The following is a 115,343-nucleotide window of genomic DNA, read 5'->3' on the forward strand; positions in this document are numbered from 1 at the left end:
CCATCAACCGGCGGACGAGGTCGACGCCGTCTTCCGTCTGTCCTGCCGCGTTGGGCGTGATATGCAACACCGTGCCGCTCTGGCCGACTGCCAGCGCGTCGAGCGTCATCAGGGGTGGAACTAGAGTCATGAGCAAATTCCGTTCAAATTAAGAACACCGGGGACAGACTGCTGCGCCTGGCGCATGCCCTGATGTTGTGAGGTAAAACGCAACTGTTGCGCATTACCGACAAGCGGCCTTTCAATGTGTCCAGACGGCGACCGTCCGAGACAATACCAGCATTATAAACATGAATGCGAATTGTTTTTATTTAGCCCGGAGAGCCGCCCCTGCCAAGGGCTGCGCCATGCGCGCAAAGCGCAGATCAAGCTGCCGCGCCAGGCCGCCAACTGCCGCACACTTGATCAAAATCGCTTGCATTGTCCTGCACTTTGCGCGACAATGAAACGTAATGATAATGATTCTCATTAAAACACTAGCAACAATGCTTTCAAGCACTAGTGTCTGTTCATCCTCCAGCCAGAAGGTGTATCAATGATTGTATGTGTCTGCAACAACATATCTGATCGTGAAATCCGTCAAGCCGTCGATCTTGGCCTGTCCAGCATGGCAGAACTGCGCCGCGACCTGGGCGTGGCCACCTGCTGCGGCAAATGCCACACCTGCGCGCGGGAAGTGCTGAACGATCACCTGAACGCCACCGTGGCGCTGCAAGAAACCGTATTGATGCGAGCTGTACTGACAAACTAAAGAAAGCGATGAACGCCATGACGATGATGCCCCCGCCCGTAACGGTGCAGGCCGTGCAGCAATTTGCCGACTTCGACAAGAAGCGCAACAAATTCGCGCCGCTGATGGCCATCGTCGTCCTGCATATCGCCGGCTTTTACGCCATCCAGAGCGGCCTGCTGAGCCGCGTCGTCACGGCGGCCATGCCGACCATCACGACCATCAGCATCATCGCCCCGCCGGCGCCACCGAAACCGCCGGCGCCGTCCGTACCGAAAACCGTGGAACTGAGTGCGCCCGTGCCGCGCGCCGTGATCCCGCCGCTGCCGCTGATCGCCGTGGCGCCGAGCGAACCGACGATCACGCCGCCGCAGCCGACGCGCGCCGAAGCGGCGCCCGTCGCCACCGCCGCGCCGACGGCGCCAGCCGCACCGTCGCCGACGCCACCGGCGCCAGCGACGCCGCGCACCGTCAGCAGCGTCGAATACATCAAGGCGCCGCAGCTGATCTATCCGAATCTGTCGCGCCGCCTGGGCGAAAGCGGCACCGTGGTGCTGCGCATCCTGATCAATGAAAAGGGCTTGCCCGAGCAAATCCTGATCCAGAAATCGACCGGCTACACGAACCTCGATGAAGCAGGCCGCCAAGCCGCGCAGCGCGCGCTGTTCAAGCCGATGATCGAAAACGGCAAACCCGTCCCCGTGTACGTGCTTGTCCCCCTGACCTTCCAGCTGAGCTAGCCTTCCTGCGGCCCTAGGGCCGCTGCCAGCCCGCAAGCACCGCACCCTGTGCCCTGCTTGCTTTTTTGCGCCCGTTTTTAGTCAAGCGATTTGCTTGTTTCAGTCTGCCAGCCTACATCCCCGGGCCAGGCAGACTTTTTTTTGCCCGCTATGGGGTCATACCCTCAACACCGCCAACGCAAGGTTCAGCGCCAACTTCACCGGGGGTCTGACCCCAGCCTTACATCTCCGCCCACATGCGCAGCAGATTGTGATAATGCCCCGTCAGTCCCACGGTGGCCGGCGAATCGCCGTGTTCTGCGCGCACGCTCTGGATGTTCTGATCGAGCTCGAACAGCATGCTGCGCTTCCAGTCCTCGCGCACCATGCTTTGCGTCCACAGGAAAGAGCAGATGCGCTCGCCGCTGGTGACGGGCAGCACCTGATGCACGCTGCTCGACGGATACACGATCACGTCGCCGGCCGGGAGTTTCACTTCATGCGTGCCATACGCATCGACCACCACCAGCTCGCCGCCCTCGTACTCGTCCGGCTCGCTCAGGAACACGGTCGACGAGACGTCGGCTCGCATCGACTGCATGCCGTTTTTCGGCGTGCGGATGGCGCCATCGATGTGCAGACCATAGTGCTCGCCGCCCGCATAGCTGTTGAAGAAGGGCGGCAGGATGCGCAGCGGCAGCACGGCGGCAAAGAACAGGGGATTGGCCATCAGCGCGCGGCTGACGATCTCGCCCAGCTCCAGCGCCAGCGGCGACCCCTCTGCCAGCTGGCGGTTGCGCTTGACTTGCGCGCCTTGCGCCCCGACGCTGGCGCGCCCGTCGACCCAGTCCGTCTGCGCCAGGCGCTGGCGAAACTGCGTCACCTGTTCCGGCGTCAGCACGCCGGGTATATGCAGCATCATCTTGCTATCCTTTTTTCAGTAAATATCGCTGCCTGATTATCGCATCGCCGGCAGCGGCCAAGAAGCCACAAAAGCAAGAATGGCCCAACATTTCCCGCCTGTTCAGCGCGGTCATGCACGCGATCCGGCAGCGCCAAAAGCGGGCCAGAAACGCGAATGAGAATGGCCTTCATTTTCCTTAACAAATAAAAAACGGCGCAAGTGGGCAATCCACTTGAGAATGGGTTTTATTCGCACGATATTTACGTTAAAAAGACGGAAAAATGCCGTTTAGCACCGAAAACCGCCCATATTTTGCGCTATCATGCGGGCATAGCGAAACCGGCAACCTGCGCGCCACCAGGCAGCCCTGCGCCACCCGGCCGTGAACGCCAGCAGCCTGCGGTTTCATCATCGAACACGACACAGAACAAAGGAAATGCCATGAAGGGCGATAAAGAAGTCATCCGCATGCTCAATGCACAGCTCACCAACGAACTGTCGGCCATCAACCAGTACTTCCTGCATGCGCGCATGTACAAGCACTGGGGCCTGGAAAAGCTGGGCAAGAAAGAATACGAAGAATCGATCGGCGAAATGAAACACGCCGACAAGCTGATCGACCGCATCCTGATGCTCGACGGCCTGCCGAACCTGCAAGCGCTGCACAAGCTGCTGATCGGTGAGAACACGCCGGAAATGCTGGAATGCGACCTGAAGCTGGAACGCGCCGCGCACGCCACCGTCAAGGAAGGCATCGCCATCAGCGAAAAAGCGGGCGACTACGTCTCGCGCGACCTGTTCCTGATGATCCTGGAAGACACGGAAGAGCATATCGACTGGCTCGAAACGCAGATCGACCTGATCGCCAAGGTCGGCATTCAGAATTACCTGCAAAGTCAGATGGCGATTGAGGAGTAATTGCTCTTCGAGGCAGATAAAAAAACCGGCAGAGCCGGTTTTTTTTACGTCCGTCCTCAAGTCTTTGTGGCCTGCGGCGGGCGAAGCTTGACGAACAGCACCGCCACCGCCGCGCACAGCAGCAGGGCGCCGGCCAGCCGGATGACGTTCTCCGGATTGCCGCCCAGCCAGCTGCGGTAATACAGGGGCAAGGTGAAGATCTGGATGATCATCGGAATGACGATGAACATATTAAAAATGCCCATGTAGACGCCCGTGCGCTCGGGCGGAATGCAGCCGGCCAGCATGATGTAGGGATTGCCCATGATGCTGGCCCAGGCCAGGCCCACGCCCAGCATGGGCAGCAACAGCAGCGCCGGACTGTGGATCAGCGGGATGCTCAGCATGCCCACGCCGGCCGCGCACAGGCACAGGCTGTGCATGCGCTTGGGGCCGAAGCGGCGCGTGAACGGCACCAGCGCAAAGGCGGCGACAAAGGCCACGAAATTGTAGAAGGCGCCCACCTGCCCGTTCAGCAGGCCCGCGTCGCGAAAGCCTTGCGACGCGGGGTCCGTCGTGTGAAACAGGGTCGCCGACAGCGACAGGGCAATGTACTGCCAGTAGCAGAACATGGCGTACCACTGGAACAGATTGACGAGGGCCAGCTGCTTCATCGTCGGCGGCATGTCGCGCAGGGCCGCGCCGATATCGGCCAGCGTGTGGCGCCAGCCCGGCGGGCGGCTGCGGATGGCCGCCAGTTCGGCGGCCGTAAGCGGATTTTCCGGCGTCGTCTTCAGGGTCCACAGCACCGAGGCGAGCGAGAACACGGCGCCGATCAGGAAGGCGGCGATGACGATGTGCGGAATATGGCTGCCATTGACGGCATCCTTGTTCATGCCCAGCATGACCAGCAGCGACGGCGTCAGATAGGCCAGCGTTTGCCCCAGCCCCGTAAACGCGCTTTGCGTGAGAAAACCCAGCGAATGCTGCTTCTTGTCGAGCTTGTCGCTGACAAAGGCGCGGTACGGCTCCATCGTCACATTGTTGGCCGCATCGAGTATCCACAGCAGGCTGGCGGCCATCCACAGGGTGGGACTGAACGGCATGGCCAGCAGGCCCAGGCTGCACAGGATGGCGCCGATCAGAAAATAGGGCGTGCGGCGGCCCCAGCGCGTCACCGTGCGGTCGCTCATCGCGCCGATCAGCGGTTGCACGAGCAGCCCCGTCATGGGTCCGGCCAGCCACAGGTACGGCAGGCTCGCCTCGTCGGCGCCCAGGTATTTATAGATGGGGCTCATGCTGCTTTGCTGCAGCCCAAAACTGAACTGGATGCCGAAAAATCCGACGTTCATGTTGACGATCTGCCAAAACGACAGATGCGGACGGTGCGCGCTGGCGTCGCTCATGCTGGCTCCCGATCTTGCTCCCGCTCCAGCCACAGCATATGCCATGGCTGCAGGCCTACCGTGCCGGCCAGCACGCTGCCATCGAGGCTGTTGCGCCATTCGCCCGCGGGCAACGTGAAACGCTGGCTGGCGCCGCTGAAGTTGCTCAGGTTGAGAAATCCGTCGCCGCGCAGCAGCGCCAGCACGGCCGGCGTATCGGCCGGCAGCACGCTGCGCGGCGCGGCGGCAGCCAGGGCCGGCAAGCGCCCGCGTACGTCGATCAGCTGGCGCAGTGCCAGGTACAGCCGGCCGCTGGCGCTCACGCCATCGTGGCGCCATGCCAGCAGGCTGTCGTCGAACGCGGGACGCTGCAGCCAGCGGCTGTCCATCGCCCTGTCGGCCCGCTGCGTGTAGCTGCGATCGTTGGTCATGCCCAGTTCATCGCCCATGTACAGCACGGGCAAGGCGCCAAAGCTCAAGGCCAGGCCATGCAGCAGCAGCAGGCGCCGCAACGCGTATTCCTGCTCCTGCACCGTGGCGGCGCTTTCCAGGCCGGCCAGCGAGGCGGCCATGCCGTTGCTGCCATGCGCCTTGTCGGCGCTGCTGCTCTGGAAGGCGGCGCCGCGCGCATAGCTGCCGGTGGCGCCGGCAAAGAACTGCGCGATGCGCGCCAGGCGCGCCGGTCCGTCCGCGCCCGCCTCATTGAGCAGCACGTTCCAGCCGATGTCGTCGTGGCAGCGCACATAACTGAGCCAGCTTGCGGCCGGCGGCAGCGGCGGCGTGGCGGCGATCACCTGCTGCAGCAAGTCCGTGCTTTCCTCCGCCAGCGCGCCCCAGCCGGCGGCCATCAGGCTGCTGTGATAGGCGATATGGCACTCGGGCGCCGCATCGCTGCCAAAGTAGGCGGGCAGCTTGGGCGTGGGCACGATGGCTTCGGCCTTGAGCAGCACACCGGGCGCGACGATGGCGGCAAGCGCCCGCAGGGCTTGCAGCAGGCTGTGGGCTTCGGGCTGGTTCATGCAGTCCGTGCCGTCGCGCTTCCACAGGAAGGCCGTCGAATCGAGGCGGAACACTTCGATGCCCTTGTTGGCCAGGCCCAGCATGGCGCCGGCCATGGCCGCGAAGACGGCCGGATTGGCGTAGTTCAAATCCCACTGGTAGGGATAGAACGTGGTCCAGACCCAGCGCTGCAGCTCCGGCACGAACGTGAAATTACCGGGCGCCGCCTGTGGAAAGACCTGGCCCACGGTACGCTCGTAACGGTCCGGCTGCACGCGGTCGGGATAGGTGTGGAAAAAATCGCACAGCAGCGGGTCGCCTGCCTTGGCGCCCAGCGCCCACGCATGGTCGTCGGCCACGTGGTTGAGGATCAGGTCCGAGCACAGGCTGATGCCGGCCGCGCGCAGTTGCGCCGTCAATGCCAGCAGGTCGGCATTGCTGCCCAGGGCGGGGTCGACTTCCTCGAAGCTGGCGACGGCAAAACCGCCATCACTTTCGCCGGCCCGCGCACGCAAGAACGGCAGCAGGTGCAGATAGGTCACGCCCAGTTCGCGCAGGTGGGCAATGCGCGCCGCCACGCCCTGCAGGTTGCCGCCGAAGCGCTGCACGTAGGCGCTGTAGCCCAGCACGGACTGGCTGGCAAACCAGTCCGGCTGTTCTTCGCGCTGCGCATCCTGCCGCAGCAGCGCCGGCGCGCGCGCCGCATACAGCCGCCCCACGCTTTCCATCAGGTCGCCCAGCCAGGGCAGGAAATCGGGCCGCTGGCCATACAGGCTGCCCAGGCGGTCGAGCAAGACCGCCTCCTGGCGCGCATAGCGGCGCGCCGCATCGGCGCGCAAGTGCGTGGGGAGCGGCGCCAGCAGGCGCGCCAGGGGGCTGCGTATCGACATCATGAATCCTATCCTTGCTTAAAATGCGTATTTCAGGCTGACCTTGACGGCGCGCCCGGTGATCGAGCGGGCCGCATGGCCATCGCCCTCGACTTCCGTATAGCCGATCTTGTTGAGCAGATTGTTCGCCGTCAGCGCCACCTGCATTTGCGGCGTAAGCTGGTAATTGACGAAGGCGTTGAGCACCTGGTAGGCGGGCAAGGTGATCGTGTGCGCATCGTCGCCCCATGACTTGCCCGTGCCGACCAGGCTCGCGCCCAGGGTGGCGGCTCCCCACTCATAGGTGGGCGCGATCTGGTACACGACGCGCGCCTGGCGCCGCGGCGTATTGCCGATCAGCGCCACGTCGGCCGCCACCGTGCCCGTGATCTCGGCATCCGTGAACGTCAGGCCGCCATTGATGCGAAAGTCGCCGGCGCTGTAGGCCGCTTCCAGTTCCACGCCCTTCGCTTCATAGCTGTTGGCCGTGCGCAGCTGGGTGGTCGCTTCGTAATTGCTTTCCCTGGTCTTGGCCTGGAACACGGTGACGAAGGTGCTCAGGGGACCCTGGCGCCATTTCACGCCGCCTTCGAGCTGGCGCACGGTGTTGATGGCCACCGGCACGCTGCCATCCAACGGCGTGCCGAACAGGATGCGGTCGGCATTGAAAGCCACGCCTTCGCTGACGCGGGCAAACACGGCCAGATTCGCTTGCAGCTTGTAGTTCGCGCCCAGCGAGTACGACGTGTGGCCCAGGGTGTAGTCGACCTGCTGCACCGTCGACGGCAGATAAGCTTGCGCGCCGGTGGCGATATTGGCCGTGCCGCTGGCATGCTGACGGTCGCGCCGCAGGCCGCCGTCGAGGTTCAGCGCGCCGCTTTCCCAGGCCAGATTCAGGTAGGGCGAGGTCGTGCGGTACTCCATGTCGACGGCGCGCGAACAGCAGGCGCCGAAGGCCGGGCCGAGGTAGCCTGGCGTGCTGCTGGCCGTTTGCAGCAGCGCGGGCTGGTCGCCCGTGGCCTGCATTAGGTATTCATTGAAGTTCCAGGTCAGGCCCAGCTTTTGCTGCGACAGGTACAGGCCGGCCGTGGTGGTCAGCTTGCCGCTGTCGAGCACAAACGTCTTGGCCAGCTTGGTATCGCTCAGAGTATTGCTGGCGTCGTCGATCGAGGTATTGAACACCACGGCGGAAAACGCGCGGCCCGTGTAGGGCTTGCCCTGGTTCGGGCCGCTGGCAAACACATAGCTGCCGTCGCTGCCGTTATTCGACGGGAACACGCCGATGAAGCGCCCCGAATTGTCGGCGTAGCGGAAGTTTTCGCTCACGCTCCAGCCCTGCCCCAGCTTGAACGATGCCTCCAGGCCCACGGTATCGCTTTTGACGTGCAAGCCGTCGTTGACGCGGGTGGCCACGCGCTGGTTATCCTTGTTCAGCACCATGTCGGGCACCCAGTACGGCGAATAGAAGCTGGCCTTGCGCGGATCGATGCCGGCGATTTCCCCGATGCGGCCATCGCGCACGCTGACCGGCACCGGCAAGGCCGTGGGCGACTGGTCGTCGAGGTGCTTGAACGACAGGCGCACAAAGCCGCTGTCGAACTCATGCGTGACATTGCCGCGGATCTGACCTCCCTTTTCGCTGTTGACGCCGCTGTGGCGGATGCCTTCGCCCGTGCGCCAGGAGCCGCCGATGAAGAAGCGCGTGCGCTCCGACACCGGCGCGCCATAATCGAAGTCGACCCTCGTCTGGTCGTAGCCCAGGCCGCGGCTGATGGCCACGCTGCCGCCCTTCTCCTTGCCGTTCTTGCTGATGAAATTGATGATGCCGCCCGGCGAATTGGTGGCCAGGGTGGAGGCCGAACCGCCGCGCACCACTTCCAGGTGGTCGAGCGTGGAATCGATCTTGACGAAGCTGTCGGGCGTGGTGAAGTTGAAGTCGCCGAACTGCAGCACGGGCAAGCCGTCTTCCTGGATCTGCACATAGCGCGCGCCGCCGGCGGAAATGGGCAGGCCGCGCACGGTGATGTTGGCATTGCCTTCGCCGCCCGAGGACTCGGCCCGCAAGCCCGGCACCGAGCGCAGGACTTCGGCGGCGCTGGTCGGTGCATTGTGCAGGATGGTGTCGAGTTCCATGCTGCTGACGGAATTGCTCGATTTCATTTTGGACGTGCCGCCGGTGGTGCCCGTGACCACGATGCGTTCCAGGTTCAGGCCATCGGCAGTGGCGGCGCTGGCGATGTCGCTTGCCGATTGCGCCTGGGCGGCGCCCAGTTGCAGCATGGCCAGAGCGACGGCTGCGGCCATGCCGCCGCGTTGAGCAGTACGTGTCTTCATCTTGTCTCCAGTGTTGTATGCCGATACGTCGAGGTATCGGCTTGTTATGAGTCCTGGCTGCCGCATGCCGTGGCGCGCTGCCTGGGCCGGTACGTCATTATTCAACGAATAAGAATTTATTGCAATCGATTGCAATCGAGCGCTGCAACATGGGAATGTTGTTGTTTTTAAGAGAAAACTACGGGCGACACAGAGGGAATAACGCAGGATCGGACGTGAATCCAGCGTTTTTCATGCTGCGGCGCAGCATGAAAATAAAAGAGGAAATTAGAAATTATTGCAATCGGTTGCAATCACTTGCGGCATGCTTCAGCGGCCCGAGGCGCGTACGATCAGCTCGGTTGGCAATTGGCGGGATGGCGCAGGCGCGCCGTCGACCAGCGCCAGCAGCGAAGCCACCAGCGCGCGCCCGGCGGTGCGGATCGGCTGGCGCACGGTGGTCAGCGGCGGATGGAAATACGCGGCCAGTTCGATATCGTCGTAGCCGACCACGGCCACCTGTTCCGGTACGGCCACGCCGCGCGCGCGCAGGGCGTTGATGGCGCTCATGGCCAGCAAGTCGCTGCAGGCAAAGATGGCGTCGAACGGCAACTGGCGGTCCAGCAGTTCCTGCACGTCCGTCGCGCCGCCCTGCGGCAGGAAGGAGCCGGCCACGTACAGTTGCGGGTCGGGCGCCAGCCCTTGCGCGGCCAGTGCCTGCGCATAGCCCTGGTGGCGCTGCGCCACTTCGGGCAGCTTGGCGTCGCCAAAGAAGGCGATGCGCCGGCGCCCCGCCGCCAGCAAGTGTTCCGTGGCCAGTCTGCCGCCGGCGACGTTATCGCCGCCGACGGTGCAATACAGCTGCTGCGGCAATTGCGCGCCCCACACGACGATGGGCACCTGGCGCGCGGCCAGCTGGTTCAGTTGTTCATGGTGGCGCCACTGGCCGATCAGGATGATGCCGATCACGCGGCCGCTATCGAAGGACTGGGCCGCCGCGTCGAGCGTTTCGGCATCGACGCGTGAAATGAGCATATCGAAGCCCTGCTCCGTCAGCGCATCGGCCAGGCTGCCCAGCATGCTGAGGAAAAAAGGATCGGACAGGTGCTGGCGCGTGGCAGCGTCATACGGCACCACCACGCCCACCGTGCGGTTCTGTTTCAGGCGCAGGTTTTGCGCGCCGATATTGATGGAATACTTGAGCGAACGGGCCAGCGCGATGACGCGCGCGCGCGTCTCTTCATTGACCAGCGAACTGCCGCTTAGCGCGCGCGACACGGTCGACGTGGACACGCCGGCCAGGCGTGCGATATCGGCCATCTGCAGGCGTTGCTGCGCCTTCGAGTCGGAACCGGTCATCGTGCGCTCACTGCGGCGCGGTGTCCTTGAACGATGGGCGCTCGGACAGTTTGTCGAACAGGCGCGCCAGCGCCGGATGATCCGCGCGCCAGTCGATTTCCGGGAAGCGGAAGCTGAGCCAGCCCAGGGTACAGCCCACGGCCACGTCGGCCAGGGTGTAGTTCTTGCCGGCGCAATACGCGCTCTCGCCCAGGCGCGCCTCGAGCGCCGCCAGGCCCAGGGTGACTTTGTCCAGCTGGCGCGCGATCCAGGCCGCGCTTTGCTGCTCGGGCGGGCGCTGCGTGCGCTCCAGGCGCACCAGCACGCCCGCGTCGAGGATGCCGTCGGCCAGCGCTTCCCAGTTCTTGATATCGGCCCGCTCGCGGCCATTGCCGCCGGCCGGCAGCAGCTTGCACACGGGCGTGAGCGTGTCGAGGTATTCGACGATGACTTTCGAGTCGATCAAGGTGCTGCCATCCTCCATCACCAGGCAGGGCACCTTGCCCAGGGGATTGGCCTGGGCGATGCGGGTTTCCGGCACCCACACGTTTTCCAGCTCGAAGACATAGTCGAGCTTTTTTTCCGCCAGCACGATACGGGCTTTGCGGACATACGGGCTGGCGAGGGAACCGATCAGTTTCATAGCTACTTTAAGGTGAAGGATCAGCAAGCAGTATAGCATCGGCGGCAGCAGTGTTTGGCAGCACGCGCCCAGCCGTCTCCATGGTGTGGCAGGCATGCCGCATCGGGGCCGGATTCAGCCAAATTGCGGTGCGCCGGCGCCCGATGGACGGCTGGCCAGCGGCCAGCGGTGGTAAAATCGTCCTTTACTGTGGCGCCGTCATTGTTGCTGTATTGCAATAGCCCTGCCCTCCCCGCGCGCCACACGCCAACCGTTTCTTTAACTTGCGTCCGCTCTCATGACTTCTACTACTCCGTATTCCACGCTGTCGGCCCTGTCTCCGCTCGATGGCCGCTACGCCAGCAAGACCGATCTGCTGCGCCCGATCCTGTCCGAAGCCGGTTTCATGCACCACCGCGTGAAAGTGGAAATCTCCTGGCTGCAAGCGCTGTCGCAAGCCGGTTTCGCCGAAATCAAGCCGTTCTCGGCCGAAGCGAGCGCCCTGCTCGACAAGATGGCGGCCGACTTCTCGGAAGCCGACGCTGCTCGCATCAAGGCCATCGAAGCGGTCACCAACCATGACGTCAAGGCCGTCGAGTACTGGCTGAAGGAACAAGTGGCGGACGTGCCGGAACTGGTGGCGGCGTCGGAATTCATCCATTTCGCCTGCACCTCGGAAGACATCAACAACACCTCGCACGGCATGATGCTCAAGGCCGCGCGCGACGGCGTGATGCTGCCGGCATTGAACGGCCTGGTAGCCAAGCTGACGCAGATCGCGCACGATAACGCCGATGTGCCGATGCTGTCGCGCACGCACGGCCAGACGGCCAGCCCGACCACCCTGGGCAAGGAATTCGCCAACGTCGTGGCCCGCCTGCAGCGCGCCGTGAAACGCATCGCGCAAGTGGAAATCCTCGGCAAGATGAATGGCGCCGTCGGCAACTACAACGCCCACCTGTCGGCCTATCCCGGCTTCGACTGGCCCGCATTCTCGCAGGCCGTCATCGAACAGCGCCTGGGCCTGGTCTTCAACCCATACACGATCCAGATCGAACCGCACGACTACATGGCCGAACTGTTCGACGCCTTCGCGCGCGCCAACACGATCCTGCTGGACCTGAACCGCGACATCTGGACGTACGTCTCGCTGGGCTACTTCAAGCAAAAGCTGAAAGCGGGCGAAATCGGTTCGTCGACGATGCCGCACAAGGTCAATCCGATCGACTTCGAAAACTCGGAAGGCAACCTGGGCCTGGCCAACGCCGTGCTCAAGCACCTGTCGGAAAAACTGCCCGTCTCGCGCATGCAGCGCGATTTGACGGATTCGACCGTGCTGCGCAACATTGGCGTGGGCCTGGGCTACACCTTGCTGGCGTATGACAGCTGCCTGCGCGGCCTGAACAAGCTGGAAGTGAACCACGCGCGCCTGGCGCAAGACCTGGACGCGACCTGGGAAGTGCTGGCCGAACCCGTACAAACCGTGATGCGCCGCTATGGCATCGAAAACCCGTACGAGCAGCTGAAAGAGCTGACGCGCGGCAAGGGCATCTCGAAAGAAGCGCTGCAAACCTTCGTCAATGGCCTGGCCATTCCGCAGGATGCCAAGGACGTGCTGCTGACCATGACGCCGGGCAACTACATCGGTATCGCGGCGCAATTGGCCAAAGCCATCTAAGCAGTTTTCACATGGGGATCGTCCGATCCCATTCCCGCGGGGCGGCCAGCACACAAATGCTGCCCGCCCCGCGGTTTTTCCGGCAATCTTTCTTGTAGAATCTCCAGCACGCAGCGCAATTTGATTTTCTTTGGTATATTAGGCCGAATTAGTCCTAATACGTACTACATTCAAGAAAGCCATCGATGCAACGCTACACCACCACCGCCATCATCCTGCACTGGCTGACCGCCCTGCTGATCATCAGCGCCTTCGTCATGGGCCTGATCATGACGGATATTCCCGGCCTGACGCCCACCAAGCTCAAATATTTCTCCTGGCACAAATGGCTGGGCGTGACCGTGCTGGCCATCGCCGCCATCCGCCTGCTGTGGCGCAAGGCCAACGTGCCGCCGCCGCACCCGGCCAGCATGGTTGCCTGGCAAAAGAAGGCGGCCGACGCCATGCATGTGCTGCTGTACATCCTGATCTTCGCCGTGCCCATCTCCGGCTACCTGTACACCCTGGCCGCCGGCGTGCCGGTGGTCTACCTGGGCCTGTTCCAGCTGCCCGTCATCATGGCGCCAAACCCGGAACTTAAGCCGCTTTTAAAAGAGATTCATTATGTTCTGAACATGACAATGGCAGCCGCCGTGGCCGCCCATGTGCTGGCGGCGCTGAAGCACCAGTTCATCGACCGTGATGGCGTCCTCAAGCGCATGCTGCCCTGACATCGACGTCCCCTTGCTCACTGAAACTACAGGAAAAAAACAAGATGAAAACCACCCAACGCATCGTCCTCGCTTCCCTGCTGGGCCTGTCCGTGGCCGCCACCGCCGCCACCCTGCTGAAAGTCGACCCCGCCAAGACCAGCGTGTCGGCCGTGTTCAAGCAAATGAACGTGCCCGTGGAAGCGAAGTTCAAGAAATTCAATATCGCCATCGATTACAACCCGGCCACGCCGGATGCCTCGAAAGCGTCGGTGGAAATCGAGACCGCCAGCATCGATATCGGCGACCCCGAGTACAACAAGGAAGTGGCGAAGAAAGAATGGTTCAACTCGGCCCAGTTCCCGAAAGCCACCTTTGTCTCGAGCAGCATCAAGGCCGCCGGCGCGGGCAAGCTGACGGTCACCGGCAAGCTGAGCATCAAAGGCAAGACCACCGACGTGACCTTCCCCCTGGCGGTAAAAGCCGACGGCGGCAAATACGCGTTTGACGGCGCCCTGCCGATCAAGCGCCTGACCTACAACATCGGCGAAGGCGAGTGGAAAGACACGAGCATGGTTGCCGACGAGGTCACCATCAAATTCCACGTCGCTGCTCAGTAACACCTGAGAAAACGTCCATGGCTGCGTTGCTCTTGCCTCGTCGTGCTATTTGCACTGCCTTCGGCAAGGCGCCTTGTCCTGAACGTTTTTCAGGCGTTACCAAAAACAACCCCACAACCTGTTCAACTTTAGGATCTGCATGAAACTTTCGCACTTGATGATCGCCGTGCTGGCAGCTGCCGGCGCGGGTTCGGCCATGGCCGCTACCGACACCTACAACCTCGACCCGACGCACACCTTCCCCAGCTTTGAAGCCGATCACATGGGCATGTCGGTGTGGCGCGGCAAGTTCAACAAGACCAAGGGGACGGTCGCCCTGGACCGCGCCGCCAAGACGGGCAGCCTGGACCTGGTCATCGATGCCGATTCGATCGATTTCGGCCTCGACGCCATGAACACGCACGCGAAAAAAGCGGACATGTTCAACGTCGAGAAATTCCCGCAAATCACCTACAAGAGCAAATCGCTCAAGTTCAACGGCGAGCAGCTGGTGGAAGTCGATGGCGAACTGACCTTGCTGGGCGTGACCAAGCCCGTCAAGCTGAATGTGAGCAAGTTCAAGTGCATCATGCACCCGCGCTACAAGCGCGAAGTGTGCGGCGCCGACGCCACGGCGGAATTCAAGCGCAGCGACTTTGGCTTGAACTACGGCATGCCGGCGTTCTCGCCGGAAGTCAAGCTGGCCATCCAGGTCGAAGCGATCAAGGCCGATTAAACACCGTCTTTCCGCATGACAAGCCCGCCTCGCTGCCCGCAGCCAGGCGGGCTTTTGCATGCACGACGCGAATCCGCTGGACTTTTCTATCGTGCGGCATCACTATCGATTAGCATGATGTTGTTCTGACATGACACACCCACTTATCCACCGCGGAGGACCACATGAATTTCATTATCTGGATCGTTATTGGCGGCGTCATCGGCTGGCTGGCCAGCATGGTCATGAAAACCAATGCACAACAGGGCATCTTCCTCAATATCGTCGTCGGCATCGTCGGCGCCTTCCTGGGCGGCTGGCTGCTGGCGCCCCTGTTCGGCACGGGCACCATCAATAGCGACAATTTCAGTCTGGCTTCGCTGCTGGTCTCATTCCTCGGCGCCGTCATCCTGCTGGGCATCGTCAATCTTTTACGCCGCGGCAAAATACGCTAAGCAGGCAAACAGCTGCGCATCAGCAAGTGGCCGGGCGGCGCAAGCGCCCGGCCACTTTTCATTGCCGCTAGGACACGTATGGACAATACCACAGCGGCCGCACGGAAAAATGCGCGTTGGCGGCCGGTTCCTGCCCCTGCGCCACCTAAAATCATGTCGTTCAAGCAACCACACATGAACATACCCTCCGGAAAATGTGATTGACTAGTGCGGGTTCGATACGGATACTCTATGTCGCCCGCTGCACAATCAGCGGGTACTCCGCTGATTCCGACTTCCCTACAATGTAAAAGAACAGAACTCGAATGAAAAAATCTCTCATCGCGCTCGCCATCCTGAGCAACTTCGCACACGCCGACGAAGGCATGTGGATGCCCCAACAGCTGCCACAAGTAGCCAAGGAGCTGAAAGCCGCCGGACTGAAACTCGATCCGACCACCCTGACCAAACTGACCGAATTCCCGATGGGCGCCATCGTCAGCCTGGGCGGCTGCTCGGCGTCGTTCGTCTCGCCGCAAGGCCTGGTTGCCACCAACCACCATTGCGTCTACAACAGCGTGGCGGTCAATTCGACCAAGGAGCGCGATTTGCTGGCCAACGGTTTCCTGGCCAAGACGTTCGCTGAAGAATTGCCGGCCGCCCCGGGCAGCCGCATCTTCGTCACCTCGGCCGTGACCAATGTCAGCGACAAGATCATCAGCGCCGACGTGGCCAAGCTGCAAGGCAAGGCGCGCATCGACGCGATCGAGAAAAACCAGAAGAAACTGGTTGCAGAATGCGAAAAAGAAGCGGGTTTCCGCTGCACCGTGTCGAGCTACTACGGCGGCCTCGAGTTCTACCTGATCAAGCAACTGGAAATCCGCGACGTGCGCCTGGTGCACGCGCCACCAGCGGGCGTGGGTAAATTCGGCGGCGACACCGACAACTGGATGTGGCCGCGCCACACGGGCGACTACGGTTTCTACCGCGCCTACGTCAGCAAAGACGGCAAAGCTGCCGACTTCAGCAAGGACAACGTGCCGTACCAGCCAAAACACGTACTGAAACTGGCCAAGGATGGCTTGAAAGAAGGCGATTTCGTCATGGCGCTGGGCTACCCGGGCCGCACCAACCGTCACCGCCTGCCATCGGAAGTGGCGTTCACGTTTGACTGGAACTACCCGGCCTTCGTGAAAGCGTCGGGCGAAACCCTGGCCATCATCGCGCGCGAAACCAAGGATAACAAGGACGTTGCCCTGAAATACGCGGGTCAGGTTGCCGGCGTGAACAATTACTACAAGAACCGCCAAGGCATGCTGGACTCGTACGCGGGCAGCGACTTCCTGGCGCGCAAGACGACGGAACACGAAGCCCTGAAAACCTGGGTCAACGCCAATCCTGCCCGCAAGGCGGAATTTGCCGGCGACATCGAGCAAGTGGAAAAGCTGATCGCCGAGCGCGATGCCGACACCAAGCGCGATTTCTTCCTCAGCTATGCGCAGCCACGCCTGCTGAGCACGGCACGCAGCCTGTACCGTTTGTCGAACGAAGGCACCAAGGCCGATACGGAACGCAAGTCCGGCTACCAGACGCGCGATTTGCCACGTCTCTCGTCGAGCATCACGTCGGTCGAGCGCACCTACGATGAAAAAGTCGACAAGGCGCTGGTATTGAACAGCCTGACCAAGTACGCAGCGCAACCAGCCGCACAACGCCGTGCCAGCTTCGACGCCGCCATCGGCATCAAGGATGGCATGTCGCAAGCCGACCTGGCCGCCGCCCTGGACAAACTGTATGCGGGCAGCAAGCTGGCCGACAAGGAAGAACGCGCGGCATGGTTGAAACGCACGCCAGCCGAATTCCAGGCCAGCAAGGACAGCTTCATCCAGGCCGCCGTCGCCATGTACCCGGATTCGCTGAAAAACGAAGCGGAAGACGAAGAACTGGCCGGCAAGATCCAGCAAGCCTACGCCAACTACATGAAAGCAAAAATCGCCTTCATGAAGAGCAAGGGCCAAGCCGTCTATCCTGACGCCAACAGCACCCTGCGCGTGACGTTCGGCCGTGTTGCCGGCCGTGACCATGGCGCCGACGGCACCACCTGGACCGCCTTCACCACCGTCAATGGCGTCGCCGCCAAAGCCACGGGCGAAGGCGAGTTCAATGCGCCGGCGAAACAACTGGCCGCGATCAAAGCCAAGGACTTCGGCAAATTCGTCGATCCGAAGCTGAAAACCGTGCCGGTCGACTACCTGGCCACCCTGGACATCACCGGCGGCAACTCCGGTTCGGCTGCCCTGAACGCAAAAGGCGAATTCATCGGCCTGGCATTCGACGGCACCTTGGACTCGATCATTTCCGACTGGGACTACAACAAGGCCAACACCCGTTCGATCCAGGTCGACCTGCGCTACATGCTGTGGAACATGAAACACATCGACCACGCAGACAACCTGCTGAAAGAAATGGGCGCCGAGTAATTCGCGGATAACAACAACTAATAAGCCCGGCAACGGGCGGTTGTTCCCTGAGCCACTCCTGCGGGAGTGGCTTTTTTTTTGCCTAACGTTTTACTTTGCTAAAGCGGTAAGGCACGGCTTGCTCCTCGCCAAACACGTGCGTGCTGCCGCTTCCCAGCGGCAACATGACCCTCCGGCCCTCCTGCAGCAGCAAGGCCAGGTCGGCGCCGGGAAAGCGCTGCGCCAGCAGCGGATAGGCTTGCCGGTCGATGCGCGCGGCGGGAATCACGATGCGGTAATCGCCGTCGCCAAAGTCCAGCAGCAGCGCGGCCACCTCATCCGGCCCCGGCAGCGCCGTGATGCGCAGGCGCGTGCTGCCCTTGACGAGCTCGAAAGCCGACCATACGGGCAAGACACGCTGCGTCGCGCCGACCCGCAACTGCGGCGCCTGCCCCGCCTCCGCCGACGTCAGCAAGACGTCAGGCATCTCCTCCGATACGGCGCCATCAACGGCCAGCAGCCAGCCCCGGTAGCGTATCAGCGCGCCCTGTGCGGCGGCGGTCACGGAGCCGCCCTGCGTCACCGGTTCCTTGCTCGCCGGCAAGCGCAACGGCGCCGCCTGTGCCGCCAGGCAAGCCCACCACACCAGCGCTGCCATCGCTGCCATCACTGCCTTGCCCATGCCGCCTCCCTTGCGCGTGAAACGTATTCATAACACAAGTTCGGCCCGGCCCATCTGCCGCGCCTCAAGGCGCCGACGCCGGTGCTACAATTGGCCCCTAGCGGGCGTACTTACCCAGCGCGCCTTCCCCCTCCCAGACTCAGACCGCTATGCCACCAGACTTGCGCACGACCTACGAACTCGGTAACCACAACCAGACCACGACCTGGCTGGAATGCATCACCTTCTATCAAGATCTCGCCGCACGCTACCCGCAAGTGCTGCACTTCGAACAGATCGGCCTGTCCGATTCGGGCGTGCCCATCCATGCTGGCGTCATCAGCGCGGACGGCGTATTCGACCGCGAGCAGATCAAGCGCGCGGGCCGCACCGTGTTCTTCAACAACAACGGCATCCACCCGGGCGAACCGGAAGGCATCGACGCCTGCATGGCCATCGTGCGCGACCTGTGCACGCAGCCGGAACGCCTGGCGGCGCTGGGCAGCACCGTGCTGCTGTTCATTCCGATCTACAACGTCGATGGCAGCCTGAACCGCGCCAACACGTCGCGCGTAAACCAGGATGGCCCGGAGCAATTCGGTTTCCGCGGCAATAGCCGCCACCTGGACTTGAACCGCGATTTCATCAAGTGCGACAGCCTGAACGCGCAAGTGTTCAACCGCCTGCTGGCCAGCTGGGACCCGGACGTGATGGTCGACACGCACACGTCGAACGGCGCCGACTACCCGTACACGATGACCCTGATCCACACGCAGACGGATAAGCTGGGCAATGGCCTCGGCCCCTTCCTGCAAGACACCATGCTGCCGCATATCTTTGCGCAGATGGAACAAGCAGGCTGGCCCACCTGCCCGTATGTCAACCCCGTCAAGGACAGCCCTGACCACGGCATCGCCGAATTCCTCGAAGTGCCGCGTTTCTCGACGGGTTTTGCGGCCTTGCATCACGTCATTGGTTTCATGCCGGAAACGCACATGCTGAAACCGTTTGCCGACCGCTACGCATCCATGCGCGCCCTGCTCGACATCTGCATGGCGTTCACGGTCAAACATGGTGAACAGATCAAGCAACTGCGCGCGCAAGCCAAGGCGGCGGGCCGCACGCAAGCCGAGTGGCCCATCCACTGGGCCATGAACGAAGCGCAGCCGTCGACCTTCCCCTTCAAGGGCTACACAGCAAAATACACGCCGAGCGTGCTGGGCGACTACCAGCGCCTGTCCTACGACCGCTCGCAGCCGTGGGAACGCGACATCGCCTACTACAACCGCTTCGATGCGGACGTCACCGTGGCCGCGCCAAAAGCCTATATCGTGCCGCAAGCGTGGCGCGAAGTCATCGAACGGCTGCGCTGGAACGGCGTCGAAATGAGCCGAATCACCACCGAACAGACGGTAACGGCGCGCTACTACCACATCACCGACGTCGGCACGCGGGCCACCGCCTACGAAGGCCACATGTTCCACGACAATGTAGAACTCGAAGCGCGCACGGGCCAGTTCACCGTGCAGGCGGGCGATTATGTCGTCAGCCTGGACCAGGACAACGCGCGCTACGCCGTGGAAACGCTGGAACCGCAGGCACACGACAGCTTCTTCCGCTGGGGCTTCTTCAACAGCGTGCTGGAGAAGAAAGAAGCGTTTTCCGATTACGTCTTTGAAGACATGGCGTCGGAACTGCTGCGCGATGAGCCGGCGCTGGCCGCTAAATTTGCCGAGTGGAAGGCAGCGAATCCGGCCTTGCTGAGCAATCAGGAAGCCGTGCTCGACTTCATTTTTGAACACTGCCAGCGCTTTGCCGAGCCTGAATGGCGGCGCTATCCCGTCATTGCCCTGATGTAAATCAAGGCTGTAGCGAATGCAACATCCTGGCGCCGCATCGGAGACCCCGGTGCGGCGCCTCTTTCTGTGCCCTGCCCACAAGGTAATCCCATGCACTACGCACTGAACCTGCGCACCTTTATCTACAGCCATTATTTTTACCTGGGCTTGCGCGTGGCCATCGGCCTGGTCGGCCTGACCTTGCTGACCCTGGAAATCAGCGACAGCGCCACCGCCATGACGGTGTGCATAGGCGCCCTGTGTACGACCCTGATGGACATGCCCAGCCCCCTGCGCCACAAGTTCAACGAGATGCTGGCCTCGGTTCTGCTGTGCAGCGCCGTCACCTTGTTGATCAGCCTGTGCGGTCCCGTGCAGTGGCTGCTGATGACGGTGCTCGTGCTGGTCAGCTTCCTCGCCAGCATGATGGTGGTGTACGGCAAGAAATCCATGCCCTTGCAACTGGCCGCCCTGTTCATCATGACCATGTCGATGGAGCATCAGATGACGTGGCAGCAATCGTTTCACCATGCGGGCCTGTTCATGCTGGGCGGCTTGATCTATCTGGCCTATGCCATGGCCATCGCCTGGGTCTTGCGCCACCGCATCAAGCAGCAAGTACTGGCCGAAGCCCTGTTCGAATTGGCCGCCTACATCGACATCAAGGCCGATTTCTACGACACGCGTTTCAATTTGACGGAACAGTTCAACAAGCTGGTGCGCCATCAAAGCATTCTGGCCGACCGCCAGCAGGCGTCGCGCGACCTGATTCTGCGCAGCCACAAGAACAGCAAGGACGCCATCGTCGTACAGGTGCACGTGTGCATGCTCGATTTGTATGAACTGATCCTCTCCACGCACACGGATTACGCGCTGCTGCGCCAGCACCTGGCCGACTCCGACGTCTTGAAATCCTTGCACGACCTGGCCTACAAGGCGGCGCGCGACATCGAAGCCGTGGCGTATGCCGTCACGCGCAAGCGCGCCTCGTATGCGCAGATCAGCTATGACAGGGAATGGGCCGAGATCGAAGCGGAAATCGCCCGCCTGCACGCAAAAGGCGACGGCGCGCAGGAAGCGCTGGCCACCCTGCGCGCGCAGCGCAACAAGATCCGCGCCATTTTGAAAATGATCGCCGAGCTGCATCTGGCGACGCAAAAAGTCTATGCCGACGTGCCGTTCTGGAGCGGCGCGGACATGGCGCCGTTTTTGTCGCAGCAGAAATACGAACTGAAGACCCTGCTATCGAATCTGCGCCTGGATTCGCCCGTGTTCCGCTTCGCCCTGCGCGTGTCCATGGCCATCTCCGTGGGATTACTGATCGGCCACTGGCTGCCGTATGCGGCGCACAGCTACTGGATCGTCCTGACCATCGTCATCATCCTGCGCCCCACCTTCAGCATGACGCGCCAGCGCCGCGCCGACCGCATCATCGGCACCATCATCGGCTGCATCATCACGGCCATCGTGATCCGCTTCGTGCACAGCAATATCGTGCTGATGGCCATCTTGTTCCTCTCCATCGTGGCCACGCCCACCTTCATCTATCTGCGTTACCGCTACACGGCGATTGCCGTGAGCCTGATGATCTTGCTGCAAATGCACCTGGTGGCGCCCAGCAACCCGAACCTCGTCAGCGAGCGCCTGATCGACACCCTGATCGGCGCGGCGGTGGCCACCGTGTTCAGCTTTGTGCTGGCCAACTGGGAATACCAGAGCCTGCCGCGCCTCGTGCGCCAGGTGCTCAACGTGAACCTCAGCTATATGCAAGCCAGCTTCGCGCTGCTGCAGGGAAAATGCTTCGATGATTTCGCCTACCGCATCGAACGCAAGCGCTTGATGGACAGCCTGGCCGCGCTCAGCTCGGCGCTGGTGCGCATGCTCGATGAACCGGCCAGCAAGCAGCGGGCCGTGGAAGACATCAACCTGTTCATCGTGCAAAACTACTTATTGGTGGCCCACGTGGCGGCCCTGCGCTCGATCCTCGGGCGCCACGCCAGCCAGCTGCCCGTCACGCCCGTCAACGCCCTACTCGGCCATAGCCACACGCAAGTGTGCCTGACCCTGTCGCGCGCGCTGGAGCAACTCGATGACAAGGCCGCCATCAACGCGCCGCTGGCCGCCCCCGCCTCGCCGCCCGTCAGCGACGTGGCCTGGTCCGGCTGGCCGCTGGTGCAGCGCCGTATTCGCCTGTTGCAGGCGGATGCGGACAAGATCGTGGTACATAGCGCGGCGATCGTGCATATCGTATCACCACGCTAAACCCCAGCGATTTATTTCAGATAACGTTCAAACCAGCCGATAGTACGTTTCTGCAAGTCGCGCTGGTGCTCGGGCTTGCGGAAGGAATGGCCTTCGCCGTCGTAGATGAACAGGCTGGACGGCACGCCCATGGCCCGCAAGCCGTGCCAGAATTCCAGCGACTGGGCGGCCGGCGTTTCCACGTCGCGCTCGCCCACGTAAATCAGGGTTGGCGTCTTCGCCGCCTTGATCGATTCGATGGGCGAAGCCTTGCGGTACACGGCCGGATCGTCATACGCGGAAGCGCCGAAGAACGGGATCATCCACTGGTTGATGCCATTCTGGCCGTAGTAACTGATCCAGTTCGACACGCCCGCCCCCGCCACCGCCGCCTTGAAGCGGTCGCTGTGCGTGACGCCCCACATGGTCATGAAGCCGCCATACGAATGGCCGATCAGGCCCAGGCGCTGGCCGTCGACGGGCGCCACTTTTTGCGCGGCATCGATGCCGGTGAGAATGTCGCGCCAGTCGCCGCCGCCAAAGTCCGCCATGTTGGCGCGTGTAAAAGCCTGGCCTTGGCCAAAGCTGCCGCGCGGATTGGGCAGGAAGACGAAATAGCCTTTTTGCGTCAATTCGTGGATCAGGGTGCTCGCCGCCACGTAACGGGGCGAGGCGGCCGCGCCGGGGCCACCATGCACGTTGACGATCATCGGGTAGCGCTTGCCTGCGTCCGTCTTCAACGGCCCCAGCAGCCAGCCCTGCACCTTGTATTGCTCGTTGTTCCAGCCCACGTTCTGCACCGTCAACTGCGGCGCAAAGCCGTCATTGTCGCGCGTGATCTTTTTCAGCTGGCCCACCGGCCCCGCCACCAGGTAGCCGGCGTGCGTAAAGTCTTCCTGCGCGGCGGCTGCCTGCAAACCATCGGCGCTGAACGACAGACGGCCATCGCTGCCGCCGCTGCTGATCTCTCCGAGCAGCACGGGCTGGGCGGGACCCGTTTGCGCATCGACAGGCACCAGCGCCAGCTGCGAATCGATCAGGGCCGTCGCCAGCAAGCCGGCGCCGCGCCAGACGACGCCATTGAAGGTGCCGCGGTAATCGGGCGTGATGTTGCGCGGCGTGCCGCCGGCCAGCGGCACGGTATAGATATCGCCGCCGATGGAGCCGAAATCGCTCATCAGGCCGCCGATGAAGGCCACCGTCTTGCCGTCTGGCGAGACGGACGGCAGGTTCAGCTGCATGGCCGGCGACGCGATCACGCGCAGGGCGCCCGTGGCCGCATCGATATGGCTGAGCTTGGCGACCCACCAGTTGCTGTCGCCATTGCCCTGCGCGCTGGTGGCGACAAAGCCGCGGCCATCGGGCGTCCAATTGTATTCATACACGTAGGTGTCGCTTGGCGACAGCAGACGCGGTTCGCCGCCGCTGACAGGTACCACGGCGATGCGCTGGGCATCGTCTTCGCTGCCCACTTCGCCCACCTGGCGCGCGCCTGCCTCCACGGCGCCGGCCAGCTTGCGCGCGCCCACCGTGGCCAGCAGCGCCAGCTGCTTGCCGTCCGGCGACCAGCGCGCCGTGCTGGCCACACCTTTGATACTCGTCAACACGCGCGCCTGTGCCTGCGTCATCGTGGCCAGGTACAGCTGCGCCGTGCCCGCCTTGGCATCGTAGCCGACAAAGGCCAGTTGCCGGCCATCGGGCGACCAGCTGGGCTTGTCGTAGGAACACACGGCGCACGGGTCGAATTGCTGCACGATGGCGCCGTTGGCGGCGTCGCGCACGACGATGGCCGCATGCGGGCGCTGCGGCTGTTCACCCACCTTGCTCGACTCGATGGCGGCGATGCGCTGGCCATTGGCCGACAGGGCCACGGCGCGGTAATCGCGCAATGCCGGCCCGCTGGCAGGCGCGGCTTGCGCCGTGGTGCCCAGAAAGCTGCTTGCCAGCAAGCCGCAGGCGGCCAGATCAGTTATTTTCATCATGTAAATTCCGGTTAGAGATAAAAAAAACCGCCGGCAAGCGCGGCGGTTTTGGATGGAACAGACTGCATTAGCGGGCCTTCCTGCCCAGATGCGAATGCCGCATGCTGTACAGGAAGTAAATGGCCACCGTCACCGCCATCCAGATACTAAACACGACAAACGTCGTATGCGGCAAATCGCGCATGATGTACAGGCAGGCGAGTACGCTCAGGCCGGGAATCACATACGGGCCGAACGGCACGCTGAAGCCTTCGATGCGGTTCGCGCCCTGCTTGTGGCGCAGCACGGGCACGGCGATCGAGACCACCATGAACGCTGTCAGGGTACCGATGCTGACCATGTCCCACAAATAGGTCGCATCGACGGAACCGGCCACCACGGCCACCACCAGGCAGACGATGATGGTATTGCTGACCGGCACCAGGGTGCGCGGGTGGATTTTCTGGAACGATTTCGGGATCAGGCCGTCGCGGCTGACGGCAAACAGGATGCGCGTCTGGCCGTAGATCGTCACCAGGGTCACGCTGAAGACGGAAATGACGGCGCCGGCTGACAGCACCAGCGCGGGCCAGGTCTTGCCCGTCACGTTTTGCAGGATCACCGCCAGGCCCGCTTCCTGACCTTCGAACAATTTCGCCTGTTGCGCACCGAGGGCGGCCACGGCCACCAGCAAATAAAACACGGTAACGATCAGCAAGCCATACAGGATGCCGCGCGGCACATTGCGCTTGGGATCTTTCACTTCATCGCCCGCCGTCGCTACCGTATCGAGGCCGATGAAAGAGAAGAAGACGGTGCCGGCAGCAGCGGTGACGCCCGTCATGCCGGCAAAGCCCTTGCTATTGTCGGTATTAAAGAACGGTACGAAGTTGTCGGCATTGAAACCGGAAAAGGCAATGGCGATGAAGAATACGAGGATGGACAGCTTGATGATGACCATGATGGCGTTCATCAGCGCCGATTCCTTGGCGCCGCGCAGCAGCAAAAAGCCGCACATGCAGATCAAAAAGATGGGCGGCAGGTTGATGTGGCCAGAGTGAAACTCCATGCCATGCGGGCCGGAAACGATCATCGGCGTGCGCAGCATCTCGGGAATATGCCAGCCAAACGCGTTTTCCAGGAAGTTATTCAGGTAGGACGACCAGCCGATGGCCACGGCACTGCCCGCCAAGCCGTATTCGAGCAGCAGACAGGCGGCCATGATGAAGGCAAGAAACTCACCCACGGTGGCGTAGGCAAACGAATACGAGGAGCCGGAGGCGGGGATGCGGAACGACAATTCCGCATAGCACAAGGCCGTCAAGCCAGCCGTGATGGCGGCGATCAGGAAGGACAGGACGACCGAGGGGCCCGCCTTGGGCACGGCTTCGACCATGGTAAAGAAGATGCCCGTGCCGATGGTGGCGCCGACGCCGATCATGGTGAGGGAAAACAGGCCGATGGAGCGGCTCAAGCCGCTGCTGCTGAGGCCTTCACCATATTCGACCGTGGTATCGATCGGCTTGGTGCGGCAGAGTTTCTGGACCAGGGTTTGGCTCACTAGACTTCCTTTATGAGGCATACGTATTTTCGTACGACGGGTAAAAACAAATAGCGCTCCGGCCTTGAGTAACCCCCAATAAATTCTTGTGTTTTCTAGCTTCCATAAGTGGCGCGCTGCTGCGTTACCCATCGCTAGCAGTGCTCGCACTGCGTCGCGCCGGGCGCCTTGCATCACATCCACTTCTGTTTGCTATAAATTCACAATAATTTCCTGGCGATTACTTACCTGGCAAAAAACCGGAAAGATCGCGTCCATTTTCAAAACTAAGCGATTATAGGGCTTTCACCGGCTCAGCTAAACAGAACTTTGATGTAAGGAAACAACGCCAGGCGTGCGCCGCGAAACGCGCATGGACGCTAGCGGGGCCTGGGATTGTCAATATGAAATAAAAAGCGCGCCGCTGCGGGGGCAGGGGCGCGCTTCCGGCTCAGCTCAACGACGCTGGCTTACTTCTTGATGTGTGGCGCATCGGCCGCTGGCCAGCCCGCTTCGTAGCCTTGCGGCACGTCATCGCGCTTGTCCTTTGGCGCCAGGCCCAGCACGTAGTACAGCACCGTCAACAGGATCAGCCAGGCTGGTCCCACCATCAGGGCGATGCGCGTATCGGGGAAATACGCCATCAGCCCGATCACCAGCGCCAGGAAAGCGAGCGAAATCCAGGAACCATACGGCGCGAACGGCATGCGGAAGGCCAGGTTCTTGATTTCCAGCGGCGTCAAGGTCTTGCGGAACTGGATCTGCGTGACCAGGATCACGCCCCAGGTCCAGACGGCGCCGAAGGTCGAGATCGAGGTAACCCAGATAAACACTTTCTCCGGCACCATGTAGTTCAGCAGCACGCCCAGCAACAGCGCCACGACGGACACGAGGATGGCGCGGCGCGGCACGCCGCTGGCCGTCGTTTCCGCAAACGCCTTCGGGGCCTGGCCTTGCAACGCCAGGTTGTACAGCATGCGGCCCGTGCTGAAGATACCGCCATTGCACGACGACAAGGCTGCCGTCAGCACGACGAAGTTGATGATGCCGGCGGCCGTCTTGATGCCCAGGCGTTCGAACGTCATGACGAAGGGGCTGCCGGTGGTGCCGATTTCATTCCATGGGTAGATCGACAGGATGACGAACAGCGCGCCGACATAGAAAATCAGGATGCGCCAGAACACGGAATTGATGGCATCGGGAATCGATTTCTTCGGGTTCGCCGCTTCGCCGGCCGTCAGGCCGATCATTTCCACGCCCAGGTAGGCAAACATCACCATCTGCAAGGACATCAGCACGCCCTGCGCGCCATTCGGGAAGAAGCCGCCATGCGTCCACAGGTTCGAGATGCCGATGGCCACGCCGCCGTTGCCGAGACCGAAGACGATCATGCCCGTGCCGCCGACGATCATCAGGATGATGGTGACGACCTTGATCAGGGCGAACCAGAATTCGAACTCGCCGTAGGCTTTCACGGCCAGCAGGTTGATCGCGCCCATGGAACCGAGGGCCGCCAGGGCCCAGATCCAGCGTGGCACGTCGGGGAACCAGATGCCCATGTAAATGGCGACGGCGGTAATTTCCGCCACACACGTGACCAGCCACAGGAACCAGTAGTTCCAGCCCGTCAGATAGCCTTGCAGGGGGCCCAGGTAATCCTGGGCATAGCGGCTGAAGGAACCGGCAACCGGGTTGTGCACGGCCATTTCGCCCAGCGCGCGCATGATCATGAAGATGACCGCGCCACCGATGATGTACGACAGCATGATGCCGGGACCGGCCATCTTGATGGCGTTGCCGGAACCCAAAAACAGGCCCACGCCAATCGCGGCGCCCAGCGCCATCAGGCGGATTTGCCGCTCGCCCAGGCCGCGGTGCAAGCCTTGTTCACTCGTTTTCATTACGTGTCTCCGTTTTTTTCTTGAATACACCGATCCCTCCACCCCAATGGCGGTTCCGCTCTTGCTGGAAAGGAGGAAAGGGCTAGCCGGCGGCAATCGCCGGCATGCTCATGTGCTCAGGCTACTGCGTCAGGCCAGTTCGGCGATCAGCTCGATCTCGACGCAAGCACCCAGCGGGATTTGCGCCACGCCAAAGGCGGAGCGGGCGTGCTTGCCGCTATCGCCGAAGACTTCGACGAACAGTTCCGAGGCGCCATTGGTCACCAGGTGCTGTTCCGTAAAGTCGGAGGTGGAATTGACCAGGCTCATGACCTTGACGATGCGCTTGACCTTGTTCAAGTCGCCGCCGCATGCATCTTGCAGGGTGGCGATCAGTTCGATGGCGATGCCGCGCGCAGCGATCTTGCCTTCTTCCGTGGTGACGTCCTTGCCCAGTTGGCCAACCCAGACCTTGCCATCCTTCTTGGCCAGGTGGCCGGACAGGAAGACGGTGTTGCCCGTGCGGGCATGCATCACGTAGGCGGCAGCTGGGGCGGCGACGACTGGCAATTCAATGTTGAGGGCTTTGATTTTTTCGTAAAACGACATGCTATTTCTCCAAGAAAACAATATAAGCGAAACCAAAATTCATGCACGGCAGGGCACGCAGGATGACGCCCTGGCAGCGCGGTAGTGACCGACAACAGTGCCAGATTAAACGTCATCATATTGGTGAACCAGCAGTTTTAGTTCACAAATAGGCCCGGTTATTCAGTGGATTATACCGACAATCAAACAAAATTCAGCATCGGTTCATGAAGCATGCTCTACAGGCATCGAGCGTGACTTTTTTCATTAAATTGTCACTTGTGCAATGTCAAGCCCTCGGGGTCAAGATTTATTGCCTCCAAAAATGCCTGGTCGTGCGAAACCACAAGTAACGCCCCCTGGTATTGCAGCAGCATCTGCTCCAGCGCCTGCAGGCTGGCCAGGTCCAGATGATTGTCCGGTTCGTCGAGCAGCAGCAGTTGCGGCGGCGCCTGCGCATACAGCTCGGCCGCCAGCGCCACCTTCATGCGCTCGCCGCCGCTGAGCAAACGGCTGGGCATGGTGGCGCGCGCGCCGGCAATGCCCAGCAGCGCCAGCCGCGTGCGCAGCTCGCCTTCCGGCAAGATACTGTTGCGTGCCTGCAAGCGTTGCACGGCGCTGCACTCGCCGTCTTGCAGCCCAGCATGCTGGTCCAGCCAGGCCACCTGCGCATGGCAGCGCGGCTCGCCGCTGGCGGGCGCCAGTTGTCCGGCGATCACGCGCAGCAGAGTCGACTTGCCGCTGCCATTGTCGCCCGTCACGGCCAGGCGGCGCGGCCCGCTCAAGACCAGGTTCACAGGCTGCGCCTGGCCATGCGGCAAGACCAGCTCGCGCAGCTCCAGGATCAGCTTGCCGTTCGGCACGGCGCTCTCGGGCGCCAGCAGCAGCCGTTCGGCCTCGGGCGCACAGCGGGCGCTGGCATCCATCACGCGCTGCTGGCGCGCCTGCTGCGCCTCTTGCGCTCGCACGCGCAGCTTGCCCTGGCTATCCTGGCTTTTCTCCTTTTTCGCGTCGAGCAGCAGCTTGCTCTGGTTGCCTTCGCGCCCTTCCCTCTCGCCGCGTCCGACTCGGCGCTGCTGGCGCTCGGCGTGCTGTTGCGCTTCACGCTGTTCGCGTCGGGCACCAGCCTTTTCCGCCTGCAGGGCCGCAGCAAAACCGGCCTGTTCCAGCGCGCGCTGCTGCGCATACAGCGCGTAATTGCCGCCATAGCTGCGCAAGCCCTGCGGCGACAGCTCGGCGATTGCATCGACGTGCTCGAGCAAGCCGCGGTCATGGCTGATCAGCAGCAAGCCGCCCGGCCAGCGCGCCATCTGCGCCACCAGGCGGGCGCGCTGCCGCGTGTCAAGGTGGTTGCTCGGTTCATCGAGCACCAGCCAGTCCGCCTGCGACAGCCAGGCGCCCTGCAGCGCGATGCGCTGGCGTTCGCCGCCGCTCAGGCTGGCCGTTGATGTATCGGCATCGACATGGCGCAAATCGAGCGCATCAAGCGCCTGGCGCAATCGGGCCTGGGCATCCCAGCGTTCGCCCACCAGTGCATAGTCGGCCTCGTCGATGCTGCCGGCGGCGATGCGCGCCAGCGCGGCCAGCAAGTCGTCCATGCCGGCCAGCGCCGCCACCGTGCGATAGCGCTCCGGATCGAGCTCCTGCGCCACGTAATGCACGCTGCCGTCACAGCGCACGGCGCCAGAAGACGGCTGCGCCCGGCCTGCCAGCAGGCGCGCGAGCACGCTCTTGCCCACGCCGTTATCGCCGACGAGGCCGATACGTTGCGGGGCAAAAGAAAATTGCAAATCGGAAAACAAGGCGCGGCCATCGGGCAGCACAAAGGAAAGACGGTCGAGTTGCAGTAATGCGGACATGGATACTCCTTGAGCAAGGCTGGCGAATCCGCGCGGCGCAATGGCGCGCTGGCGGGATGGGCAAGGCCGTGCACAGCACGGCAGTATCAATGGCGCATGTCGAAGCGTCCTGGAGAAATGGATGAAGAAGCGTCAGTGTAGCAGACGAGACACGTTAGCGCTGGCCCAGGGTCGTGTCGCCGAACAGGTTCTTGTATTCGCGCGGCTGCGAACGCCAGTACTGCGGCGGCGCCGACACTTGCGCGCCCAGCTGGGCCGCCGCATGCCAGGGCCAGCGGGGGTCGAACAGGATGGCGCGCGCCAGCGCCACCATGTCGGACTGGCCGTGCGCGATGATGTCTTCGGCTTGCTGCGCTTCCGTGATCAGGCCCACGCTGATGGTGGGCAAGCCGCTGTCGCGCTTGATGCGTTCGGCAAACGCCACCTGATAGCCGGGTCCCACGGGAATCTGCTGCTGTGGCGAAATACCGCCGCTGGAGACGTGGATGAAATCGGCGCCCAACTGCTTGAGTTCCTGCGCGAAACGCACGCTTTGTTCGATGTCCCAGCCGCCCTCGACCCAGTCGGTGGCGGAAAGGCGCACGCCCACGGCCATGCTGGCCGGCACGGCGGCGCGCACGGCTGCATAGACTTCCAGCGGAAAGCGCATGCGGTTGTCCAGGCTGCCGCCATACGCATCGCTGCGCTGGTTGGACAGGGGCGACAGGAATTGGTGCAGCAGATAGCCGTGCGCCGCATGCAATTCGATGCCCTCGATGCCGAGCGCATGCACGCGCTGGGCCGCGGCGACAAACGCTCCCTTGATTTGCAGCAAGCCCATCTCGTCGAGGGCGAGCGGCACGGTTTCACCCGGCGCGTGGGCGATGGCCGACGGCGCCACCGTTTGCCAGCCGCCGTCGGCCAGATGCACGCAGGTGCCGCCCTGCCATGGCGCACGGCTCGATGCCTTGCGTCCCGCATGGCCCAGCTGCACCACCAGCGGGATCGGCGCGTGGCGGCGGATCGCCTGCACCACCTTGGCCAGCGCCGTTTGATTCGCGTCCGACCACAGGCCCAGGTCGTCGGCCGAGATACGTCCCTCGGGCGAGACGGCCGTCGCTTCCGTCATCAGCAGCCCCGCGCCGGACAGGGCCAAATGGCCCAGGTGGATCATGTGCCAGTCGGTGGCGTTGCCGTTGTCGGCCGAGTACTGGCACATGGGCGCAATGGCGATGCGGTTGGCCACGTGCAGCGGCCCCAATGCAAACGGCGTGAATAGCTGGCTCATGGCGGACTTTCGGAAAAGGGGAAGCACCGATTCTACTGTGCTTTGGAAAGTGCGGCTTACACCTGCTTACGTTTGATACAGCGCAAGGGCTAGCCTTGGGCAGGCGGGGCCGCTAATCTGGACACATCAACAACACCCGCAATACCACTCCAGGAGAACACATGAACACGACGACTACCGCCAGCCGCATCCACCCCTTGATGGCCGGCGCCGCCATTTCCGTGACGGTCCTGTGCCTGGTGGGCGCGGCGTCCATCGCCGGCATCCTGCCCAATTCGCGGGCGAATGTACCTGCCGTACGTGCCGACGTGGCCGCCATGACGCCGGCGAACGCCGCTGCGCTGGCAGCGCCCGCGACTGCTCCCGTAACCGCACCGCTGGCCGCTCCCGTGGTGGCGCAAGCTGCTCCGGCACCAGCCCCGGCCCCCGTCGTGCACAAGCGCGTCGTGCACCACACGCAAGTGGCGCAGGCCCGTCCTGCCTACCGTGACAACAATGACGGCTACCGCGACACGGCCTACCGCGAACCGGTCCGCCAGCCGCAACCGGTGCCTGCGCCCGCCCAGCCCAACTACGTGGGCATCGGCACGGGCGCCGTCATCGGCGGCTTGATCGGCAATCAGGTCGGTGGCGGCCGCGGCAAGGCGCTGGCGACGGTGGCTGGCGTGATCGGCGGCGGCATGCTGGGCAATGCGGTGCAAAACCAGGTTCAGCAGCAACCGCAGCAATAATCAGTCTCAGTCGTACGGGCCAAGATAATCGAGCTTGCCCACGGCCACGCCATTGTTGCGCAGGATGGCGTGGACCATGGAGACGTGGAAATAGAAATTCGGCAAGGCAAAGCTGAGCAGGTAATCGTCGCCCGAGAATTTTGTCCCCTCGTCAGTCCAGTTCAGCACCACTTCCTTCTGCGCGCTGCCCGCCATCTGGCCCGCATTGACGCTGTCGATATAGGCGATGGTGTTGGCGATGCGTTCCTGTAACTGCTCGAACGACGCTTCATTATCCTCGAACTTCGGCGCCGGCACGCCGCTCAGGCGTTCGACCGACATCTTCGACGTATCGCTGGCGCGCTGCACCTGCGCCGTCAAGTCCAGCATGTCGGGCGCCAGCTGCGCGCCCAGCAAAATCTCGGGCACGATGCCGTCTTCCTCGACATGGGCTTGCGCTTTTTCCAGCAGGGCCGAGACGACCCGCAAGCCGCGGATGAAGACGGGAATGGTTGCCTGATACATGGACACGGACATGACTGACTCCTGATAGTGAACGATGAGCCAGTGTAACCGAGGCGCTGTTTTCGGGCAGGGCGCGCATGTGCGCCGGCGCACCAAGCGGCTCAGTTCATCCTACTTTTCCAGATTCACCTTGCCATCGGGCGCATGAGCGGGCTGTTCCGCTGGTTCCGGCTGCGGTGCTGGCTGCGGCTGCGGCGTGTCCTTGCGCTTGCCGCCGAAGAACTTGACGATGGCCGCACCGGCACCGACCACGGCCAGGATCAGCACTTTCTTGAAGGCCAGCAGCAGCGCCAGCAGTTTGCCGAACAGGCCCAGCTTGCTGGCCACGCCACCGGCCACCAGCGCCGCCAGGCCGTATTCGGCCACCTTGTCCGTCTTGCTGTCGAAATCCGTGTAGCGGTTACCGTCGGTAAATTCCGTGAACGCCGTCACTTGCTGCATCTCTTTCTTGATCGCTTCGATCTGCTGCATGCTGGCAATCGCATTCAGGTTCAGTACGCCTTCGCGCCCCAGCACGCGCACGTTGTAGTTCAGCGAGTGTTCGCCGCCATCGACCATCAAATCCTTGGCCCAGTACAGCTTGTGCGTATCCTTGGCATAGCTGGGTTTTTCCGCCCAGCCCATCAAATGGATGCCCGGATAACCCTGCTTCTTGCGCTCCGCATTGTTTTCCAGCACGGATGCCTGCATATCCTTGAGCAATTCGTCGTATTTGATGCTGTCCGCATCGTCATCCTTGATGTGCCCTTCCTTTTCATACGTGACGATCACGCCCCAGCTATCGCGCTCGAGCACGCTGGTCTTGGCGGGCACGATCATGCCCAGCGATTCCATGCCCGGTGGATTACCCCAGGCATCGACCAGCACGCGCTCGGCGTCCGTCGGCGACAGGTAACGGAAGTTGGCGGGCAAATCCAGGGTGGCGATGCCGCCCGGCAAGGTGATCTTGCCGCGCTGCAGGTGCAGCTGGGCGAGGAATTGCTCGGCCGTCATTTCCGGTGCGGCCGCCTTCTCATCGGCAGGGGCGGCAGCCGTGAGGCCGGAGAGGGTCAGGCACAGCAAGGCTGTCAGCAGGCGTTTCAACATGATTGGTCCAAAAAATTGCAAAGGGTAAATATTTTAAACCAATCAATTGCTTAATGGATAATTATTTCTGTGCGGCATTTTTTATGAAAAAAGCGCCAGGCGGGTTTCCCCGGCTGGCGCCAAATGCTGTGTGAGGACTGGACGATCAAGCCACGCGCACCACCATCAATCCGGCGCGCAAGCCCACCCGCACATCGGGGTTCGGGAATACCACCAGCTCTTCCGCGTGCCGCACCGTGTAGACGTGGTCGCCATCGCTGGCGATCACGGCGTGCTGCGGCAGGGAGGTGAAATTCTGCGTGCCGCGATCGAAGGCCATGCGGAACTCCTCGCTGTGCTTGATGATTTCCTGCGCCACCTTGAACACGTGCGGTTGCGCCTTGACGGGCTGCGCAGGCAGGCCGCGCAACAGGCCGTCCAGCGCCCGCGACACGTCGTCGAACAGCGAAAAATCGTTCTGCCCCAGGGTGCCGACGCGGCCCAGCTCCACCGTGCTGGCGGCCGCGCCGCAATGCTCGGCCGAATAATAACTGTAGGTGCCGGCAGACTGCGGGTTCATGATGATGGCGCCGATGGCCGCCTGGCCCAGCCAGGCTATCAGCTGCGCCTTGGCCTCGTCGGCCACCAGGTCCGGCACGATGGCAAACGTGGGGTACACGGAAGGCCGGATGGCCGTGTGCAAATCCAGGTGCCAGCGTACGGGACCGGCCGCGTCAAAGAACGCTTTGGTCGCGGCGATCATTTCATCGGCGCGCGCGCTTTCCGCCGCTTGCGCCAGGCTGCCCCGCACGGGGCGGAACATGCGATTGAGGTCGGCGTCGATGAAACGCTTGCCGGCCCGGATCGCGTCGACATTGCCCACGCAGACGAGCAGGTCGACGGCCAGCTGCGACGCATCGCGCGACAGGGCGTCGAGCAGATGCGCGAGCACTTCGATCGGTCCCGTCTCGTCGCCATGCACGCCGACAGAAACGGCCACGCTGGCGCGGCCTTTATCGGCTTGCGGCTTGACGACTTGCAGCATGCCGGGCGCCGGCAAGGCCACCGTGAAACCGGCGTTGGCGAACAGCTGCGCCACACCGCTGAAATCGGCCTGCGCCAGCGCCTGCACGGCTGGCGGCAAGCCGCCAGCGCCCTCTACTAGCTGTGTTGCATCTTGCGTCATTACACCGCCGCTTCCGCTGGGGTTTTCGCCGTGATTTTATTCACGGCTTCCGACAAGGTCCACACGTCCAGCATGGCTTGCTCCAGTTCCGTCGCCGCCACATAAGCCGACAGGCCCAGCGCGCCCGTCACCGCATCGACGGCCTGGCCCGCATTGCCTTGCTCGGCGCGCGCCAGCACCTGCGTCAGCAGACGCTGTTGCGTGCGGCGCAGGGCTTGCTGCGCATAGTTGCGCAACTGTTCCTGCGACTTGCCTTGCGCGGCCAGCTTCAGGCCACGCTCCAGCGTGTCGATGCCCGCCTGGCTGCGCAGGGCAAGGCCCACTTGCAGGAACGCCGCCAGGTCCATCGAGGCAGGACGCGGCACGGACAGGGCAGGGAACAGGAAGCCGGCAACGACTTCCAGCGCATCGACCGCATCCCACGCCTGCACGAAGGCCGGCGTCAAGCCCGGCACCAGCGCCGCTTCCGACTTGATGCCGACGGCTTTGAGCAGCTCGCGCTTCGATTCCGCGCCGAACAAACGCGTCAGTTCAGCCAGTCCCGCGCCGCGCAATTGCTCGGCCGGCACGGACAGCACGCCGGCGATCATCGTTTGCTGCAGCACGCGCGTTTGCGCGTCGACCTTGATCGACACGTCGCGCGGCACCGTCAATGCATCCGCATCGAGCGCGTCGAACACGGGTGCCAGGTTCAGCGCCACCCATGCCTGGCCCCAGGCCAGGATCACGGCCGACTCGTCCACGCCGTGTTCCGCCGCCAGGTTGCGGATCATCAGCGGGCCGCAGCGGTTGATCACTTCATTGGCCAGCACGGTCGCCAGGATGGCGTTGGCCAGCGGGTGGTCGAGCGCCGAACGGGTTGCTACCAGCAAGGATGGGAAGTAGGGTTTGAGCACCGGCTCGGCCCACGTTTCGTCCGTCAGCGGCAGGGCGGACAGAATGCGCTTGAAACGGTTCTTCACGTTGGCGATCACCACCGCCAGTTCCGGCGTGGTCAGGCCCCGGCCATCGGCCTTGCGACGCGCCAGTTCGGCCACCGACGGCAGTTGCTCCAGTTCGCGCGACAGGGCGCCTTCTTCTTCCAGGCTGGCGATCAGGGCGGCATAGCCATCCTGCACGGCGCTTTCGCCTTGCGCCTGCAATTCGCGCACCAGCAAATGCGTCTGCTGCGTGTTGTCGCGCAAGACCAGGCGCTCGACGTCGTCCGTCATCGCATACAGCTCGCGGTTGCGTTCTGCTTCCGTCAGCTTGCCCGCATTGACTTCCACGTCCAGCCAGATTTTCACGTTCACTTCATGGTCCGAGCAATCGACGCCGGCCGAATTGTCGATCGCATCGGTGAAGATGCGTCCGCCCGCCAGCGCGAACTCGATGCGGCCCGCCTGCGTCGCACCGAGGTTGCCGCCTTCGGCCACGACCTTGACGCGCAGCTCATTGCCATTGACGCGGATATGGTCATTCGCGCGGTCCTTCACCTGTGCGTGCGTCTCGGTCGATGCCTTGATGTAGGTACCGATGCCGCCGTTGTAGAACAGGTCCACCGGGGATTTCAGGATGCGGTGCATCAGTTCTTCCGGCGCCAGCGAGGTCTCCGTGATATCGAGCGCGGCGCGGATCTGCGGCGACAGCTCGATCGTGCGGGCGGAACGCGGATACACGCCGCCGCCATTTGATATCAAGTCCTTGTTGTAGTCGTCCCACGAGGAGCGCGGCAAGGCGAACAGGCGCGCGCGTTCCTCGAACGAGACGGCGACGTCCGGTGTCGGGTCGAGGAAGATATGACGGTGGTCGAATGCGGCCACCAGTTTCAGCTGGCGCGACAACAATACGCCGTTGCCGAACACGTCGCCCGACATGTCGCCCACGCCGACCATGGTGATCGGGGTGGTGTTCAGGTCGTGGTCCATTTCATAGAAGTGGCGCTTCACGGCTTCGAATGCGCCCTTGGCCGTGATGCCCAGTTTCTTGTGGTCGTAGCCGTTCGAGCCGCCCGAGGCGAACGCGTCGCCGAGCCAGAAACCGCGCTGCACGGCGATGCCGTTGGCAATGTCCGAGAACGTGGCCGTGCCCTTGTCGGCAGCGACCACCAGGTACGGGTCGGCATCGTCGAAGCAGACGGTATCGACCGGCGGGACGATATTGCCCAGCGAACGGTTGTCCGTCACTTCCAGCAGGCTGGAAATGAACAGGCGGTAGACGGCTTCGCCTTCGGCCGCGATGGTTTCCCGCACGGCGTCCTTCGGCATCATCTTGCAGACAAAACCGCCCTTCGCGCCGGCCGGCACGATGACGGCGTTCTTGACCATCTGGGCCTTGACGAGGCCCAAGACTTCGGTGCGGTAGTCTTCCATGCGGTCGGACCAGCGCAAGCCGCCGCGGGCGACAGGGCCGCCGCGCAGGTGCACGCCTTCGAAGCGGCGCGAGAACACAAAGATCTCGCGGTAAGGACGCGGTTCCGGCACCAGCGCCAGGCTGCTGGTGTCGAACTTGAAGATGATCTTGTCGCCTTGTTGGTTGTTCTGGAAGTAGCTGGTGCGCAGGGTGGCTGCCATCAGGTCGGCCAGCGCGCCGAGGATTTCCTCGGTATCGGCATGGTTCACGGATGGCAGGCCCGCCTTGATGGCGGCGATTGCCTCCAGGGCGGCCGCGTGCTGCGCATCGGACAGCGCTGGGTCGAAGCGCTGCAGGAAGGCTTCGACCAGGGCTTTGACCTGGGCCGGCTGTTTGCGCAGGCTCTCGGCGATGTAGCGCACCGAGAAGCGGCTGCCCGTCTGGCGCCAGTAGCTGGTGTAGGCGCGCACCAGCTGCACTTCGCGCGTCGACAAGCCGCCTTCGATGACGAGGCCATTCAGGCGGCCATCTTCGGCCGTGTCGTTGAACAGGGCGGCAAACAGTTCCTGCGCCACGGCGACGACGGATGGCTGCGCCAGTTTCGCCGCGCTGGCGGCATCGACCGTCAGGCTGGTGACGAAATAGCGCGTGCCGTCGGACAGCGAAACCGAATACGCCTGTTCGCGGTCGATGGCCACGCCCGCATTGTGCAGTGCCGGCAGGATGGTCGACAGCGGCGGCACCTTGTTGGCCGAGTACAGGCGAATCGTGGTCACAAAGCCCGTCTCGATGCGCACCGCCACGTGCGCCGGATCGGTATTGCGCAGGATGGTGTCGAGGTCGCGGAAGGCGACGGCCGGCGCGGTGGCGGCCACGTAATCGAGCGGTAACGTGGCGCAGAGTTTGCGCAGGCTGGTGCGCAGGGCCACGTCGGGCACGGCGTCGGCCACGGCGGCAAAGCCGTTATGCCAGCCATCGAGCACGCCCAGCAGCGGCTGTTCGATATCCGTTTCCAGGTCCAGCGGGTAGCGCGCGGCGTGGGCGATCAGGTAGACGCGCGCCAGCGGGCCGTCGGCCACCAGGGTCTGCGTGCTCACGTGCGTGGCGCCGGAACTGGCTTGCAGGGCTTTTGCCAGGCTCGATGCGACGCTGGCGCTGTAGCGCTCGCGCGGCAGGTAGACCAGCACGTTCAGGTGGCGCGCGTACACGTCGCGGCGCGCGAAGACCTTGGTGCGCGGCTGCTTGTACAGCGAAACGACGGAACCGCACACTTGCGCCAGCCAGTCGAGGTCCGCTTCCAGCGCTTCCGTGCGCGGCAGGGATTCGAGGATTTCGCGGAATTTCTCGGCACGGAAGCCTTGCTGGCGCACGCCGGCCAGGCTCAGTACCTTGGCCACGCGGCCGCGCGCAAATGGCAGCGCCGCCAGCGGGGTGGAATTGCCGGCGCGGGTGAACAGGCCGACGAAGCAATGCTCGCCCAGGATCGCGCCTTGCGCATCCATGTCGCGCACGCCGATGAAGTCGAGCTGCTGGTCGCGGTGCAAAGTGCCCGCCACGTCGGCCTTGACGATGGACAGCGCCGAGTCGCGCTTGGCCAGGGTGTCGAAGTCGCCCGGGATATTCGCCAGGCAGGTGCCGTAGACCGGATGCGCCGTATCCTGCAGCACGCCGATACGGCTCGGGATGTCGCGTTCCAGTTCGCGCACGCCCGGCTTGACGCGGTAGTAGGCATAGCCGAACACTTCAAAGCCGCCGCTGCGCGCCCATTCCAGGAAGGCGGCCACTTCCGCGCCCTCTTCGCCATGCTGCGCTGCAGCCGTGGCGACGGCGGCCAGGCGCTCGCTCATGGCGGCGGCATCGCGGCGCACGACGGCAGCGTCACGCGCGACCGTTTCCAGGGCGGCGACCAGCGCGGCCAGGGCTTCCGGCGCCAGCTCTTCGTCGAGCAGCACCAGCACATACGATTCGAGCGGATCGCCCGGCTGGCGCACCGCTTCGACGCTGCCATCAAGAGCGCGGCGCACGGGCAGAACGGTGTTCATCACGCCGCGCACGGCCAGGTGCTGGCGGCGCATGGCCATGACGATGGAGTCGACCAGGTAAGGCATGTCTTCGTTCAGGATCAGCAAGGCGCTCGCCATGCCGCCACGGCCATCCGCGTAACGCAGGGTGGCGATTTGACAGCCGCTGCCGGTGCGCTTGGCCGCTTGCGTGAAGCCGTCGACCAGCACGGGCGCCAGGCTGCCGGGCGCGATGTCGGCCAGGTCTTCGGCGTCGAGCGAGTCGAGCCATGCCTGCACCAGCTGCACGACAGGCGCTGCCGCCTTGCCCGCATTGCCAGCCGCGTTAATCAGCTCCAGCGTTTGTGTACGCAAATCTTGTGGCGTGTGATTCATCTTGCATCTCCATTACGGTAATGTGAATGTCCAACGCTGTCGTTCGGGCTTGTGGCTGGGCGGCAGCGGTGTCAAGAGACGGGGGTCGCCCGTCCAATTCTGTGCTACGGATAGTCTGTCTCGGATTTTTTCTGTGTGTTTTTCTATCGCCTACAAGTCGTACAATCCAGGTAAGTTGAGGATGATCGTCAATTCTTCAAGCGCCGCGTGCACTTCCAGCGCCAGCTGCGGGTCGGCCAGGTCGCCCGGCTCCAGATGGTCGCGGTAGTGCTTTTCCACCCACTGCACCAGCCGATGGTACAGCGTTTCCGTCATGATCACGCCCTGGTGCATGGCGCGCGCCTCGGTTTGCGTCAGGGCCACGCGCAAACGCAGGCAGGCGGGCCCGCCGCCGTTGCGCATGCTCTGGCGCAGGTCGAAATGGATCAGTTCATCGATCGGTCCACCGCTCGCCACCAGGCCTTCCAGGTAGCGCGACACGGCGCGGTTTTCCTGGCATTCCTGCGGGATCACCAGCGCCATCTTGCCGCCCTCTTTCGTCAGCAACTGGCTGTTAAACAGATAGCTGGTCACCGCATCCTGGATCGGTACCTGCCCCGTGTCCACGCGCAAGGCTTGCAGTTCCGCCCCCGTGGCGGCAACGGCACGGCGCAGCTGCGACAGGCTTTCCTCTTCATCGGCAAACGCCTGTTCGTGATAGAACAGCACATTGCCATTGCCGACGGCGATGACGTCGTTATGGAACACGCCCTGGTCGATCACTTCCGGATTCTGCTGCACGTACACGGTGCGCTTCGCGTCGAGGCCGTGCAATCGCGCCACGGCTTGCGACGCTTCCAGGGTCTGGCGTGCCGGATAGCGCTTCGGCGACGGCGCGGAAGGATCGAACTCCACGCGACCATACACGAACAATTCAACGGACGGCGCGCCGTGGTTCGCGCCCAAACGCGTGTGGTTGGCCGCGCCCTCGTCGCCGAAGGCGGGCGTCGACGGTAGCGCGTCGTGCACGGCGAAGTGCTGCTCGTCGCTGAAAATGGCGCGCAGGCTGCGCGCCGACTGCGCGTGCTCGAAGGCGCGATGCAGCTTGTTATTCAGGTTGGCGGCCGTGAAATGCACGCGGCCATCGTGCGTGTCCGCCGACGGGCTGACCGTGGCGGCGTTCGCCGTCCACATGGGCGAGGCGGAGTACGCGCAGGCCAGGATGACGGGCGACTCCTGGTAGGCGCGCGCCAGCACCTCGGCGTCCGTGCCCGTGAAACCGATAGCGCGCAGCAGGCGGAAATTGGGCCGGTCCTGCGGCGGCAGCAAGGCTTGCGCAAAGCCGCGCGCGGCCAGCGCACGCATCTTGGCCAGGCCCTGCAAGGCGGCCTGCTTCGGATTCGAGGCGCTTTTCACATTGCTGAACGAGGCCACGTTGCCGAACGAGAGTCCGGCATAGTTATGCGATGGCCCGACCAGGCCGTCAAAATTGTATTCGCGCGTGCTGTGCATGGGATTTCCTTAAAAATTCAGGCCGGGCGACAGCTTGGCCGGCAGTTCCAATACGCTGTTCTCGATCGACGCGACCGGATAGGCGCAGTAATCGGCCGCGTAATAGGCGCTCGGACGGTGGTTGCCCGACTTGCCGATGCCGCCGAACGGCGCCGTGCTGGCCGCGCCCGTGGTCGGACGGTTCCAGTTGATGATGCCGGCGCGCGCGCGCGTCTGGAACGTTTGCCACAGGGCCGCATCGTCGGACAGGAGCGCCGCAGCCAGGCCGAATTCGGTGGCGTTGGCAACCTTCAGGGCCGCATCGAAATCGGCCACGCGGATCACCTGCAGCAGCGGGCCGAACCATTCCTCGTCGGGGATGCCGACGGCAGCGGTGACGTCGACGATGCCGGCCGTGACAAAGCCCGCCTCGGGATTCAACTGGCGCATCTGCAGCAGGGCCGTGCCGCCCTTGGCCACCATGTCGGCCTGCGCCTGCACCAGGCGCGCGGCCACGGCACTGGACACCACTGGACCCATGAACGGCTGCGGCTGCGCATCGGACGCGCCGATGCCCAATTTCGCCGCCACTTCCACCAGGCGCGCCACGAAGGCAGACCCCGCAGTGTTATCTTGCACCACCAGGCGGCGCGCACAGGTGCAGCGCTGGCCGGCCGAGACAAAGGCGGAGAAGATCACGTGGTGCACGGCGGCGTCCACGTCCTTCACGTCCCATACGACCAGGGCGTTGTTGCCGCCCATTTCCAGCGCCAGCATCTTGCCCGGCTGGCCGCCGAACTGGCGGTGCAGGCTGATGCCCGTCTGGCAGGAACCCGTAAACAGTACGCCGTCGAGCAAGGCATTGGCGCCCAGCGCCACACCTGTGTCGCGTCCGCCGTTGACGAGGTTGACGACGCCGTCCGGCAAGCCTGCCTGCTGCCACAGCTGCACGGTTTTGATGGCCGTGCGCGGCGCATATTCGCTGGGCTTGAAGACGATGGTGTTACCGGCGATCAGGGCCGGCACGATGTGGCCGTTCGGCAGGTGGCCCGGGAAGTTATACGGACCGAAGACGCCGAACACGCCATGCGGACGGTGGCGCAGCACGGCGTCGCCGTCGGCGATCCTGCTTTGCGTGATGCCCGTGCGCGCGTGGTACGACTGCACCGAGATATCGATCTTGTTGGCCATGGTGGCCACTTCCGTGCGCGACTCCCACAACGGTTTGCCCACTTCTTCCGAGATCAAGAGCGCCAGCGCTTCGGCATGTTCCTTGAGCAGCTCGCGGAAGCGCACGCAGATGGCGATGCGTTCCTCGACGGGCGTATCGGCCCATGCTTCGAAGGCGGCGCGGGCGGCCTGGCAAGCCTCTTCGACCTGTATTGGCGTCGCTTCCAGGCTGGCCCAGGTCTGCTTGCCGTTCGACGGATCGATGGTGATCAGTTCGCGGCCCGTGCCCGGCAGCCAGGCGCCGTTGATGAAGTTCGATTGCGTGGTATTCACATTAGACATGGGGATGCTTCCTCGGGTTGAGTGACAAGGTGCGCACGGTGTCGCCGTTGCGGCAGCGCAGCAGATGCAGTTCAGCGTCATCGAGCGCGATCTTGCCGCTGTGCGGGTTGGCGCTGGTGACGATCATGCGGAAATCTTTCAGGTCGGTGTTCGACACCAGATAAGGCTCGGCCTGGGCGGCGTCGCCGCACGCTTCCGGCGCAGGCACTGGCACAGTCGCGGCATCGAGCACGGCCGGCATGCTGTCGCGCATGGCGCGCAGTTCGGACACGCGCGCCTGCAGCACGGGGCCGGCATCGAAAATGTCGACATAGCCCTCGAAGTGCAGGCCTTCCTGTTCCAGCAGGCGGCGCGCGGGCGCCGTGCTCAGATGCACCTTGCCGATGACTTCCTGCGCCTCGTCGGGCAGGTAGGCCACGTACATGGGCTGGCGCGGCATCAGTTCGGCGATGAACGATTTTTTACCGAGGCTCGTCAGATCGTCGACGTGGTGGAAATCCATCTTGAAGAAGTGGCGGCCCAGGCCTTCGTAGAACGGCGAGCTGCCGTCCGGCGCCTGGTAGCCGCGCATTTCGGCGATCAGCTTTTCCGTAAACAGGTGCGGGAACTGGGCGATGAACAGAAACCGGCTTTTCGACAGCAGCTTGCCGTTGTTGCCGCTGCGATAATCGGGGTGCAGGAACAGCGAGCACAGTTCCGTGCTGCCCGTCAGGTCGTTCGACAGGTACAAAGTTTCCATGCGCGTAAACACATCGAGTTCGCGGCTGGAATGGACCAGGGTGCCGATGCGGTAGTTATAGAACGGTTCGTCCAGGCCCACGGCGCCCTTGATGGCGCATACGCCGGCCAAGCGGCCCGTGTCCGTATCCTCCATGACAAACATGTAGTCGCGCTTTTCGGGCGCGATGGTTTCGGCGAACGAGGCGCAGGCAATCGCCAGGCGGTCGCCCAGCATTTTCATGTCCGGCTTGAGGGTGGTCATGCCCGTGCCGACCTGGCTGGCCAGGCCATACAGGGCATCGAGGTCATTGGCGTTGATGGCGCGTACTACTAGCATAAAATTAACTCCCTTAGATACGCACGCAAATGACGCTGTCGCCTTCGGCCACGGCCAGCGCCTCGAGCAGGTCGGCCGGCAAGCCGATGCTGTCCTGCGCTTCGAGCGCATCGCAGGCAAAGGTCACGGCGCGGAAATTGCGCTCGGCGCCGGAAGCGACCGCATAATTGACTTTCAGGCCCGTGCGGCTGGGCGTGACGCCTGCGACGACGCGGCGCGTGAGCGAGCCCGTAAACGAGCGCAGCGCATGCTTGTGCGCCTGCAGGATCGGGCCGCCATCGAAGATGTCGATGTAATCGTCGGCTTCAAAGCCTTCTTCCGTCAGCAGATTGAACGCCAGTTCGCCGCTCGGGTGGATCTGGCCCATGGCCGCCTGCGCGTCGCCGGGCAGCAGCGGCACGTACACGGGGTAGTGCGGCATCAGTTCGACGATCAGGGTGCGGTTGCGTGCACCGCCGATGACTTTTTCGGCATCGAGGAAATCCATCTGGAAGAACTTGCGGCCCAGCGCATCCCAGAACGGCGACTGGCCGTTGGCGTCGGTGATGCCGGCCAGCGGCACGAAGAAGCGGTCACCGAAGCGGTGCGGCGCCAGCACGGCGAACAGCAGCCGCGCGCGCGACAGCAGGGCCGCTTCCAGGCCCGCCTGCTCCATATTGCGCACAAAGAAGCCGGACAGCTGCGAGTACGCCGTCAACTCGGAACACAGGGTCAGCGCATGCACGCTGTGGCTGATGTTCAGGTCGCGCGAGACTTGCTGGATGACGTCGTTGCGAAAGGAAAAATAAGTGCCGTTCGAGCCGGCCGAGGCGAAGATGGCGGCCGTGCCGGCAATGCTCTTGTCGAGCAGGGATTCAAGCACGAAGAGGTACGACTCTTCGCTGGGGATGTCGACATGGGCGGCAAACGAGGCAATGGAGCGCTCGACGGAGGCGGCGATTTTCTCGCGCGTCTTCGGCAGGGTATGGACACCCGGCATGGTTACCGCGGCCAGCGCTTCGAGGGCTGCAATATCCGCAATTTCTACCGGACGGACAACATACATGGGTACTCCTTCAATGCTGACGATGCTGGGGGCAGAACCAAGCCGGCCCGCAGCAAAGCGGCGGGCCGGTGATCAAACAGGGAGCGAGGCTAGCCTCAGGCTTTCAGCATGCCGTCGATGGCGGCGCGCAGCAAGCGGCCCGCTTCGGCAATCTGCTCGTCCGAGACGATCAGGGCCGGTGCCAGGCGCACCACGTCCATGCCGGCGATCAGCACCATCAAGCCTTGCGCTTCGGCCGCTTTCTGGATGTCTTTCGCGCGGCCCTTGAAGGCATCGCTGACTACCAGGCCCAGCAGCAAACCGCTGCCGCGCACGATGGAGAACACTTGCGGGTAATCCGTAATCAAGCCTTGCAGCATGGCGATGGTGTTGACGCTCGCTTCTTTCACGCGCGCCAGGAACGCTGGCGTGTTGATCGTGTCGAGCACGGTCAGGGCCACGGTGGCGGCCAGCGGATTGCCGCCATAGGTGGTGCCGTGGGTGCCGACGGCCAGCGTTTGCGCCAGTTCATTCGTGGTCAGCATGGCACCGATCGGGTAGCCGTTGCCCAGCGCCTTGGCGGCCGTCAGGATGTCCGGCGTGACGCCGTAGCCCATGTAGGCGAACAACGCGCCAGTGCGGCCCATGCCGCTCTGGACTTCGTCGAAAATCAAGAGGGCGCCGGTCTTGTCGCACAGGGCGCGCAGCTCCTTGAGGAATTCCGGATTGCCCGGCACCACGCCGCCTTCGCCTTGTACCGGCTCGACGATCACGGCGCACACGTCATCGCCGATGGCGGCGCGCGCCGCTTCGATGTCGTTGTAGGCGATGTGGTCGATCGACGGCGGCAGCGGCTCGAAGCCTTCCGTGTACTTGGCCTGGCCGCCGACGGACACCGTAAACAGGGTGCGACCGTGGAAAGAGCTGAAGCACGAGATGATGCGCGACTTGTGCGCGCCGAACTTGGTGTGCGCGTACTTGCGCGCCAGTTTCAGGGCCGCTTCGTTGGCTTCCGCGCCCGAGTTGCAGAAGAAGGCGCGGTCGGCGAAGGTCGCTTCCGTCAGGGCCAGCGCCAGGCGCAGCACAGGCTCGTTCGTATAGCCGTTGCCCAAATGCCACAAATTATTGATTTGCTTGGTCAGCACGTCGACCAGGGCCGGATGGCAGTGGCCCAGGCTGTTGACGGCGATGCCGGAGGTGAAATCGAGGTAATGCTTGCCTGACTGGTCCCACAGATCCAGTCCGGAACCGCGCACGGGCACCATGGCTGCAGGAGCGTAGGTAGGAACGAGGACCTGGTCAAAGGTTTCCCGGGTGACTGGACGAGCCGTTACGGTCGAATCAAGCTTGGCATTCATAGCATTTCCCCATCAATATGTTAGGTACTCCGCAGCTACGACAGCTACGTGTGTACTGCATTATAAAAAGCGGGATGCTAAAACTCTTTTGAATCTGCGACAAGGATTTTCACAATTCATCACAGCCGGGCTTGCCTTAATCAAACCGGGGGCATGAGCTTCCTTTGCCGCTCTTCGCGCGGTGTATTGCCAAACAGGGTGCCGAACGCCGTGGAAAAGTGCGAGCCGGAGGAAAAGCCGCACATCAGGCCTACTTGCACGATGGAATAATGTGTATCAAGCAACAGTTGCCGTGAGCGCTGCAGGCGCAGTTCCAGGTAGTAGCGCGACGGCAGGCTGCCCAGGTATTGCTTGAACAGCCGCTCCAGCTGGCGCCGCGACAGGCCCACCAGGCTGGCGATGTCGTCCGTCGACAGCGGCTCCTCGATATTGGCTTCCATCAAGGTCACCGCTTCGGACAGTTTCGGCTGCAACACGCCGAAGCGCGCCTGCAGGGCCACGCGCTGGCGTTCTTCCTTGCCGCGCACCTTGTCCACGCACAAGGCTTCCTTGACGAGCGCCTGGACGTCGGCGCCAAAGATGGTTTCGATCAGGGTCAGCGAAAAGTCGATGCTGGCCGCGCCGCCGCAGCAGGTGATGTGCGGGCCGTCGATGTCGAACAAATGCGGCGTCAGGATGGCCCGTTCCGCCTTCGCTTCCGCATCGGCATACAAGGCCCACGGCAAGGCGATGCGCACGCCATCCATGACGCCCGCGTCGGCCAGCCACAGCACGCCCGCCCCCACGCCGCCCCAGAACGGCGCCGAGCGGCAGCGCTCGATCACGGCCCGGCACAGCTCGTTGCGCAGCGGCGCCTGCGTTTCATCGGCCACCAGCAGCGCGATATGCCAGTGGCCGCCCTGCGCCGCCACCTGTTCCGGCGTGCGCACGTCCAGCTGGAACGCCTGCGGCCCCAGCGCCCGCGCGCACAGGCGCAGCGGCTGCACCAGGCCGGCCCACGTGATCGACTCGGCATCGCCGGCATGCACCAGCAGCAAACGCAACGGTTTGTCGAGGCCGATACGGGAAAGATTAGCGAAGGACATCGGCGGGCGGGATCGGGGCAAGGGCTGAGTTGCCCACATGATACCGGACTTCCGCCCCATCGAGCCCCTCATGCAAGGGCGCATCCTGGCGCGGCGGAAAAAAGCGGAGCGGAAGGATATAATCACTGCCATGGGTGAACGATATTTAAAAAGTATCCGGCTGCTGGCCGAATGCATGCAAGGCTTCGAGCGGTTTTCTAGCGACTTCGTGCGCCAGTACGGCTTGACGCATGCGCAATTCGACATCATTGCCACGCTCGGCAACACCTGCGGCATGTCCTACAAGGAACTGGGCCAGAAAACCCTGATTACCAAGGGGACTTTGACGGGCGTGGTGGACCGGCTGGAACAAAAGGGGCTGGTGATACGCGAACGTTGTCCACGCGACAAGCGTTCCTATTATGTGCGCCTGAGCTGCGAGGGCGAACAGGTGTTCCATGACGTGTTCCCCAAGCTGACCAAGCAGGGCCAACAGCTGTTCGACGGCTATACCGAAGACGATTTCATGCAGTTGGAAACTACCCTGGCGGGCTTGAAGCACGCCATCGCCAACGGCCACGGCTGACCATTCACCAAGCACAGACATTCAAACAAGACAAAGGAAACCAAGTTGAAAACCACACTGCTCGAAGGCAAAAAGCCCGCACATTTCGATAAACACATCATCGGCAACCTGCTGCTCAACGCCAGCACGCCGGAACTGGTGCGCCAGGAAAAACTGATCATCGGCGTGCGCAACGAAGACGGCGAAATCTACCGCCTGATCGGCGCCACCAAGCACAACAGCTTCATGAATGCCGTCGAAGAACTGTTCGACCTGGGCTTGACCGATGAACTGGAAGACAGCGACGAGCTGGTGGAAGGCTGCGACGCGATCTTCAGCGAATCTCTCTAACAACGCGTAACAAAACCTGCTGCGCGGTGCGCTTTGCGGCCTGCGATGCTCACCGGCTCGGCGCCCCCGTACTAAAGTACGGTTGCGCTTCTTAGCCACAAATCCCATCCGCTCGCAATGATCCTGTCCAGCGCTGTGACGATCGCTGTCGTTAAAAAAAGGCATGTCAACAATATAGGCATGCCTTTTTCCGTTTACGGGGCTTTGCTTGCCTTTTGCTAAGCTGTTTGCGAAAAGATCATGGTTAAAAAGTTCCGTACGGAAATATTGCGAGTATAATTTTTCAATGAACAGACTCGACGCCTTTAAAAGCATCGCCGCACAAGCCGCTCGTGGCGAGCTGACCTTTCCTGCCAATGTGGACGCTTCGCTCAAGCTGCAAGAGGCGCTGTCCGATCCCGACTGCCATATCGAGGCCGCCGCCAAGCTGGTGCAGGCAGACCCGCTGCTGGCCGCGCGCACGGTGGCCATTGCCAATTCGGCGGCGTTCAACCGTTCCGGCAATGAAATCACCAGCGTGCGCAACGCCGTGCAGCGGCTCGGCGTGCGTACCTTGCAATCGGTGGTGGCATCGCTGATCGTGCGCCAGCTGGGCAGCACCATCACCGATCCCGCGCTGCAGGCGAAGGCCAACCAGCTATGGGAACATACGGCCCATGTGGCGGCCCTGTCGCAGGTGCTGGCCCGCCGCGTCACCAGGGTCGATCCCGATACGGCCCTGTTTGCCGGCATCATGCATGAAGTGGGCGGGTTTTATCTGCTGTCGCGCGCGGCCGAATTCCCCGGCATCCTCGATGGCGAACCCGAGGACTGGGTCGAACATGGCGAACAGGCCATCGGCCACGGCGTCCTGGCCAAACTGAAGGTGCCGGAAGCGGTGCGGGGCGCCATCGATGCGCTGTGGGAGGGCTTGCGCGCCATCCCGCCCGAATCATTGGGCGACACCCTGCTGCTGGCAAATGATCTGGCGCCCGTCTCGTCGCCCCTCAACGAAAGCCCGGCCGCCATTGCCGTACGGGCAGCGCGCGCCGCGCGCAGCATCGATTGCCTGATCGGCGACGATGCAACCTTGTCGAGCATCATGGAAGAATCGGACGATGAAGTGCAGTCGCTGCTGAAGGTGCTCGTGCACTAGCCTGCAGGCTTCTTGCCCGCTGGCGGCGGTGCCGCCGGCTTGACCGTCTCGACGATCAGCACATGCTTGTCCATGGGCTGCGTCCCCTGCTTCTGCTGGACGACCTGCGTGGCAACCGCCTTCGTACTCAACAGGGGTTTCGGATGGCGTGGCATGAACATGGCGTACCTGCTGGAAGTGGGATGTGTCCCATCTGTGCAGCGATTATCAATTTATCAAGCCGCTATTCAAAAAAAAAACCCGCTCGAAAGCGGGTAAAGTCCAAAGCTAGGGATGTCCTGAAAGAGACAGCCCTATCTTATGCGGTACGCCGCGCGGGCTCCGTGCGTTGACACACTTAGCGCGCACATTATCCCGGCACCAGTTCCACCTCCGTTTCCTGCCAGGCACGCAGCTGCCGCACGCGGGCGAACCACGCCTCGATATGCCGGTACTGCGCCAGCGGCAGCCGCACGGCCTCGCTGTACATCAGGGGCGCGGCCACGGCGAAATCGGCCAGGGTCACATCGTCTCCGCTGAGCCAATTGCGCGCCGCCAGATGCGCGTCCAGCACGACGGCGCATTCATGCAGATCGCGCTCGCCGCGCGCCTCTTCCAGCGGGTCCGCCGGACCATTGCCCGTCATGCCTTTCCAGGCGCGCTCCCAGGCCAGCACGCTGATGGCGGGCGCGAAGTGCTGCGCGGCCCAGAACAGCCAGCGGTTGACGTCGGCGCGCGCTTGCGGCGCCTGCGGATAAAGCGTCTGGCCCGGCACCTGCTCGGCCAGGTATTGCATGATGGCGCACGATTCCCACAGCAGGAAAGCGCCGTCGGCCAGCACGGGCACCTTGCCGTTCGGGTTCAGTTCAGCCAGGCGGCGGCGGTCGTCCGCATTCATCAGGTCGACTTCGGCCAGCTCCAGAGACAGGCCGAGGTGGATCGCCGTCATCAGGGCACGGCGGGCATTCGAGGACATGGGGTGGTGATACAGGCGCATGGTAAATGGCTCCGGTGAGTGAAGAAGCCACCATCGTAGGGCCGGGCACTGACAGTTTTTGTCAGGAGCGAATATCAGGATTCGGGATCGATATCGTGGGCCTTGCGCCAGGTATCGAGCAAGGCGTGGCGGCGCGTGGGATAGCGCTCCTCATGCTGCTGCACGCTGGCGATGCGGTCGATGCGGAAATGCCGGTAATCGCCGCGCAGCTCGCACCAGGCGGCCAGCAGACGCTTGCCTTCGAAAAAGGCCAGGGCAAACGGCCACACCGTGCGCGAGGTGGCGCTGCCATACTCATCCTGATAGGCGAGCGTGAGTTTCTGTTCGTAGCGGATCGCCTCGCGCACGGGCTGCACATACCGGTCGGCCGGGTCGGCCGGCTGCGTGCCATCGGCGGGACGGCCCAGCGGCACCCACAGGCTGGTCTCGGCCATGCTGTCGCGCAAATCGCGCGGCGAGGCGGCCGCGATCTTGGCCAGGGCATTGCTGGCCGCCTGCGCCAGGCCCGCATCGCCCTGCCGGCGCACCCAGCGCGCGCCCAGCACCAGCGCTTCCAGCTCATCGGCACCGAACATCAGCGGCGGCAGGAAGGCGCCGCGGCGCAGCACATAGCCGATGCCCGCCTCGCCCTGCAGGGGCGCGCCCAGTTCGGCCAGGGTCTGGATATCGCGGTAGATCGTGCGCTCGGAAACACCGAGCTGCTGCGCCAGCTGGGCCGCCGTGACGGGCACGCGCCTGGCGCGCATGGCGTCCATCAGCAGGAACAAGCGGCCGCTGCGGCTCATGGACAGTCCTGCAAGGCCTGGTCGCCCATGACGAGGGCCGACAGGGCCGGCACGTACAGATAACCGTCGGGCGCCAGGCGAACCGCGCGCGCGCCCTCGTCCACGCCGGCGATGCCGTAGCAGCGCTGCAGGCGGGCGGCGGCCGGCCACCAGTGGACGGCGGCCTCCTGGTCGGGAAAGCGCCGGCGCACGCTCTCGGCCTGCGCCGCCACTTGCGGAAAATCGCGGTAAAAGGCGGGAGCAATGCCCAGTTCCGCGGCAAACGCCGCTTCCTGCGCCGCCGTGTCGGCCAATCGGGCCGCCAGTGCCGCCGTTTCACTGCCGATGTCCTCAGCCGCCACGCCCGCCTCGGCCAGGGTGCGGCGCATCTGTGCCGGGCTCGCCTGCGCACGCAGGAAAGCCGATTCCTGCAGCGCCAGCACGGCGTCTGCGGGAATGTGCTTGCGGTAAGCCGCCGGGAAGACATACAGGGCGCAGCTGCCCGCGCACACGGTGTCGATGGCAATATCCCATTGCTGCCGGCGCAGATAGCGGCCCAGCTGCATGGCCGCCAGCGCATCGCCACCCTCGCTATTGACGCGCAACAGCGTCGTCCCCGGCACAGCCAGCAGCCGCAGCTTGTCCACGTCGCCCTCGGCAATCGGGCCGCGCAGGGCGATGGCGCCGCTGTCCGCGCGGCTCAATTGCGCGGCACTGGCCAATGTGCCGATGCCTGCCATGATGCCCATCACTATCAAACGCTTCATTGTCATCCACCATAAAAAAAACGACCACCGCAAACGGTGATCGTTCCTCATTCGACCTGCAAAAAACCTGCGCTTACACCACGGCGCCGTCGGTTTCGTCTTTTTCCTTGATCGGCTTGATCAAGTCTTCGCGCTTGACGCCCAGCCACATGGCGATCGAGGCAGCGACGAACACGGACGAATAAATACCGAAGCAGATACCGATGGTCAGCGCCAGTGCAAAGTGGTGCAGGGTCTGGCCGCCGAAGACCAGCATCGACAGCACCATCATCTGGGTCGAGCCGTGGGTGATGATGGTACGTGAAATGGTGCTGGTGATCGCGTTGTCGATCACTTCATGCACGGAAGCCTTGCGCTGCTTGCGGAAGTTTTCGCGGATACGGTCAAAGATCACCACCGATTCGTTGACGGAATAGCCGAGCACCGCCAGGATCGCCGCCAGCACCGTCAGCGAGAATTCCCATTCGAAGAAGGCGAAGAAGCCCAGGATGATCACCACGTCATGCAAGTTGGCGATAATGGCCGAGACAGCGTATTTCCATTCGAAGCGGATGGCCAGGTAGATCATCACGCCGATAATCACCACCACCAGCGCGTTCAAGCCGTTCTGCGCCAGTTCCTCGCCCACTTGCGGGCCGACGAATTCAACCTTCTGCAGTACCACCGCTTCATTGCCGGCGGTGTCCATGCACGCGCTCTTGAGCACATGTTCGCCCTTGGCGGTGACGGTGTCGATGGCCTTGGTCGTGCCCTGCTCGGCCTTGCACAGCGATTCGAACACGCGCTGCGAGGTATTTGCGGCGCTGACGCCATTTTCCACCGGCAGGCGGATCATCACGTCGCGCGCCGTATCGAAGCTGGTCACGCCCGGCTCTTCATAGCCCATGGCGATCAGGGTGCCGCGTATGCCTTCAAGATTGGCCGCCTTCGGGTATTTCACCTCCATCAGCGTGCCGCCCTTGAATTCGACGGACAGGTGCAAGCCCTTGTGCACCAGGAAGAAGACGGCGGCAAGGAAGGTCACGGCCGAAATCACGTTGAAAATCAACGCATGGCGCATGAAGGGAATATCTTTTTTAATCCGGAAAAATTCCATGAAATCCTCTGAGTTCTATTCTGTGCGTCCGGCAGCTGTGCCACCGGACGCGATCGCTGTTGTCGCTATTGGGTAAGGCTGGGCCGTCGCTTATTTGCTGGTGCCCGGCACCCACACCGTGCCGATCGACAAGGTCGTCAGCTTTTTCTTGCGGCCATACCAGAGGTTGACCACGCCGCGCGACACGAACACGGAGGAGAACATCGAGGTCAGGATGCCCAGGCAATGCACGACAGCGAAGCCGCGCACGGGACCGCTGCCGAAGGCCAGCAGCGCCAGGCCGACGATCAGGGTGGTCACGTTCGAGTCCAGAATCGTGGCCCAGGCACGGTCGAAGCCGGCGGCGATCGCCGCTTGCGGCGTATTGCCGGCGCGCAGCTCTTCACGGATACGTTCATTGATCAGCACGTTGGCGTCAATCGCCATGCCCAGCGCCAGCGCGATAGCGGCGATACCTGGCAAGGTCAAGGTCACCTGGATCATCGACAGCAAGCCGACCAGCAACAGCAGGTTGGTGGCCAGGGCCAGCACGCTGAAGGCGCCGAACAGCATGTAGTAGGCGATCATGAAGATGGCGATGGCGATGAAGCCGTACAAGGTCGAGTGGAAGCCCTTGGCGATGTTTTCCGCGCCCAGCTGCGGTCCGATCGTGCGTTCCTCGATGACGGTCATCGGTGCGGACAGGGCTCCCGAGCGCAGCAGCAGCGCCAGTTCATTCGCGTTTTCCGCGCCGCCCATGCCCGTGATCTGGAAGCGCGAACCGAGTTCCTGCTGGATGGTCGCCACCGACAGCACTTCCGGCTTGCCCTTTTCAAACAGCACGATGGCCATGCGCTTGCCCACGCGTTCGCGCGTCGCTTCGCGCATCTTGCGTCCGCCGTCGCCGTTCAGGTCGATCGACACGGCCGCTTGCTGGTTCTGGTCGAAGCTGGCCGTGGCGCTGGAGATATAGTCGCCCGTCAGGATCACGTCTTTCGCCAGCACGACAGGGACGCCCTTGCCGACGGTGAACAGTTCCGAGTTGAACGGGATGGCGCTCGACAGTTCGGTGCCAGGCACGATGGTTTCATCGACCAGGCGCACTTCCAGCGTCGCCGTGCGGCCGATGATGGCTTTCGCGCGGGCCACGTCCTGCACGCCAGGCAGTTGCACCACGATGCGGTCGGGACCTTGCTGCTGGATCAGCGGCTCGGCCACGCCCAGCTCGTTGACGCGCTTGGACAGGGTGGAGATATTCTGTTTTACGCCTTCGTCGATGGTCGCCTTCAGGGCGGCCGGCTTCAGGGTGATGTTCAATTTCAAATCGCTGCCTTCGCCCGCATCGGCGAACGCCAGTTCCGACATCTGGTCGGACAGCACATTTTTTGCCTTCAGGCGCGTTTCCGCGTCGCGGAAGTTGATCTGCACGCTGTCGCCCACGCGCTCGATGCCCGCATGGCGGATATTTTTGTCACGCAACACGCTACGCGCGGCGGACTGGACGCCCTGGACTTTCTTGTTCAATACTGCTTTTGCATCGACCTGCATCAGGAAGTGCACGCCGCCGCGCAAGTCCAGGCCCAGGAACATGGGCAAGGCATGCAATTTTTGCATCCACATCGGGGTATTGGCTTGCAGGTTGACCGTCACGATGTACGCGGGGTCGCTGGCATCGGGATTGAGGTCCTTTTCCAGCACCAGTTTCGCCTTGAACTGAGTATCGGGATCGGCGAAACGCACGCGCACGGAGGCGAGGTTGCCGGCGCCATCCATGGTGACACCTTCCGACTTGACGTTCTCTTTCGTCAATATTTGCTCGACTTGCGTCATCAGCTCGCCCGTCACCTTGACGGTCGACTTGCCGCTGGTTACTTGCAGCGCCGGTGACTCACCGAAATAATTGGGTGCCGTATAAAGTGCGCCCAGCAATAAGGCGACGACGATGATGATGTATTTCCAGGCAGGATAGCGATTCATATTGATTCAGCGTTCAGTGTTGAGCGTCGGAGGCGTCGCGAGGGGCGGCGGGTAGCCGCCCCGTTCAATCATTGCCGGGGCAATGACAGCGAGGAATTACAGCGCCTTCAGGGTGCCTTTAGGCAGCAAGGTGGTAATGGAGCTCTTTTGCACCGTGATTTCGGTGCCGGTCGCCACTTCGATGGTGACGTAAGCGTCCACTACCTTGACAACACGGCCCAGCATACCGCCGGCGGTGACGACTTCGTCACCCTTGGCCAGCGCGTCCATCATCGCCCGTTGTTCTTTGGCGCGTTTTTGCTGTGGACGGATCATCAGGAAATACATGACCACGAACATCAATACCAGCGGCAGGAAGCTGGTCAGGTTGCCGCCGAGGCCCAGGGCGTCGGTTGGGGCTTGCGCATAAGCGTTGGAAATGAAAAACACGGTGACTCCAGTTCTAATCAGTTTGAAAAAATAGCGCTGTATTCTAGCATTGGCAATCCGCCAAGCCCCCAATTGCAGGCATGGCAGCTTCAAATGGGGCTAAAAAGGCATTATGCAATGCTTTCTCGCCCCCGTCCAAGCACCAATACACAAAACTTCCGGCCATGCTGCCGCCAGGGCGCAAGCTAAGGTTTTCTTAAGTTCCGCGTGCGCGTTCCGCATGGAATTGCAGCGTAAAAGCGTGGAAACGGTCTTCATCGAGCGCTTCGCGCATCTGGCGCATCAGGTCCAGGTAGTAATGCAGGTTGTGGATGGTATTGAGGCGCGCGCCGAGGATTTCCTTGGAGCGGTGCAGATGGTGCAGGTAGGCGCGCGAGAAGTTGCGGCAAGCGTAGCAGCTGCAGGTTTCGTCCAGCGGCGCCTGGTCTTCCTTGTACTTGGCATTTTTGATCTTGATGTCGCCAAAACGGGTGAACAGCCAGCCATTGCGGGCGTTACGCGTCGGCATGACGCAGTCAAACATGTCGATGCCGTTCGACACGCCCGCCACCAGGTCTTCCGGCGTGCCCACGCCCATCAGGTAATGGGGCTTGTTGGCCGGCAGGCGCGGGCCCACGTGGGCCAGCATGCGCATCATGTCTTCCTTCGGCTCGCCGACGGACAGGCCGCCGATGGCGATGCCGGGGAAGTCGATCTCTTCGAGCTTGGCCAGCGACTCGTCGCGCAGCATTTCGAACATGCCGCCCTGCACGATGCCAAACAGCGCATTCGGGTTTTCGCCGCGGTGGAACTCATCCTTCGAGCGCTGCGCCCAGCGCAAGGACATGCGCATGGACTTGGCCGCTTCCTCGATCGTGGCCGGGCGGCCCTGAATTTCGTACGGCGTGCATTCGTCGAACTGCATGACGATATCGGAATTCAAGACGCGCTGCACCTGCATCGACACTTCCGGCGAGAGGAACAGCTTATCGCCGTTGATGGGCGAATTGAAATGCACGCCCTCTTCCGTGATCTTGCGCATGGCGCCCAGCGAAAACACCTGGAAGCCGCCCGAATCCGTCAGGATCGGCTTGTTCCAGCCCATGAAACCGTGCAAGCCGCCGAATTTTTCCATGACGGTGTTGCCTGGACGCAACCACAGGTGAAAAGTGTTGCCCAGGATAATCTGCGCGTCGATCTCGTTGAGTTCCAGCGGCGACATGGCTTTCACCGAGCCGTAAGTGCCCACTGGCATGAAGATCGGCGTCTGCACGACACCATGGTTGAGTTTCAAGGTGCCGCGGCGTGCCTTGGTCAGGCCGCTCGTGTCGGTCTTGAGTAATGTAAATTCCAGCATGGTCAGTCTTTCACGGGAGTATCAAGGTTCAGTGCGGCGCGCGATTGCGTGGTGAGCAGCATCGCATCGCCATAGCTGAAGAAACGGTAGTTCTGCGCGATCGCATGCGCGTAGGCGTTGCGGATCGGCTCATAGCCGGCAAAGGCCGACACCAGCATCAGCAGGGTCGACTTCGGCAAATGGAAGTTGGTAATCAGGCGCGTCACCGTTTTAAAGGCATAGCCGGGCGTGATGAACAGGGCCGTATCGGCGCTGCCCGCCACCAGCTGGCCGCTTTGCGAGGCCGATTCCAGCGCGCGCAGGCTGGTCGTGCCGACGGCGACCACGTCGCGCCCGGCCTGCTGCGCGGCGCGCACGGCGTCGACGGTTTCCTGCGGCATGGTGTACCACTCGGTATGCATCTTGTGTTCGGCCAGCACTTCCGTGCGCACGGGCTGGAAGGTGCCGGCGCCCACGTGCAGGGTCACATAGGCAAAGTTGACGCCCTTGGCCTTCAACTGGTCGAGCAGGGCCTGGTCGAAATGCAGGCCCGCCGTCGGCGCGGCGACAGCGCCCGGCACCTTGTTGAAGACCGTCTGGTAGCGCGTTTCGTCGAATTCGTCCGCATCGTGCTCGATGTAGGGCGGCAGCGGCAAGCGGCCATGCGCCTCGATCAGCTCGAACACGTCGGCCTCGAAGTGCAAGGTAAAGAATTCGCCGGCGCGCTGGCCGACCGTCACGTCAAAGGCGTCGGCCAGGCGGATGCGGCAACCGGGCGGCGGCGACTTCGACGCGCGCACCTGGGCCAGCACGGTGCGGTCGTCGAGCACGCGCTCGACCAGCGCCTCGATCTTGCCGCCGCTTTCCTTGACGCCAAAAAAGCGCGCCTTGAGCACGCGCGTATCGTTCATCACCAGCAGGTCGCCCGCGGCTAGCTGTCCTACGATGTCGGCGAACTGGCGGTCGACCACGGTCTCGCCGTCCAGATGCAACAGGCGCGAGGCGCTGCGCTCGGCCAACGGAGTTTGCGCAATGTTTTCTTGCGGCAAATTAAAATCGAAATCGGAAAGCGAATACATGCGTTTTGCTTCAAAAGTACGTCAAAAATGATTAGGAGTGCGCAATGGAACATCTGGCACTATACTGTGCGCCTATACAGGCATTACAATAATCCGCCGCAGCAACTACGACTGCGGTACGCACAGGGTGTGCCGGACAACCCTCTATTTTACGCTAGCGGCACCAAAACCTTGCATATGTCCGATCCCAAGCCCGATCTTCCGCCCTCAGCCAAGCCGGCCGCGAAGCCGAAAGCCGCCAAAAAAGTGGTCAGCACGGAAAGCCGGCTGGCCAAACTGGGCTTGCGCACGGATATGGACCTGGTGCTGCACCTGCCGATGCGCTACGAGGACGAAACCAAGGTCTACACGATACGCGACGCCTGCCTGCGCGGCGGCGAGTCGTGGCAAGTGGAAGGCATCGTCACCAAGTGCGAAGTCAATTTCAAGCCGCGCAAGCAGCTGCTGGTGACGATCGCCGACGAAACGGGCAATTTGCTGCTGCGCTTCATGAATTTCTACGGCAGCCAGGTCAAGCAGCTGGCCGAAGGCACGCGCGTGCGCGCGCGCGCCGAACTCAAGCACGGCTTTTTCGGCGCCGAGATGGTGCACCCGACGTACAAGGTGGTTAACGAAGGCGCGCCGCTGCCCACGGCGCTCACGCCCGTGTATCCGTCCGGTGAAGGCCTGTCGCAGCACGTGCTGCGGCGCGAAATCGCGGACGCCATGCGCCGCATCGACTGGCAGGACACCTTGCCCGATCATCTGCTGCGCGAGATGCAGCTGTCGCCGTTCCGCGCCGCCGTGCACCTCTTGCACTACCCGCCGCAGGATATCGATGAAAGCGCGCTGATGGACCGCTCGCACCCGGCCTGGGTGCGCATGAAGTTCGATGAACTGCTGGCGCAGCAACTGTCGCTGAAACGCGCCCAGCGCGCGCGCCGCTCGAAGGGCGCGGCGTCCCTGCCCATCGTCGGCAATTTGTCGAACGCTTTCGGCGCCGCCCTGCCCTTCAAGCTGACGGGCGCACAGGCGCGCGTGCTCGAGGAAATCCGCGCTGACCTGCGCCAGCCGTATCCGATGCAGCGCTTGCTGCAGGGCGACGTCGGCAGCGGCAAGACGGTCGTGGCGGCGTTATCCGCCACGCAGGCGATCGACAGCGGCTACCAGGCCGCGCTGATGGCGCCCACGGAGATTTTGGCCGAGCAGCACTTCCGCAAGATCGCCGCCTGGATGGAACCGCTGGGCGTGAAGGTGGCGTGGCTGACGGGTAGCCTGAAGAAAAAGGAAAAGACGGCGGCGCTGGCCCTGATCGAATCGGGCGAAGCGCAGCTGGTGATCGGCACGCATGCGCTGATCCAGGATAACGTGCTGTTTGCCAAACTGGGCCTGGTGATCGTCGACGAGCAGCACCGCTTCGGCGTGGGCCAGCGCCTGACCCTGCGCAACAAGGGCGACAGCGCGGCCGTGCCGCACCAGCTGATGATGTCGGCCACGCCCATCCCGCGCACCCTGGCCATGACGTATTACGCCGACCTGGAAGTGTCGGTGATCGACGAGCTGCCGCCCGGCCGCAGCCCCATCGTCACGCGCGCCATCGACCAGAACCGGCGCGACGAAGTCATCGCCCGCGTCTACGCAGCCGCGCTGGAAGGCCGGCAGGTGTACTGGGTCTGCCCGCTGATAGAGGAATCGGAAGCGCTGCAGCTGCAGACGGCCACCGATACCTACATGATGCTGGCCGATGCCTTGCCCGCGCTGCAGGTGGGCCTCGTGCACGGCCGCCTGAAACCGGCGGAAAAACAGGAAGTGATGGACGCTTTCATCGCCGGCCATATCCACGTGCTGGTGGCCACCACCGTCATCGAGGTGGGTGTCGACGTGCCGAACGCTTCGCTGATGGTGATCGAGCACGCCGAGCGTTTCGGCCTGTCGCAGCTGCACCAGCTGCGCGGCCGCGTGGGCCGCGGCTCGGCAGCCAGCGTCTGCCTGCTGCTGTACCAGGGACCGCTGGGCGGCGTGGCGCGCCAGCGCTTGATGACCATGCGCGAGACGACGGACGGTTTTGAAATTGCCCGCCGCGACCTGGAAATCCGCGGACCCGGAGAATTCCTCGGCGCGCGCCAGTCCGGCCAGGCCATGCTGCGCTTCGCCGACCTGGAAACGGACCAATGGCTGGTCGACCAGGCCCGCGACGTGGCGCACGACCTGCTGCACGCCACCACGGCGGCCGCCGCAGCCACCGTGGAAGCGCACCTGGCGCGCTGGCTGGGTGGGAAAGAGGAATTTTTGAAGGTGTAGGTCTTACATTGCATGTCGGATTACGCGCTTTGCGCTAATCCGACCTACTCATGACACAAACGGTAGGTCGGATTAGCGTAGCGTAATCCGACAACATTGTTGACCCCGCCTACTCCCGCCCAACACCCGCCACATCCACACCATCGCCGCCCCAATCCGCAGCACACCATCCCTGCTTTACATACCGGTGAAAACTGGAATACGGCCAATCGATGGCTTTGCTCACAAGACCATGCTTGACGGGGTTGTAATGGATGTAATCGACATGCTTGGCGAAGTCGCGCTCATCGCGCAAGACATGCTCCCAATACCGCTGCTGCCAGACATTTTCAAGATCGCAGCGCTTGCTGAACCTCGTCTTGATCAAGCGCCAGCGCGTCATGAAATCGGCATCGCCTTCAGGCAGGGTCCAGATGCAGTGCAGGTGATCGGGCAAGATGACGATGGCGTCGATAGCGAATGGCCGCTTCTGGCGCACGGCGCGGAAAGCGTCCCTGAGCAAAGCCACGGCAATTTCCGAAGTAAAGACGGGCCGGCGGTGTGCCGTCACCACTGTGAAGAAAAAGCTGCCGCCAGGCTGGAATGCGCGTCGATATCGCATGGTTTCGGGTGTTGCCGGATTACGGCCTGCGGCCTGAACGTCATCGGTATTGCTTATTTCGGGGTGTTGTCGGATTACGGCCTGCGGCCTAAGCGTCATCGGTATTGCTTATTTCGGGGTGTTGTCGGATTACGGCCTTCGGCCTAAGCGCCGTTGGTATTGTTTATTTTCGGGTGTTGTCGGATTACGGCCTTCGGCCTAATCCGACCTACGCGATATGCGCGGCGGCAGGCCGGGTAGGTCGGATTAGCGTAGCGTAATCCGACTTTTCGCAAACTACATTGCGCCCGCGCAGCCTACATGCACATCCAGAAGCGGTTCGCCAGGTCGAGCATGAAGTCGGGGCGCAGATAGGCCAGGAAGACGAGACCCAGCAGCGCAGCGCCGGCCAGGCGCCATAGCCATGTGCGCCAGCTGGCCATTACGCGGCCACCGCCACGCGCTTGACGGCGCGCTCGTCGATGGGCAGGTTGATCAGCGCGGCCAGCAAGCCCAGGCCGATGGTGATCATCCACACGATGTGGTAACTGCCCTGGTGCTCGTACAGGTAGCCGCCCAGCCACGCGCCGAGGAAACTGCCCACCTGGTGCGAGAAGAACACCATCCCGGCCAGCATCGACAAATGCTTGACGCCGAAGATGCCGGCGATGATGCCGTTCGTCAGCGGCACGGTCGACAGCCACAGCACGCCCATGCCGGCGGCGAACAGGTACACGGACCATGCCGACAATGGCGCCAGCAGGAACACGGTGATGACCACGGCGCGCGTCACGTAGATGGCCGACAGCAGGTAGCGCTTGGCGATCTTGCCACCGAGTTTGCCCGCATAGTAGGAGCCGACGATGTTGAACAGGCCGATCAGGGCCAGCGCCGTGACGGCGATGTTCGGGTTCATCAGGCCCTGGTCCTTCAGGTAGGCCGGCAAGTGCACGCCGATGAAGACCAGCTGGAAACCGCAGACAAAATAGCCGGCCAGCAGCAGCCAGAACGAACGGCTGGCGATGGCTTCGCTGAAGGCGGCACCGATGCTTTGCTGCGGGCCGCTGGCGTGCGAGACGGGCGGCTCGCGCAGGTAGAAGGCCATCGGGATCATGGCCAGCAGCACCAGCGCGGCCAGCACATAAAAGGCGTTTTGCCAGCCCACGGCGGAGATCAGCTGCTGCTCGACCGGCATCATCAGGAACTGGCCGAACGAGCCGGCCGCCGACGAAATGCCGAAGGCCCACGAGCGCTGCTCGGGCGGCGCGCTGCGGCCGATGATGCCGCTGATGGCGCCAAAGGCCGTGCAGGCCAGCGCCAGACCGATGAAGATGCCCGAGCCGACGATGAACAGCGTGGGCTGCGTCACGAGCGCCATCCACACGAGGCCGGCCATGTAGCTGATGGCGCCGACGATGACGACGCGCATGGTGCCGAAACGGTCTGCCGCCATGCCGGCGAACGGGCCGAAGACGCCCCACATCAGGTTTTGCATGGCCAGCGCCAGCGAATACGTTTCGCGCGTCCAGCCGTTCGCTTGCGAGATCGGCTGCATCCAGAAGCCCAGGCCGTGGCGCACGCCCATCGCAAGGGTCAGCACGACGCCGCTGGCGATGAGGACGGTTTTCAGGCTGGGACGCGATGCGTGCGATGTCATGGGGTTCCTGTTCTCGCCTGGTCGGCTTGGTAGACGAGGCCGATCTGGCCGCGCATGGTGTCAAGGTTGTGCATCAGCGCCACGCTGTCGGCGTGCGGCATGACGGGGCTTTCCAGCAGGCCGGCGCGGATGCAGCGCATCGCTTCGATCGCCTCGTGCGCGTAGCCGTTGCCCAGATGCGGCGCGGCGACGACGCGGCATGCGCCATCCATCGCTTCGACGATCAGCTGATCGGGCTTGTAAAAACGGCTGGGCAGGCGGATGCGGCCCAGGCTGCCGGAAATGGTCATTTCCGTCGGCGTCTGCGCGCGCAGGCTGCAGGCGCAGGACGAGGTGCCGCCGCCCGCGTGCAGCAGCGAGAACACCACCTGTTCGTCAACGCCGGTGGCGCCCATCTCGGCCAGCGCCTGCAGCTGCGATACCGGGCCGAGGAAGAAGGCCGCCATCGACAGCGGATAGATGCCCACGTCGAGCAGCGCGCCGCCACCGAGTTCGGGATTGAACATGCGGTGCTCGGGCGGGAAATGGGCGACAAAACCGATATCGGCCTGCACTTGCCGCAGCACGCCGATTTCGCCGCTGGCGATGATGCGCTGCGCTTCCTGCACGGCGGGCAGAAAGCGGCTCCACATGGCTTCCATCAAGAACTGCTTCTTGTCGCGCGCCATATCGACCACGGCCTGCGCTTCGCGCGCGTTCATGGTGAACGGCTTTTCGCACACGACGTGCTTGCCGGCGGCCAGACACATCAGGGCATTTTCCGCATGCAAGGTGTGCGGCGTAGCGATGTAGATCACGTCCACGCCAGGATCGTCCGCCAGCGCCTGGTAGGAACCGTGGCAGCGTTCGATGCCGAATTCGGTGCCGAAGGCTTGCGCGCCGGCGCCGCTGCGCGAGGCGACCGCCACCAGCTGAGCGCCGGGTGCATCGCGCAAGCCATTGGCCATCGCGCGGGCGATCTTGCCGGTGCCGAGGATGCCCCAGCGGACGGTATGCTCCATGCTCTACTCTCTTTCTGCGCCAGCTGCCTTGCGCTTCGGGCGGAACACCGCCGCGTCATTGTAAAAATCGTCGTCCTGGCCTTCGCACCAGCCAGGCAAACCAAGCACGGGCAGCGGCGTGAAGTCGGCCGTCGTGAGGCCTTGCTGCGCCAGGTCTTGCGCCACCCGCTCGTCGAGCCAGGCGCGGCGTGCGACATCGTCCAGCGTGAAATAGGCGTCGCCGGCAAAGATCACGCGCGTGTGCGCCGTAATGGCCTTGCGCGGCGCCACCAGTTTTTCCATCAGCGCGTGGCCGAACAGCCAGACTTCGGCGTCGCCGCCCGCGCCAAACTTCGCGCGCTGCGCGATAAATGCGCTGCGCCAGTCATGTCCGCGCAGTGCCGTTTCGAGCGCGCGTCCGGCATCGCTGTCGCGCAGCACCAGCAAGGCGGAATTTTCATCGAAAATCGTCGCGCCGTCGCGCGCGGGACCGCGCGATTTTCCCACGCCGGACAGGGCGATCTGCGCCGCCTGCAGCGCATTCAACTGCCGCTTGATGCGCGGGAAAGTGAGCCACACGAGCGCATTGAAAAAGTCGTGCAGATTGTCACGCGTGGGCACGCCGCCCGTGGCGCCGATGAACTCCTCGTAGGCCACGCCTTCGGGCAGGTCCGCTTGCGGCACGAAGGCCAGCGGCAAGCCGGACGGATTGCGCAAGTCCAGCGCCCGCGCCCGTCCGTTCAGCGCCGCGATCACCGTGTCGCGCTGCAGGTCCAGCTGCCGTCGCGCCGGCAGCACCGTGGCAAACCAGGGGCGGGTCCAGTCTATCGATGGCAGCATGAACGCTTAGACCATTTTCCAGTTGATCTGCTCGCCAGCGTTAAGCGGAATGACGTGGCTGTCGCCCAGCGGCAGCGAGGCCGGCAAGGTCCAGCTTTCGCGACGCAGGGTGATGGTGTCCGTGTTGCGCGGCACGCCGTAGAAGGCCGGGCCGTGGAAGCTGGCGAACGCTTCGAGCTTATCGAGCGCGCCGGCCCGTTCGAATGCTTCCGCATACATTTCCATCGCGTGCAGGGCCGTATAGCAACCGGCGCAGCCGCAAGCCATTTCCTTGGCGCCTTGCGCGTGCGGCGCCGAATCCGTGCCGAGGAAGAAGCGCTCGTCGCCGCTGGCGGCGGCCGTCATCAGCGCCAAACGGTGCTCTTCGCGCTTGAGGATGGGCAGGCAGTAGTAATGGGGGCGGATGCCGCCCTTGAAAATCTCGTTGCGGTTGTATAGCAGATGGTGCGCGGTGATGGTGGCGGCGATCGGGCCTTCCGCTTCGGCCACGTACTGCGCCGCATCCTTGGTGGTGATGTGTTCGAACACGACGGACAGTGCCGGGAAGGCGCTGCGCAGCGGGCGCATCACGCGCTCGATGAAGACGGCTTCGCGGTCGAAAATGTCGATTTCCGGATCCGTCACTTCGCCGTGCACGAGGAAGGGCATGCCCACTTCCTGCATCACTTCGAGCACCTTGTAGCAATTCTTCAAATCCGTCACGCCCAGGTCGGAATTCGTGGTGGCGCCGGCCGGATACAGTTTCACGGCTTGCACGATGCCGCTGTCCTGCGCGCGGCGGATTTCGTCGGGCGAGGTGTTGTTCGTCAGGTACAGCACCATCAGCGGATCGAAGTTCACGCCTTCCGGCACGGCGGCCAGGATGCGCTCGCGGTAGGCGCTGGCATCGGCCGTGGTGGTAACCGGGGGTTTGAGGTTCGGCATGACGATGGCGCGGCCGAACTGGCGCGCGCTGTGCGGCAGCACGCTGGCCATGACGGCGCCGTCGCGCAGGTGCAAATGCCAGTCATCCGGACGGGTGATGGTGATGGAGGATGGAACGGCGGCTGGGGTGTGATCGAGTGTGGACATGGCGGCTGCTCTCAGGCGGTCATTGCGGATAGCGCCATTTTACCAGCCGCGGGACCGTCCCGCCGGCCGGGAGAGCCCGCGCATGCTGGCTGGGAGACGGCAAAACGGCCGGTATCAACCGGCCGTCTTTGTCTTTACTAAAAAAGAACGAAGAGCATCAGGACTTGGCCGATGCAGTCTCCTGCTTCGCCACCCAGGCGCGGATCTCGGCCAGCATCTGGTCCAGCTTGACGCGGTCGTATACCTGGCCACGGCTGACCACCAGGCGGATCTGGCGCGTGGCGCCGATGTCCTGCAGCGGGTTCGCGTCGAGCACCAGCAGGTCGGCCGCCTTGCCGGCCGCCACGCTGCCGTAGCGCTCCAGCTTGCCCAGGAAGCGGGGACCGTTGATGACGGCCGACTGCAAGGCTTGCTGCGGCGTCAGGCCGTACTGCACATACAGGCCGATTTCATCGTGCAGGGCCTGGCCCGGATAGTCGAAGGAATTCAAGAAGCCCGCATCGGTGCCGGCGATGATGCTCACGCCCTGCTGCTGCAAAATGGGCAGCAGCTTGGCCGATTGCTCGAACTGCGCGTGGCGCTGGGCGATCGCATCCGGGCCATCCTTGGCGGCGCGCTGCACGCGCCAGTCGTAGGTGGCGCGCAAGCCCTTGCCGATGTACTGCAGGGCAGGATCGTGCGTGTGGTCTTCGCGGTCCAGATACGCCGTTACGCGCGAACCCCACAGGGTCGGCACGATGGCCGTGCCGCGCGCGGCCAGGTAGCTGAAGGCCTTGCGCGCCGTCGGCTCGTCGTAGCTTTGCAGGCTTTCGCGCATGGCCTCCTTGCCCGTCATCGTGCCGGCGGCCACCTTATCCGTCAGCTCCTGTTCGCGCGGCGTGGTGGCACGCAGCAGGTAGGATTGATGTTCGATCGTGCCCAGGCCCGCATCGGCCATCTGCTCCAACGTGAGCTGCACGGGGATATGGCCCGAGGTGCGCATGCCCCGTTCGCGCGCCTGGCGCAAGGCTTCCAGGTACAGCTCCGGCTTGAGGGTGTTTTCCGTGATCTTCACGAAGTCCACTTGCTGCGCCTGCAGGCCGTCCAGCGCGCGCGTCACTTCCTGCGGCGTGCCCACTTCAATGGTGCCCTTCCACAGCGGCTTGAGGCCTTCGAGCTTGGCGCCAGAGGTAAAGATCGTCGGACCTTCCAGCTGGCCCGCGTTGATCTGCCGGCGCCATGCCAGCACCGTGTCGGGCAAGTCGCCCGAACAGTCGCGCACCGTGGTGATGCCGTGTGCCAGGTACAAAGGCAGCAGCTGCTTGTTCTCGTCGATCAGTTCCGGGCCGCCGCCGAAATGCACGTGCGTGTCCCACAGACCCGGCATCAGATATTTGCCGGGCAGGCGGATGGTCCGCTTCGGCGCGTAGCTGCGCAGCTGCGCGTCATCGACGACGGCGACGATGCTGTCGCCCTTGAGCAGCACGGTCTTGCCGTTGACGCTGCTACCGGCGGCAACGTCGATCAGGGTGGCGTCGCGCAGGGCGATGTCGACGGCGATCTTGTCGGCCGCGTGGGCATGGGCCAGCAAGCCCAGCGCCAGCATGGCGCCGGCGATGTGTTTCATGTCAGGCATGCGTACTCAACTTCAAGGTGATGGAAAATTAATGGATGATCTTGGCGAGGAAATCGCGCGCGCGGTCCGAGCGCGTCGTGTTGAAGAAGTCATCCTTGCTGCAATCCTCGATGATCTTGCCCTGGTCCATGAAGACGATGCGGTTCGCCACGCGCCGGGCAAAACCCATTTCGTGCGTGACGACCATCATCGTCATGCCTTCCTGCGCCAGGCCCACCATCACGTCGAGCACTTCGTTGATCATCTCCGGGTCGAGCGCCGATGTCGGCTCGTCAAACAGCATGGCGATCGGGTCCATCGACAGCGCGCGGGCGATGGCCACGCGCTGCTGCTGGCCGCCCGACAGCTGGCCGGGGAACTTGTCCTGCTGCGACAGCAGGCCCACGCGGTCCAGGTATTTCAAGCCCTTGGCATTGGCTTCGTCGGCGCTGCGGCCCAGCACCTTGATCTGGCCGATGGTGAGGTTTTCGCGGATCGACAGATGCGGGAACAGCTCGAAATTCTGGAACACCATGCCGATGCGCGCGCGCAGTTTCGACAAATTCGTTTTCGGATCGTTGACGGTGATGCCGTCGACGATGATCCGCCCCTGCTGGATCGGTTCCAGGCCGTTGACGGTCTTGATCAGGGTCGACTTGCCGGAGCCGGACGGGCCGCAAATGACCATCACGTCACCCTTGGCGACGTTGGTGGTGCAGTCGGTCAGTACCTGGAACTGGCCATACCATTTGCTGACGTTATTGAGTTCAATCATCTTGTTCTTTCTTTTACGGTTAGCGAATGATGGCGACGCGTTTCTGCAGGCGTTTTACCAGGAACGACAAGGCATAGCACAGCACGAAATACACGACGGCGACAAACACGTACATTTCCACCAGGCGGCCGTCGCGCTGCGCGATTTTCGAGGCGGCACCGACGAAATCGGGAATCGACAGCACGTACACGAGCGACACGTCCTGGAACAGCACGATGGTTTGCGTCAGCAGCACGGGGATCATGTTGCGGAACGCTTGCGGCAGCACGATGCTGCCCATGGTTTGCCGGTAGTTCATGCCCAGCGCCTGTCCCGCCCACACCTGGCCGCGGGGAATCGACTGTATGCCGCTGCGCATGATCTCGCAATAATAGGCCGCCTCGAACATGATGAAGGTGATCAGCGCGGAAGAAAACGCGCCCACTTTCACGGGCTCGTTGGCGCCGATGATCCAGGCGGCGATATACGGCACCAGGAAGTAGAACCAGAAGATCACCAGCACCAGCGGGATCGAGCGTATCAGGTTGACGTAGCTCGACGCCACGCCGGAGATGATGCGGTTGCTGGACAAGCGCATCAGCGCCAGCAAGGTGCCCAGCACGATGCCGCCCACCATGGCCAGCGCCGTCAGTTTCAGGGTAAACACCATGCCGGTCTGGAACAGATAGACCCACGAGCGGGAGATGACATCGAAATCGAAATTACCGAACATATCAGTGTCCTCCCGTCTTGGCGCCGGCGACGATGAAGCCGGGGATGGCGACCTTTTTCTCGATCAGGTGCATCAGCACCACGACCAGCAGGTTGACGACGACGTAGATGATGGTGGCGGCCGAAAACGCCTCGAACACCTGGAAGGAAAACTCCTGGATGGCGCGCGCGCTGGCCGTCAGCTCGATCAGACCGATGGTCAGCGCCACGGAACTGTTCTTGATGATGTTCAAAAATTCGCTGGTCAGCGGCGGCAGGATGACGCGCGCGGCCATCGGCAGCAAAATGAAACGGTAGGTTTGCGGCAGGGTCAGGCCCAGCGCCGTGCCGGCCAGTTTCTGCCCGCGCGGCAGCGCCTCGATGCCCGTCGTCACCTGCACGGCCACGCGCGAGGAGGTAAAGAATCCCAGGCACAGCACGGCCGTGACGAATGGTGCATTCGGCAGCGACTTGACCCAGGCGCCCAGGTCCGGCGGCAGCAATTCCGGCATGACGAAATACCAGAGGAACATCTGCACCAGCAGCGGCACGTTGCGGAACAATTCAACGTAGGCATTGGCTACGCCCACCAGCCATTTATTCGGCAGGGTGCGGATGGTGCCGACCACCAGGCCCAATATCAATGCCATGATCCATGCCGCACCGGCCGTGGCCAGGGTCCAGACCAGGCCGGACCACAAGGTGTCCATATACGTGCCCACGCCATCGGGAGAAATCTCCCAGAAGATGCGCCAATTCCAGTTGTAATTCATGATCATCCTTCGCATGCAGCCCGAGGACAGCGGCCAGCCGGCCACCCGTCCCGCAAATAAATCGGGAGGCTTGCGCCTCCCGGTTTGTTACGCAATCTTTACTTTTTCCGTTTGTCCGAAGTCTTTTGCGCTTCCGGTACGGCCGCATATGCGGCCGGGTCACCGGAGTCGGTCGGATTGGCAAACACGGCCTTCAGTTGCGGCGGCATCGGGAATTTCAGGTTGATGTTTTTCGGCGGGATCGGCGAGGTAAACCATTTCGCATAAATGCGGTTGATGTCGTCGCTCTTGTACAGGCGGATCAGCGCATCGTCGACCACTTTCTTGAAGGCCGGATCGCCCTTGCGCAGCATGATGCCGTACGGTTCGACAGACAGCGCTTCCTTGGTGATTTCGTAGTCGTTCGGGTTCTTCGAGTTGGCCACCTGCGACGCCAGCAAGATGTCGTCGTTGGCTTCGGCCACCGCGCGACCCGTTTCCAGCATCAGGAACGACTCGGGATGATCCTTGCCGACGGCAATCGTCATGCCCAGGTTCTTTTCCTTGTTCAAAATCGTCATCTGCTTGATGGTCGACGTGCCGGCCGTGGCGACCAGGGTCTTGCCGCGCAAGTCTTCCAGGGTCTTGATGTTCGAGGATTTTTTCGACAGCACGCGGTTGCCGATGACGAACATGGTGGGGGCGAACGCCACCTGCTGCTGGCGCTCCAGATTGTTCGTCGTCGAGCCGCATTCGAGGTCGATGGTGCCGTTGGCCATCAGCGGGATGCGGTTGGCCGAAGTGACGGGGCTCATCACCACTTTCAGTTCGCTCATGCCCAGGTGTTTCTGCAGGGCCGTGACGACTTTCATGCACAGGTCGATCGAATAACCCTGGTATTGCTGCTTGTCATCGAGATAGGAGAAGGGCACGGAGCCGTCGCGCACGCCGAGGGTGACGGAACCGGCTTTCTTGATCTTGGCCAAGGTGCCGGTCAATTCCTGAGCCTGGACTGGCGACATGCTGCTGATGACACCGACGCTGAGCAGCGTGGCGATGATTTTGGTCAATTTCATAAATTCTCCTGGGCGGACAAACGGAATCGATTCCGAACGAAACAACTGTGGTGCAGACGCCACCAATGGAATTAATTTTATTTCATTTTCAGCGCCGGACCAGCCGTTTTCTGCGATTGCCCTCAAATAGGCGCTATACGCGCGCCTGAATCGGCGCGGCTGTAGCATTTTTCCTACTGATTTCCCATTCATGATTTATTTTGCTGGCGCCAACCCCGCCAACTCGTCCTCTTCCGCCTCATCGTCCCTATTCGCCTGCTGGCGTTGCCACATCTGCGCATACAGGCCATCCGCCGCCAGCAATTGCGGATGCGTGCCCCGCTCGACGATGCGGCCATGGTCGAGCACGAGGATTTGCTGGGCGTCGGCCACCGTCGACAGACGGTGCGCAATGACCAAAGTGGTGCGGTTTTTGGCAATCTCCTTCAGCTGCGACTGGATCGCCTGTTCGGCCTTGGAGTCGAGCGCCGAAGTGGCTTCATCGAAGATCAGGATGGCCGGGTCTTTCAGCAAGGTGCGGGCAATCGCCACGCGCTGCTTTTCGCCGCCCGACAGTTTTAAGCCCCGCTCGCCCACCATGGAGCTGTAACCATCTGGCAAGCTTTCAATAAAATCATGGATCGATGCGGCTTTGGCTGCCGCCACGATGGCTTCCTTGCTGGCGCCCGGCTTGCCGTAGGCGATGTTGTATTCGATGGTGTCGTTGAACAGCACCGTATCCTGCGGCACGATGCCGATGGCCGCGCGCAGGGAATCCTGCGTGATATTGCGCAAGTCCTGGCCATCGATGGTGATGCCGCCGCCATCGACTTCATAGAAGCGGAACAGCAAACGCGACAAGGTCGACTTGCCCGAGCCGCTGTGCCCCACCACGGCCGTCGTCGTGCCGGCGGGGATCTGGAAATCCACTTCGAACAGGATTTGCCGCTTGGCTTCATAGCTGAAATTCACGTGCTCGAAACGCACGGCCGCACCCCGCGTGACGAGCGGTTTGGCGTCCGGCGTATCGGCGATTTCGCGGTTCTCGTTCAGCAGGGAAAACAATCGCTCCATGTCGGCCAGGCTTTGCTTGATTTCGCGGTAAATGACGCCGAGGAAATTGAGGGGAATGTACAGCTGGATCATGAAGGCATTCACCAGCACCAGGTCGCCCAGGGTCATCGTGCCGGCGATCACGCCCACGGTGGCGCGCCACAAAATCAAGGTGACGGCCGTGGCGATGATCAAGGACTGCCCGGTATTGAGCAGGGATAGCGAGGTCTGCGATTTCACGGCGGCCGATTCGTAGCGCTGCAAGCCTTCGTCATAGCGCTTCGCTTCGTAATCCTCGTTGCCGAAATATTTTACGGTTTCATAGTTGATCAGCGAATCGATGGCCTTGGTATTCGCCTTCGAGTCGAGGTCGTTCATGGTGCGGCGGAAATGCGTGCGCCAGTTCGTCACCAGCACGGTGAACGCGATGTACGACACGAGCGCCACCGCCGTGATCACGGTGAACCAGATGTCGTAATGCAAGACCAGATAGCCGAGCACGAGGGTGATTTCCACCAGGGTCGGCAGGATGTTGAACAGGGTGTAGGAAATGAGCGAGCCGACGCTGCGCGTACCCCGTTCGATATCGCGCGTCATGCCGCCCGTCTGGCGGTTCAAATGGAAACGCAGGGACAGCGCATGCAGGTGGCGGAACACTTGCAGGGCGATGGTGCGCACGGCCCGCTGCGTGACCCGGGCGAACAGGAATTCTCGCAATTCCGTAAACAAGGTGGTCGACAGGCGCAGCAAGCCGTACGCCACCAGCAAGCCGACGGGCAGCACCAGCAGCGCTTGCGGATGCGCGGCCGTGATCGTCATGGCGTCGACGAGTTTTTTCAGGATCAGGGGTACGCCCACGTTGGCGAGCTTGGCGCCCACCAGGCATAGCAGCGCCAGCAGCACTCGCCATTTGTAGACCCACAGGTACGGCAGCAAGGTCTTGATGGTGGCGAAATCGCTGTGGCTGGCGGAAGCTGGCGAGCGGGGCGGAGGGGGAGTCTGGGAACGGCGCATGGCGAAGGTCGGCTTTTTATGGTTCAATCGCAGCAATTGTAGCCTTTCATGAGAATAAAAGATGAGCACCTCCCCAGACCGTCCCGACAACTGCCTCGCCTCCGGCCTGCCCGCCGGAAAAATGCCGGAATTGCGCATGATGCCCGCGCCGTCCGACGCCAATGTGTACGGCGACGTCTTCGGCGGCTGGATCATGGCGCAAGTCGATATCGCCGGCTCCCTGCCGGCCACGCGGCGCGCCAACGGCCGTGTCGCCACCATCGCCGTCAATTCCTTCGTCTTCAAAAATCCCGTCTTCGTCGGCGATCTGCTGTCCTTCTACGCCGACATCGTCAAGGTGGGCAATACCTCGATCACCGTCAATGTCGAGGTGTATGCCGAGCGCAACCGCCTGCAGGCCTGCATCGTAAAAGTCACGGAAGCGACCCTGATCTACGTGGCGACGGACTCCGACCGCAAGCCGCGCAAGGTGCCGCCGATCGAGACCTTATTGGCGTCTTGATTGTCGTAATCATTCCACACCATGGATAGCCAGCGCCGCATCTTCTTGCTGAGCGCTGCGCGCATCACGGCGCTGGCCGCGGCCGGCACTGTGCTGTCCGGTTCCAGCGCCGGCGCCGCCACGCGCCTGAACGGCACGGCTTATCCGTTTGCGCTCGGCGTCGCTTCCGGCTCGCCCTTGCCCGACGCCGTCGTGCTGTGGACGCGCATCTGCTACGACCCGCTGCACGCAGCCGCCACGCCCGCCATCGCCCTGAACGTGCGCTGGGAAGTGGCCGAAGACGAGGCTTTCCGGCGCATCGCCGCCAAGGGGCAAGCGACGGCCATGCCGGCCCTCGCGCACAGCGTGCACGTCGACGCGGGCGGTCTGGCGCCCGGACGCTGGTACTGGTACCGCTTCATGCTGGGCGACGCCGTCAGTCCCGTGGGCCGCACGCGCACGGCGCCCGAGCCCGCCTCCATGCCTGCCTCGCTGAAACTGGCCGTCGCCTCATGCCAGCACTGGGAATTCGGCGCGTATGGGGCGCACCGGCACATCGCGGCGGCGGCGCCCGACCTCGTGGCCTTCCTCGGCGATTACATTTATGAGTGGGGGCCGTACCAGCTGCAGCACCCGGACCGGGCCGTGCGCACGCATGAAAGTTTTACCTTGGACGAGTACCGCGCCCGCTATGCGCAATACAAGAGCGACCGCGACTTGCAGGGCGCGCACCTGGCCGCGCCGTGGATCGTCACCTGGGACGACCATGAAGTGGCCAACGACTACGGCAACGACCGCGACGAGTTGCTCACGCCCACCTTCCTGCAGCGCCGCGCGGCCGCCTACCAGGCGTTTTATGAACACATGCCGCTGCGCCTGCTGCCGCTGGGGCGTCGCGGCTTTGTCGACATGCGCATCTACCAGCGCTACGACTGGGGCCGGTTGGCACGCTTCCACGTGCTCGATGACCGGCAATACCGCGCCTACCACGCCTGCGCCAGACCGGGCCGTGGCGGCTCCAATTCCGTCACCACGCGCAACTGTCCCGACTTGCTCAAACCCGACCGCACCATGCTGGGCGAGGAACAGCAGCGCTGGCTGCAAGCCGGTCTCGATGATTCCCCGGCGCGCTGGAATATCCTGGCCCAGCAAACCCTGATGGCGCAATCGAGCCAGGTGCCCATCGTGCGGCCCGGCGACGAGCGCGTCTGGACCGATGGCTGGGACGGCTATCCCATGGCGCGCCAGCATCTGCTCGACGCCTTGCGCAGCAGCAAGGCCAGCAATCCGCTGGTGTTGTCGGGCGACGTGCACACCTTTTATGCGACGGAACTGAGCCGCAACGCCATGCGGCCCACCTACAAGGATAATCCCGTGCTGGCGACCGAGTTTTGCGGCACCTCGATCACGTCGAGTTCCCGCCCGCAGGCGCGCACCGACCAGTACGTGGCGATGAACCCGCACATCCGCTACGGACGCAGCGACAAGCGCGGCTATATGTTGCTGGAGATCACGCCAGAAAAAAGCACGGCTCTGTTCCAGGGCCTGGAAAATGTACGCGACAGCACATCCGGCATCGCGACATTGGCCAGCTTCACCGTGCAGGACGGCAAGGCGGGCCTGCAACGCAGCTAAGCTACGCTTTTCAAGGCGTCGCGGTAACGCCGGCTGACGGGCACTTCGCCGCCCGTGGACAGCACGGCGCGCGCGTCGCCCGATTCCAGCGGTATGATGGCCTGCACGAAATCGAGGTTGACGATATAGCTGCGGTGCACGCGCACAAAGCGCTTGCCGTCGAGGCGGCGCTCGATGGCGGCCATGGTCGAACGCAGCGGGTAATCGTGCCCGCGCACATGCAGGTTCACATAGTTGCCCCAGGCTTGTATCCATTCGATCTCAAGAGCAGGCAACAGAAAATCCTTGCCCAGCTTGCGCACCAGAAACCGCTCCGGCTGCTGCACCGGTTCCACGGCGGGTCCTTCATCGGGCTCGCCCAGCAAGGTCGCCTCGCCTTGCCAGCGCATCAGCAGCAACTGGTAAAAGCCCACGGCCAGCAGGACGAGGAAGTAAGCACGCACATCTTTCAGGTATTCATACGGCAACTCGCGCCACCAATGACCGAAATCGTAATCGCTGCCGGCGCTCCAGTACGCCAGTTTGCGCAAGGCCACCATGGCCGCCACATGCACCAGGCTGTAGGCGACCGACGCGGCCAGGTGCCAGCGCAGGTTCTGGCGCTGGAACACCAGGTGCAGCGGCCGGTACTGTCCCGCCAGCACGACCACGGGCACCAGCGCCAGCAGCACCAGATTGCTGCTCCACTCCCACACGGCCACTTCCCAGAATGGCGTATTGACGCCGGCGCGCCGCAGGTCCAGCCAGACCAGCCAGCTGTTGACGCTGGCCTGCAGCAGATACAGCACGATCCAGAATCCCGGCTCGGCCACGCGGCGCCAGCGTTGATAACGTTGCAACAGGTCAGTGGAAGCGATATGCATGGTTTCGGGGCTTGAATGAGTTACATGATTGTAAGGTCCCACACCCGTCCCAGGCGATCCATTCGTCCCAGCCAGCCGTCCGCTGGTCCCATTTCGCTGGCACGCTGCCCCGTCGCTGCCTATGCTGAGGCTTCCTTCACCACTCGCCCACGATCATGACCATAGCCTCCCGCCGTCACGATATCGACGCCTTGCGCTTTCTCGTCTTCAGCCTGCTGATTGTCTATCACACTGCCCTGCTGTACATGGATGGATGGCACTTTCACATGCACAGCAGCTACGCCACCGATGCCTTGAACATGCCGCTGATCTTCCTCAACCGCTGGCGCATGGAAATCGTCTTCCTCATCTCCGGCGTCTCGTGCGCCATGATGACGCAGGCCTCGCGCGGCGCCTTCCTGTGGCGCAGGACCAAGCGGCTGCTGCTGCCGCTGCTGTTCGGCATGGCCGTCATCATTCCCATCCAGCCGTATTGCGAAGGGGTCAGCAAGGGCCTGGTCGAGCCTGGATATGGGCGGTTCCTGCTGCATTACTTTGGCGGCCATGCCTGGCCGGCAGGCGCCTTCGATGGCTGGCAATATGGCTTTACCTGGAACCACCTGTGGTATCTCGTGTACTTGCTGCTGTACATCATCGTACTGGTGGCGCTGCAACCGCTGCTGACGGCGCTGCGCCCCCGGTTCCAGCGCTTGCGCGGATGGCAATTGCTCGTCCTGCCTGCCCTGCCACCCTTGGCGGCCATGGTTTTCCTCAAAATGCGCTATCCGGAAACCCATGCGCTGGTGCGCGACTGGTATGCGCACGCCATGTATTTCACGCTGTTCCTGTATGGCTGGTGGCTGGGCAATGACAAGGGATTGTGGGCGGAACTGGCGCGCTTGCGCTGGCATACGCTGTGGCTGGGCCTGGGCGCGTTTGCCGTGTATATGTTTTTCGACCAGATATATTCGGAGAACCTGCTGACCTGGGCCGCGTTCGGCTCCTGGCCCATGCGCAATCTGTACATGTGGCTGGCCATCTGCGCCATCCTGGGCTGGTCGCACACCTTGCTGAATAAACCTTTTGCCTGGCTGCCATGGGCGCGCCAGGCCGTGTTTCCCTGGTACCTACTGCACCAGAGCGCGATTATCCTGCTGGCTTACTGGCTGGTGCCGCTGAAGCTGGGTCCCGTGCTGGAACCGCTGCTGATACTGGCTGGCACGGTGGCGACTTGCTGGTTGGCAACGTCGCTGCTGATCAGCAAAGTGCACTGGCTGCGCCCCTGTTTCGGCCTACCCGCCAGGCCACGGCAAGCCGTAGCGGCGGACACGGCCTTGGCGGCGAATTAAGCTACTTTCTTTTCGTCTCGCAATTGACGGCGCAATATCTTGCCGACATTCGTCTTCGGCAATTCATCGCGGAACTCGATGTATTTCGGTTTCTTGTAAGCCGTCAATTCATGTTTGCAATGCTCGCGGATCTGCTCCACCGTCAGGTTCGGGTCCTTGCGCACAACAAACACTTTCACGGCTTCGCCCGCGTTGGCGTCCGGCACGCCTATGCAGGCGCATTCGAGCACACCAGGGCAGGACGCGACCACGTCTTCCACCTCGTTCGGATACACATTGAAGCCGGAGACGATGATCATGTCTTTCTTGCGGTCGACAATCTTTACATAGCCACGCTCGTCCATGACGCCCACGTCGCCCGTCTTGAAGTAGCCGTCGGCCGTCATCGACTTGGCCGTCTCGTCCGGACGCTGCCAATATCCCGCCATCACTTGCGGGCCGCGCACGGCGATTTCGCCGGGCTCGCCCAGCGGCACTTCCACGCCGTCATCATTCAGAATCGCCACTTCCGTCGACGGGAAAGGCAAGCCGATGGTGCCCGTAAATTCCGTGATATCGACGCGGTTGCCCGTCACCACGGGCGACGTTTCCGACATGCCATAGCCTTCGATCAGCGGGCAGCCCGTCAGTTTCAGCCAGCGTTCGGCCACGTTGCGCTGCAGGGCCATGCCGCCGCCATTGCACACTTTGTAGCTGGAGAAATCGAGCTTGGCGAAGTCCGCATTGTTCAGCAGCGCGTTGTACAAGGTATTGACGGCCGGGAAGACGACGATCTTGTGCTTGCTCAATTCCTTGACGAAACCAGGGATGTCGCGCGGGTTGGGAATCAGCACGTTCAAGCCGCCCACGCGCATGCCCATCAAAGCGCTGACCGTCAGCGAATAGATGTGATACAGGGGCAAGGCGCACATGAATCCCATCGAGGTGGCGCGCATTTCCTTGGTCATCACGGGCGCCATCCACGCCTCGTTTTGCAATACGTTGGCAATCACGTTACGGTGCAACAGCATCGCGCCTTTTGAGACGCCCGTCGTGCCGCCCGTGTATTGCAGGAAGACGATATCGTCATGCCCCTGCTGCACCGGCGTCAGGCTCAAGCGTGCACCCTCGGCCAGCATCTTGTTGAAACTGATGGCGTTCGGCAGGGAGAACGCAGGCACCATTTTCTTGATCTTGCGCACGACGAAGTTGACGATGGTGCCCTTCAAGCCGCCCAGCAAGTCGCCCATGGTGGCGACGATCACATGCTTGACTTGGGTATGCGGCAACACCTGTTCGACCGTCGTGGCGAAGTTTTCCAGCACGATGATCGCTTCGCTGCCCGAATCGACCAGCTGGTGCTGCAGTTCGCGCGGCGTGTACAGCGGATTGACGTTCACCACCGTGTAGCCGGCGCGCAGGATCGCCGCCATGGCCACCGGATATTGCAGCACGTTCGGCAACATGATCGCCACGCGCGCGCCCCGTTGCAGCCCCTTGCTTTGCAGCCAGGCGCCCATCTGCAGCGACAACTGGTCGAGCTCGCGGTAGGTCAGGAATTTATCCATGCACACGAAAGCATTGCGGTCCGCATATTTCTGGAACGACTCTTCCAGCAAATGCGTGACGGAACGGTATTGCGTGCAATCAATCTCTGCGGGCACGCTGTCCGGGTACGACTTCAACCAAATCTTGTCCATCTCGCCTCATCTTTATCTGTAAAAGGGATGCGCCTCCTGGCGCATCCACACTGTTTATGCTGCTATCTTCGTTTCATCGCGCAAGGCGCGACGCAAAATCTTGCCGACGTTGGTCTTCGGCAGTTCATCGCGGAATTCGATGTATTTCGGCCGCTTGTAGCCCGTGAACTGCTCCTTGCAATACGCGGCCAGCACGGCCTGGGTCAGGTTCGGGTCCTTGCGCACGACAAATACTTTCACGGCTTCGCCCGAGTGTTCATCGGGCACGCCCACGCACGCGCATTCGAGCACGCCCGGATGGGCCGCGATGACGGCTTCGACTTCATTCGGATACACATTGAAGCCGGAGACGAGAATCATGTCTTTCTTGCGGTCCACGATCTTCACGTAGCCGCGCTCGTCCATGATGCCCACGTCGCCCGATTTAAAATAGCCGTCCGGTGTCATGACCTTGGCCGTCTCATCGGGACGGTTCCAGTAGCCGCTCATCACTTGCGGGCCACGGATGGCGATCTCGCCCGTCTGGCCCAGCGGTACTTCCTTGCCGTCATCGTCGAGGATGGCGATATCGGTCGATGGCACGGGCAAGCCGATGGTGCCGGAAAACGCCGTGCTGTCGGCACGGTTACAGGTGGCGACGGGCGACGTTTCCGACAAGCCATAGCCTTCGATGATGGACACGCCCGTCACCTGCAGCCACTTGTCGTTGACGGCTTGCTGCACCGCCATGCCGCCGCCATTGGCGATCTTCAAGCCCGAGAAATCGAGCTTGGCGAAATCGGGGTGATTGACCAGCGCGTTATACAGCGTATTGACCGCAGGCAGCAGGTTGAACTTGTACTTGCCCAGTTCCTTGATCAGGCCCGGGATATCGCGCGGATTCGGGATCAGGATATTCAGGGCGCCCACGCGCGTGCCCCACATGGCGCAGGCCGTCAGGGCAAAGATATGGTACAGCGGCAAGGCGCAGACGACGATCATCTGTTCCTTGCTGTTCTGGTCGAGCGCCGCGCCCGACCACGCTTCGCTTTGCAGCACATTGGCGATCACATTGCGGTGGCTCAAGGTCGCGCCTTTCGACACGCCCGTCGTGCCGCCCGTATATTGCAGGAAAGCGGGATCGTTGATGCTCAGCTCGACGGGCGTGAGCTTCATGCGGCTGCCCAGCGCCAGCGCCTGCTTGAAACGCATGGCGTTCGGCAAGGAATACGCGGGCACCATCTTCTTGACGTTGCGCACGACAAAATTGACGATCATGCCCTTCAAGCCACCGAGCATTTCGCCCATGCTGGCGACGACAATGTGCTTGACGGCCGTCTTGCTCAATACTTGCTCGACCGTATGGGCAAAATTTTCCAGCACGATGATCGCTTCGCTGCCCGAATCGTTGAGCTGGTGCTCAAGTTCGCGCGGCGTATATAAAGGGTTGACGTTGACCACCGTGTAGCCGGCGCGCAGCACGGCCGCGATCGCGACCGGATACTGGAGCACGTTCGGCATCATCAGGGCCACCCTGGCCCCCTTCTTCAGCCCACGGCTTTGCAGAAAGGCCCCCAGCTGGCGCGAATAGGTATCGAGTTCGGCATAGGTGAGAAATTTGTCCATGCAGACATAGGCATTGCGATCCGCATATTTTTGAAACGCTTCTTCCAGCAAATGCACCAGCGAACGATATTGATCAGGATCGATGTCGGCGGGGACGCCGGGAGGATACGACTTCAGCCAAATTTTTTCCATCCTGTGCCTCTTGTCTCGAATAATCGTGGGGGAGCCGGCGCATCTTGCCGACGCGGATCATCGCTGCGGATTCTGTCGTCCTGCAGTCAGTTTGAGCATTCTGACGAGCAATTGCTCTATGCTACTAATGCGATGCTATCGGGCGCCGCGCTTCCATGCAAGCGCTTTCAACAGTATTCGAGCAGCAACTCTAAGGCCTTTTTATGCTGCATTGCAGCACGATAAATACGCTGTTACCGAATCGCTTGCCTCGGCGTACTGGACAATCTTTACGGGTCAGGGGCTGGACAATTGTTCCAGCGCATGCCTGCGCTCGGGCTTCTTGAGCTGGGCCATTGTGTGCACTGCAGCATAAAAAGCACGAAAGTTCTTTTTTTCTTCCAGCAATTTTTTGAAGGCAGGCAAAAATTCATTGTAGGTAGACACCGAAGCCAGGTGCGCATTGCTCAATGGCTGCTCGAACCAGCGGTCGTAACCGGCAAAACCGCCCCAGTTTTGCTTGAGCACCTGATACGCGTCTTTCAATGCTGCAAACACCTGCGCCTTGCGCGCGCGCTTCTCCGCATCGCTGGCGTCGCTCGCATACACGGCGTCCAGTTCCCCCCGATACTTCAGCAGCAGGGCCAGAAAATCCTGGCGCCGCGCAGCATACTGGGCGTACGACGCGCGCATCGCGTCATTGCCCTCGCGCGCCAGCCAGTGCTGCACGCCCGCCTCTTCCACGGCGCTGGCAAACGATTCGTTGAAGGCCGAATCGCCGGGCACATACACCACCTGGTGCGCCAGCTCATGGAAAATCAGGCGCGCCAGTTCCGCATCGTTGTAGTTGATAAAGGTCGACAGCAGGGGATCGTCGAACCAGCCCAGGGTGGAATACGCGGGCACGCCGCCCACCTGCACGTCGTAATGCTGGGCGCGCAGCTCGTCGGCATACGCGAGCGCCTCATCCTTGCTGTAATAGCCGCGGTAATTCACGCAGCCGGCGATGGGAAAACACCATTGCAGCGGCTGCAGCGACAATTCCGGCGTGGCCACCACGTTCCACAGCACGAATGGGCGCCGCAGGGCCGCGTAATTCTTGTAGCTGCCATTGTCCGGCAAATCCAGTTCGCTGACGGCAAAGCGGCGGATCTGCTGCGCCTTGGCCAGGCGCATTTTCAGGCGCGGTTCGGTGGCCGGGTCATCGAGCCAGGCATCGACGGGGCGCGCGCCGGACCACAGCGCATATTGCCCCTGCGCCGCTTGCGTGTAGTAGCGCAGCTGCGTGCAGCCGCCCAGCGGCAGGCACAGCATGCCGACAAGCAGGCGGGCCGGCCAGCGGGCCATGTCAGGCAACCTTTTCCACTTCGACCAGCGTGTCATAAAAGGTGGGTGCGCGGCCCATGTCCGTCAGGCGCTGGCTCGTCACTTCATTGGCGTTCTTGCCATCGCTGGCGAGCTTTTTCCACCACACGGACAAGCCCACCACCAGGCCACGTCTCGCCTTGTCCGTGACCCTGGCCTTGGCGACAAAGCTGCCACGGTCATTGAAGATGCGCACCATGTCGCCGGCCGCGATGCCGCGCGCGGCACAATCGTCCGGGTGGATATCGAGGTGCGGCTCGCCCTCGGCCGCGCGCAGGCTTTTCACGTTCACAAAAGTGGAATTGAGGAAGTTGCGCGCCGGCGGCGAAATCATGGCCAGCGGGAAACGCGCCGCCAGCGCGGGATTGCTCGCTGGCGATTCGTGCGGCGCAATGTAGGTCGGCAAGGGATCGAGTCCCGCCTGCGCCATGGCGCTGGAATACAACTCGCACTTGCCCGATGGCGTGGGGAAACCACCCTCGGCAAAGGGCGCCTCGGGCATGGCCAGCTTTTGCCAGCCCGTGCGTTTCAGCGATTCCCAGTCGAAATGCACGGCACGGGCATCCGTCGCATCGAAGGCCTTGGCCGCCAGCGCATCGTCGCTTTCCTGGAAGCACGGGTCATCAAAGCCCATGTATTGGGCCAGCAGGCGGAAGATTTCCGTATTCGCCTTCGCTTCGCCCAGCGGCGCCACGGCCGCATTGTTCGCCATCATGTACAAATGGCCGTAGGTGGAATGCGCATCGACATGTTCCAGCTGCGTGGTGGCGGGCAGCACGATGTCGGCGTAATCGACGGTATCGGTCTGGAAGTGCTCGAGCACGACCGTAAACAAATCTTCGCGGGCAAAACCCTGCGCCACTTTCGACGAATCGGGCGCCACGGCCAGCGGATTCGAGTTGTAGACGATCACTGCCTCGACTTGCGGGCCGAACTCGGCGGAACTTTCTTTCAATAAATCGTCGCCGATAGTGCTCATGTTGATGGTGCGCGGCGTGCCTTTCAATAAGTCGGGGCGCTGCAAGGCCTTGCGGTTGACGGGGAAGGAACCCGAGCTCGACAGCTGCATGCCGCCGGCCGGATGGCGCCAGGCACCCGTCAGGGCCGGCAGGCAGGCGATATTGCGCACGGCCATGCCGCCGCCATGCACGCGCTGCACGCCATAGTTGGCACGGATGGCGGCGCCCTCGCCGGAACGGCAAGCGTGGCCGTACAGGCGCGCCAGTTTCACCACTTCCGTGGCCGTGATGCCGCACACCTCGGCCGCGCGCTCGGGCGGCCACGCCAAAGCGCGCTGTTTCAAGGCATCGTAGCCGACCGTGTAGCGTTCGATGTAATCATGGTCGACCAGGTCTTCGGTGATCAAGACATGCATCAAACCCAGCGCCAGGGCCGCATCGGTGCCCGGCAGCAAAGCGATATGCTGATGGCATTTTTCTGCCGTCAGCGAACGGTAAGGGTCGATGGCGATCAGGGTGGCGCCGTTGCGCTTGGCTTCCTGCGCGCGCATCCAGAAGTGCAGGTTCGAGGCGATGGGATTGCCGCCCCAGATGATGATCAATTTCGCGTTCTGGAACTGCTCCAGGTCCGTGCCGATGCTGGCGCCCACCGTGTAGCGGTAGCCCGTGGCGCCGGCCGACGCGCAGATGGTGCGGTCCAGCAGGGAAGCGCCGAGCTGGTTGAAGAAGCGCGAAGACATCGATTCGCCCTGCACCAGGCCCATGGTGCCGCAGTAGCTGTACGGCAAGATCGCCTGCGGATCGCGCGCGGCGATCGGTTTCAATCGGGCGGCGATGGTCTGCAATGCTTCTTCCCAGCTGATGCGCTCGAACTTGCCCTCGCCCTTCTTGCCCACGCGGCGCAGCGGATGCAGCAGCCGGTCCGCATGGTAGGTGCGTTCCGTGAAGCGCGATACCTTGGTGCACAGCACGCCAGCCGTGGTCGGGTGGTCGGGATCGCCCTTGACGGCGGTGGCCACCCCATCGGTCACGGTGACCAGCAAGGCGCAGGTATCGGGGCAATCGAGCGGGCAGGCGGCGCGCACTTGGGTGGTGGTCATCGGGTAATCCAAAAACGTTGGGGGAAGGCGATACTGTAAACCATTCCGCGCGCTTGCTGTTGGCGTCAGGGCAAGCTGGTCCGTGCGCTGGATTTACCCCGCAAACAAGGGCTACAATGCATTATTAGCCGCGTCTGTTTTTGATCAAACAAGCGCGGTCCGGCGCGCCATACATTGCTGCGTGCCAGCATCCACAGGAGAGTCCCATGAAACTAGTTGATCCGATCTTGGCGTTTCAATCCGAACTGCAAGGTATCCGCCGCGACCTGCATGCGCACCCCGAGCTGTGCTACGAAGAACAGCGCACCTCGGACGTGGTCGCCGCCAAACTGACGGAATGGGGCATTCCCGTGGTACGCGGCCTGGGCCGCACTGGCGTGGTCGGCATCATCAAAAATGGTACCTCGACACGCGCCATCGGCCTGCGCGCCGACATGGATGCCTTGCCGATGCAAGAAATGAATACCTTCGAGCATGCCTCGCGCCACCCGGGCAAGATGCACGCCTGCGGCCACGACGGCCACACGGCCATGCTGCTCGGTGCCGCCCATTACCTGGCGCAACACCGCAACTTCGACGGCACCGTCTACCTCGTCTTCCAGCCGGCGGAAGAAGGCGGTGCCGGCGCGCGCGAAATGATAGCAGACGGCTTGTTTACCCGCTTTCCCATGGATGCCATCTACGGCATGCACAACTGGCCGGGCGCGGAAACGGGCACCCTGAGCGTGGTGGAAGGCCCGATGATGGCGTCGAGCAATGAATTCCACGTCACCGTCAAGGGCAAGGGCGCGCATGCGGCCCAGCCTCACAAAGGCATCGACCCCGTGATGGTGGCCGTGCAAATCGCCCAGAGCTGGCAAACCGTCATCACGCGCAACAAGAGTCCGCTCGACACGGCCGTGCTGTCGATCACGCAAATCCATGCGGGCAGTGCCACCAACGTGATTCCCGATGACGCCAGCCTGGTCGGCACCGTGCGCACCTTTACCACGCCCGTGCTGGACCTGATCGAAGAGCGCATGCGCGACATCGCCGTGCACACGGCCGCCGCTTTTGGCGCGGAAGTCGATTTCCTCTTCAAGCGCAACTATCCGCCGCTGGTCAACCATGCGAAGGAAACGGCGTTTGCCGTCGACGTGATGAAAAGCGTGGTGGGCGCGGACAAGGTCAACGCGAATGTCGAACCGACCATGGGCGCGGAAGATTTCGCCTTTTTCCTGCAGGAAAAGGCTGGCTGCTACATCTTCATCGGCAATGGCGATGGCGAGCACCGCGATGGCGGCCACGGCCTGGGTCCGTGCGTCTTGCACAATGGCAGCTACGACTTCAACGACAATCTGCTGCCGATCGGCGCCAGTTTCTGGGTCAAGCTGGCCGAAGCGAGCCTGCCCGTCGCTTGATTCAGCTCAGCTTATCCGGACCAGTGCCCAAACGCTGACCCGGATTCAACGCTTCCAGGGCCAGCAAGGCCGCCGCATGGTCTGCCGTCGGGTGGCTGGTGGCGAGGGTTTCATAGCGCTGCGTCACCAGTTGCGTCACCGGCAAGGTGACGTGGGCCGCCTCGGCCGCCGCGAGGATGTTGTGCATATCCTTGATCTGGCTCTTCACCTGGCCACCGGCAACAAAGTTGCGCTCCAGCATGCGCTGGCCATGCACCTCCAAAATCTTGCTCTCGGCAAAACCGCCACGAATAGCGGCGCGTACGGCGCTCGCATCGGCGCCGGCCGCCTGGGCCAGCAGCAAGGCTTCCGCCACGATAGTCAATGTCGCGCCGACGATCAGCTGATTGCACAGCTTGGCAACCTGGCCGCTGCCGGCCGGGCCCACCAGAGTCGGGCGCCCCATCGCCGCCAGGATAGTTTCCACACGGGCGTAATCGCCGGTGCTGGCGCCGGCCATGATGGCCAGGGTACCCGCCTGCGCTCCGCCGACGCCGCCCGACACGGGCGCATCGATGAAGCCATGGCCAGCGGCGTGCAGAGTGGTATGGAATTGCTGGGCTTCTGATTGTCTGGTGGAGCTCATGTCGATCCAGATCGCGCCAGTTGCCAGGGCCGGCAGCGCTTCTTGCAGCACCTGCGCCACGATGGGACCGGCTTCCAGCATCGAGATGACCACGTCCGCACCATTGACCGCCTCAGCCACGGAAACGGCCGGCTGCGCCCCTGCCGCACGCAGGACTTCGGCCTTGCTGTGCGTGCGATTCCAAATTGTGACAGAATATCCAGCGCGTAGCAGGCACCGGACCATCGGATCCCCCATCAGACCGATACCAAGAAATGCGATTTTTGTAGAGAATGTCAATTGAACCCCTGAGATCAACAAGTGGCGAGAGCGGCATGCAAAGCAAGGTGCCTGTACAAACAAGACAAGCCTAACGGCCAATTTTACGATGAAAGCCTCTATGTTCTTCAAGAAGAATCTCCTCAAATCCATCGCCGCCGTTACCGCGCTGATGGCGGCCAACGCCGGCTTTGCCGCCGACGACAAACTGATCGACTCCGTCTACGGCGAATATGCCAAGGGCGTCAAAGTGCAGATGTTGCGTGCTGGCGTGACCTCGAACTGGGATAAGGCCTGGTTTGTATCGAATGGCACGCAGCTGAGCGGCTACTGGGATGCCAGCATCGGCGGCTGGGATGGCAAGAGCTATCGCAACGTCCCTGGCCAGCATCAAAAACTGTGGGATCTGGGCTTTACCCCTGTTTTCCGCTTTGAAAACACGAATAAGCTGGGCTTCTACGCGGAAGGCGGCATTGGCGTGCACATGCTGTCCAAGCTGTACGATAACGACGATAACCGCCTGTCGACCCACTTCCAGTTCGGCGACCATATCGGCATCGGGTATGTCTTCAATAACAAATGGGAAGTCGCTGCGAAAATCCAGCATTTCTCGAACGGCGGCTACAAGAAACCGAACAGCGGCGTCAATTACATGAACGTCAAAGTCGCTTATCACTTTTAATTGGTTTGATAAATGACAAAGGCAGCGCGCAGCGCTGCCTTTTTTTCGTCTGTTGCATTGGCAGCTGATGAACAGCCGGGGTCAGACCCTCCATGCCGCAAACTCATGAGCTTGTGCTGTCGCCATGGGGGTCGGCGTAGGTCGGCTTAGCGCCGCGCGCGTAAGCCGACAGCCACCGACACAAAAGCACAGACGAAAAAAAACCCGCCAATTGCTTGACGGGTTTTTCTCTTACTGCGTATAACAAGCCTGACGATAACCTACTTTCACACTGGTTGCAGCACTATCATCGGCGCAAAGTTGTTTCACGGTCCTGTTCGGGATGGGAAGGGGTGGGACCAACTTGCTATGGTCATCAGGCATAACTTGTACTGACGCTTGTCTCCTGTAGGACGACAAGGCCATGAATCTGGAAGAAGCAAAGATTGGGGTAATGAATGGTATCAACACACACGCAACGTTGTACCGTCTTATCCTCTGTACCTGCTAAGGTTATAGGGACAAGCCGTACGGGCAATTAGTACTGGTTAGCTTAATGCATTACTGCACTTCCACACCCAGCCTATCAACGTCCTGGTCTCGAACGACCCTTCAAAGAGCTCAAGGCTCTGGGAAATCTCATCTCAAGGCAAGTTTCCCGCTTAGATGCTTTCAGCGGTTATCTCTTCCGAACTTAGCTACCCGGCAATGCCACTGGCGTGACAACCGGTACACCAGAGGTTCGTCCACTCCGGTCCTCTCGTACTAGGAGCAGCCCCCTTCAAATTTCCAACGCCCACGGCAGATAGGGACCAAACTGTCTCACGACGTTTTAAACCCAGCTCACGTACCACTTTAAATGGCGAACAGCCATACCCTTGGGACCGGCTACAGCCCCAGGATGTGATGAGCCGACATCGAGGTGCCAAACTCCCCCGTCGATATGAACTCTTGGGAGGAATCAGCCTGTTATCCCCAGAGTACCTTTTATCCGTTGAGCGATGGCCCTTCCATACAGAACCACCGGATCACTATGTCCTACTTTCGTACCTGCTCGACTTGTCAGTCTCGCAGTTAAGCACGCTTATGCCATTGCACTATCAACACGATGTCCGACCGTATCTAGCGTACCTTCGAACTCCTCCGTTACACTTTAGGAGGAGACCGCCCCAGTCAAACTGCCTACCATGCACTGTCCCCGATCCGGATAACGGACCAAGGTTAGAACCTCAAACAAACCAGGGTGGTATTTCAAGGTTGGCTCCACGAGAACTAGCGTCCCCGCTTCAAAGCCTCCCACCTATCCTACACAGATTGGTTCAAAGTCCAATGCAAAGCTACAGTAAAGGTTCATGGGGTCTTTCCGTCTAGCCGCGGGTAGATTGCATCATCACAAACATTTCAACTTCGCTGAGTCTCGGGAGGAGACAGTGTGGCCATCGTTACGCCATTCGTGCAGGTCGGAACTTACCCGACAAGGAATTTCGCTACCTTAGGACCGTTATAGTTACGGCCGCCGTTTACTGGGACTTCAATCAAGAGCTTGCACCCCATCATTTAATCTTCCAGCACCGGGCAGGCGTCACACCCTATACGTCCACTTTCGTGTTTGCAGAGTGCTGTGTTTTTATTAAACAGTCGCAGCCACCAGTTTATTGCAACCCTTTCACCCTCATGGAGTAAACCAATCAAGCTACCGGGGCGTACCTTTTCCCGAAGTTACGGTACCAATTTGCCGAGTTCCTTCTCCCGAGTTCTCTCAAGCGCCTTAGAATACTCATCTCGCCCACCTGTGTCGGTTTGCGGTACGGTCTCGTATGACTGAAGCTTAGAGGCTTTTCTTGGAACCACTTCCGATTGCTTCGTGAATAAATTCACTCGTCCCATCCCCTTGAATTGCGCGCCCGGATTTGCCTAAGCGCCTTCTATGAGACAGAAACTGACTATTCCAACAGTCAGACAACCTTCCGCGATCCGTCCCCCCATCGCATCATACGACGGTGCAGGAATATTAACCTGCTTCCCATCAGCTACGCATCTCTGCCTCGCCTTAGGGGCCGACTCACCCTGCTCCGATGAACGTTGAACAGGAAACCTTGGGCTTACGGCGTGGAGGCTTTTCACCCCCATTATCGCTACTCATGTCAGCATTCGCACTTCTGATACCTCCAGCATCCTTTACAAGACACCTTCGCAGGCTTACAGAACGCTCTCCTACCATATATATCTGTGATAAATCACAGAACAATATCCGCAGCTTCGGTGACTGGCTTAGCCCCGTTACATCTTCCGCGCAGGACGACTCGATCAGTGAGCTATTACGCTTTCTTTAAATGATGGCTGCTTCTAAGCCAACATCCTGACTGTTTTAGCCTTCCCACTTCGTTTTCCACTTAGCCAATCTTTGGGACCTTAGCTGGCGGTCTGGGTTGTTTCCCTCTTGACGCCGGACGTTAGCACCCGACGTCTGTCTCCCAAGCTCGCACTCATCGGTATTCGGAGTTTGCAATGGTTTGGTAAGTCGCAATGACCCCCTAGCCATAACAGTGCTCTACCCCCGATGGTGATACTTGAGGCACTACCTAAATAGTTTTCGGAGAGAACCAGCTATTTCCAAGTTTGTTTAGCCTTTCACCCCTACCCACAGCTCATCCCCTAATTTTTCAACATTAGTGGGTTCGGACCTCCAGGGCGTGTTACCGCACCTTCATCCTGGCCATGAGTAGATCACTTGGTTTCGGGTCTACACCCAGCGACTGATCGCCCTATTCGGACTCGATTTCTCTACGGCTTCCCTATCTGGTTAACCTTGCCACTGAATGTAAGTCGCTGACCCATTATACAAAAGGTACGCAGTCACGGAACAAGTCCGCTCCTACTGTTTGTATGCACACGGTTTCAGGATCTATTTCACTCCCCTTCCGGGGTTCTTTTCGCCTTTCCCTCACGGTACTGGTTCACTATCGGTCGATTACGAGTATTTAGCCTTGGAGGATGGTCCCCCCATATTCAGACAGGATGTCACGTGTCCCGCCCTACTTGTCGTACGCTTAGTACCACCGGTCCGATTTCACATACGGGGCTATCACCCACTATGGCTCCTATTTCCAGAGGATTCTGTTATCGGTCCGACTATCACGTACAGGCTCTTCCCATTTCGCTCGCCGCTACTTTGGGAATCTCGGTTGATTTCTTTTCCTGCAGCTACTTAGATGTTTCAGTTCGCCGCGTTCGCCTTGCATACCTATGTATTCAGTATGCAATACCCTAAAAGGGTGGGTTGCCCCATTCGGAAATCTGCGGATCAAAGTGTGTTTGCTCACTCCCCGCAGCTTATCGCAAGCTACTACGTCCTTCATCGCCTGTAATCGCCAAGGCATCCACCATGTGCACTTATTCGCTTGTCCCTATAACGTTAGCCTCTGATCACCGAGGTGATCAAAGAGCGCTACAGGGATAAGAAAGTACAACGTTGTTGCTTGTTTGTTGATACATACAATCATTACCCATCGATTCGCTTTTTACGGCAAACCGATCAATAAATAATCTTTACTTCTTCCAGATTGTTAAAGAACGAAACAGCTTTGATCGCTAAAAGATCAAACCTAAACCCAAGTCTTGTTGACTGGCTTACGTTTGCACTTTCAAAGTACTTGGTGGAGGATGACGGGATCGAACCGACGACCCCCTGCTTGCAAAGCAGGTGCTCTCCCAGCTGAGCTAATCCCCCAGGATATTTCTACGACTCGGGTCTTACTGGTAGGGCTGGTTGGACTCGAACCAACGACCCCCGCGTTATCAACACGGTGCTCTAACCAGCTGAGCTACAGCCCCAACGCGGAACTTCTACGACTACTGTTTCTTCTCTTATTAACAGCCGATAAGTGTGAACATTTGATGCGTGAACCATTTAACTGGTTCGTGCAAACTCTAGAAAGGAGGTGATCCAGCCGCACCTTCCGATACGGCTACCTTGTTACGACTTCACCCCAGTCACGAATCCTACCGTGGTAAGCGCCCTCCTTACGGTTAAGCTACCTACTTCTGGTAAAACCCGCTCCCATGGTGTGACGGGCGGTGTGTACAAGACCCGGGAACGTATTCACCGCGACATGCTGATCCGCGATTACTAGCGATTCCAACTTCATGCAGTCGAGTTGCAGACTACAATCCGGACTACGATACACTTTCTGCGATTAGCTCCCCCTCGCGGGTTGGCGGCGCTCTGTATGTACCATTGTATGACGTGTGAAGCCCTACCCATAAGGGCCATGAGGACTTGACGTCATCCCCACCTTCCTCCGGTTTGTCACCGGCAGTCTCATTAGAGTGCCCTTTCGTAGCAACTAATGACAAGGGTTGCGCTCGTTGCGGGACTTAACCCAACATCTCACGACACGAGCTGACGACAGCCATGCAGCACCTGTGTACTGGTTCTCTTTCGAGCACTCCCCAATCTCTCGGGGATTCCAGCCATGTCAAGGGTAGGTAAGGTTTTTCGCGTTGCATCGAATTAATCCACATCATCCACCGCTTGTGCGGGTCCCCGTCAATTCCTTTGAGTTTTAATCTTGCGACCGTACTCCCCAGGCGGTCTACTTCACGCGTTAGCTGCGTTACCAAGTCAATTAAGACCCGACAACTAGTAGACATCGTTTAGGGCGTGGACTACCAGGGTATCTAATCCTGTTTGCTCCCCACGCTTTCGTGCATGAGCGTCAATCTTGACCCAGGGGGCTGCCTTCGCCATCGGTGTTCCTCCACATATCTACGCATTTCACTGCTACACGTGGAATTCTACCCCCCTCTGCCAGATTCTAGCCTTGCAGTCTCCAATGCAATTCCCAGGTTGAGCCCGGGGATTTCACATCAGACTTACAAAACCGCCTGCGCACGCTTTACGCCCAGTAATTCCGATTAACGCTTGCACCCTACGTATTACCGCGGCTGCTGGCACGTAGTTAGCCGGTGCTTATTCTTCAGGTACCGTCATTAGCAAAAGATATTAGCTCTCACCGTTTCTTCCCTGACAAAAGAGCTTTACAACCCGAAGGCCTTCTTCACTCACGCGGCATTGCTGGATCAGGCTTTCGCCCATTGTCCAAAATTCCCCACTGCTGCCTCCCGTAGGAGTCTGGACCGTGTCTCAGTTCCAGTGTGGCTGGTCGTCCTCTCAGACCAGCTACTGATCGATGCCTTGGTAGGCTTTTACCCTACCAACTAGCTAATCAGATATCGGCCGCTCCACGAGCATGAGGTCTTGCGATCCCCCACTTTCATCCGTAGATCGTATGCGGTATTAGCGTAACTTTCGCTACGTTATCCCCCACTCCAGGGTACGTTCCGATATATTACTCACCCGTTCGCCACTCGCCACCAGAGCAAGCTCCGTGCTGCCGTTCGACTTGCATGTGTAAGGCATGCCGCCAGCGTTCAATCTGAGCCAGGATCAAACTCTTCAGTTTAATCTCTGTTTAATGTCATTTCTGACAGGTCGGACAGCATCACTACCATCCAAATCTTTTACATTGCAAAAGATTTGCTCACTCAAAAAACTGACAGGCTACTTCCGAAGAAGTATCCTATTTCATTATTTCTTGTGAACATTTGATATTTTAAGTTTTACAGCGATCCGAAGATCACTGCTGCACTTACATCAAATGCCCACACTTATCGACTGTTAATTGTTAAAGAACTGTATTCGGTGCTACTTTCGCGCTATCGACAAAGCGTTGTGTTTGTCAGCTGCGAAGAAGGAAGAGTATGAAGCGTTTCGGCTAATTCGTCAACCTTCTTTTTTGCCGTTTGCTACTGCATCCGGCTCCCTCTGTTTCGCTAAAACCACTGCGTCTCATTGGGGAGGCGAACTATAGCAAAGCCACTCAAGGGCGGCAAGCTTTATTTCAGCAATTCGGCAACCGCCATGCCCACATCGGTCGTACTGGCGCTGCCGCCCATATCCGGCGTACGCGGACCATGCTCGAGCACCCGCTCGATGGCGTGCACAATCGCGTCATGCGCCGCCGTGTAATTGGCATCGCCATTACCGAGGAAGTCCAGCATCATGGCGCCCGACCAGATCATGCCGATCGGGTTGGCGATATTCTGGCCATAGATATCGGGCGCGGAACCGTGCACCGGCTCAAAGACGGAGGGGAATGTACGCTCCGGATTGATATTGGCCGATGGTGCGATGGCAATCGTTCCCGTGCACGCAGGTCCCAGGTCAGACAATATGTCGCCAAACAGATTCGAAGCGACCACCACGTCGAAACGTTCGGGACTCAATACAAAGCGAGCCGCCAGGATGTCGATATGGTATTTATCCCAGCAGACCTCGGGAAAGCTCGGGCCCATCGCTTCCACCCGTTCATCCCAATACGGCATGCTGATGGCAATGCCATTCGACTTGGTCGCCGATGTCAGGTGTTTTTTAGGCCGGCTTTGCGCCAGCTCAAACGCATACTTCAGGATGCGGTCGATGCCTTTGCGCGTAAACACGGATTCCTGCAGCACCATTTCGCGCTCGGTCCCCTCGAACATGCGTCCGCCCACGGATGAATATTCTCCTTCCGTATTTTCACGCACCACATAAAAGTCGATATCGCCCGGCTTTTTATTCGCCAGCGGACATGGCACGCCCCGCATCAGCCGCACGGGACGCAAGTTGACGTATTCGTCGAATTCACGCCGGAACTTCAGTAATGAACCCCACAGCGAGATATGATCGGGCACCTTGTCCGGCCAGCCCACGGCGCCAAAATAGATGGCGTCGAAATCCTTGAGCTGCGCGAACCAGTCCGAGGGCATCATTTGCCCGTGTTCCAGGTAATAGTCGCAATTGGCCCATGCCATCGTCGTAAACTGCAGGTCGATATTGAAACGGCGGGCGGCCGCTTCAATTACACGCAAGCCCTCCGGCATGACTTCATTGCCAATGCCGTCACCGGCGATGACGGCGATTTTATGTATGCTCATGGGGGAAACCCTGTTGGAAATAGACGATGGAAGCTCGTATTTACATCTGCTGCGTCACGTCCGGGTACAGACGCGCCAGCACATCGGCAGTGATCGCCGTGATGATGGGCTGCACACATTCGGCAGCCAGTTCATTGGACTTCGCGCGGCGCACCTCTTTCCATAACTCGACCAATGCGCTCTCATGACGCGCCACCGCCTGCTCGACTTCATCCTGCCAGAAGGCCGGCGCCTCGCTTTCGACAAAGTTGCCGCGGCCACGGCCAAAGTGCGCCACCGCCAGGTAACGCAGCACGCCCGCCACCACCAAGGTGCGCAGGAAGGCATCGGTAAATTGCATCGTGGGCTCGTTGCGGTCCGTTCCGGAATTAAAGCCCCAGGCTGCGCCCGCAAACGTCAACGCACCAACCACACCGCCAAGCAGGGCGCCCGTGCCCAAGGTCAGGCCGCCGGAAATCAGGTCGGCCGACAGCCCCGTCGCCGCACCGGAAATCATCGCGCCCAATAGCCCTGCCTGCGCCTTGTCGATCGGCGCGCGCACGGCGAAGTTCTCCCGTATCCGGCTATTGATCTTATGCGCGTCGGTCGGGTCGAGTTTGTGCAAGATCAAAAGCTCACGCGTGGTGATACCGCTGTGCGCATTAAGCCGCGCCACCAGGCTGGCCATGGCCTTTTCCTGGCGTTGCTGCTCTGCGTTCTTGCCTATGCCAACGACCTGCAAGGCCGATTTCAGCAGCCCCTTAGAGGCGGGCTCGATGGCTTCGCGATCCTGCCCGGCCACCGCCAGTTGCGTGGCCAGCAAGTGCATCGCCTGCCGGAAACGTGCCGTATTCTGCTCTTGCCAGGCAGCAAACAAACGCGCATAGCCTGCTTGCTGCGACTGCGGCAACAATTTACCCACAGCTTCGTAAAACACGCGTTCATGCACCCAGCAGCGGGCAAAGGCATCGAGCGCCAGGACATCGCGCACGATTGGATACTGCTGCAAATGCTCGCGCCAGCGCGCCTGCTCGCCATGTTCCTCATTACCCGGACGCGGCGGCCCCATCTGATTGAGCAAGACCACCACAGGCTTATCCAGCCAGGCGAGGATTTTCATTTCCGCCGGCAAGTAGCCCGCATCCTTCGGATGTTCCGAGGAATTCACCAGGTACAACACCACGTCGGCGGAGTCCTTGGCCGTGCGCAGCGCCTGCTGGCTGAGCCAAAACGGGCGGTCGCGATAACGGTCCAGCACTTCACGCAGAAACCAGCCGATGGGATTGCCTGACTGGCCCAGGCGCTTGAGCAGACGCACGGAGTCGCCAAAGCCGGGCGTGTCCCACAATTGCAAAGCATCACCCTGTGGCGTGGCCAACAAGGTATGCGATTCGGCAAACACGGTTACGTGGGCAGCGTCGCGCACTTCGCCCACATCCACGCCCACGAGGGTACGCGCGAGTGTTGTCTTGCCATTATTCGTGTGCGAAATCAGCGCAAACTGAATCTGCACCGCGTCATCTTGCACATCTTTATTCACGTTTACACTCATGCTGCTGCCGATACTTTCAAGCCGACACCGGCATCAAGCGGGTGCAAGGCAGGGTTGAGCAAATTGACCACGGTGGCCGTGGCTTTATGGAACTGGCAGAACTGCTGCCACAAGGCGACCCGTTCCGCCAGACGCGCGCCGTTATCCGCCTGCTCGCCCGCGCGCTCCAGGTAGCTGGACTCGTCGATCAGGACAGCGATGCCGCGCGCCGACGATTGCACCAGATAATCGAGGAAGGCCCCGTGATTTTCCTTTTCCGGCGTCGCCGTCAGATTGAACAGCACGGCCGTGATATTGACTTGTGGATCGTTCAAGTCCGTGTCGCGCAAGACGTCCTGCGGCTCTTCGCCATACGACGTTGATGGACGCAGCATCATGCGCCCCTGCTCGCCAAACAGCATGAGGGCGATTTGCCCCAGACCCTTGTGGCGTGCCTCATCGACAGTAAAGCTGTAGGGCAAGACGCGCAGCATGCCGCCCGTGGCCACACCGATGCTTTCATTAAGCTTGCGGAAATACGGCTGATCGAGATCCAGCGGAAACTGCCTGGCCAGGCGCGCGGCGCGCCAATTATTGACCAGGGCCAGGATCAGGCGGGGGACGACCACCAGCAGGAAAATCGTCGCCGCATACAAATGCACCCAGCGTGCGCCGCCTTCGACGGTCGTCGTTTGCGGGAAGCGCAGCGCTTCGATTTCCGCCAGCGAAAAACCTTGTAAGTGAAACAGGGCAATGGCCGGCGCAAACAGGGTCGACAGCAGGCTGTGCACCTGGCCGGCATTCAGAAACGTGCTTTCCCAGCCGGCCGCGTATTGCGACAGAAAACCGCGCGCATACAACGAGGCGACGGCGCCAATGGCAAACATGGCAGCGCTCAAGTGGATGGTACGGCCCAGGCGCGCGGCCGTCAGCTTGGCGCTCAAATGCGCCCACTCGCCCATGAAACTGAGCAAGCCCGAAGACAAGGCGTGCGGCAGTTTGCGCGGCAAGGCAAGGCGCCCTACGCTCAGGTGGCGCACCAGCCCCGCTTTCGGCCAGCCGAGCGAGTGCGAAGGGATGCATAGCCAGATCAGCAAGCCCAGGTAGACCAGCACATTCCAGGCGATGATCAGCAGCAAGGGCGCCGACAGCAAGTCGACGCGATGGGGGTCCGTTATACGGTCCAGTCCGGCGCCCAGCAGCAAAGCCAGCAGGGGCAAGGCCAGCGCCATGGTCTTCATGCCGTTGCGACGCTTCGCGAAAGCAGCGAAGGCGGGAGTGCGCTCGGTGATGCGCTTGAGGATCAGCTCGGAACGCTGCTGCAGGAAATCGTCACCCGTGACTTCGGCCTGCTTGCCCGAAGCTTGCCACTGCGCAAGCTCACGCGCACTGCGGCTGGCATACATGCGGTCATCCTCGCTGAGGACTTCTTTTTTCTGGTCGGCCGTCTCGATAGCACGGACCAATACCACTTCTCTCGCAATCTGCTCGTTCATGGTGCTCCTGTTTTTGTATGAAACGACAACTCGACAGGCAGATTGTGACGTACTTTCGTGTTTCAGGCCAACGCGTCCTCGGCCCGGAACAAATGATGCAGCAGATAGATCAGGAAAGCAGCAATCCAGGCAGACCACAAGGTGTGTGTAAAGAATTGCGTACCTTGCAACTGTTGCTGCCAGCTTGCCGCCAAACCGCACAGCAGCATGACGCAAGCGAGCAGCAGCGCCGTGCGTGGTCGCCCGGGCAGACAGAACAATGGCAAGGCCAGCATCCACCAGGCAGTGTTCGCCTGGGTAGCAGGCAGGCATGCCATGGCAGATGCGCTGGCTGGCAATGTTTCCAACAGGCGCGTGTACGGCTCCAGTCCACCATAACGCAACAAATCCGTGGGACAGGGCACGTCGCTGAAGGAAGAGAGCAAATAGATGCTTAGCGGCACGAAGATAGCCGACAGCGCCACCACGCGCAAGGCGCTGCGACGCGAAGCAAGCCAGGCCAACGGACGCAAGGTGTCCCACACGGCCAGCGCGATCATGACGGCGCCAAGCAAGATCATACCGATCTGAAAACTGCGCGCCCACACGCTGTCAGCGCCGACAAATTGCCCACGCGCACCGTCGAACATACTGTCGGCAATCATGAGGTCGAGGTTGCTGTAATTGCCGATCCAGAGTATCAGCATGGCCGACAGCATCAGGATGCTATCGATGCCTTTGGAAGTTTTGACGAGTTTAAGCTTGGACAGCATGGGTGCACACGTTACTTGATGAGAATGGACATCATCGTACAGTGTCAATATGAAGAGAACATGACGGTGCCCGTCGTGCACAACATGTGGTGATAAATGACAAAGGCAGCGCACAGCGCTGCTTTTTTTTTCGCCTGCTGAACAGCCGGGGTCAGCCCCCCTCACACTGACCGTCGGTCGGTGGATCGGCGCAGGTCGGCGCAGGTCGGCTTAGCGCAGCGTCAGCCGACAACCACCCGCGGCACCCCGCAAAACCGCCAGACGAAAAAAAACCCGACCATTGCTGATCGGGTTTTTCTCAAGAAACCACAGCCAAAGGCTGTTGCTTCAAATAACAAGCCTGACGATAACCTACTTTCACACTGGTTGCAGCACTATCATCGGCGCAAAGTTGTTTCACGGTCCTGTTCGGGATGGGAAGGGGTGGGACCAACTTGCTATGGTCATCAGGCATAACTTGTACTGACGCTTGTCTCCTGTAGGACGACAAGGCCATGAATCTGGAAGAAGCAAAGATTGGGGTAATGAATGGTATCAACACACACGCAACGTTGTACCGTCTTATCCTCTGTACCTGCTAAGGTTATAGGGACAAGCCGTACGGGCAATTAGTACTGGTTAGCTTAATGCATTACTGCACTTCCACACCCAGCCTATCAACGTCCTGGTCTCGAACGACCCTTCAAAGAGCTCAAGGCTCTGGGAAATCTCATCTCAAGGCAAGTTTCCCGCTTAGATGCTTTCAGCGGTTATCTCTTCCGAACTTAGCTACCCGGCAATGCCACTGGCGTGACAACCGGTACACCAGAGGTTCGTCCACTCCGGTCCTCTCGTACTAGGAGCAGCCCCCTTCAAATTTCCAACGCCCACGGCAGATAGGGACCAAACTGTCTCACGACGTTTTAAACCCAGCTCACGTACCACTTTAAATGGCGAACAGCCATACCCTTGGGACCGGCTACAGCCCCAGGATGTGATGAGCCGACATCGAGGTGCCAAACTCCCCCGTCGATATGAACTCTTGGGAGGAATCAGCCTGTTATCCCCAGAGTACCTTTTATCCGTTGAGCGATGGCCCTTCCATACAGAACCACCGGATCACTATGTCCTACTTTCGTACCTGCTCGACTTGTCAGTCTCGCAGTTAAGCACGCTTATGCCATTGCACTATCAACACGATGTCCGACCGTATCTAGCGTACCTTCGAACTCCTCCGTTACACTTTAGGAGGAGACCGCCCCAGTCAAACTGCCTACCATGCACTGTCCCCGATCCGGATAACGGACCAAGGTTAGAACCTCAAACAAACCAGGGTGGTATTTCAAGGTTGGCTCCACGAGAACTAGCGTCCCCGCTTCAAAGCCTCCCACCTATCCTACACAGATTGGTTCAAAGTCCAATGCAAAGCTACAGTAAAGGTTCATGGGGTCTTTCCGTCTAGCCGCGGGTAGATTGCATCATCACAAACATTTCAACTTCGCTGAGTCTCGGGAGGAGACAGTGTGGCCATCGTTACGCCATTCGTGCAGGTCGGAACTTACCCGACAAGGAATTTCGCTACCTTAGGACCGTTATAGTTACGGCCGCCGTTTACTGGGACTTCAATCAAGAGCTTGCACCCCATCATTTAATCTTCCAGCACCGGGCAGGCGTCACACCCTATACGTCCACTTTCGTGTTTGCAGAGTGCTGTGTTTTTATTAAACAGTCGCAGCCACCAGTTTATTGCAACCCTTTCACCCTCATGGAGTAAACCAATCAAGCTACCGGGGCGTACCTTTTCCCGAAGTTACGGTACCAATTTGCCGAGTTCCTTCTCCCGAGTTCTCTCAAGCGCCTTAGAATACTCATCTCGCCCACCTGTGTCGGTTTGCGGTACGGTCTCGTATGACTGAAGCTTAGAGGCTTTTCTTGGAACCACTTCCGATTGCTTCGTGAATAAATTCACTCGTCCCATCCCCTTGAATCCTGCGCCCGGATTTGCCTAAGCGCCTTCTATGAGACAGAAACTGACTATTCCAACAGTCAGACAACCTTCCGCGATCCGTCCCCCCATCGCATCATACGACGGTGCAGGAATATTAACCTGCTTCCCATCAGCTACGCATCTCTGCCTCGCCTTAGGGGCCGACTCACCCTGCTCCGATGAACGTTGAACAGGAAACCTTGGGCTTACGGCGTGGAGGCTTTTCACCCCCATTATCGCTACTCATGTCAGCATTCGCACTTCTGATACCTCCAGCATCCTTTACAAGACACCTTCGCAGGCTTACAGAACGCTCTCCTACCATATGCTTACGCATATCCGCAGCTTCGGTGACTGGCTTAGCCCCGTTACATCTTCCGCGCAGGACGACTCGATCAGTGAGCTATTACGCTTTCTTTAAATGATGGCTGCTTCTAAGCCAACATCCTGACTGTTTTAGCCTTCCCACTTCGTTTTCCACTTAGCCAATCTTTGGGACCTTAGCTGGCGGTCTGGGTTGTTTCCCTCTTGACGCCGGACGTTAGCACCCGACGTCTGTCTCCCAAGCTCGCACTCATCGGTATTCGGAGTTTGCAATGGTTTGGTAAGTCGCAATGACCCCCTAGCCATAACAGTGCTCTACCCCCGATGGTGATACTTGAGGCACTACCTAAATAGTTTTCGGAGAGAACCAGCTATTTCCAAGTTTGTTTAGCCTTTCACCCCTACCCACAGCTCATCCCCTAATTTTTCAACATTAGTGGGTTCGGACCTCCAGGGCGTGTTACCGCACCTTCATCCTGGCCATGAGTAGATCACTTGGTTTCGGGTCTACACCCAGCGACTGATCGCCCTATTCGGACTCGATTTCTCTACGGCTTCCCTATGCGGTTAACCTTGCCACTGAATGTAAGTCGCTGACCCATTATACAAAAGGTACGCAGTCACGGAACAAGTCCGCTCCTACTGTTTGTATGCACACGGTTTCAGGATCTATTTCACTCCCCTTCCGGGGTTCTTTTCGCCTTTCCCTCACGGTACTGGTTCACTATCGGTCGATTACGAGTATTTAGCCTTGGAGGATGGTCCCCCCATATTCAGACAGGATGTCACGTGTCCCGCCCTACTTGTCGTACGCTTAGTACCACCGGTCCGATTTCACATACGGGGCTATCACCCACTATGGCTCCTATTTCCAGAGGATTCTGTTATCGGTCCGACTATCACGTACAGGCTCTTCCCATTTCGCTCGCCGCTACTTTGGGAATCTCGGTTGATTTCTTTTCCTGCAGCTACTTAGATGTTTCAGTTCGCCGCGTTCGCCTTGCATACCTATGTATTCAGTATGCAATACCCTAAAAGGGTGGGTTGCCCCATTCGGAAATCTGCGGATCAAAGTGTGTTTGCTCACTCCCCGCAGCTTATCGCAAGCTACTACGTCCTTCATCGCCTGTAATCGCCAAGGCATCCACCATGTGCACTTATTCGCTTGTCCCTATAACGTTAGCCTCTTCATTCTTTCAAACGAAAAGAGCGCTACAGGGATAAGAAAGTACAACGTTGTTGCTTGTTTGTTGATACATACAATCATTACCCATCGATTTGCGTTTTACGGCAAACCGATCAATAAATAATCTTTACTTCTTCCAGATTGTTAAAGAACATACAGCACTTGATCTCGAAAAGACCAAACCTAAATCCCGGCGCCATCTGCGCTGATTTACGTTTGAACTTTTGGTGGAGGATGACGGGATCGAACCGACGACCCCCTGCTTGCAAAGCAGGTGCTCTCCCAGCTGAGCTAATCCCCCTATGGGTATTTCCAGACTACAGAAACTGGTAGGGCTGGTTGGACTCGAACCAACGACCCCCGCGTTATCAACACGGTGCTCTAACCAGCTGAGCTACAGCCCCAAATGCTGTTCTTCTTTATTAACAGCCGATAAGTGTGAACATTTGATGCGTGAACCAGTTACCTGATTCGTGCAAACTCTAGAAAGGAGGTGATCCAGCCGCACCTTCCGATACGGCTACCTTGTTACGACTTCACCCCAGTCACGAATCCTACCGTGGTAAGCGCCCTCCTTACGGTTAAGCTACCTACTTCTGGTAAAACCCGCTCCCATGGTGTGACGGGCGGTGTGTACAAGACCCGGGAACGTATTCACCGCGACATGCTGATCCGCGATTACTAGCGATTCCAACTTCATGCAGTCGAGTTGCAGACTACAATCCGGACTACGATACACTTTCTGCGATTAGCTCCCCCTCGCGGGTTGGCGGCGCTCTGTATGTACCATTGTATGACGTGTGAAGCCCTACCCATAAGGGCCATGAGGACTTGACGTCATCCCCACCTTCCTCCGGTTTGTCACCGGCAGTCTCATTAGAGTGCCCTTTCGTAGCAACTAATGACAAGGGTTGCGCTCGTTGCGGGACTTAACCCAACATCTCACGACACGAGCTGACGACAGCCATGCAGCACCTGTGTACTGGTTCTCTTTCGAGCACTCCCCAATCTCTCGGGGATTCCAGCCATGTCAAGGGTAGGTAAGGTTTTTCGCGTTGCATCGAATTAATCCACATCATCCACCGCTTGTGCGGGTCCCCGTCAATTCCTTTGAGTTTTAATCTTGCGACCGTACTCCCCAGGCGGTCTACTTCACGCGTTAGCTGCGTTACCAAGTCAATTAAGACCCGACAACTAGTAGACATCGTTTAGGGCGTGGACTACCAGGGTATCTAATCCTGTTTGCTCCCCACGCTTTCGTGCATGAGCGTCAATCTTGACCCAGGGGGCTGCCTTCGCCATCGGTGTTCCTCCACATATCTACGCATTTCACTGCTACACGTGGAATTCTACCCCCCTCTGCCAGATTCTAGCCTTGCAGTCTCCAATGCAATTCCCAGGTTGAGCCCGGGGATTTCACATCAGACTTACAAAACCGCCTGCGCACGCTTTACGCCCAGTAATTCCGATTAACGCTTGCACCCTACGTATTACCGCGGCTGCTGGCACGTAGTTAGCCGGTGCTTATTCTTCAGGTACCGTCATTAGCAAGAGATATTAGCTCTCACCGTTTCTTCCCTGACAAAAGAGCTTTACAACCCGAAGGCCTTCTTCACTCACGCGGCATTGCTGGATCAGGCTTTCGCCCATTGTCCAAAATTCCCCACTGCTGCCTCCCGTAGGAGTCTGGACCGTGTCTCAGTTCCAGTGTGGCTGGTCGTCCTCTCAGACCAGCTACTGATCGATGCCTTGGTAGGCTTTTACCCTACCAACTAGCTAATCAGATATCGGCCGCTCCACGAGCATGAGGTCTTGCGATCCCCCACTTTCATCCTTAGATCGTATGCGGTATTAGCGTAACTTTCGCTACGTTATCCCCCACTCTAGGGTACGTTCCGATATATTACTCACCCGTTCGCCACTCGCCACCAGAGCAAGCTCCGTGCTGCCGTTCGACTTGCATGTGTAAGGCATGCCGCCAGCGTTCAATCTGAGCCAGGATCAAACTCTTCAGTTTAATCTCTGTTACTTTGCCGTTTTACCGGCACCGTCATTGCTGACGGGTCGCTCACTTCAAAAACAACTGACAGGCCACTTCTTGCGAAGCGTCCTATTTCATTTATTTCTTCGTGAACATTTGATATTTTAAGTTTTACAGCGATCCGAAGATCACTGCTGCACTTACATCAAATGCCCACACTTATCGACTGTTAATTGTTAAAGAACTGTATTCGGTGCTACTTTCGCGCTATTGACAAAGCGTTGTGTTTGTCAGCTGCGAAGAAGGAAGAGTATGAAGCGTTTCGGCTAATTCGTCAACCTTCTTTTTTACCCTGCTTTACTCGGCATTTGCATGCGTCGTTCAGCGAGGGGGCGAATTATAGCCAAGCGACAGCGTGTCCGCAAGAGCCATTTATGGCAAGACGAACGATTTCACCAAGGTCAGCTCGCCGGCGGCCCGCATCGGCACCTGGAAGCTCTGCAGCTTTTCCCGCGGCGTGCCTTCATTGGTGATGATCGACAGGCGGGCGACGGTCAGCATGGCGGTGTTCTCGCCGCTACCGTAGTAATTGACATACGCGTGATAATTGCCCTTCAGGGGTGCCGCGCTGGAAAAGATTTCAGGGCCATAGCCGGTCGTCACGTCCACATCCAGCGCGCCGCCATCTTTCAGGACGCGGTTGCCGTACCAGGCGTGGCCGCCGTCCGGCGTGACCACATGCAGATCAAGATCGGTGCCGGCGCTGTCCCACGACAGCACGATACGCAAGCGCGCTTGCGTCTTGCCCTGGTAGCTGTCGACAAACTGGGTCCGCGCGCGGCTTCTGCCATCGGGCGAGCGCACTTCCACGCTGTTCGAGCCGCTGCCGAAACCATAGGGGCGACCGTAGCTGCCATCCTCCCCCACCTCCATCGGCATCGCCACGCCATTGACCACCAAAGTGGCGGGCTTGCCCTTGACGGCGCCCGCGATACGCCCCCGTATCTGCGCCGTCTCGGCCTGGCCCGGCTGCAGGTTGGCCGACGCGGCGGGATAATTGACCGCTTGCGTGTATTCCTCCTGCGCGCCAGCCGAATTGCGCCAGCCGCCCTTCGGTGCATCGATGGTGACCTGGGCCTGGGCCCAGAGTGGCAACAGCATTAGCGGAATCGAGCAACGGATATAAAAACTCACAGGGCCTCCAGGTTAAGGTCGACGAGCCGGCGGGCCAGCCGCTCGACATATTCTTCGTCCTGGCCGCGCGGATGGCGGCGCAGGCCAAGGTGCAAATATTCATGGGCCAAGGTGATCCGGTCTTCGCGCGTGGCCAGCGGGCGCATGAAGATGCGGTTGCGCGACTGTTCCGAATACGGTGCGCCGCTGGACAGGGCGCAGACCAGCGGCGCTTGCGGCGGCGCCTCGTAGCCGGCCTCGCGCAGCAGCACGCGCTGCCAGCGCGGCACGGATCGCGCCAGCCAATCCTCGTTCTGCGCCAGGCGACGGCAACGCACGCCGGTATTGCCAACGGTGCTCAGCGCGCCGCCCGGATAGGCCGCCGCCAGCAATTCATCATATTGCTTGCCCTGTTTCGCCTGGCGTACCGCCTCGCTCCACGCCATCGTGCCCTCGGACGCTTGGTTGCTGTGATAGCGCACGGTGACGCCATCGACGATCAGCTGGTCGGTCCAGCGCGCAATCGCCAGCGCCGCCGGCGTAGCGGGGCTGGGACTGACGCGCTGGGTCGCGCTGCTGTCGGCGATCTGCTGACAGCCCGCGACGGTTACTGCGTTCTGCTGCAGATACGTGCGCGCGGCAATCGCCAGCGCCTTGGCCGCTTCCGGCTCATTCGCGCTCGCTTCGCGGTCAAGCACGCGCGCCACATATTCATTGACGCCGAAGCGGCCGCGCAATTGCGGGCGGCCTCCCTGCTCTTGTACCAGCATCAACTCGCCGCTGCTGCGCAAGGCCAGGTTCTGGCCATTTTCGAACCGAACATGGTAGCGGCCATTCAGCGGGCCGGGGACGGCCACGCCGCGCTCGCCGCGCACGGCACGGATCGGATAGCGCTTGAAGTAATCGACGACCACGCAGCCGCCATCGTCGGCCGCACCCACTGGCGGCAGACTGGCGGCCAGCCTGGGCGCCCACTGTTCAAAGACATTGCTGCTGCCGCCTGCGCCGCCAAACCAGATCGGGGTGCCATCGGCCAGCCAGCCGGCCGCGCCGCCAATCCGTTCATCTACCCGGCGCTGCTCGTGCCAGGAATACGTCTTCACGCGCAGCTGGCTGCCGAACCAACGCGCCGTGCCGGCACCGCGTCCATCGAGCACGACGCGCAACAGCGCCGCTTCGGCATCCATCCGGCTGGCAGCCGGTATGCTGTCCAGCGCGCGCAGCAGGCTGTCCAGCCGTACCAGCCGCCCCGGCGCCAGCTGCGCGGGGTCCGCCAGCCAGGCAAAGTCCCCTGCCGGCGCGCTACCTAAACGGGTGGTCCAGTATTGGCGCCACGGCGCGGCCGTGATCATCAGACGCTTCGGCGAGAAGAAGGGGCCGCAGGACTGCGCCAGCGCCGCATCGTGGCCGATGCTCTGACCCGCATCGCAGCAATACACTTCTTCCGGATCGCGGCCGCCGCAGCGGTAGTCGGGCATCGCCACCTTGTTATCGCTCGCGTAGACATATACGAACAGCTTCCACAGGCTGGCCAGCGGCACTTGCCGCGTGCCGTCAAACGGCGGCGGCGCTGCGCCGCCCTGGCGCAGCTGGCGCACCTCCATCTTGCCGTCGCGCCACCAGGCCACGTCCAATGAAGCCGACCAGGCAGGCATGGCCAGCAGCAGGGCCGCCATCAATGCAGGACGCACAAAACGCATCACTCGACCTTCAACGCGCGCGTGCTCTTGCCGCCGCCCTCGAAGGCTTTCTGCTCCGGCTGGTACATGCGGTAAAAGCGCGCCGGCGGCAGCACGTAACTGCCCTTCTGCGCAAAGCGCAGCAAATGGCGCACGGTCACGGCGCCTTCCAACGGCTCGACCGGCACCGCGTAACCGTCGCGGCGCTCCGTGTGGCGCGCGCGTTCCAGCGCGACCGGCTTGTCGCCCGCCATGACCATGCCCCAGGTCGTCGATTCGACCATGGCACCGGGCGGCAGCGCCACCTCCAGCAAGCCAAAGCGGTGCTTCGCACCCGGTGCCGCTTTCAAGGTGATTTCATCGAGGTACAGCGCGTCCGTGCTGAGCGCCTCGCCCGGCTTGACCAGCTCCGTCGTGTAGCCGCCCTTGCCCGCCTTCATGCGCAGGATGCGCCTTTCGACGGTGACCGGCAAGGTCTGCGCTTCGGCGGCATAGCTGTCGTACTGCACCACAGCCACCGTGCCGGCCGGCGCCGGTGCAGCAAGACGCAGTTTGTCAGGCACGCCCTTGGCGTCAAGCCAGCGCCACAGCGGATGGCCGCTGCGGCTGTCGCGTTTCTGCCAGGCGCCGTCCAGCGCGACGGCCGGCCCCTTGCCGAACGATGCGCCACCCAGCTTCTTCTGCACCCACATCAACGTCATCGCGCGGTCCAGGGTCGGCATCTCGGCGCGCACGCCGGCCAGCACCGCGTCCGCCTGCGATGGCGGTATTTCGCCGGCCAGCATCAGCAAGGCTTGCGCCACTGGCGCTTTGGACTCGCGCAACACCTGCCAGGCGCTGGCCACTTGCAACTGCAGCGAATGCGGCAAGGCGACGCCATTCTGGCTGGCGACCAGCGCCACCAGGCCAAGGCTCATCGCTTGCGCTTCGCGATCAAGGGCTCCGCCCAGCAGCAGGCTGCTACTGTCGCCCGCCTGGCGCGGCTTGCCGCCCAAGGTGGCGATGGCGCTGTCGTCGACCAGGCCCGCGGCCAATGTCTGCGTGGGCAAGCCCATCTCGCGCGCCATCCACAGCACCAGCGCGCGGTCGCCCATCGCATCCTTCAAGCCATGTTCGCTGTAGACGGCCAGCAGCTTGTTCCAGTGCTCGGGCGGCAGTTCGATATGCAGCGCGCGCGCCGCGTACCAGTCGGCGTAATAAGCGTATGCCGTCATCAGGGCATTGCCGGCCGTGGCGTGGCCCCACCAGCCGAAGACGGCGTTCGGGCCGGCCATCGAGACCAGGCGCAGGCGCTGCGCCGTGAGCAGCGTTTGCAGGGCGCCGGCGTCCGGCCCCAGGCTTTGCGTGGCCAGCGCCAGCGGAATCAAACGGCTCGCCGTCTGCTCGACGCAGCCATACGGATAATCGATCAGGTCGTCGGCAATGCGCGCGAACTGGCTGGCTGCTCCTTGAGCGAACGAGACGCGGAGATTGCGCGCGTCGGCCGGCAGCTTGAGCGGCATATCACCGGTGGCGCCATCGAGCGGCAGCACCAGCGAACGCGGGCTGCTCCAGGCGGCGGGCAGGGTTTGCATGGCCGCCTCCAACGCGTCGACCAGCTTGCCGTTCTGTTTCAGCTCCAGGCGCAGCGGCACGCTAGCGCCTGCAGCGAGCGGAAATTCGACGTAGTTGACGCCCGGTTTGGCGGACAGCTTTTCCGTCTTCGGCTGCGCCCCGCCCGAGAGGACGACGTCGAGCGCCTGCTCCTTGCCCGTCTGGTTGAACACGGCCACCGAGGCGCGCGGCGCATCGCCGGCACGCATCCAGTCGGGCGCCGTCCACTTGGCATAGAAGTTTTTGTCGGAACGCAGATAGGCGGTGCGCTGGCCCACGCGCCCCTGCTCATCCATCGCGCGGCCGGTGATCCTCCAGCGCGTCAGCGCGTCAGGCATGGTGAAGCTCACGCGAGCATTGCCGTTGGCGTCGGTCTTCAACGACGGCGCCCAGTAGGCCGTATCGATATTGTCGCGGCGCGGGCGTTCAAGCACCTTGACGCCGCGCTCGTTGTAGTTGTGGCGCGCGGGCGCGCCGGCCGTGCGGCCCTGCGCCATGTCGTAGCTGATGAAGGACAGGCTGGCCGTGGTGCGCACGTTGTTGCGGCGCGGATGGTAGAAGAAGTCGCCGATGTCGGGCGCTATTTCCGGCTGCAGCACATAGATCATTTCATCGACGACGCCCAGCGCCACCAGGGTGCTCAAGGGCTTGCCGTCCAGCGTGGCCTTGACGTCCAGCGTGACCTTTTCGCCGGGCTGGTAGACCTCCTTGTCGCTCTTGAACTGCAGCGCGATGCGCGGCTCGATCACTTGCAGGCCGGCGTTCTCGAACACGAAATCGCCATTGCGCGTGTACGCCACCGAGAACGTCATGTTCGGGCCATGCTCTTCTTTTACCGGGATGCGCACTCTCCACTGGCGCGGCGCCACGCGCTTCGCCTGGTACCAATCCGCAGCGCCGGCCATCAAGCCATGGTGTTCCACCTTGTCGCGCTCGAGCGTCAACAGGGCCTGGTCGACCTTGTCGGAGAAGGTGATCAATGCCTCGGCCGTGTCGCCCGGACGGTAGCGGGCGCGGTCCAGCACGATCTCGATGCTGCCCGGCGTCGTCTGCACGCCATCGCCGGCGACCCAGTGGCTGGCGGCGGCCAGCAGGTTGCCCCGTTCGTCGCGCAGCGCCAGCTGATACGAGCCGGAGGCCGGGAACGTCACGTCCCAGCCCTTGGCAGCCGGATCGAAGGCGCCCTCGGTCTTGCTCTGTTTTTCCAGCTGCACCATCTCCCAGCGCACGGGCTTGGCCGCGCTTTGGCCATCGGCCACCAGGTCGAAATGCACGTTTTGTCCCGGATCGGAAAACTGGCGCACGGCCTTCAGCTGGTAGCTGCTGCTCGAGCGCTCTATCATCAGCTCGCGCGTCGTCTTGACGCGGTAGGCCGCGCCATCGGTTGCCAGCACGGTCAAGATGTAGCGCGACGGATCGGCGGCGGGCGGCAAGGTGAAGTCCACATTGCCGCTGCCGTCGCTCGTCACTTCCTCGGTCTTCAAGGCCACCGGGAACAGGCCGCTGTAGCGCAGCTCCCCCTCGACCATGGTGTTTTGCTGGCCGCGCAAGGACAAGGTCATCTTCGCGTTTTTTACCGGTTTGCCATCGGGGTAGCGCAGCGCGATGCTGCCTTTGACCGCCTCGCCCGTCTTGAATTCCGGTTTCGATGGCTGGACGTTGATCTCAAAGTGCGGCTTGACGTATTCGGCCACGCGGAAGGCCGCGCCATACACGCCATCCTTGTAATTGAAGCGCAGTTCATAGCCGCCGGCGGTGGCTTCCGTGGGCAGGCGGAAGCGCGTGTCGGCACCCGTATCGCCGGACAGCTGCAGCGTTTGCGTCAGCAGCGGCGTGCCGTTCGGATTGAGCACGCTCAAGCTGATCGGTGCAGCGCTTGCTGCCTGCGAGGCGCGCGCCGAGGTGAATTCGCGGCCCAGGAATTTGACGTTGACCTCGTCGCCGGGACGGTACAGGGGCCGGTCGGTCACCGCATAAATCTTGGTGTTATAGATTTCGCTGTCATAGTAAAAATTCTCGGACACGAACACGCCGCCGGCGCCGTCCTGGCCCAGCACATACGTGTGTTCAGGGCTGCCGCGCTCGAGCGAGGCGACACCGTCTGCGCCGGTGACAGCCGACTGCAGCACGCCGGTACCGTCCGTCCACGCCACGCTGGCGCCGGCCACGGCGGCGCTGTTGTCGCGCCGCGCCGTCCATACCAGCATCTGGCCGGAAGAGACCTTGGTGACGGCCACCGTGTCCGACACAAACACCAGGGTGGTGGCGCGGTGCTCGCCGATGATCGCTTCGACCAGGTACAAGCCCGGCTTGCGCTTGCCCAGCGGGATCATCACGTTGCCGGCGCCGGCGACGATAAAGTCGCTGCTGGAGCCATCGAGCTTGACGCCTTTCGGCGGCGCGATGGCCTTGGCCTGCCAGATCGGATAGCGGAAGCTGTCGACCAGCTCCATGCCCTTGATCGGCTTGTACTGCGGATGATTGGCAAATACGGTCGGCTTGCGGATCGCGTCCTTCGTTGCCAGTTGCGGCTGTTCTTTCGTGACCGCGAGGCGCGCTTCGCCGGAAAACAGCTTGCGCCAGGCCAGGCGCGACTGCTTCCACCAGCTATCCCACAGAAAGCTCAAGGTATTGGCCAGGCCCTCGCCCTGGTAATTGCCCTCGACCTGGATGCGGTGCAGATTACGCTGCTTTTTCAGGAATTCCATCGGCTCGGGCACGCGGTAGACGATGATGTCGGCGCCCGAATACGCTTCCAGGTTCATGCGCCCCATGTCGCGCCCGGGCACCTCGAGCCGCACGCGCGCTTCATCAAGACTGCCGTAGCTGGCGTCCGACAGCAGGAAGAAGGGCTCGCCCTTGAAGGTGCTGTAGTTGCTCGGTTCGCGCTGCTGCGCCGAGGCGCCGCCAATGAGGACCAAGGCCAGCAGGCTGGCAAGGAACAGCTTCATGACAAAAATCGGCTTCATGATAAAAACGCCAGCCGGAACACGCCGGCGAAATTCGGATTGTTGACCACAGGTTGCCACCGCGTGTCCTTCCAGCTCGTGAGTTCTTTGATATCGACGGTCCGCAGACCATTGTCGTCGGGGGTGACGGTGCCGGTGTGATAGGCGATGCGCGCGCCCATCCAGACCATCAGGTGCTGTTCGTCGCCCTGGTCGAAAAACAGCAGGTCGCCGGGCAGTGCCTGGCTGATCTCGCGGGCGACGAAGCGGCTGTTGTACTGCACCAGCGCCAGCGCCGTGACGAAGTGGCCGACCTTGCCATCCGTCTGCACCCAGCGGTTGCGCAGGGCTGCCTGGTTCGCGTCCAGTTCCAGCTCGGGCGGCAAGCGCCGGTCGCTGGCGATGCCGTTCGCGTGCAGCCATTTCGCGTCATGCACGGTGAGCGCTTCGTTGACGGCAAAGCGCACCAGGCCGGCGCAATCGCGGTGCGTCCAGCGCGGCGACGGTCCCCGTTCGATCTGCGCGTTGACGATGCGCAGCATCCAGGCCTGAAACGCGCGGCTCTGGGCTTGCGACAGCTGCACTTGCCCCCCGGCGGCCGCGCGCAGGGCCCAGGCGGGTGCGGCGACAGCAGCGACGCACACCGCCAGCGCAGCGCGCCGTCCATGCGACACCGTCATCGCGCCGTCTCCTGCCATTCCAGCGTTTCCCACGACGTGCCGCTGGCTGGCTGCCGCTTGAGCACCATGCGCAGCGGCGGATATTTTTTCAGGGCGTTCAGGCGCGGCACCAGGTGTTCGTTGGCGGCCGCGCGCAAGACCGGTTCGTTATTCGCAGGCAGGGTATCAAAGGCTTCCAGCTGGATCAGGCGGGCCAGCGAGGCCGGCGCGATCAGGCCGATCGTGTGCGCGCCATCGGGCAGCAGGTCGCTGGCGGCCGGTGCCTGCTTGCGGCGCACGGCCAGCACCTGGTCCACCAGCTTGCCGTCGGCCGAGAAGACAACCGTATTGCCGGCCACGGCCAGCGCCGGCGTGGACTGACCGAGGGCCGTGGCGACGCTGCGCTCCCAGCGAACGAACTCACCTTTAGCATCCTTGCCCGTGGTCTTGCGCACGGGGTCCTTGCCGCCGATGGCCGCCGCGAACAGGCTGCCATAGACAGCGTCGTCGCCGGCCTGCGCACTGCGCGTGGCGACAAACACGGGCGTATGCAGGCGCGAACTGCCGTACCAGCAGGCGGCGGCGGGGCCTTGCAAGTGCCCGGCCAGCGGCACCACCGGCTCCGATGTCTTGTCGCCCAGGCGCTTGAGCACGGGCTGCAGCGCGGCCCAGTCCACCGGCACGCTGAAGCAGGCGCTCGGGTTATGCGGCAGCACGGGCCACAGGGCGCTGCTGTCATACGCACCGTTTTTCAGTTTATCGGCATTGAGCAGCACCTTCGATTGCCAGGCGCCCTGTTGAAAATCGAAGCGCAGCGCTTCGAGCGCGCCAAAGAAGGGCTGGTAGCCGAACGACAGGAAGTCGGCCTTGACGGCGATGCTGTGTCCCTCCGGCGCGGCTGGATCGAGATGGAATTGCGCATGAAAGACGTTTTGTTTCGCCGGCTCCGGCGCCAGCAGGCTGGCCACGGTTTTCTCGGCCGTGCCATCGCCATCCTTGCCGTCGCTGCCACCGTACAGCATGCCGGGATGGGACAGGATGACCAGGCGCTGGCCGTGCGCGGCGAACAGCAAGGTGCGCTGGTAGGCATAGTTCAGCGCATACACGGGCACTTGGCCGCCATTGACGCGCAAGCTGCCGGCCACGCGCATCTGCGTATCCTTCAAGGCGATCTTGCCCGCTTCCTCGAGCAGGCGCGTCAGCTGGCTGCGCGAGACGGCGATGGCGAAATGCTTGAGCGAGCCGTCGGCATCGCGCCACAGGGCCACTTCCGCCGGCTGGTCCAGCACCATGCGCAGCAGCTGGTCGCCCCAGCCCAATTCATGCTCATAGGCGATGCGGCGCAAGCTGCCCTTGAGGCCCAGCCGGTCTTCGCTCTGCTCGTAATAGAACAGGAAATCCTCGCGCAGCACGTCGCGCGCCAGCGGCACTGTCAGCAGGTCGCGCGGCAAGGCTGACAGGCTTTTCGTGCGGACCAGCGCGTCGGGCCGCGATAAATCCAGCTTCAGGCCGTTGACCGGCCCCAGCATGCCCCAGCCGAAGACCCGGTAGCCGACCAGCGCGGCCGCCACCAGCGCCACGCCGGCAAGTGTCCCGAGCAGGACTTTTTTATTGAGTACTTTTTTCGCCAGCACCTTGTATCCCTTTTAGCCTGCCGCAGCATTGACAAGTTAGTAATTGTTGACAAATGGTAACATGGCATTGGCAGCCGCAGCGCACAGCTGACGCGACAGCGTAAAATAGCGGATTCGCCGTTTCCATCGCCTCCCATGACCATCCTGCTCTCCACCCTGAACGCCCGCTATACCCACGCCTCGCTGGGATTGCGCTATCTGCTGGCCAATATGGGCCCGCTGCAGGCGCAGACGCGGCTGCAGGAATTCGTCATCGGCACCAAGACGACGGAACTGGTCGAGCGCATCCTCGTCAACAAGCCGCGCATCATCGGTTTTGGCGTCTACATCTGGAACGTCGAGGAAACGACCAAACTGGTGGCTATGCTCAAACGCGTGGCGCCCGAGGTCATCATCGTGCTGGGCGGGCCGGAAGTGTCGCATGAGGCGGGCGAGCAGGAAATCGTCAAACTGGCCGACTACCTGATCACGGGCTGGGGCGACGTCACCTTCCCCAAGCTGTGCGGCGAGATCCTCCACGGCCCGAAGCCGCTGATGAAGATCCATGCGGGCGTGCAGGCGCCGCTGGCCGAACTGCAGCTGCCCTACTCCTTGTATACGGACGACGATATCCGCCACCGCACGATTTACGTGGAAGCGTCGCGCGGCTGTCCGTTCAAGTGCGAATTCTGCCTGTCGGCGCTGGACAAGACGGCCTGGCCCTTCGCGCTGGAGAATTTCCTGGCCGAGATGGAGTCGCTGCATGCGCGCGGCGCGCGCCTGTTCAAGTTCGTCGACCGCACCTTCAACCTGAACATCAAGACCAGTTTGAAGATCATGCAGTTCTTCTTAGATAAGATCGAGGCGAATCCGGACGATCCCATCTACGCCCACTTCGAACTGGTGCCCGACCACTTGCCCGACGCCTTGAAAGAAGGCATCAGCAAATTCCCGCCCGGCGCGCTGCAGTTCGAAATCGGCATCCAGAGTTTCAATCCGGACGTGCAATCGCTGGTCAGCCGCAAGCAGGACAACCAAAAGGCGGCCGACAACATCCGCTGGCTGTGCGAAGAATCGAACGCCCACTTGCACGTGGACTTGATCGCCGGCTTGCCGGGCGAGGATGAAGCGAGCTTCGCGGCCGGCTTCAACAAGCTGGTGGCCCTGAAACCGCATGAAATCCAGTTCGGCATCTTGAAGCGGCTGCGCGGCACGCCCATCATCCGGCATACGGAAAACTATGGCATGGTGTTCGACCCGCACCCGCCGTACACCATCCTGGCCAATAAACAGCTCGATTTCATGAGCATGCAGCGCCTCGTGCGCTTCGCCCGCTACTGGGACCTGGTGGCCAACTCGGGCCGCTTCGCCAATACGGTGCAATGGATGCTGGGCGAGTCGCCGTTTGAAAACTTCATGGATTTTTCGAACTGGCTGTACGCCCACACGGACGCCACCCACCGCATTGCCATGGAGCGCCTGGCCAAGCTGGTGGCGCAATGGCTGCAGACGCGCGGCATGAGCGCGGTCGAGGCCAACGCCCTCGTGGCCAGCGACTATGCGGGCGGCGCGCAGGCAGCCGCACATGCCAAGCCAAGCGAAGTGAGTACTAGCAACGCCAAGGTGCGTCCGGACGTCGCCCTGCCGCAGCGGCAGGCGCGCCACCTGGCGTCCTGAGGGGCGGGCGATTGAACAGCGGTGGCGGTCTGCGCCATTCTCCCTTAAACTGGCACGATGCCGACTGTACAATCGCCGAAACTGACCCTCTCCCAGACCAGCTCCCAACAGGGAGCCCTTGTCACTGCCAGCGGCACCTGGCAGGTGCACGCGCTGGCGCATGACAATGCCATCAAGGCCATCGAGGCCCAGCTCAAGCCCCTGCAGGGCGATACCAAGGCGCAATGGGATTTGTCGGCCATCGACAGCATGGACCATATCGGCGCCCAGCTGTTCTGGAATGCCTGGGGCAAGCAGCGCCCCGCGCAACTGACCCTGGCGCCGTCGCAGGAAGAGTTTTTCCGGCGCATCGAAGAGACGGGGCCGCTGCAAACGCCGCCGTCGCGCGCCAACCGCCTCACGCCCGTGATGAAGCTGGGCATGGCCATTTTGCTGTTTTTCGAACATTTGAAGGGCTTTATTGCCCTTGTCGGCCAAGTGACGCAGGATATCGGCCGCTTCGCACGCCACCCGATGCGCGGGCCGTGGCGTGAAATTTCCGCCAATATCTTCCATGCGGGCTTCCAGGCGCTGGGTATCACGGCCCTGGTCGGCTTTCTGATCGGCGTCGTGCTGTCCTATCTTTCCGCGCAGCAACTGCGGGCCTTTGGCGGCGACATTTACCTGGTCAACCTGCTGGGCATGAGCGTCATCCGCGAACTGGGGCCCTTATTGGCGGCCATTCTCGTGGCAGGCCGCTCCGGCTCGTCCATCACGGCACAGCTGGGCGTCATGCGTGTCACGGAAGAGCTCGATGCCATGCTGGTGATGGGCATTTCGCACGGTTTCCGCCTGATCATGCCCAAAGTGCTGGCCCTGGCCATTTCCATGCCCCTGCTCGTCATCTGGACGGATACGGCCGCGCTGATCGGCGGCATGGTGGCGGCCAAGGTGGAACTGAACCTGTCGGCGCGCTACTTCATCCAGAAGCTGCCCGATGCCGTGCCGCTGGCCAACTACATGATCGGCCTGGGCAAGGGCGTGATCTTCGGCATGCTGATCGCCCTCGTCTCCTGCCACTTCGGCCTGCGCATCAAGGCCAATACGGAAAGCCTGGGGCGCGGCACCACCACCGCCGTCGTCACGGCCATTACCGTCGTGATCCTGGCCGACGCCGTGTTTGCCATCGTCTTCAATGGAGTGGGCTACTGATGGCGAACGACACCGATATCGCCTGCAAGGCGAGCGAGGGCCAGGACGGCCAGTTCGACCTGCATGGCGACGCGCCCGTGGTGGAAATCACCAATCTGTGGACCAAGTTCGGCCGCACCGTCGTGCACCAGGACTTGAACCTGGAAATCGAGCGGGGCGAAATCCTGTCCATCGTGGGCGGTTCCGGCACGGGCAAGACGGTGCTGCTGCGCCAGATGCTGGGCCTGGAACATCCGGCACGGGGCTGCGTCAAAGTCTTTGGCGAAGATATCAACAAGGCAAGTTCCGACCAGTTGCAGCAGTTGCGCAACCACTGGGGCATGCTGTTCCAGCAAGGCGCGCTGTATTCGGCCCTGACCGTGTTCGACAACGTGGCCCAGCCCATGCGCGAATTACGCGTGCTGCCCGAAGCGCTGGTGCATGACGCGGTATTATTAAAAATGAACATGGTGGGCCTGGGCCCGGAACATGCGCTGAAAATGCCGTCGGACTTGTCGGGCGGCATGATCAAGCGCGTGGCCCTGGCGCGCGCCCTGGCGCTGGAACCGAAGCTGCTGTTCCTCGACGAACCGACGGCCGGCCTGGACCCGGACTTGTCGGAAAGTTTTGTCGCCCTGATCCAGTCGCTGCACCGCGAACTGGGCTTGACGGTGGTCATGGTCACGCATGACCTCGACACTTTGTTCGCCCTGTCCACGCGTATCGCCGTGCTGGCGGAAAAACACGTGATCGCCATCGGCCCCACGCGCGAGGTGATCGAAGTGGACCACCCGTTCATCAAGCAATTTTTCCTCGGCGACCGCGGCAAGCGCGCGCTGGCCGTCCTCGATGAAAAACAGGCGGCGGACAAGGCGGCGCAGCCAGGCGACGACGCCGGCACAGACAAGAAA

General features: G+C 61.6%; 84 protein-coding genes, 4 tRNA genes and 6 rRNA genes (2 of these 94 cut by a window edge). 24 read left to right on the plus strand and 70 right to left on the minus strand.

Going from position 1 to position 115,343, the window contains the following annotated elements; all coding sequences use genetic code 11:
- Window positions 1–130, minus strand: partial view of a FeoA family protein gene (locus tag D9M09_RS24895; protein WP_070220616.1) — the beginning only. It extends 155 nt beyond the left edge of the window; the window shows 130 of its 285 coding nt (coding positions 1–130); it begins with the start codon at window positions 128–130; the stop codon falls past the left edge of the window.
- Between the two features lie 405 nt (window positions 131–535).
- Here D9M09_RS24895 and D9M09_RS24900 point away from each other — a divergent pair, with 405 nt between their 5' ends.
- Together D9M09_RS24900 and D9M09_RS24905 are read left to right on the plus strand one after the other, a co-directional pair.
- Complete coding sequence (locus D9M09_RS24900; protein WP_034745611.1) at window positions 536–751, plus strand: (2Fe-2S)-binding protein; 216 nt, start codon at window positions 536–538, stop codon at window positions 749–751.
- A 17-nt stretch (window positions 752–768) separates the two neighbouring features.
- Window positions 769–1,470, plus strand: coding sequence for an energy transducer TonB (locus D9M09_RS24905; RefSeq protein ID WP_070220769.1), 702 nt, complete (start codon window positions 769–771; stop codon window positions 1,468–1,470).
- A 220-nt stretch (window positions 1,471–1,690) separates the two neighbouring features.
- Here the strand turns inward: D9M09_RS24905 and D9M09_RS24910 are convergent, their stop codons facing one another.
- The gene (locus D9M09_RS24910) at window positions 1,691–2,371 is read right to left on the minus strand and encodes a Fe2+-dependent dioxygenase (RefSeq protein WP_035822772.1); all 681 of its coding nucleotides are present in this window, start codon (window positions 2,369–2,371) and stop codon (window positions 1,691–1,693) included.
- Between the two features lie 423 nt (window positions 2,372–2,794).
- On the opposite strand from D9M09_RS24910, the gene bfr reads away from it, so the two are divergent.
- Complete coding sequence (gene bfr / locus D9M09_RS24915) at window positions 2,795–3,271, plus strand: bacterioferritin (protein ID WP_034745609.1); 477 nt, start codon at window positions 2,795–2,797, stop codon at window positions 3,269–3,271.
- A 56-nt stretch (window positions 3,272–3,327) separates the two neighbouring features.
- Here bfr and D9M09_RS24920 read toward each other — a convergent pair whose 3' ends face one another.
- The 5 genes from D9M09_RS24920 to D9M09_RS24940 all read right to left on the minus strand — a co-directional run bounded on the left by D9M09_RS24920 (window position 3,328) and on the right by D9M09_RS24940 (window position 10,797).
- Window positions 3,328–4,656: an MFS transporter gene (locus D9M09_RS24920; protein ID WP_070311504.1), complete on the minus strand. Its 1,329-nt coding sequence runs from the start codon at window positions 4,654–4,656 to the stop codon at window positions 3,328–3,330.
- A complete protein-coding gene (locus D9M09_RS24925) occupies window positions 4,653–6,527 on the minus strand; it encodes an alpha-amylase family glycosyl hydrolase (protein WP_240453469.1) in 1,875 nt (624 codons plus the stop codon). The genes D9M09_RS24920 and D9M09_RS24925 overlap by 4 nt, the downstream gene beginning before the upstream one ends.
- Before the next feature lie 15 nt (window positions 6,528–6,542).
- The gene (locus D9M09_RS24930) at window positions 6,543–8,837 is read right to left on the minus strand and encodes a TonB-dependent receptor (protein WP_121670628.1); all 2,295 of its coding nucleotides are present in this window, start codon (window positions 8,835–8,837) and stop codon (window positions 6,543–6,545) included.
- A 309-nt stretch (window positions 8,838–9,146) separates the two neighbouring features.
- The gene (locus tag D9M09_RS24935; RefSeq protein WP_070220621.1) at window positions 9,147–10,175 is read right to left on the minus strand and encodes a LacI family DNA-binding transcriptional regulator; all 1,029 of its coding nucleotides are present in this window, start codon (window positions 10,173–10,175) and stop codon (window positions 9,147–9,149) included.
- Between the two features lie 7 nt (window positions 10,176–10,182).
- On the minus strand, window positions 10,183–10,797 hold the full coding sequence (locus D9M09_RS24940) for a glutathione S-transferase N-terminal domain-containing protein (RefSeq protein WP_070220623.1): 615 nt from the start codon (window positions 10,795–10,797) through the stop codon (window positions 10,183–10,185).
- Between the two features lie 277 nt (window positions 10,798–11,074).
- On the opposite strand from D9M09_RS24940, the gene purB reads away from it, so the two are divergent.
- The 6 genes from purB to D9M09_RS24970 all read left to right on the plus strand — a co-directional run bounded on the left by purB (window position 11,075) and on the right by D9M09_RS24970 (window position 17,371).
- Window positions 11,075–12,454, plus strand: coding sequence for an adenylosuccinate lyase (gene purB / locus D9M09_RS24945; RefSeq protein WP_070220631.1), 1,380 nt, complete (start codon window positions 11,075–11,077; stop codon window positions 12,452–12,454).
- A 185-nt stretch (window positions 12,455–12,639) separates the two neighbouring features.
- Window positions 12,640–13,164: a cytochrome b gene (locus D9M09_RS24950; RefSeq protein WP_070290827.1), complete on the plus strand. Its 525-nt coding sequence runs from the start codon at window positions 12,640–12,642 to the stop codon at window positions 13,162–13,164.
- Window positions 13,165–13,208: 44 nt separating this feature from the next.
- Window positions 13,209–13,763 (plus strand): YceI family protein, encoded by a 555-nt coding sequence (locus tag D9M09_RS24955; RefSeq protein ID WP_070290826.1) that lies wholly within the window; start codon window positions 13,209–13,211, stop codon window positions 13,761–13,763.
- A gap of 139 nt (window positions 13,764–13,902) precedes the next feature.
- Window positions 13,903–14,478: a YceI family protein gene (locus D9M09_RS24960; RefSeq protein ID WP_070311508.1), complete on the plus strand. Its 576-nt coding sequence runs from the start codon at window positions 13,903–13,905 to the stop codon at window positions 14,476–14,478.
- Window positions 14,479–14,642: 164 nt separating this feature from the next.
- Window positions 14,643–14,912, plus strand: a complete 270-nt coding sequence (locus D9M09_RS24965; protein WP_034778894.1) for a GlsB/YeaQ/YmgE family stress response membrane protein — start codon at window positions 14,643–14,645, stop codon at window positions 14,910–14,912.
- 305 nt (window positions 14,913–15,217) lie between these two features.
- Window positions 15,218–17,371, plus strand: coding sequence for a S46 family peptidase (locus D9M09_RS24970; RefSeq protein WP_070220636.1), 2,154 nt, complete (start codon window positions 15,218–15,220; stop codon window positions 17,369–17,371).
- A gap of 82 nt (window positions 17,372–17,453) precedes the next feature.
- Here the strand turns inward: D9M09_RS24970 and D9M09_RS24975 are convergent, their stop codons facing one another.
- Window positions 17,454–18,032 (minus strand): hypothetical protein, encoded by a 579-nt coding sequence (locus D9M09_RS24975; protein WP_121670629.1) that lies wholly within the window; start codon window positions 18,030–18,032, stop codon window positions 17,454–17,456.
- 149 nt (window positions 18,033–18,181) lie between these two features.
- On the opposite strand from D9M09_RS24975, the gene D9M09_RS24980 reads away from it, so the two are divergent.
- Together D9M09_RS24980 and D9M09_RS24985 are read left to right on the plus strand one after the other, a co-directional pair.
- Complete coding sequence (locus D9M09_RS24980; RefSeq protein WP_070220644.1) at window positions 18,182–19,870, plus strand: M14 family zinc carboxypeptidase; 1,689 nt, start codon at window positions 18,182–18,184, stop codon at window positions 19,868–19,870.
- 90 nt (window positions 19,871–19,960) lie between these two features.
- Complete coding sequence (locus D9M09_RS24985; RefSeq protein ID WP_121670630.1) at window positions 19,961–22,111, plus strand: FUSC family protein; 2,151 nt, start codon at window positions 19,961–19,963, stop codon at window positions 22,109–22,111.
- Window positions 22,112–22,122: 11 nt separating this feature from the next.
- On the opposite strand, the gene D9M09_RS24990 is transcribed toward D9M09_RS24985, so the two are convergent.
- From D9M09_RS24990 to D9M09_RS25015, 6 genes are all read right to left on the minus strand, one after another.
- Window positions 22,123–24,072 (minus strand): S9 family peptidase, encoded by a 1,950-nt coding sequence (locus D9M09_RS24990; RefSeq protein WP_240453470.1) that lies wholly within the window; start codon window positions 24,070–24,072, stop codon window positions 22,123–22,125.
- 67 nt (window positions 24,073–24,139) lie between these two features.
- Entirely contained in the window at window positions 24,140–25,612 is a 1,473-nt protein-coding gene (locus D9M09_RS24995; RefSeq protein ID WP_121670631.1) for an amino acid permease, read from the minus strand.
- A 449-nt stretch (window positions 25,613–26,061) separates the two neighbouring features.
- A complete protein-coding gene (locus D9M09_RS25000) occupies window positions 26,062–27,492 on the minus strand; it encodes an amino acid permease (protein WP_121670632.1) in 1,431 nt (476 codons plus the stop codon).
- A 129-nt stretch (window positions 27,493–27,621) separates the two neighbouring features.
- Complete coding sequence (locus D9M09_RS25005) at window positions 27,622–28,080, minus strand: RidA family protein (protein WP_121670633.1); 459 nt, start codon at window positions 28,078–28,080, stop codon at window positions 27,622–27,624.
- Between the two features lie 254 nt (window positions 28,081–28,334).
- Window positions 28,335–29,918 (minus strand): ATP-binding cassette domain-containing protein, encoded by a 1,584-nt coding sequence (locus tag D9M09_RS25010; protein ID WP_121670634.1) that lies wholly within the window; start codon window positions 29,916–29,918, stop codon window positions 28,335–28,337.
- Window positions 29,919–30,072: 154 nt separating this feature from the next.
- A complete protein-coding gene (locus tag D9M09_RS25015) occupies window positions 30,073–31,185 on the minus strand; it encodes an NADH:flavin oxidoreductase/NADH oxidase (protein ID WP_121670635.1) in 1,113 nt (370 codons plus the stop codon).
- 161 nt (window positions 31,186–31,346) lie between these two features.
- Here D9M09_RS25015 and D9M09_RS25020 point away from each other — a divergent pair, with 161 nt between their 5' ends.
- A complete protein-coding gene (locus D9M09_RS25020) occupies window positions 31,347–31,916 on the plus strand; it encodes a glycine zipper 2TM domain-containing protein (RefSeq protein ID WP_121670636.1) in 570 nt (189 codons plus the stop codon).
- A gap of 6 nt (window positions 31,917–31,922) precedes the next feature.
- Here the strand turns inward: D9M09_RS25020 and D9M09_RS25025 are convergent, their stop codons facing one another.
- The 10 genes from D9M09_RS25025 to D9M09_RS25070 form a co-directional block, all read right to left on the minus strand.
- Window positions 31,923–32,432 (minus strand): DUF1993 domain-containing protein, encoded by a 510-nt coding sequence (locus D9M09_RS25025; protein ID WP_046684523.1) that lies wholly within the window; start codon window positions 32,430–32,432, stop codon window positions 31,923–31,925.
- Window positions 32,433–32,531: 99 nt separating this feature from the next.
- The gene (locus D9M09_RS25030; protein WP_070290818.1) at window positions 32,532–33,506 is read right to left on the minus strand and encodes a DUF2167 domain-containing protein; all 975 of its coding nucleotides are present in this window, start codon (window positions 33,504–33,506) and stop codon (window positions 32,532–32,534) included.
- A 145-nt stretch (window positions 33,507–33,651) separates the two neighbouring features.
- Window positions 33,652–34,671, minus strand: a complete 1,020-nt coding sequence (locus D9M09_RS25035; protein ID WP_121670637.1) for a succinylglutamate desuccinylase — start codon at window positions 34,669–34,671, stop codon at window positions 33,652–33,654.
- Window positions 34,671–39,398 carry an NAD-glutamate dehydrogenase domain-containing protein gene (locus D9M09_RS25040; protein ID WP_121670638.1) on the minus strand — a complete coding sequence of 1,576 codons (4,728 nt, stop codon included), beginning with the start codon at window positions 39,396–39,398 and terminating at the stop codon, window positions 34,671–34,673. The genes D9M09_RS25035 and D9M09_RS25040 overlap by 1 nt, the downstream gene beginning before the upstream one ends.
- A 150-nt stretch (window positions 39,399–39,548) precedes the next feature.
- Window positions 39,549–40,889 (minus strand): N-succinylarginine dihydrolase, encoded by a 1,341-nt coding sequence (gene astB, locus D9M09_RS25045; protein WP_121670639.1) that lies wholly within the window; start codon window positions 40,887–40,889, stop codon window positions 39,549–39,551.
- Between the two features lie 9 nt (window positions 40,890–40,898).
- Entirely contained in the window at window positions 40,899–42,380 is a 1,482-nt protein-coding gene (gene astD, locus D9M09_RS25050; protein WP_121670640.1) for a succinylglutamate-semialdehyde dehydrogenase, read from the minus strand.
- Window positions 42,373–43,437: an arginine N-succinyltransferase gene (astA, locus tag D9M09_RS25055; protein ID WP_121670641.1), complete on the minus strand. Its 1,065-nt coding sequence runs from the start codon at window positions 43,435–43,437 to the stop codon at window positions 42,373–42,375. Before astA ends, astD begins: the two co-directional genes overlap by 8 nt.
- A gap of 13 nt (window positions 43,438–43,450) precedes the next feature.
- Window positions 43,451–44,482 (minus strand): arginine N-succinyltransferase, encoded by a 1,032-nt coding sequence (locus D9M09_RS25060; protein WP_070220671.1) that lies wholly within the window; start codon window positions 44,480–44,482, stop codon window positions 43,451–43,453.
- A 95-nt stretch (window positions 44,483–44,577) separates the two neighbouring features.
- The gene (astC, locus tag D9M09_RS25065) at window positions 44,578–45,819 is read right to left on the minus strand and encodes an acetylornithine/succinylornithine family transaminase (RefSeq protein ID WP_070220673.1); all 1,242 of its coding nucleotides are present in this window, start codon (window positions 45,817–45,819) and stop codon (window positions 44,578–44,580) included.
- A gap of 140 nt (window positions 45,820–45,959) precedes the next feature.
- The gene (locus D9M09_RS25070) at window positions 45,960–46,904 is read right to left on the minus strand and encodes a GlxA family transcriptional regulator (RefSeq protein ID WP_121670642.1); all 945 of its coding nucleotides are present in this window, start codon (window positions 46,902–46,904) and stop codon (window positions 45,960–45,962) included.
- A 130-nt stretch (window positions 46,905–47,034) separates the two neighbouring features.
- Here D9M09_RS25070 and D9M09_RS25075 point away from each other — a divergent pair, with 130 nt between their 5' ends.
- The 3 genes from D9M09_RS25075 (at window position 47,035) to D9M09_RS25085 (ending at window position 48,934) form a co-directional block, all read left to right on the plus strand.
- Window positions 47,035–47,469 carry a MarR family winged helix-turn-helix transcriptional regulator gene (locus D9M09_RS25075; RefSeq protein ID WP_070220677.1) on the plus strand — a complete coding sequence of 145 codons (435 nt, stop codon included), beginning with the start codon at window positions 47,035–47,037 and terminating at the stop codon, window positions 47,467–47,469.
- Between the two features lie 45 nt (window positions 47,470–47,514).
- A complete protein-coding gene (locus tag D9M09_RS25080) occupies window positions 47,515–47,799 on the plus strand; it encodes a hypothetical protein (protein ID WP_070290811.1) in 285 nt (94 codons plus the stop codon).
- Between the two features lie 286 nt (window positions 47,800–48,085).
- A complete protein-coding gene (locus D9M09_RS25085) occupies window positions 48,086–48,934 on the plus strand; it encodes an HDOD domain-containing protein (RefSeq protein WP_070220681.1) in 849 nt (282 codons plus the stop codon).
- Here D9M09_RS25085 and D9M09_RS29260 read toward each other — a convergent pair.
- The 9 genes from D9M09_RS29260 to queA form a co-directional block, all read right to left on the minus strand.
- The gene (locus D9M09_RS29260; RefSeq protein ID WP_162995790.1) at window positions 48,931–49,095 is read right to left on the minus strand and encodes a hypothetical protein; all 165 of its coding nucleotides are present in this window, start codon (window positions 49,093–49,095) and stop codon (window positions 48,931–48,933) included. The two genes, D9M09_RS25085 and D9M09_RS29260, sit on opposite strands and share 4 nt — an antisense overlap.
- A gap of 188 nt (window positions 49,096–49,283) precedes the next feature.
- Window positions 49,284–49,910, minus strand: coding sequence for a glutathione S-transferase family protein (locus D9M09_RS25090; protein WP_121670643.1), 627 nt, complete (start codon window positions 49,908–49,910; stop codon window positions 49,284–49,286).
- Between the two features lie 74 nt (window positions 49,911–49,984).
- Window positions 49,985–50,695, minus strand: coding sequence for a helix-turn-helix transcriptional regulator (locus D9M09_RS25095; protein WP_070220685.1), 711 nt, complete (start codon window positions 50,693–50,695; stop codon window positions 49,985–49,987).
- Window positions 50,692–51,441 carry a hypothetical protein gene (locus tag D9M09_RS25100; RefSeq protein ID WP_139143577.1) on the minus strand — a complete coding sequence of 250 codons (750 nt, stop codon included), beginning with the start codon at window positions 51,439–51,441 and terminating at the stop codon, window positions 50,692–50,694. Before D9M09_RS25100 ends, D9M09_RS25095 begins: the two co-directional genes overlap by 4 nt.
- A 73-nt stretch (window positions 51,442–51,514) precedes the next feature.
- Window positions 51,515–52,537, minus strand: a complete 1,023-nt coding sequence (gene secF / locus D9M09_RS25105; protein WP_070220687.1) for a protein translocase subunit SecF — start codon at window positions 52,535–52,537, stop codon at window positions 51,515–51,517.
- Between the two features lie 90 nt (window positions 52,538–52,627).
- Window positions 52,628–54,493, minus strand: coding sequence for a protein translocase subunit SecD (gene secD, locus D9M09_RS25110; protein ID WP_070220688.1), 1,866 nt, complete (start codon window positions 54,491–54,493; stop codon window positions 52,628–52,630).
- Between the two features lie 96 nt (window positions 54,494–54,589).
- Entirely contained in the window at window positions 54,590–54,922 is a 333-nt protein-coding gene (yajC, locus tag D9M09_RS25115; RefSeq protein ID WP_034745505.1) for a preprotein translocase subunit YajC, read from the minus strand.
- A gap of 196 nt (window positions 54,923–55,118) precedes the next feature.
- Entirely contained in the window at window positions 55,119–56,258 is a 1,140-nt protein-coding gene (tgt, locus tag D9M09_RS25120) for a tRNA guanosine(34) transglycosylase Tgt (RefSeq protein WP_034745502.1), read from the minus strand.
- Between the two features lie 2 nt (window positions 56,259–56,260).
- Window positions 56,261–57,316 (minus strand): tRNA preQ1(34) S-adenosylmethionine ribosyltransferase-isomerase QueA, encoded by a 1,056-nt coding sequence (gene queA, locus D9M09_RS25125; protein WP_070220691.1) that lies wholly within the window; start codon window positions 57,314–57,316, stop codon window positions 56,261–56,263.
- Between the two features lie 177 nt (window positions 57,317–57,493).
- On the opposite strand from queA, the gene recG reads away from it, so the two are divergent.
- Window positions 57,494–59,596 carry an ATP-dependent DNA helicase RecG gene (recG, locus tag D9M09_RS25130; protein WP_121670644.1) on the plus strand — a complete coding sequence of 701 codons (2,103 nt, stop codon included), beginning with the start codon at window positions 57,494–57,496 and terminating at the stop codon, window positions 59,594–59,596.
- Window positions 59,597–59,705: 109 nt separating this feature from the next.
- Here recG and D9M09_RS25135 read toward each other — a convergent pair whose 3' ends face one another.
- From D9M09_RS25135 to D9M09_RS25185, 12 genes are all read right to left on the minus strand, one after another.
- Complete coding sequence (locus D9M09_RS25135; protein WP_240453471.1) at window positions 59,706–60,296, minus strand: REP-associated tyrosine transposase; 591 nt, start codon at window positions 60,294–60,296, stop codon at window positions 59,706–59,708.
- Between the two features lie 197 nt (window positions 60,297–60,493).
- A complete protein-coding gene (locus D9M09_RS30020) occupies window positions 60,494–60,619 on the minus strand; it encodes a hypothetical protein (protein WP_256267217.1) in 126 nt (41 codons plus the stop codon).
- Window positions 60,619–61,833 carry an MFS transporter gene (locus tag D9M09_RS25140; protein ID WP_070311530.1) on the minus strand — a complete coding sequence of 405 codons (1,215 nt, stop codon included), beginning with the start codon at window positions 61,831–61,833 and terminating at the stop codon, window positions 60,619–60,621. Before D9M09_RS25140 ends, D9M09_RS30020 begins: the two co-directional genes overlap by 1 nt.
- The gene (locus D9M09_RS25145; protein WP_070311531.1) at window positions 61,830–62,834 is read right to left on the minus strand and encodes a Gfo/Idh/MocA family protein; all 1,005 of its coding nucleotides are present in this window, start codon (window positions 62,832–62,834) and stop codon (window positions 61,830–61,832) included. The genes D9M09_RS25140 and D9M09_RS25145 overlap by 4 nt, the downstream gene beginning before the upstream one ends.
- A gap of 3 nt (window positions 62,835–62,837) precedes the next feature.
- A complete protein-coding gene (locus tag D9M09_RS25150; protein WP_070311532.1) occupies window positions 62,838–63,653 on the minus strand; it encodes a DUF3025 domain-containing protein in 816 nt (271 codons plus the stop codon).
- Window positions 63,654–63,659: 6 nt separating this feature from the next.
- A complete protein-coding gene (pyrC, locus tag D9M09_RS25155) occupies window positions 63,660–64,724 on the minus strand; it encodes a dihydroorotase (RefSeq protein ID WP_121670645.1) in 1,065 nt (354 codons plus the stop codon).
- Window positions 64,725–64,881: 157 nt separating this feature from the next.
- Window positions 64,882–66,339 carry an amidohydrolase family protein gene (locus tag D9M09_RS25160; protein WP_099411289.1) on the minus strand — a complete coding sequence of 486 codons (1,458 nt, stop codon included), beginning with the start codon at window positions 66,337–66,339 and terminating at the stop codon, window positions 64,882–64,884.
- Window positions 66,340–66,367: 28 nt separating this feature from the next.
- Complete coding sequence (locus tag D9M09_RS25165; RefSeq protein ID WP_070220705.1) at window positions 66,368–67,093, minus strand: amino acid ABC transporter ATP-binding protein; 726 nt, start codon at window positions 67,091–67,093, stop codon at window positions 66,368–66,370.
- A gap of 19 nt (window positions 67,094–67,112) precedes the next feature.
- On the minus strand, window positions 67,113–67,805 hold the full coding sequence (locus D9M09_RS25170) for an amino acid ABC transporter permease (RefSeq protein ID WP_070220707.1): 693 nt from the start codon (window positions 67,803–67,805) through the stop codon (window positions 67,113–67,115).
- Between the two features lies 1 nt (window position 67,806).
- On the minus strand, window positions 67,807–68,556 hold the full coding sequence (locus tag D9M09_RS25175; RefSeq protein ID WP_121671239.1) for an amino acid ABC transporter permease: 750 nt from the start codon (window positions 68,554–68,556) through the stop codon (window positions 67,807–67,809).
- A 98-nt stretch (window positions 68,557–68,654) separates the two neighbouring features.
- Window positions 68,655–69,611 (minus strand): amino acid ABC transporter substrate-binding protein, encoded by a 957-nt coding sequence (locus D9M09_RS25180; protein WP_070220709.1) that lies wholly within the window; start codon window positions 69,609–69,611, stop codon window positions 68,655–68,657.
- A 195-nt stretch (window positions 69,612–69,806) separates the two neighbouring features.
- On the minus strand, window positions 69,807–71,657 hold the full coding sequence (locus D9M09_RS25185; RefSeq protein WP_121671240.1) for an ABCB family ABC transporter ATP-binding protein/permease: 1,851 nt from the start codon (window positions 71,655–71,657) through the stop codon (window positions 69,807–69,809).
- Between the two features lie 136 nt (window positions 71,658–71,793).
- Here D9M09_RS25185 and D9M09_RS25190 point away from each other — a divergent pair, with 136 nt between their 5' ends.
- Window positions 71,794–72,159, plus strand: a complete 366-nt coding sequence (locus D9M09_RS25190) for an acyl-CoA thioesterase (protein WP_226939493.1) — start codon at window positions 71,794–71,796, stop codon at window positions 72,157–72,159.
- Between the two features lie 21 nt (window positions 72,160–72,180).
- Window positions 72,181–73,773 carry an alkaline phosphatase D family protein gene (locus tag D9M09_RS25195; protein ID WP_121670646.1) on the plus strand — a complete coding sequence of 531 codons (1,593 nt, stop codon included), beginning with the start codon at window positions 72,181–72,183 and terminating at the stop codon, window positions 73,771–73,773.
- Here D9M09_RS25195 and D9M09_RS25200 read toward each other — a convergent pair.
- Entirely contained in the window at window positions 73,770–74,636 is an 867-nt protein-coding gene (locus D9M09_RS25200; protein ID WP_070311535.1) for a LytTR family DNA-binding domain-containing protein, read from the minus strand. The genes D9M09_RS25195 and D9M09_RS25200 overlap by 4 nt on opposite strands.
- Window positions 74,637–74,791: 155 nt before the next feature.
- Here D9M09_RS25200 and D9M09_RS25205 point away from each other — a divergent pair, with 155 nt between their 5' ends.
- Entirely contained in the window at window positions 74,792–75,964 is a 1,173-nt protein-coding gene (locus D9M09_RS25205) for an acyltransferase family protein (RefSeq protein WP_070220713.1), read from the plus strand.
- Here D9M09_RS25205 and D9M09_RS25210 read toward each other — a convergent pair.
- The 4 genes from D9M09_RS25210 to D9M09_RS25225 form a co-directional block, all read right to left on the minus strand.
- Window positions 75,961–77,643 (minus strand): long-chain fatty acid--CoA ligase, encoded by a 1,683-nt coding sequence (locus D9M09_RS25210; RefSeq protein WP_121670647.1) that lies wholly within the window; start codon window positions 77,641–77,643, stop codon window positions 75,961–75,963. The two genes, D9M09_RS25205 and D9M09_RS25210, sit on opposite strands and share 4 nt — an antisense overlap.
- Window positions 77,644–77,697: 54 nt before the next feature.
- The gene (locus D9M09_RS25215; RefSeq protein ID WP_070220716.1) at window positions 77,698–79,380 is read right to left on the minus strand and encodes a long-chain fatty acid--CoA ligase; all 1,683 of its coding nucleotides are present in this window, start codon (window positions 79,378–79,380) and stop codon (window positions 77,698–77,700) included.
- A gap of 276 nt (window positions 79,381–79,656) precedes the next feature.
- Window positions 79,657–80,706 carry an aminopeptidase gene (locus D9M09_RS25220; protein ID WP_121670648.1) on the minus strand — a complete coding sequence of 350 codons (1,050 nt, stop codon included), beginning with the start codon at window positions 80,704–80,706 and terminating at the stop codon, window positions 79,657–79,659.
- 1 nt (window position 80,707) lies between these two features.
- Window positions 80,708–82,783, minus strand: coding sequence for a molybdopterin-containing oxidoreductase family protein (locus D9M09_RS25225; protein ID WP_070220720.1), 2,076 nt, complete (start codon window positions 82,781–82,783; stop codon window positions 80,708–80,710).
- Window positions 82,784–82,989: 206 nt separating this feature from the next.
- Between D9M09_RS25225 and D9M09_RS25230 the strand changes: the two genes are divergently transcribed.
- On the plus strand, window positions 82,990–84,183 hold the full coding sequence (locus D9M09_RS25230) for a M20 aminoacylase family protein (RefSeq protein WP_070220722.1): 1,194 nt from the start codon (window positions 82,990–82,992) through the stop codon (window positions 84,181–84,183).
- 1 nt (window position 84,184) lies between these two features.
- Here the strand turns inward: D9M09_RS25230 and D9M09_RS25235 are convergent, their stop codons facing one another.
- On the minus strand, window positions 84,185–85,087 hold the full coding sequence (locus D9M09_RS25235) for an NAD(P)-dependent oxidoreductase (protein ID WP_227742190.1): 903 nt from the start codon (window positions 85,085–85,087) through the stop codon (window positions 84,185–84,187).
- Between the two features lie 88 nt (window positions 85,088–85,175).
- On the opposite strand from D9M09_RS25235, the gene D9M09_RS25240 reads away from it, so the two are divergent.
- Entirely contained in the window at window positions 85,176–85,748 is a 573-nt protein-coding gene (locus D9M09_RS25240; RefSeq protein WP_227742064.1) for an acyloxyacyl hydrolase, read from the plus strand.
- A 247-nt stretch (window positions 85,749–85,995) separates the two neighbouring features.
- On the opposite strand, the gene rrf (D9M09_RS25245) is transcribed toward D9M09_RS25240, so the two are convergent.
- The 19 genes from rrf (D9M09_RS25245) to D9M09_RS25335 form a co-directional block, all read right to left on the minus strand.
- Window positions 85,996–86,108, minus strand: a 5S ribosomal RNA gene (gene rrf, locus D9M09_RS25245).
- Between the two features lie 136 nt (window positions 86,109–86,244).
- Window positions 86,245–89,134: ribosomal RNA gene (locus tag D9M09_RS25250) — 23S ribosomal RNA — on the minus strand.
- A 247-nt stretch (window positions 89,135–89,381) separates the two neighbouring features.
- A tRNA-Ala gene (locus tag D9M09_RS25255) sits at window positions 89,382–89,457 on the minus strand.
- A 27-nt stretch (window positions 89,458–89,484) separates the two neighbouring features.
- Window positions 89,485–89,561, minus strand: a tRNA-Ile gene (locus tag D9M09_RS25260).
- Between the two features lie 100 nt (window positions 89,562–89,661).
- Window positions 89,662–91,192, minus strand: a 16S ribosomal RNA gene (locus D9M09_RS25265).
- The 16S, 23S and 5S rRNA genes sit together here with 2 tRNA genes alongside, the layout of an rRNA operon.
- Before the next feature lie 433 nt (window positions 91,193–91,625).
- The gene (locus D9M09_RS25270) at window positions 91,626–92,705 is read right to left on the minus strand and encodes a tartrate dehydrogenase (protein WP_070223768.1); all 1,080 of its coding nucleotides are present in this window, start codon (window positions 92,703–92,705) and stop codon (window positions 91,626–91,628) included.
- Between the two features lie 40 nt (window positions 92,706–92,745).
- Entirely contained in the window at window positions 92,746–94,236 is a 1,491-nt protein-coding gene (locus D9M09_RS25275) for a DUF3482 domain-containing protein (protein WP_070223770.1), read from the minus strand.
- A complete protein-coding gene (locus tag D9M09_RS25280; protein ID WP_070223772.1) occupies window positions 94,233–95,711 on the minus strand; it encodes a DUF2868 domain-containing protein in 1,479 nt (492 codons plus the stop codon). The genes D9M09_RS25275 and D9M09_RS25280 overlap by 4 nt, the downstream gene beginning before the upstream one ends.
- A gap of 62 nt (window positions 95,712–95,773) precedes the next feature.
- Window positions 95,774–96,463 (minus strand): hypothetical protein, encoded by a 690-nt coding sequence (locus D9M09_RS25285; RefSeq protein WP_083287493.1) that lies wholly within the window; start codon window positions 96,461–96,463, stop codon window positions 95,774–95,776.
- Between the two features lie 338 nt (window positions 96,464–96,801).
- Window positions 96,802–96,914 (minus strand): 5S ribosomal RNA (rrf, locus tag D9M09_RS25290).
- A gap of 136 nt (window positions 96,915–97,050) precedes the next feature.
- Window positions 97,051–99,924: ribosomal RNA gene (locus D9M09_RS25295) — 23S ribosomal RNA — on the minus strand.
- Between the two features lie 240 nt (window positions 99,925–100,164).
- Window positions 100,165–100,240 (minus strand) — tRNA-Ala (locus D9M09_RS25300).
- Between the two features lie 26 nt (window positions 100,241–100,266).
- Window positions 100,267–100,343, minus strand: a tRNA-Ile gene (locus D9M09_RS25305).
- 82 nt (window positions 100,344–100,425) lie between these two features.
- Window positions 100,426–101,956: ribosomal RNA gene (locus D9M09_RS25310) — 16S ribosomal RNA — on the minus strand.
- A 396-nt stretch (window positions 101,957–102,352) separates the two neighbouring features.
- Window positions 102,353–103,081 (minus strand): YfaP family protein, encoded by a 729-nt coding sequence (locus tag D9M09_RS25315; protein ID WP_070224745.1) that lies wholly within the window; start codon window positions 103,079–103,081, stop codon window positions 102,353–102,355.
- Between the two features lie 29 nt (window positions 103,082–103,110).
- A complete protein-coding gene (locus D9M09_RS25320; RefSeq protein WP_121670649.1) occupies window positions 103,111–104,793 on the minus strand; it encodes a DUF2300 domain-containing protein in 1,683 nt (560 codons plus the stop codon).
- Window positions 104,793–109,334, minus strand: a complete 4,542-nt coding sequence (locus tag D9M09_RS25325; protein ID WP_240453472.1) for an alpha-2-macroglobulin family protein — start codon at window positions 109,332–109,334, stop codon at window positions 104,793–104,795. The genes D9M09_RS25320 and D9M09_RS25325 overlap by 1 nt, the downstream gene beginning before the upstream one ends.
- Window positions 109,331–109,993 (minus strand): DUF1175 family protein, encoded by a 663-nt coding sequence (locus D9M09_RS25330; protein WP_240453473.1) that lies wholly within the window; start codon window positions 109,991–109,993, stop codon window positions 109,331–109,333. Before D9M09_RS25330 ends, D9M09_RS25325 begins: the two co-directional genes overlap by 4 nt.
- Window positions 109,990–111,606, minus strand: a complete 1,617-nt coding sequence (locus D9M09_RS25335) for a DUF2138 family protein (RefSeq protein WP_121670651.1) — start codon at window positions 111,604–111,606, stop codon at window positions 109,990–109,992. Before D9M09_RS25335 ends, D9M09_RS25330 begins: the two co-directional genes overlap by 4 nt.
- 135 nt (window positions 111,607–111,741) lie before the next feature.
- Here D9M09_RS25335 and D9M09_RS25340 point away from each other — a divergent pair, with 135 nt between their 5' ends.
- The 3 genes in view from D9M09_RS25340 to D9M09_RS25350 are tightly spaced (at most 57 nt apart) and all read left to right on the plus strand, a layout consistent with a single transcriptional unit that may run on beyond the window.
- Window positions 111,742–113,262 carry a B12-binding domain-containing radical SAM protein gene (locus tag D9M09_RS25340; RefSeq protein ID WP_121670652.1) on the plus strand — a complete coding sequence of 507 codons (1,521 nt, stop codon included), beginning with the start codon at window positions 111,742–111,744 and terminating at the stop codon, window positions 113,260–113,262.
- A 57-nt stretch (window positions 113,263–113,319) separates the two neighbouring features.
- Window positions 113,320–114,453, plus strand: a complete 1,134-nt coding sequence (locus tag D9M09_RS25345; protein WP_121670653.1) for an MlaE family ABC transporter permease — start codon at window positions 113,320–113,322, stop codon at window positions 114,451–114,453.
- On the plus strand, window positions 114,453–115,343 hold the 5' portion of the coding sequence (locus D9M09_RS25350; RefSeq protein ID WP_121670654.1) for an ABC transporter ATP-binding protein. Its footprint extends 12 nt past the window's final position; only the first 891 of its 903 coding nucleotides appear in the window; its start codon is at window positions 114,453–114,455; its stop codon lies off the right edge, out of view. The genes D9M09_RS25345 and D9M09_RS25350 overlap by 1 nt, the downstream gene beginning before the upstream one ends.

It is taken from the genome of Janthinobacterium agaricidamnosum, assembly GCF_003667705.1.
In the GTDB taxonomy this organism is placed as follows: domain Bacteria; phylum Pseudomonadota; class Gammaproteobacteria; order Burkholderiales; family Burkholderiaceae_D; genus Janthinobacterium.

Coding starts and splice junctions, on each gene's coding strand:
- D9M09_RS24900 (WP_034745611.1), top strand. CDS start 536: ATGATTGTATGTGTCTGCAACAACATATCTGATCGTGAAATCCGTCAA.
- D9M09_RS24905 (WP_070220769.1), top strand. CDS start 769: ATGACGATGATGCCCCCGCCCGTAACGGTGCAGGCCGTGCAGCAATTT.
- D9M09_RS24910 (WP_035822772.1), bottom strand. CDS start 2,371: ATGATGCTGCATATACCCGGCGTGCTGACGCCGGAACAGGTGACGCAG.
- bfr (WP_034745609.1), top strand. CDS start 2,795: ATGAAGGGCGATAAAGAAGTCATCCGCATGCTCAATGCACAGCTCACC.
- D9M09_RS24920 (WP_070311504.1), bottom strand. CDS start 4,656: ATGAGCGACGCCAGCGCGCACCGTCCGCATCTGTCGTTTTGGCAGATC.
- D9M09_RS24925 (WP_240453469.1), bottom strand. CDS start 6,527: ATGATGTCGATACGCAGCCCCCTGGCGCGCCTGCTGGCGCCGCTCCCC.
- D9M09_RS24930 (WP_121670628.1), bottom strand. CDS start 8,837: ATGAAGACACGTACTGCTCAACGCGGCGGCATGGCCGCAGCCGTCGCT.
- D9M09_RS24935 (WP_070220621.1), bottom strand. CDS start 10,175: ATGACCGGTTCCGACTCGAAGGCGCAGCAACGCCTGCAGATGGCCGAT.
- D9M09_RS24940 (WP_070220623.1), bottom strand. CDS start 10,797: ATGAAACTGATCGGTTCCCTCGCCAGCCCGTATGTCCGCAAAGCCCGT.
- purB (WP_070220631.1), top strand. CDS start 11,075: ATGACTTCTACTACTCCGTATTCCACGCTGTCGGCCCTGTCTCCGCTC.
- D9M09_RS24950 (WP_070290827.1), top strand. CDS start 12,640: ATGCAACGCTACACCACCACCGCCATCATCCTGCACTGGCTGACCGCC.
- D9M09_RS24955 (WP_070290826.1), top strand. CDS start 13,209: ATGAAAACCACCCAACGCATCGTCCTCGCTTCCCTGCTGGGCCTGTCC.
- D9M09_RS24960 (WP_070311508.1), top strand. CDS start 13,903: ATGAAACTTTCGCACTTGATGATCGCCGTGCTGGCAGCTGCCGGCGCG.
- D9M09_RS24965 (WP_034778894.1), top strand. CDS start 14,643: ATGAATTTCATTATCTGGATCGTTATTGGCGGCGTCATCGGCTGGCTG.
- D9M09_RS24970 (WP_070220636.1), top strand. CDS start 15,218: ATGAAAAAATCTCTCATCGCGCTCGCCATCCTGAGCAACTTCGCACAC.
- D9M09_RS24975 (WP_121670629.1), bottom strand. CDS start 18,032: ATGGGCAAGGCAGTGATGGCAGCGATGGCAGCGCTGGTGTGGTGGGCT.
- D9M09_RS24980 (WP_070220644.1), top strand. CDS start 18,182: ATGCCACCAGACTTGCGCACGACCTACGAACTCGGTAACCACAACCAG.
- D9M09_RS24985 (WP_121670630.1), top strand. CDS start 19,961: ATGCACTACGCACTGAACCTGCGCACCTTTATCTACAGCCATTATTTT.
- D9M09_RS24990 (WP_240453470.1), bottom strand. CDS start 24,072: ATGATGAAAATAACTGATCTGGCCGCCTGCGGCTTGCTGGCAAGCAGC.
- D9M09_RS25000 (WP_121670632.1), bottom strand. CDS start 27,492: ATGAAAACGAGTGAACAAGGCTTGCACCGCGGCCTGGGCGAGCGGCAA.
- D9M09_RS25005 (WP_121670633.1), bottom strand. CDS start 28,080: ATGTCGTTTTACGAAAAAATCAAAGCCCTCAACATTGAATTGCCAGTC.
- D9M09_RS25010 (WP_121670634.1), bottom strand. CDS start 29,918: ATGTCCGCATTACTGCAACTCGACCGTCTTTCCTTTGTGCTGCCCGAT.
- D9M09_RS25015 (WP_121670635.1), bottom strand. CDS start 31,185: ATGAGCCAGCTATTCACGCCGTTTGCATTGGGGCCGCTGCACGTGGCC.
- D9M09_RS25020 (WP_121670636.1), top strand. CDS start 31,347: ATGAACACGACGACTACCGCCAGCCGCATCCACCCCTTGATGGCCGGC.
- D9M09_RS25025 (WP_046684523.1), bottom strand. CDS start 32,432: ATGTCCGTGTCCATGTATCAGGCAACCATTCCCGTCTTCATCCGCGGC.
- D9M09_RS25030 (WP_070290818.1), bottom strand. CDS start 33,506: ATGTTGAAACGCCTGCTGACAGCCTTGCTGTGCCTGACCCTCTCCGGC.
- D9M09_RS25035 (WP_121670637.1), bottom strand. CDS start 34,671: ATGACGCAAGATGCAACACAGCTAGTAGAGGGCGCTGGCGGCTTGCCG.
- D9M09_RS25040 (WP_121670638.1), bottom strand. CDS start 39,398: ATGAATCACACGCCACAAGATTTGCGTACACAAACGCTGGAGCTGATT.
- astB (WP_121670639.1), bottom strand. CDS start 40,889: ATGCACAGCACGCGCGAATACAATTTTGACGGCCTGGTCGGGCCATCG.
- astD (WP_121670640.1), bottom strand. CDS start 42,380: ATGTCTAATGTGAATACCACGCAATCGAACTTCATCAACGGCGCCTGG.
- astA (WP_121670641.1), bottom strand. CDS start 43,437: ATGCTAGTAGTACGCGCCATCAACGCCAATGACCTCGATGCCCTGTAT.
- D9M09_RS25060 (WP_070220671.1), bottom strand. CDS start 44,482: ATGTATGTTGTCCGTCCGGTAGAAATTGCGGATATTGCAGCCCTCGAA.
- astC (WP_070220673.1), bottom strand. CDS start 45,819: ATGAATGCCAAGCTTGATTCGACCGTAACGGCTCGTCCAGTCACCCGG.
- D9M09_RS25070 (WP_121670642.1), bottom strand. CDS start 46,904: ATGTCCTTCGCTAATCTTTCCCGTATCGGCCTCGACAAACCGTTGCGT.
- D9M09_RS25075 (WP_070220677.1), top strand. CDS start 47,035: ATGGGTGAACGATATTTAAAAAGTATCCGGCTGCTGGCCGAATGCATG.
- D9M09_RS25085 (WP_070220681.1), top strand. CDS start 48,086: ATGAACAGACTCGACGCCTTTAAAAGCATCGCCGCACAAGCCGCTCGT.
- D9M09_RS29260 (WP_162995790.1), bottom strand. CDS start 49,095: ATGTTCATGCCACGCCATCCGAAACCCCTGTTGAGTACGAAGGCGGTT.
- D9M09_RS25090 (WP_121670643.1), bottom strand. CDS start 49,910: ATGCGCCTGTATCACCACCCCATGTCCTCGAATGCCCGCCGTGCCCTG.
- D9M09_RS25095 (WP_070220685.1), bottom strand. CDS start 50,695: ATGAGCCGCAGCGGCCGCTTGTTCCTGCTGATGGACGCCATGCGCGCC.
- D9M09_RS25100 (WP_139143577.1), bottom strand. CDS start 51,441: ATGAAGCGTTTGATAGTGATGGGCATCATGGCAGGCATCGGCACATTG.
- secF (WP_070220687.1), bottom strand. CDS start 52,537: ATGGAATTTTTCCGGATTAAAAAAGATATTCCCTTCATGCGCCATGCG.
- secD (WP_070220688.1), bottom strand. CDS start 54,493: ATGAATCGCTATCCTGCCTGGAAATACATCATCATCGTCGTCGCCTTA.
- tgt (WP_034745502.1), bottom strand. CDS start 56,258: ATGCTGGAATTTACATTACTCAAGACCGACACGAGCGGCCTGACCAAG.
- queA (WP_070220691.1), bottom strand. CDS start 57,316: ATGTATTCGCTTTCCGATTTCGATTTTAATTTGCCGCAAGAAAACATT.
- recG (WP_121670644.1), top strand. CDS start 57,494: ATGTCCGATCCCAAGCCCGATCTTCCGCCCTCAGCCAAGCCGGCCGCG.
- D9M09_RS25135 (WP_240453471.1), bottom strand. CDS start 60,296: ATGACGCTTAGGCCGCAGGCCGTAATCCGACAACACCCCGAAATAAGC.
- D9M09_RS30020 (WP_256267217.1), bottom strand. CDS start 60,619: ATGGCCAGCTGGCGCACATGGCTATGGCGCCTGGCCGGCGCTGCGCTG.
- D9M09_RS25140 (WP_070311530.1), bottom strand. CDS start 61,833: ATGACATCGCACGCATCGCGTCCCAGCCTGAAAACCGTCCTCATCGCC.
- D9M09_RS25145 (WP_070311531.1), bottom strand. CDS start 62,834: ATGGAGCATACCGTCCGCTGGGGCATCCTCGGCACCGGCAAGATCGCC.
- D9M09_RS25150 (WP_070311532.1), bottom strand. CDS start 63,653: ATGCTGCCATCGATAGACTGGACCCGCCCCTGGTTTGCCACGGTGCTG.
- pyrC (WP_121670645.1), bottom strand. CDS start 64,724: ATGTCCACACTCGATCACACCCCAGCCGCCGTTCCATCCTCCATCACC.
- D9M09_RS25160 (WP_099411289.1), bottom strand. CDS start 66,339: ATGCCTGACATGAAACACATCGCCGGCGCCATGCTGGCGCTGGGCTTG.
- D9M09_RS25165 (WP_070220705.1), bottom strand. CDS start 67,093: ATGATTGAACTCAATAACGTCAGCAAATGGTATGGCCAGTTCCAGGTA.
- D9M09_RS25170 (WP_070220707.1), bottom strand. CDS start 67,805: ATGTTCGGTAATTTCGATTTCGATGTCATCTCCCGCTCGTGGGTCTAT.
- D9M09_RS25175 (WP_121671239.1), bottom strand. CDS start 68,556: ATGAATTACAACTGGAATTGGCGCATCTTCTGGGAGATTTCTCCCGAT.
- D9M09_RS25180 (WP_070220709.1), bottom strand. CDS start 69,611: ATGAAATTGACCAAAATCATCGCCACGCTGCTCAGCGTCGGTGTCATC.
- D9M09_RS25185 (WP_121671240.1), bottom strand. CDS start 71,657: ATGCGCCGTTCCCAGACTCCCCCTCCGCCCCGCTCGCCAGCTTCCGCC.
- D9M09_RS25190 (WP_226939493.1), top strand. CDS start 71,794: ATGATGCCCGCGCCGTCCGACGCCAATGTGTACGGCGACGTCTTCGGC.
- D9M09_RS25195 (WP_121670646.1), top strand. CDS start 72,181: ATGGATAGCCAGCGCCGCATCTTCTTGCTGAGCGCTGCGCGCATCACG.
- D9M09_RS25200 (WP_070311535.1), bottom strand. CDS start 74,636: ATGCATATCGCTTCCACTGACCTGTTGCAACGTTATCAACGCTGGCGC.
- D9M09_RS25205 (WP_070220713.1), top strand. CDS start 74,792: ATGACCATAGCCTCCCGCCGTCACGATATCGACGCCTTGCGCTTTCTC.
- D9M09_RS25210 (WP_121670647.1), bottom strand. CDS start 77,643: ATGGACAAGATTTGGTTGAAGTCGTACCCGGACAGCGTGCCCGCAGAG.
- D9M09_RS25215 (WP_070220716.1), bottom strand. CDS start 79,380: ATGGAAAAAATTTGGCTGAAGTCGTATCCTCCCGGCGTCCCCGCCGAC.
- D9M09_RS25220 (WP_121670648.1), bottom strand. CDS start 80,706: ATGGCCCGCTGGCCGGCCCGCCTGCTTGTCGGCATGCTGTGCCTGCCG.
- D9M09_RS25225 (WP_070220720.1), bottom strand. CDS start 82,783: ATGACCACCACCCAAGTGCGCGCCGCCTGCCCGCTCGATTGCCCCGAT.
- D9M09_RS25230 (WP_070220722.1), top strand. CDS start 82,990: ATGAAACTAGTTGATCCGATCTTGGCGTTTCAATCCGAACTGCAAGGT.
- D9M09_RS25240 (WP_227742064.1), top strand. CDS start 85,176: ATGAAAGCCTCTATGTTCTTCAAGAAGAATCTCCTCAAATCCATCGCC.
- D9M09_RS25270 (WP_070223768.1), bottom strand. CDS start 92,705: ATGAGCATACATAAAATCGCCGTCATCGCCGGTGACGGCATTGGCAAT.
- D9M09_RS25275 (WP_070223770.1), bottom strand. CDS start 94,236: ATGAGTGTAAACGTGAATAAAGATGTGCAAGATGACGCGGTGCAGATT.
- D9M09_RS25280 (WP_070223772.1), bottom strand. CDS start 95,711: ATGAACGAGCAGATTGCGAGAGAAGTGGTATTGGTCCGTGCTATCGAG.
- D9M09_RS25285 (WP_083287493.1), bottom strand. CDS start 96,463: ATGCTGTCCAAGCTTAAACTCGTCAAAACTTCCAAAGGCATCGATAGC.
- D9M09_RS25315 (WP_070224745.1), bottom strand. CDS start 103,081: ATGCTGTTGCCACTCTGGGCCCAGGCCCAGGTCACCATCGATGCACCG.
- D9M09_RS25320 (WP_121670649.1), bottom strand. CDS start 104,793: ATGCGTTTTGTGCGTCCTGCATTGATGGCGGCCCTGCTGCTGGCCATG.
- D9M09_RS25325 (WP_240453472.1), bottom strand. CDS start 109,334: ATGAAGCCGATTTTTGTCATGAAGCTGTTCCTTGCCAGCCTGCTGGCC.
- D9M09_RS25330 (WP_240453473.1), bottom strand. CDS start 109,993: ATGACGGTGTCGCATGGACGGCGCGCTGCGCTGGCGGTGTGCGTCGCT.
- D9M09_RS25340 (WP_121670652.1), top strand. CDS start 111,742: ATGACCATCCTGCTCTCCACCCTGAACGCCCGCTATACCCACGCCTCG.
- D9M09_RS25345 (WP_121670653.1), top strand. CDS start 113,320: ATGCCGACTGTACAATCGCCGAAACTGACCCTCTCCCAGACCAGCTCC.